Here is a 115,343-nt window from a genome sequence, read left to right as displayed (position 1 = left end):
GTCGATCAGGTCGAGGACCCAGCAAGTGTCCAGGGGCTGCGGGTTTTTCCGATCCGCATCCAGGTCTGAATAAAAGCGCTGTACGTCAGGATATTCGCGTTGCAGGACTGCCTTTACTTCATTGGTGGCCCAGGCATTCGCCGCCAAAAATCGCGCAAACATCTCTTGCCGGTCAGGCGGTGCCTCGCGATGTCCGTAATCCTGCAGCAGCCTGTCGCCAACATATGAAAAAAGCTCCTGGAATACTTTCAAGTTGAAATGTGCCATTATGATCTAGCTCCTTCAATAAAGTTGTTGTCTGTCCCCGCGACCGTTCGACAGGGGAACAGCAATGCATTTTAGGTGGTATTTATAAATACCACTATAAAAGGGCGGAAACAGGGGGATAAGCTAGAACCTATCCCTGTATGTATCCATGATCTTGTGATAACCGATTCCATACTTGCGGACCAGGGCGTCGCCGAAATCCCGTTCGACTTGTTCCATGACCACGTCGTGGTAAAATGCGTTCTGCAATAGTTCGATAACCGCGGGATGATCCGTTTCCAGCGCAGAAAGCTTCAGTCCGGTTGTAAAGCTGCCGAGCAGCGCATGTTTGCCGTCGCATAAAAGGGAAAACTTTCGCGATGCCATCTGCTGCCATTCTTCGCTGCGTTGGTGGACCACGACATCTCGCAGGGGAGTGTGGCTGTCACCGATGGTAATGATCGTGACGGCAACCCCGCGCTGCTCGGCCTCGAGCAGTGGTTGTTCAACCCAATGTACATCCTCCGACCAGAAATCTGCGATGATGTGCTGATCCGCATTGGCAATCAGCCGGTGAATGGTTTTTTTCAACGGTTCTTCCCCCTGCCAGGTGTAAAAAGAAGAGGAAGACCGCGGCGGGCTTTTGAGCTCTTGCAGCAGTTTTTGGGCTGTCTTTTCAAAATCGGATTTCAGCGCTCGAACCAATTGTTCAATCGGCACCGCATCATACAGGACGGGATCACCCTCGATCGCCCGGCAAATTCCCTGCTCAGTCAAGGAACGCAGCACCGCGTAAACATTGGTTCGCGACACGGATACTCTTTTCGCCACCTCATAACCGGACAGGTTGGGTTCTTCATGAAGCGCCATGTAACACCTCGCTTCCAAATCCGACAAGCCAATTTTGCGAAGTTCATCGATCAAATGACGAGCCTCCTTTTTTATTAGTAGTATAAAGGAATACTACTAATAAAGTCATGCCTTGTCAACACCGGAAACAGCTTTCTTCACCAAACGGACGCGGCTGCCTTATACATATACAGAACAGCAGCGCTGCCTATTCCCTAGACGGGTGAGCAGCGCTCCATTTCCTTTAAAGGGGGAGTGTTCACATGCACCCTTACCCGGTGAAATTCCACCCGATTGCAAAGGAGCGGGTGTGGGGCGGGCACAGGTTAAAGCCGAGGTTTGGACAGGAGGGAAAACAGCCGATAGGCGAATACTGGGTGTTGTCCGGGCATCCGCATGGAACATCTGTGGTAAAAAATGGACCGTTCGCCGGCAAAAGCCTTGCAGACCTGACCAGCGAGTATCCGGGAGCGTATCTGGGCCGTTCCCCGCAAGGCCGCTTTCCGCTGCTGATCAAGTTTTTGGAGGCAACCGAACATCTGTCCGTACAGATTCATCCGGACGACCGGTACGCGCAGGAGAGGGAGGGGGATTTTGGCAAATCAGAGGCGTGGTACGTGCTCGATCATGAGCCCGGGGCCAGGATCACCTGCGGTCACACGCTGTCTAGCGAGCATGAGTACAGGCGGGCATTGAGAGAAAAACGCATCCGGGAGTACCTGCTTTTCAGGGAAGTTCGCAAAGGAGACATGTTCTTCATCCCGGCCCGGACGCTGCATGCGCTCTTGGCCGGCACGGTCGTGATCGAAATCCAGCAGGCTTCCGACGTCACCTACCGCATCTACGACTGGGACCGCGTCGACAGCGAGGGAAGGGGACGGGAGCTGCATATCGATCAGGCAGCAGAGGTGATGTTGTACGGAGCGGAGGCGCAGCAGGCCGGCGATCCTGTATCACCGAAGCTGCTGCGCCGGACAGACTGTGCGTGCCACGAGCAGCTGCTTGCCTGTCCGTTTTTTACCGTCGAAAGACTTCTGCTGACAAACGGCAGTTCCTGCTTCCTCCCGTCCGCCGGTGGCAATCCGGAGATCCTGATCGTCGCCGAAGGAAGCGGGCTGCTTTGGGCGGACGGCGAACCGGAGGGCCTGCCGCTGCTTCCGGGTGACGCTGTACTGCTGCCTGGCACCATCTCATCGTACCGGGTTGCGGCGAAATCTTCCATTCATCTGCTGCGAAGCTATTATTGATCAACACTCAGGCCTAAGGCCGGGGCTGCAGATTCAGCGCTGTCCAATTTTGGTAGTCATGGATTGCTACCCCGGCAAAGCTTGCATAGCGCGACAGCTGTTCTTTGGCGATTTGCAATTCCCGCTCCAGCGAATCCGTACTCAGGGAGTAGAACGTGGTCCGTTCCCCTTCCGTACTTTTTGCGGTATCTACTGCGACAATTACTTGCTTCTTCAAAGTAGAAGCTTCCCTCAAGATCGTGCTTGCATTTTCGACAATCCCGTCATTCCCCAAGGCGAAATTTCGGTAATCCATGAGCACCAGACAGTCAAACTTCTCCAGCAGCCATGCGCTAAACGTGTAGTCGGAGTCGGGAATTTTGACCTTGTGAACCCAGAAGGGCACATCCAGCGTTATTTTCAGACCGGTCCCTTTGGTTTCGCTCTCGATGAAGCGCATGTTGTCCATCCAATGTTCGATCACCAATCGCTGGTTGTTCTTCCATTCCTTCAGCAGATAGGGCTCAATATCGAAGTGGAGCCCGACAAATCTCTCGTTCGCCCCTGCGGATGCATTATACTGCTTCACCCAGGCCATGTAGTCCTTTATTTGGTCCTGGCTGCCGGTAAATGCCCACCGGGGGGTGCCGACAAGGGCTTCTACCTTTATCTGTTTCTCGTGCGCGCTGCGTATAAAGCTTTGATACGCCTCTGGATTTACATCCTTGTCGACGTGAAGGTAGATCGCGGTGATCGCATTATCGCGGGCAAAGCGCAAAATGCCGTCCTGATCCGTTTCAATGATTTTCGTATTCCAGATCCACGTGCCTTTTTCAGGGGCGGGCGGAACCACCTCGGCATGTCTCGCCGTCGTTACGACAGCCAGGTTTCGTTCCTCGATCCACCGGACCTTGGCCCCGAAGACTTCACTGACAAAACGCAGGGGTACCATCGTTCGGTCGTTCTTGAGCACCGCGGGAGCGTCAAAGGCCTTCTCTTTTCCATTGACTTGCGCGCGGTTTTGGCCGATCGGCAGGATAATCGTCTGGTTTTTGTATGTAAAGATCACTTGATTCAATTCTCCTCTCCATTGGACACGGGCACCCAGCTTTTCCGCGACGAATCTGGCCGGTACCATCGTTCGGTTGGAATGGGCGTCGAGATATGGCAGTTCATCTGGAAATGACACATAGCGCCCGTCCACAGCCACTTGGACGTAAGGAGCGGAGAGTGCGGGAACAAATAGAGCTGTGATGAAGAGGATCGTCAAGGCGACGATAAATGGCCATTTTCTCATAAGGTTGACTGCTCCAATCTTCCAGGATATCCTTTCATTTTAATACGTGAGCGAGCAAACAACAAATCTCCCTCAAAATTTGCGATTGCAGTTTTGCCGTTATCATTTATAATAATGAGGGTTTCATACATTCATGAGGACACTTTATTATTCAACAAGGAGCAGGGCTAGATGAAAGAACATTCCATTATTCGCTTTGAGCACGTGACCAAGCGGTATGACAACGATCCGGCTGTCCTGGATGACGTGAGCTTCGAGATCGAGCGGGGAAAATTTTACACGCTGCTCGGACCTTCCGGATGCGGCAAAACGACGATTCTCCGCTTGATTGCCGGATTCACCGAACCGACTGAGGGGAATATCTATTTCAACGGCAGGCTGATCAACAACCTCCCGGCCAACCAGCGGCAGGTGAACACGGTGTTTCAGGATTACGCTTTGTTTCCTCATTTAAATGTGTTTGAGAATGTAGCCTTTGGCTTGCGAATAAAAAAGCTGAAAAACGACGTAGTCAGCGCCAAAGTGAAGGAGGCACTCCGCTTTGTCAATCTGGATGGCTACGAGAACCGGGAAATTACAGAAATGTCTGGAGGACAGCGACAGCGGGTAGCGATTGCCCGGGCGATCGTCAATGAGCCAGAAGTGATTCTGCTCGATGAGCCGCTGTCCGCGCTCGATTTGAAGCTTCGTACCGAAATGCAGTATGAGCTGCGCGAACTGCAGCGCCGCCTGGGCATCACCTTTATTTTCGTCACGCACGACCAGGAAGAAGCGCTTGCCATGTCAGACGAAATATTTGTCCTGCACAAAGGGAAAATCCAGCAGAGCGGAACCCCGACGGATATCTACGACGAGCCGATCAACCGTTTCGTCGCCGATTTTATCGGGGAGTCCAACATCATCCCGGGTAAAATGATCAGAGATTTTCTGATTGAATTTAACGGCAAACAATTCGAATGTGTCGACCAAGGCTTTCATCCGGGCGAGCCGGTCGAAATTGTCATCCGTCCGGAGGATTTGGAGATTACCTCCCGCGACCAGGGCAAGCTTCAAGTGCGCGTAGACTCGCAGCTTTTCCGCGGCGTTCATTACGAGATTTGCTGTTACGATAAGGACGGAAACGAATGGCTTGTCCACTCTACCAAAAAAGTCACCGTCGGAGATGAAATCGGCCTGCACTTTGATCCGGAAGCCATCCACGTGATGCGATTTGGTGAAACGGAAGAAGAATTTGACAAGCGCCTGGAAGCGTATCACGAGGTCGGTCATGCAAAATAAAACGCGCAACCTGTATCTGATTCCGTATGTTTTCTGGATCCTACTCTTCGTGATCGCGCCGATTCTGCTGATTCTCTACTATTCTTTTTTTGATATCGAAGGACAATTTACGCTGGGCAATTATACCGATTTTTTCTCGCCGGTCTATTTGACCATGACGCTCAGTTCCTTTTGGTACGCTTTTCTCATTACGGCCTTTTCCCTGCTGATCGCTTATCCGACGGCGTATCTCTTGACGAAATTGAAGCACAAGCAGCTTTGGCTGCTGCTAATCATTTTGCCGTCGTGGATTAATTTGCTGCTGAAAGCGTATGCTTTTCTCGGCATCTTCGGCACGTATGGACCGGCGAATGCCCTGTTGGAAGTGCTCGGAATCGGGGCAAAACAAATTCTGTTTACCGACTTCAGCTTTTTATTTGTCTCTGTCTATATCTTCATACCGTTCATGGTTCTGCCCATCTACAACGCGCTCGAAAAGCTGAATCCGTCGCTTGTCGATGCGTCCCGGGATCTGGGAGCATCAAGCTGGACGACCTTTCGCCGCGTCATCTTCCCGTTGACGCTGGACGGGGTAAAGGCGGGCTGTCAGGCTGTTTTTATCCCGGCTCTGTCCCTGTTCATGATCACACGGCTGATCGCCGGTAACCGCGTGATAACGCTTGGCACAGCGATCGAACAGCACTTTCTCGTGACGCAGGATTGGGGGATGGGCTCGACGATTGCCGTCTTCTTGATCATTGCCATGGCGGTCTTCATGATTGCAACAGGAAATCGGAGGAGAGGAATATAAGGTGGGAATCAAAGGGAAAATTTCAAATCTTTATCTAGTCGCCGTCTTTATCATCTTATATGCTCCGATTTTCTATTTGATGTATTACTCGTTCAACAGCGGCGGAGCCATGCACGATTTTGAGGGATTTACCCTGGAATGGTACCAGGAAGTCTTTGCCGATACCCGGCTGTTGATCATCGTCTTGAATACGTTTGTCATCGCCCTCTTGTCGGCGGCAATCTCCACGATTTTAGGGGTGATGGGTGCGCTGGCGATCAACCATGTCAAACGGCGGCAGGTAAAACAGACGCTCCTGACGCTGAACAATGTGCTGATCGTCAGCCCTGATGTGATCATCGGCGCTTCTTTCCTGATCTTGTTTACGATCATCGGGATTCAACTGGGGTTTGCCTCGGTCCTGTTGTCCCACATCGCGTTCAGCGTCCCGATCGTCGTTCTCATGGTGCTGCCGAAGCTGCAGGAGATGAGCCCGACCTTGATCGACGCCGCCCGCGACCTGGGAGCGAGCCGGTGGGAAGTATTGACGAAGGTAGTACTTCCATACATCACACCAGGCATTTTTGCCGGATTTTTTATGGCGCTCACGTATTCTCTGGATGATTTTGCCGTCACCTTTTTCGTCACGGGAAACGGATTCTCAACGCTGTCGGTCGAAATCTATTCGCGGGCGCGGCAGGGGATTTCCCTGTCCGTCAATGCACTCTCTTCGCTGCTCTTCTTGTTCACGATCGCACTGGTGATCGGCTACTATTTTATTAATCAGCGAAACAGCCGGCCGAAGGGAATGGAGGTCAGAAAATGAAGCAGCTCGTTCGGATGTTCACAGCGGTTTTTCTCGTCGCATTCGTCCTGATATACGTGACCTTCCAGCTCAATTCGACCGAGGGGTATTCGAGCGGGAATACGCTGTCGATCTACAACTGGGGGGATTACATCGATCCGGACCTGCTCAAGCAGTTTGAACAGGAAAGCGGGATCAAGGTCATCTACCAAACCTTCGATTCGAATGAAGCGATGATGACCAAGATAGCGCAAGGGGGCACCACATTTGACGTAGCCGTGCCTTCCGAATATGCGATCAGCAAGATGAAGGAAGAGAACCTGCTGCTGCCGATTGACCATTCCAAGCTTTCAAACCTGAAATACATCAATCCGCGCTTTTTAAACCTGTCGTTCGACAAGGAGAACCAGTACTCCGTTCCGTACTTTTGGGGGACAGTGGGCATCGTCTATAACCCCAAGCTGCTGGGAGGCAAGGAGATTACGAGCTGGAATGACCTTTGGGACGGGGATTTGCGCAATCAGATTTTACTTGTGGACGGCGCCCGCGAAGTGATCGGGATGGGCCTCAACAGTCTGCACTACTCGCTAAACGATACGGACGAAGCCCACCTGCAGGAAGCAAAAAACAAGCTGAATGCGCTCACGCCAAATGTCAAAGCGATCGTCGGGGACGAGATCAAGATGCTGCTCGCAGGCGAGGAGGCGGCCGTCGGCGTCGTCTGGTCCGGAGATGCTTCGGAGATCATGAGCGAAAACGACGAGCTGGATTACGTCATCCCGGAAGAAGGGTCCAACCTGTGGTTTGACAATATGGTCATTCCCAAAACGGCGAAAAACATCGAAGGGGCGCACGAATTCATCAACTTTATGCTCGACCCCGAGCACGCGGCGCAAAATGCCGAGTATGTCGGCTATTCCACGCCAAACGAAAAGGCCCTGGAGTACCTGCCGGAAGAGATCGCTGGCGACAAGCGGTTTTACCCCGATCCAAGCGTAACCGACAAACTGGAAGTATACGATAACCTGGGCAAGCGGATGCTGGCTCATTACAATGAGCTGTTTTTGGAGTTTAAAATGTACAAGAATTGAAAGATCAGGGACTGGTGGCCGCCGGTTGCCCTGCCAGGATTTATCAGACCTTTGTCAAGGCACCCGACTTGACGGAGGTCTTTTGCATCTTACCCAGTGATCGGGACCGTTATCGTTCCCTGTTGGGTCGTTCTAAAAACGAAACGGATTTCTGCCAATCTCCCGGGTTATACTACACAGCATGAAGAAAAACTCGCGGAAACTTTTGGGGAGCATCTTGTGGCATGTGGACAATCTTCGGGATACTGGCAGCAGCCATCGCAATTGGATTCATAGAAGTCCCCTCTCTATGGAAAAACGGGCAGAAAAGGGAGCTGTGGGCTTTTTCCTTTCTGCTCCTTACAGGAACCGTACTGAGCATTGCCAAAACGTTGCAGATTCACATTCCCAACCCGCTTGATTGGATGGCTGTCATATACAAACCGTTCAGCGATTTCCTTTTCGGGATTTTGAAGTAGGAAATGAGGGGGAAAAACCATGCTTGAGAACGCCAGAATATCTGCTTGGCAATTTGCGGTTCTCGTCACGCTGTTTACCATTGGCAGTTCCATTCTCGTTGTGCCAGCCAGCTTGTCGGCGTTTGCCTACCAAGATGCCTGGATTGCAGCGCTCATCGGGGTGGGAACAAGTCTGCTCCTGGTATGGCTGTACTGTGCGGTGGGGAACATCAGTCCGGGCAAGAGCCTGATCGAAATCAATGAAAAACTTTTGGGAAAATGGGCGGGGAAAACGGTGTCTTTTTTGCTCATCCTCAGTCTGTTTTTTGCCGGAGCCGCATCCGCTCTGTATTATGTAGGCTTTTTTCTCACGACACACGTCATGCCGCAAACGCCGGTACACGCTCTGAACATCCTGTTTGTCGCTGTGATTGTCATGGGAACTCGCCTGGGAATTGAGACCCTGGCTCGTTCTGCCGAAATCCTGTTTCCTTTCTTCGCCGTATTATTCGGCGTCATGTTTTTTTCTACCGTTCCGCAAATCCATTTGGATTACCTGCAGCCCGTATTGGAAAAAGGCGCGAAACCGATCGCAACGGCTGTCATCTCCTATTTGAGCTTCGCAATTCTGCCCGATATCATCCTGCTCATGATCTTTCCTTACGTTCATCAAGATAGCGCCGCCCGCAAGGCTTTCCTCTTTGGCAATTTCATTGGCGGACTCGTCTTGACGATTATTGTGACGTTAAGCCTGCTGGTCCTCGGTCCTGAAGGTACGACAACGCATCTGTTTCCCAGCTATGCATTGGCCCAAAAAATCAAGATCGGGGATTTTCTGCAGCGAGTCGAAGTGATTGTGGCCATCATGTGGTTTATCACGTTCTTTTTCCGCTTGACAATTTACCTGTACGGTATCGCTTTAGCTGCTGCGCAAATTTTTGAGCTGAAACATTACCGGCCCCTCGTCCTTCCTTTGGGAATGATTCTGGTCGTCTTGTCTCTGGTGATATTCCCCAATGTGGCCTACGAAAAAAATTGGGATACGAAAACCTGGATACCGTATATTTTATCCGTTGGGTTGTTTCTTCCGCTGTTCCTGCTTGGGATCGCAAAATTTCGCAAGTGACGCAAGTGCGGGCCCGGTCTTTTTTTCATGAAACCCCGAATCGAGAAATATCTTTGGTGTTAGAGGAGTTAGCTAAACAACATCGTAGGGGGATGGGGTATCATGGAGAAAGTGCTGTGGATATCTTTGTTCCTGTTATGCGCGTATTGCTTGCTTCCAGGAGTCATGTCGCTCGTTTTCGGTTTCGGTGTGTTTCGCAAGGCTCGTACTCGCCGCGAAGTTGCTTTTACGTTTGATGACGGCCCCGACCCGGACTATACGCCGCGGTTATTGGACCTGCTCGGCAAATACAAGATCAAAGCCACTTTTTTCGTGCTCGGCTCAAAAGCTGAAAAGCATGCGGATCTGATTCTCCGCATCCATCGGGAAGGGCATTTAATCGGAATTCACAACTACGTGCACCAGGCGAATTGGCTGATCGCTCCCTGGAAAGTCCGCAGACAAATCAACCACTCCGTTGACATTGTGGAGCGGATCACTGGCGAAAGACCGATCTATTACCGTCCGCCATGGGGGCTGCTGACGCTGTTTGACTTTCGCTTGCGAAGACAGTTTCGCATGGTGTTGTGGTCGACGATGGTGCGAGATTGGAAAAGCAAGGGGAGCCTTGCCGTAAAAAAAAGATTGTTGAAAAGGCTGAAAGGAGGAGCCGTCATCCTTTTGCATGACAGCGGCACCACATGGGGAGCGGACCGCGATGCGCCGCGGTATACCATAGAAGCGTTGGAGGACGTCTTCAAAGAGATTTCCCTGCAAGATTATCAATGTGTGCGAGTAGACGAGATGATGCGGTTGCATGAACAGGAGGCTGAGACACAGGTACGCATGGGCAGGCGATTGCTGCTGTTTGTATGGATGAAGTGGGAGAAAGCCTTTCACCTGGTATTCCGAGTGAAGCCGATCGATGCACAGAACCGCTTTTTACACGTCAGAGTCCGCGTCTACCGGGGAGAGACGATTCGATTGTCGGATGGAGAGGAGATTCGCAGGGGAGACCGGATCGTGGAGCTTCATTTTGACAATGGCTTGTTGTACGCGATGGCAACGGGTTCCCGCTCGTCGGTACAGCTCGCCATCAAGATGATTCGCGCAACCGAGCAGTTGATGCCGAAAATGCTGCGGTACATCCTTCAGCATCCACGCTACCCCGATATCAAAGGTGTATACGGGGTTTCCCTGATCCATCGCGGGGCAAAACAATTCGGATTTACCTTAGAGAATTTGCCTAAGGGAGTCCTTTCCTTTTTTACCAGTGTATATCTGCGCATTCTCTTGCTTGTGCTCCATCCAGCGGGAAAACGACGCCTGCAAACCAATCCCCATCAGCTCATCCCCAAGACGATCGCGATGTCGACCAAAGAACTGCTGCGAAGGTATAAAAGGGAGATAGAGAATCCTTCACGCGTCGAGCATGAGTGTTCCCTATCCCCATCCAGTTGAAGCCGGCACGCTGCTTAGAACAGCAATTTTTTTTCCACGTTTTTCAGGTGAATGATCGTCTGCACCTTTGCCAGTTCAGGCTCCTGCGCTTCAATCGCCAGAAAAATGCTCTCATGCTCCTTGTAGACGATATGCCGCTTGCGCACGAGCCCGATGTTCTGCTGCAAGGTGAGTGACAGGGCTTTTTTGTACAGGGAGGAGAGGCTCTCAAAGGTGTCGGTCAGGATCGGATTACCGGTCGCCAGAATCAATGTACGGTGAAATTCGAAGTCCGCCTCCTGTCCTGTCCGGTCCGCGCTGGTAAAATCGCTTGCCAACCACTCCAATACTTCCCGCATGCGTTCCAATTCCTCAGGTGTCCGCCTCAAGGCAGCCAAAGCGGCGGCTTGGGGCTCAAGGATTTTTCTCATTTCAAATAAATGCCGGATCATTTCCATGTCGGCGTGCTGCAGGGAGAAGTGCTGGATGAGCGGGGAGGGGAGAACCTCCTCGACGTAACTGCCTCCCCCTTGCCTGGAGGTAATCACGCCCAAGGCCTGCAGCACGCTTAACGCTTCGCGGATCGGGACGCGGCTGACTCCGAACAATCCGGCCAATTCAAGCTCTGTAGGCAATTTGGAGCCAGGAGGGAATCGATTCGACTCAATCATGGCCAGCAGTTCGCGGGTAATTTTTTGTGAGATTTTCTCTTTCTTTTGCATTATCTGCCTGTCCTCATTCCGATCAGCGGCCAAGCCGGATGATTGGCGCCCGATGTGGTTCCGGAATTTTCCCGGCGATCTCGCGTCCGATGGAAAGCGAGGCCGTCGCTGCCGGAGACGGGGCATTCAGGATATGGATGGAGCGCTGGTTGGAGACGATGAGAAAATCGTCTACCAATTTGCCGTCATGGGTAAGCGCCTGGGCCCTGACGCCGTTTTCTGAACGGACCAGATCTGCAGCTTGAACTTCCGGGATCAACCGCTGCAGACTGTGGACGAAGACGCTTTTGCTAAAGGAACGAACCATTTCCTTCCAGCCCTCCCCGAAGTGCTGCCGAGCGATTTTCCAGAAAGGGGGATACGTCATGACTTCGGCAAAGTCTTTCCACAGAAAATCCGTTTTACGGTACCCTTCCCGCTTTAGACTTAACACGGCGTTCGGTCCGGCGTGGATGTGTCCGTCGATCATCCGGGTAAAGTGAACGCCGAGAAAAGGAAAGCTGGGGTTGGGGACGGGATAGATCAAATGCTTGACCAAGTGCTTTTTCTCCGGCTTCAATTCGTAGTATTCGCCGCGGAAAGGGATGATTTTCATCTTCGTCTGCAAGCCCTGGATGGCCGCGATTCGGTCGCAGTGCAGTCCGGCGCAGTTAATCAGGTAACGGGTGCGATAGGTCTGTCTGCTGCATTCCACTTCGATTCCTTCCGTTCCCTCGGTGATTTTCTCCGCCTTTGCCTGCAGGAAGATATCGCCGCCGCTTGCTTTGATCACCTTGGCCAGGGCTTGCGCGACCTGCTTGTAATTGACGATGCCCGCATCCTTCACATGAATGGCTTGCAATCCGCTGGCGTGCGGTTCGATTTCTTGGAGCTGTTCCCGGTTGATCAGCGACAGGGAAATCCCGTTCTCCCGTCCGCGGTTGTACAAGTTTTGCAAAAGCGGCAGCTCGTTTTGCTCGGTCGCCACGATGACTTTGCCGCACATCTCGTACGGGATTTCATGCGAAGTACAGAAGGAGCGGAGCAATTCTCCTCCCTCTCTGGAAAAGCGCGCTTTTAAACTTCCCGGCTTGTAATAAATCCCCGAGTGAATCACGCCGCTGTTATGTCCGGTCTGGTGGAAGGCGAGTTCAGGTTCTTTTTCAAGAATGGCAATTTTGGCCGACGGGTATTTTTGCAGCAGGGAGTAACCGGTGGAAAGTCCGACGATTCCGCCGCCGATGACGAGGTAATCGTATAGAATCGTCACCCTCTTCACTCCTTTTCAAAAACAAAATTTGTAATACAAGTATAACAGCGCCGACGGATAAATCAAACAAAAAGTGCGTAAATTAGGAATGGTTACACAAAATCGTCTTACAACTTCGGCAGGTGAAGATGAGCAGGTGAGGCAGTGATTGAATCTTTTTACCATTGCCAATAAAATAGGAATCACATAAGACTGCCTAAGGAGGAAGCGGGCAGCAGCAATATGCAGCCCGAGGGAAGGGATTTCGCCGAATGTCTAAAGCTGGTAACATGTTATCCATTTTATGGTTGCTCAAACAAAGAAAGCGAATGACGGCCAGTGAGATCGCCGACGAGCTGGAGATAAACGTCCGCACGGTTTACCGCTATATTGACGCGTTGTGCGCCAGCGGCGTGCCGATCATTTCCGATTCCGGCCACAATGGCGGATACAGCTTGCTCCCTCTCTTTACGGAAGCCCCGCTGTTTTTTGACCTGGAGGAACAAAAAGCGATAATGCATGCCGCCACCTTTGCAAAAGAGGCAGGCTATCCCTTTAGCGATGCCCTGGTTCGTGCCGTTACGAAACTGAAGATGTACACCAATCAAGAACAGTTGAACAAAATCAACCGGCACACAATGGGGTTTGACGTCATCCAGCCTCCAGTCAATGCTGCGCTGGAGGCCTCCCTTAAGGAACTGGAAGTGTCTGTAGCAAATGGATATGCTCTGGAAATGGTTTACCAGCGTGGATGCGAACCTGCCAAAACACGCCGGATTGACCCGTACGGACTGGTTTACTGGAAAAATCGCTGGTATGTGATGGCGTACTGTCACCTTCGCCGGGAAGTGCGCAGCTTTCGGGTGGACCATATTCAGGCGCTGTCCCGGACAGACTCTGCCTTTCAGCGTCCAGCGGAGTTTTCGGCCCGGCGCGATTTCCTGAAAAACCTGCTGCCGGATACGGACAACCCGGAACAGCTCATCTCGATTCGGATTCAAGGCAGGCAGCAGGCCTTAAACGATCTATGCGAGCATTGGCTGCTCGGACATGCCCTGGTGGAGCGCTCTTTGGAGCACGCCCACTTTCGCCTGGAGGAGCAGGCCATCCGCACTTTTGTTCCCTACTTTCTGATTCCGTATGGAAAGGCGATACAAGTGCTGGAGCCGCCGCTGCTGAAAGAAAGGCTGGTGGCCATTACTTCGGATTTGCTGCAATTCTATCAGAATTGATTCTTCCCTGACTGCAGCTGTCAGGGAAGGCTGGTTATGATGAGGGTGAGGATGATCGAGTACAGGTTTAAGTGAAAGGGGACATTTTGATGAAGCACAACGCGCTGCAGCTGTATGATTACCACCTCTGGGCCAACCAAAAAGTTTTTCAGCACCTAAAAGAATTGCCGCAAGAAATCCTTCACAAAGAGATCCAGAGCGTGTTCCCCACACTGTTCGCTGCGCTTGTCCATATTTACCGGGTGGAAAACGTTTGGCTCCTGGGCATGTCCAGTGCCAGCTACGAGGAGATCGTCGACGTCAACAACCGCATCACGGAAGAGACTGAAAGCAAGAGTTTGGAAGAAATCGAGCAGCTGTTTGCCGAGATAGCCGATCGGTACCAATCGTTCCTCGCTCAAAAGGATTTGGATGCTGCCAAAGCGTACCCGCACCCTCAATTCGGAACGCTGATGGCCAGCTATGCCGATATCATCCAGCACTTGGTCAATCACGGAACGTATCACCGCGGGAATATAACTGCGATGCTGCGGCAGCTAGGGTACGCCGGTGTTCCGACTGACTACGTGTTCTACTTGTACGAGCGAAATTCGTAGTCTGCCATCCCCCGGGGAAGGCATCAGACCCCAAATGAACTGCCAACAAAAAGAGAAAACGGGAGGATGTCATGCCAATCGACTTGCAGACCATTAAGCAAACACTGTTCCAACAGGCGAGAGAGAGGATTCGGAAGGGCTGCGGCTTTACCGAGAATCCGCAAAACGCAGCACACTCCGCCGACTTGCTGATGCCTGAAGCGCCGCTTGGTGCGATTGGGTAGCGTCCCAGAAGACAATCGGTTCGATCACATGACGATCGGGCCTTTTTCTTTTTTATTTCAAAAGCGGACCGCCGCTGAATTCTAGACGCTTTATAGACTTGTCTCCAAGCTGACCGCCATAAAATAGACCTACATCAATTGATGATGGACTGTTTTGAAAAAAGCGTTTGGGGGAGCAGAGATGAAGACGATTGAGGAACTCGAACAGAAGATGACAGAACCTTCCGAACAGTTGATTGACATGATCTCGCACTTGGACGGTGATCTCGTCATTCTTGGAGTCGGGGGAAAAATGGGGCCCAGTTTGGCCAAGCTGGCAAAACGGGCCATCGAACAGGCGGGGGTGAAGAAGCGTGTGATCGGTGTTTCCCGCTTTTCGGACGGAACGCTGCAATCCGAGCTGGAAGCGAATGGCATTGAGACGATTGCCGCCGACCTGCTCGACGAGGAACAGCTCAAACGGCTTCCAGCCGTAAGGAATGTCATATTTATGGCTGGCCACAAGTTTGGAACGACAGGCAAAGAGCCGTTTACCTGGGCCATGAACACGTATCTGCCGGACCGGGTGGCGGAAAAGTTTTGCGAATCGCGGATCGTTTCGTTTTCGACAGGCAATCTGTATCCGCTGTCATCCTGCAAAAAGGCAGCCCTTCCGAGGAGGTGCCGGCAGATCCGATCGGGGAGTATGCCCAGTCATGCCTGGGCCGGGAGCGGATCTTCACCTATTTTTCACAAAAACTGAACATTCCGATGCTTCACTTCCGGCTGAACTACGCCATTGACATGCGCTACGGCGTCTTGCTGGAAATTGCCAAAGCCGTGTTCGAACAGCGCCCGCTTGATCTTGGCATGGGTCACGTCAACGTCATTTGGCAGGGCGACGCCAACGAGATGGCGATCCGCTGCCTGGCGCTTTGCAGCACGCCGCCGCGGGTACTGAATGTAACGGGACCCGAGACGATTTCCGTACGCTGGCTGGCAGGACAGTTTGCCGCCAGGTTTGGGGTTGAACCCGTGTTCGTCAACCAGGAACAGGAGACGGCGCTGCTCAGCAACGCAGCCAAGGCCCATCAGCTGCTCGGTTACCCGCGCGTCTCGCTGGGACAGATGATTGACTGGACGGCCGAATGGGTGGCGGCAGGCGGTAAAACCATTGACAAGCCGACGCACTTCCAGGAGCGGAAGGGGGAATTTTGACATGGTCTGCGAACTGCGTCCTGCCGTCTTTCAGCGTCTGCATGAAGGGGTGGCGATTCCGGCCCACCCGCTGGCACTCGACGCTTCCCGCCGGTTGGACGAACGCCGGCAGCGGGCATTGACGCGCTACTACCTCGCGTCCGGCGCTGGCGGCGTCGCTGTCGGCGTCCACACGACGCAATTTGAGATCAGGGACAAGGAGATCAACTTGTTGGAACCCGTACTGCGGATGGCGGCAGAAGAAGTCGAACGGGCCGAGGCAGACGATTCCTTCATCAAGGTGGCCGGGATCTGCGGGCCGACGGATCAGGCGCTGGCGGAAGCGGAGCTGGCGGCGAAGCTGGGTTACGATTTGGGACTTGTCAGCATGGGCGGGCTGCACGGTTGGACGGAGTTTGAGCTGCTTCACCGTGTGGAGGAAATCGCCAAGGTCATTCCCGTTTTCGGGTTCTACCTCCAGCCTTCCGTAGGCGGGAGGCCGCTCAGCTACTCGTTTTGGCGGGAGTTTGCCGAAATTCCCGGCTTCATGGCAATCAAGATGGCGCCGTTTAACCGCTACCAGACGCTCGATGTGGCAAGAGCGGTCTGCCATTCCAGCCGTTCGGAGCAGATCGCCCTGTACACCGGCAATGATGACAACATCGTGGCGGATCTGCTGACCACATTCCGGTTTATGGTAAAGGGAAAACCGGTGGAGAAGAGCATCGTCGGCGGATTGCTCGGCCATTGGGCCGTGTGGACGAGCAAGGCCGTCGAGCTGCTTGAGCGAATCAAAGCCGCGAAAAAAAGCGGTGCGGGAGTCCATGACCTGCTACAGGAGGGCGTGATGGTTACAGACGCCAATGCCGCTTTCTTCGATCCGGCGCATGAATTTCACGGGTGCATCGCCGGGATTCACGAGGTGCTCAGACGGCAGGGCCTGCTGGCGGGGCGCTGGTGTCTCAATCCTGACGAAGATCTTTCGCCAGGCCAAATGGAGGAGATCGACCGCGTGTACCGCGAATACCCGCAGCTAAGCGACGATGAATTCGTTCAACGCCACCTGGAGGAATGGCTTACTGTTTAATCATCCAGCGACTTAAGAGAGGGGATGCGTCTCATGGAACAGCCGCAAGTGAATTCCAATTCACCCGTACAAATGCAGAAATCTGCGAAATCATGGATCACCTCGCTGGGGCCGGCCATCATCACGGCCGCCCTGGTCATCGGTCCCGGCAGTGTGACACTTACCTCTAAGATGGGGGCCATGTACGGCTACAATTTGCTCTGGGTCGTCGTCATTTCCGTCGTGTTCATGATGGCTTTTACCGAAATGAGCGCCAGAATCGGCATGGCGACAAGGCAATCCCTGCTGGCCACGATCAGGCAAAAGTGGGGGAAGGCGGCCGCAATTGTCATGGGCTTGGGCTGTTTTCTGGTCACGTCCACCTTTCAGGGAGCCAATGTGATCGGAGCAGGTGTGGCCCTGTCCAGTTTGACGGGCATTTCTACAAAGGCATGGGGAGTCATTTTTACGCTCTTGGCAATCTCGTTATTATTCTTCCGCCATTTTTACAGAATTCTTGAAAAGTTGATGCTGGTCCTGGTGGCAATCATGCTGTTCTCATTTTTATGTACCGTCATTCTGGTCAAGCCAAGCCTCGGCGGCATCGTCTCCGGACTTGTCCCGCAAGTGCCAAGCGGTTCGGCCATGCTGATCATCGGCCTGGTTGCGACCACCTTCACTGTCGTCGGAGCGCTCTACCAATCGTACCTCGTGCAGGAGAAGGGATGGACTGCTGCCCACGCGAAGGAAGGCTCGCGTGAGAGTTACGCGGGAATCATCCTGCTCGGGCTGATCTCCGCGCTGATCATGATCAGCGCTGCTGCAGTACTGAAGCCGCAGGGTATCGAGGTAAATACGGCGACAGACATGGGCAAGGCGCTGGAGCCGCTATTTGGCAGCGGAGCGACAGTCATATTCATGATCGGACTGTGGGGCGCGGCGTTCTCGTCCTTGACCGGGAACGCGACGATCGGAGGGGCAATGCTGGCTGACGCGCTCGGCTTTTGCAGCCAATTGAGCAGCAAGGCGGTGCGCTGCTTTATCATGGCCGTGATGGTGCTTGGGGGCATCGTGGCGCTCGTGTTCGGAAAAGTCCCGGTGCAGCTGATCCTGGTCACGCAGCCGGTCACGATCGTGGTCGTACCGCTAATCGGACTGGCCCTGTTCGCCCTGGCCAACGACAAGCAACTCATGGGCGACCTGAAAAACACGCCGCTCAAAAACGTGATTACCGGATTGGCGCTCATTTTTCTCGTGATCCTCGCCGGAAAAACAGTGAAGGACCTGTTCTTTTGACAACTAGGGGGCGGATCGGATGCATAATACGATCAAGATTGGCGTAATTGGCCTACCAGCCATTGTAGAACTCAGTTCGTTTCCCAACTTTACCCCAATCATCCGGGTATCCAATCGAATCGGGGATGCCCCCGTCTTTGCCGCGGAAATCATGGAACAGGTGGAAGTCCTGCTGTTTTCCGGCTATTACCCTTACAAAATTGCGAAGGAGCAGGTGGCGTTCACCGTCCCCGCACACTATATTCCGCTGACCGGAACCGGCCTCTACCGCTCTTTGTTCCGCATGTACCAGTCTGGCAGGATCGGGGGATTGTCCATCGACCTGCTGGCCAATCAAGCGGTGGAGAAGGTTTTCGCGGAGCTGGATATACCGGCCGCGGGCATGCACTACTACGACGGTGTTCCTTATCGCCTGGAAGACATGATCCAGAACACCTGCAAGCGTACCAACAAGGAAAAAGCGCCGGAGCGCTGACCGGCATAAAAGCCGTAGCGGATGAATTGGCCCGCCTGAACGTCCCCAACGAGTGGGTAATCCCGACGGCACAGGACATTTCCGTCTCGTTGGAACGAGCCTTGCTCTCGACCGAGAAACGGCGCAACAAAGAGTCGCAGATCGTCTTTGGTTTGATTCAGGTTGACGATTACAGCCAACTGGTGGAGCGCAGCCATTCGGAACATGACGTTCAGAAATTAAAGCTGGAGATTCATCGGTTGTTTTTGGACTACGCAGGCTGTCTGGATGGCCACCTGACCGCCTCGGCGGCGACGAGTACATGTTTGTGACGACGCGGGGGATTTTTGAACGGGAGACGAGGGGATACCAATACATCCCGATCCTGACCGACGCGAAGAGATCGCTCGGCGTCTCGCTAAGCATCGGCATCGGCTTCGGCCAAACCGCGAACGAAGCGGGCACACATGCCAGATTGGCCTTGCGCCAAGCCAAAGAATTTGGCGGCGATATCTGTTTTATCGTGCGCGAGGACCGCAGCGTCATCGGACCGGTAGAAATGACCCATCCGATGGTGTACGAGCTGTCGGTGACGGACGAAGGGCTGCTCATGCGGGCGCAGAAAGCGGGGATGACCGCTTCTTACATGAGCAAGCTGATGGCCCAGGTCTCACGCTTGGGAAAAATGGAGTACACCGCCCAGGAACTGGCCTCGATCCTCGGGGTGACGCTTCGCAGTTCCCACCGGATTCTGCTTCAGTGGTTGGACGCGGAACTGGTGGAGATCGTCGGCGTTGAGAAGATCTCTTCCAAAGGCTGGCCGCGACAGGTATATCGGCTCAGCTTTGTCGACGAACTGGAAAAGATCAGATAGGAGGGAGCATGTGAACAGGAAACCTGAACTTGCAATCAGGATGATTGGACTGGACACGTCACATTGCGAGGCATTTACGGAAATCATCCAGAACCCCCGCCATCCCTATCACGTTCCAGGTGGGAGAGTAACGGTGGCCTATCCGGGGGGGTCGCCTAATTTTCCCTTGAGCGCGGCACGCGTCGGCCCGATCACACATGCGCTGCAAGAGAGGTTCGGAGTTCGCATCGCAACATCGATCGCACAGGTGGCGGAACAAGCAGACGCCATACTGCTGACATCCGTCGACGGCCGGATCCATCTGCAGCAGTTTGCCGCAGTCGCCCCTTTTGGAAAACCGGTGTTTATCGATAAGCCGCTGGCAGTCTGTTTCACCGACGCGCTTCGGATCTTCGAGCTGGCGCGCCAGCATCGCGTGCCGCTGATGAGCTGTTCCTCCCTCCGTCGGGATAGTGCGCCGTTTATCGACGTGCAGGCCGACGCAAAGCCGTACTACGCCAGTCTCATCGAGCATGCCATGCGCTTTTTCCGCAGCGGGCAATCTTCGGTGGACAGAGAGGAGACATTGGCGATCATACGCTTTATAGAAGCGGCAAATGAAAGCCGGCAGACAGGGCGGACCGTATCTTGTGTTAACAGGTAAAACCAAAGCGACATCGTACCAATTGAAATAATGAACACGAGTTATTGGAATTAAAATCAATCCACCTATGGTCAATTGCCATGTATGAATAACAATACTTGGCAGATGTAAACGCCTGCAAAAAGAACTGGGCGTAACCACGATTTTTGTCACACATGATCAGGAGGAAGCGCTCTCCCTGTCAGATCGCATCGTCGTGATGAACAAGGGAAACATCGAGCAGATCGGTACTCCCGGCGAAATCTACCAGCATCCGAAAACAGAATTTGTCTTCCAATTTATTGGGAAATCAACCCGGTTGGATGGGGTAATCAAGTCCGTCGACCGCGAGCGAATCCATGTTCAAATCCAATCGGCCTTGGTGGTTACGGTCGATCCGAACAACATCATGGGGGAGGATCATCACCTGAAGGCAGGGGATGAGGTAAAACTGTACATCCGTCCCGAAAAAATCAGCCTGCACCCGGCAGCAGACCAACCTTGTTTTGACAGCGATCACAAGGGGATCATTACGCAAATGAATTATTTGGGCTCTGCGTGGGAAGTCGAAGTGTCTTTATTAGGGGAGGCGATCCAGTCATTATGCACAACGGTTGATCCTGCGTGGTCGGTTGGAAGCGAGGTGTATGTAGGATGGCAGCCGTCAGACCTGATGTTGATCAAGAAGTGACGCCAGTCGTGCATCAGACGTCCAGCCTGGACGAGTTGTCAGCGCTGGCGCGGAAAAAGTGGATTAAGCACCTGCCGGCCCTTTTGCTGCTGTCGCCATTGCTTCTGTTTATTGTCGGTTTCTTTGTCGTACCGATGCTGTACATCTTGTATTTAAGCTTTATCGTCACAGACGGGTTGGATACAGCGGGAGCGTATTACAGCATGCAAAACTACATCCAGTTTTTCACCGATCGCTATTACTTGTCTTCGCTGTGGCTGACGATCAAAATCAGCCTGTATACGGTGATCGTCTGCTTGTTGCTCGGTTATCCTGTCGCTTTGACGATGGCCAAATGTTCCCCTCGCGTGCGGGGTTACATAGCGCTGGTTGTCGCTTCTCCCTTGCTGGTCAGCATTATTGTGCGAAATTTCGGATGGTTCCTGCTGCTGCTGCCAAACGGAGTCGTCAACACGCTGCTCGTCTCCCTTGACCTGATCAGTTCGCCGGTCAAGTTTCTCTTCTCGGAGATGGGGGTAGTGATCGGGCTGTCCAATGCTTACTTACCGTTTATGATCCTGTCGATCGCGACAAGCTTGTACAATATCGACCCGTCGCTTGAAAAGGCCGGAGCGATCTTGGGCGCCGGACCGATTCGTTCGTTTTTATCTATTACATTTCCCCTTACGCTGCCGGGGATTGTCTCGGGAACGGTCCTGGTATTCAGCCTGTCCATGAGTGCTTACGTCACGCCGGCCTTAATGGGCGGGGCAAATGTGCCGATGCTGCCCGTGGTTGCCTATGATCAAATCCTCAACCTGCTTCGGTGGACGTACGGTTCGGCCATTTCGTACGTCCTGCTCGCTGTAACGATGATCAGCGTTACGATTTTTACGCGCTTGATTGAGACCGGGCGTTTCAAGGAGGTGTTCCGTTAAATGCGGGTACTGGGAAAACTAAGATTATTCGTAACGAGTCTGTCCTTGCTCTACATTCTGATCCCGATACTCGTCACAATTCCGGCCTCTTTTACCGAGGAGAGTTATCCGAGTTTTCCACCCAAGGGGTTTTCACTGGAGTGGTATGTAAAGCTGCTTGATCGGCCTGAATTTATCAGCGCTTTTCTGACGAGTGTCAAATTTGGCTTGTTAACGGCGTTCTTTTCCGTCGTGTTAGGGACATTGGCTGCGATCGCGCTGGCCAAATACGAGCTGCCCGGAAAGTCTTACTTGATATCATTTTTGACCGCGCCGCTGACGGTTCCGCAAATCGTACTGGGGGTAGCCCTGCTGATCTACCTCACACCCGTGGCGCTGGCCGGAACGTCTACGGGCCTGTTGATCGCTCATGTTACGATTTGCGTCCCTTATGTCATGCGGTTTGTCCTGACCGGACTCAGCGGTTTTGATTACACGCTGGAGAGAGCGGGCATGATTCTCGGCGCCAATCCGCTGCAAGTATTTTGGCGGATCACCATGCCGCTGATCCGACCGGCAATCCTGTCCGGTGCGCTGTTTTCCTTTTTGACCTCGTTTGACAATGTGACGGTGTCGCTGTTTATGGTCTCGACGGGAATGCGCACCTTGCCGATCGAGCTTTTCTCACACATGCAGGACGCGTATGATCCGCTCGTGGCTTCCGTGTCCAGTGTCGTGATTTTTATCTCTGTCATCATCATTCTCATTCTGGAGAAGATCCATGGAGTAGGGCGCTTGTTTGGCAGTACGCAGTAAATGCAGTAATCACGCGAGGAAAATCAGATACAAACCAAAACAAGAATTAGAGCAGAAGAGGTGGTAGACATGTCCATTCACTCAGATGACCTGAGCATCGCCCTTACCGGTGACAGTATTATTGCACGCCGTATCTCCGTTTACAACGACGAGCCGACAAAAAAACTGGTCCGGATGACCAAAGAATCAGACGTGGCGTTTACTAATCTGGAAGTTCTGCCAAATGACTTTGCCGGCCATCCGGCTGCCCGCAGCGATGGCGCCCACTTCGCGGCCCACTCCTGGGTGCACGATGAACTGATGGACTTGGGCTTTACGCTGTACTCCTGCGCCAATAACCACGCGCTGGATTACGGCGTGGAAGGTTTGCTCACGGCAATCAGCGAATTGGAGAGCAGAAAATTGGCGTACGCGGGGGTAGGGAGGAGTCTTGCGGAAGCTCGAATGCCAGTCTACTACGATACCGACGCGGGTACGATTGCCATGCTTTCCTGCGCTTCCACCTTTTTTGAAGAACAGTCTGCAGGAGAGCAAAGACCTGATGTCCAAGGCCGTCCGGGAATCAATCCGCTGCGTTTCGACACCATTTATGAGGTCACAACGGATCAATTGGAAGTCTTGAAAAGGATTGCGCTGGACCTGGGATTGGAGAATCAGCGTCAGGAGTTCGTCAAGCTTGGATTCGCCGCTGATCCGCAGGACCCTGCTATCCTGCCGCTGTCAGATACGAATCTGCGCGTGGCGGGCACCCTAAATGCCAACTTCCGAGCCGCTGACACCCCCGCCATTCGAACGGAGCCAAACAAACAGGACATGGAAGAGATTTGCAAGTGGGTCAGGGAGGCGAAGTCGAGAGCGGACGTCGTGATCGTCAGTTTGCACGCACACGAGCAGGGCAAGACAAGGGAGCATCCGGCTGAGTTTATTCGCGCCTTTGCTCACCGCATCGTCGATGAGGGGGCAGACATCGTCGTCGGACACGGTCCGCACTTGCTGCGCGGCATGGAGATGTACAGCGGGAGACCGATCTTCTACAGTCTGGGTAATTTCATCGGCCAAAATGAGCTGGTTTACAAGCTTCCCAACGATTCGTACAAGCGGTTCAACATCGATCCAACTCTGACGCCAAGTGAAGTATTCCGGCTGCGCAGCCAGGACGGGAAGAGGGGGTTTCCCGGCGATAAGCTCTACTGGCAGACAGTGATGCCGATCTGCCGCTTTCAAGCGGGGAAATTGCGTGGAATCAAGATTGTGCCGGTAGCGTTGACGAAGGGAGATACACCCATTAAACGGGGCAGACCCTACGCGGCTATCGGCACTCAGGCAGAGGAAATTATCGGCAAATTCGGCGAACTCTCCTTGGTATACGGCATCGAGATCGACCAGGAGGGGACGGTAAAAATGTAAACACATAGAAAAGCCGGTATCGTGAGCTTTGATACCGGCTTTCCCATGTTTTGTTTTAGCTGACGAGGCGGACGATTTGCTTTTTCTTCCACGACAAGCGATAGTAAGAAACCTGCAGGGCAAAGCTGACGATGAAGGCAGCCGGATACCCGATCCAGATTCCCTTGATGCCAAGGCTGCTGTAATGGGAGAGGAGATAAGCCACGGGCACCTCCACGCCCCAAATCGCAATAATCCCGAACACCATCGGCCATAGTACAGTGCCGCTCGCCCGCATGGTGGCACCCATGATTTGGGCATGGCCAAATATCAGGTAACTCCACAAGGTGATCATCAGCAGACTATGTGCGATGCCAAGCGTATTCTCGTTCGTCAGGAACAAGGATAAAATTCCCCTTGAGAACACGTAGACCAGCAGGATAAAAAGGCCGCCGATGATATAGTTGAGCACGACCCCTGCACGAATCACTTGCTTGAGCCTGTCAAGCTGGCCTGCCCCGATTGATTGCGCAGCGAAGACGGAAACCGCGATACTGAGGCTGATCGCCGGCATCTGTACGTAACTGGCCACCTGGTTTACCGCCCCGTATGCCGCTGTCGCATCAGAGCCGTAGCTGTTGACAAAGGAGATGACGGCAATTTCCGACAGGGATACGAGGATCATGCTGACGCTGGATGGGATGCCAAGGCGGAGCAGAAGTTTTAACAATCCTCCATCCATTTTCAGGTGTCTCCAGACAGAGGCATCGAACTGCAGCGTATGTTTCGTCTTTCGCAGGTAGACCAGCATCAGCACGAAGGTGATTACCGTTGAAAACACGGATGCGTACGCCGCCCCGTAGACACCCAGCTTCGGCAGACCCAACCAGCCAAAGATCAGCAGCGGCAAAAACGCGATATTGAGCACAGTGCTGACAACCAGCGTGTAAAACGGCGTCTTGGAGTCGCCTGTACCGCGCAAAAATGTGGTGTAGACCAAATACAAAAACATGATCGGCAAGGACCAGAACAAGATGCGCGCATAGTGGACGCTGACGCCAATGATGTTATCGGGCGTTCCGATCAGGCGCAGTACATCCCAGGTAAAAATGCCGCCGACTACGGCCAGCAAGAGTCCAATCAGAAAGGTAAACGTAAGAGTGGTTCCGATTATCTCCTTCAATCGTTCGTCATTGCCCGCTCCATAAGCTTGACCGATCAGGATCGAACTGCCGGAGCCGATGCCGATCGCAAAGGATACGAGCAGAAAGAAAAGCGGGAAGAAGGCAGAAATAGCCGCCAAGGCATCGACGCCAAGCGCGCGGCCGACAAAGATGCTCCCGACCAATTGCCCGATCGATTGCAGGGCATTGCTGAGCAGCAAGGGGATCAGAAACAGCAGCATGGTACGCCACATGGGCCGGCTGCCCAATCGCTCGCTCTGCGAATTCACTCTATCATTGTTTGTCTGTATCGATGATTTCAAATTCCATTTCTCCTTTTCAAGCGAATACCTTTTATAAGGCAGACAATCCTTTTTTTACAGGTCAATGTCGTAAAGAGACGGGAAGCGCAAGCGGCTGAAACGGGGAGTTCGTCAAACGATTTACATCTGAAAACAAACACATCCTCGATTCGTCTAATTCACAATAGACATTTTAATGTTTGATCTAATAAATTTCAAGTTTTTCTTCGTGTGCTGAACGTCCGACACAACCCCCTGCCAATTATGACGCAGGAAGTGGGCAATAGGTTTCCAAAGACTGTATCAAAAAATGAACGGCAGTTGTCTTTCGTTCCTGTTTGCTCCAGAAGGTTGCTTCTGTTGCGACGGTTGTTTTATCATTTTCAGGTAGTCAGATTAGGCGGTCCATTTGCGGCAGCACACTTAGATAGAAAAGGACGGACAAAAATGATGAGCGTTCAGTTGAACCATCGGATCATTAAATCGCTGTGCGGCCACACTTCCTATCAAAGAGGCAAGACCCACTACAGAGCCGGAAAGGTAACCTTCACACGCTTTCATCCCGACACTTCTGTCTATGAAGCCACGGTCAAAGGCGCCAGTGTCAGCTACGAGGTTCGCATCGAATTCCTTCGCAGCGGGGAAGTGGAGGCAGAGTGCACCTGCCCTGCTCTTGATTCCTATGACAATTACTGCCAGCATATAGCTGCCGTGCTGCACGATCTTCTTGACAGGCAGCACAATGGCAGCCTGCTCCCGATACGGTCCGTGTCCCCCAAGCTTGGCGTAGGCGATGATGCATCCGCAGGAGACAGGCAGCTGACCGTCAACGTGCTTAGGCTGTTCAGCGAACAACCGCAGCACCCGGGCAGCAGACGGGGGCGCTTCGATACAAGGGCACTGCTCGACGTTGAGTTTACGCTCAGCCCTTTTTCTTATGGCCACGGAAAGTATATGTTTGGCATCGAAATAAAGACCGGACTCAAACGTTTGTATATCGTAAAGAAAATCAGGGAGTTTCTCGAACGGATCGACCGGCGGGAGTGCGTCGCATTTTCCCGGCATTTTACCTACGATCCCGGTCAACATGGCTTTCAAAGTGAAAATGATGCCGTCATTCGAGAGTTAATCCAAATCTGCCGTTGCGAAAAGATGTACATGGAAGCTTCAAACACCTATCCCGTTCAGGCGAAAAATAGAGGCGAGGAACGAATTCTCCCGATCCCCCCTTTTGCATGGGAAAAGCTTCTCCCCTTGCTCACTGCGGCTCCGGCAGTACGGCTGGTACAGGGGGAGAGTGTCTTCGAAGGGATCCGTCTATCCGACGAACCGCTTCCGCTCCACTTTGAATTTGACGAGGCCCAGGCGGCAGGCTATCGATTGGACGTACAAGGCCTGGAGAAGCTTACTGTGATGGAGTCATACGGTATGGTGCTGTTCGATGGGAAGCTGGTGCAGCTGCCGGACGATCAGTGCAAGCGGCTCTCGGAGCTGAAGCGGATGCTGGAAGCGTATCGCACCCGTCATGTTTTGGTTGCTCCGGAGCAAATGGAACCTTTTATGGTGAACGTCATTCCCGGGCTAATGAAGCTGGGCCGTATCCGCATCGCGCAAAGTGTTTCTGAGCGCGTCGTGCAAACACCGCTGAAGGCCAGGCTGTATTTGGACCGGGTGAAGGACCGGCTGCTTGCCGGGCTGGAATTTCAATACGGCGATATTGTCATCAATCCGCTCGAGGGGAACGGGCAGAACCGGGGCACAGACCGGATACTCCTGCGTGACGGGGATCAGGAGCGCAGAATCCTGGAGCTGATGGAGCAAAGCGCTTTTACCAAGACCGAGGGCGGGTACTTTCTGAATGATGAGGAAGCGGAGTACGATTTTCTCTATCATATCGTCCCGCAGTTGGAGAAATGGTTGAAAGTGTACGCCACTTCAGCAGTGAAAGCCAGACTTCACAAGGGGCATACCCCTGTCAAGGTGAGGGCGGACGTAGATGAACGGACCAACTGGCTGGAGTTGCGGTTCGAGCTGGACGGGATTCCCGAGTCGCACATTCGCAGCCTGCTGAAGTCGCTCGAGGAGAAGCGCAGATACTACCGCCTGCCCAATGGAGCGCTGCTGCCCCTGGAGAGTCAGCCTTTTCAGGAGATCAGCCGCTTTATGGGCGATCTCGGCATTCGGGCAGGGGACGTGAAGGGAACGGACATCCGCCTTCCGGCTGCGCGAGCGCTGCATTTCATCGATGCAAAAAGGCAGGGAGGCGGCGTTGAGCTGGGCAAAGCGCTGCGCCGGCTGCTGGAACATATGCGGAATCCGGATCACCTGGATTTTGCCCTGCCCGCTCAGCTCGCTCCCGTGCTTCGCGATTACCAGAAGTATGGCTTCCAGTGGATGAAGAAGCTGGCTAGCTACCGTTTTGGCGGCATTCTGGCTGACGATATGGGGCTTGGCAAGACGCTGCAGAGCATTGCCTTTATCGCCTCCGTACTGACTGAGATCAGAGAGCGGAAACTGCCCGTGCTGGTCGTCTCGCCCGCTTCCGTCACGTACAACTGGCGCAATGAACTGAAGAAATTCGCCCCGCAGATTCGGGCGGTCATCGCCGACGGCAGCAGAGCGGAGCGCCTTCATGCTTTGCAGGATGATTTCCAGGCGGATGTGATCATCACCTCCTATCCGCTGCTTCGCAGGGATATTCACCTGTACAGCAAGCGATCGTTTCACACACTTATCCTGGATGAGGCCCAGGCCTTCAAGAACCATGCCACACAGACCGCGCAGGCGGTGAAAATGCTGCAGGCCGAGAACCGCTTTGCCCTCACCGGAACTCCGGTAGAGAACAGCCTGGAAGAACTCTGGTCCATCTTTGACGCCGTGTTCCCCGAATTGTTCGGGGGCAGAAAAGCATTCAACAACTTGCCCAGGGAGGCCGTGGCGGGGCGCGTCCGTCCGTTTCTCTTGCGCCGTTTGAAGACCGAGGTGGCAGGGGAGCTGCCGGAAAAAATCGAATCTTTGCAGGCCTCAGATCTGCTGCCCGACCAGAAAAAACTGTATGCGGCTTATCTGGCAAAGCTTCAGCAGGAAACCCTCAAGCACTTGAATGAAGACAGCTTTCAGGAAAACCGGATCAAAATACTGGCTGGCCTGACCCGGCTTCGACAATTGTGCTGCCACCCTGCTTTGTTTGTCGAAGGCTATACGGGCGGCTCGGCCAAGTTTGAACAGCTGCTGGAGATTGTAGAGGACTGCCGAAGTGCCGGGAAGCGGCCGCTGATCTTCTCGCAATTTACCGAAATGCTGGGCCTGATCAAGCGGGAGCTGGGTTATCGGGGGGTGCCGTTTTTCTATCTGGACGGCAGCACGCCGGGCCCTGAGCGGATGGAAATGTGCAGCAGGTTTAACGAGGGTGAACGGGACTTGTTCCTGATTTCCTTGAAGGCCGGCGGCACGGGACTCAACCTGACGGGAGCGGACACGGTCATCCTCTACGATCTCTGGTGGAACCCCGCCGTGGAGGATCAGGCGGTGGACCGCTCGCATCGCATCGGACAGAAGAACGTCGTGCAAGTGATCCGCCTCGTCGCCCAGGGCACGGTAGAAGAAAAGATGTACGAGCTTCAGCAAAGAAAGAGGAATCTGATCGAGGAAGTGATTCAGCCGGGTCACGAGGCTTTGTCCGCACTGACGGAGCAGGAAGTTCGGGAGATTTTGATGATCGAGTAAACGGCGCCTTGGCCTGCGGCTGGAATGCTGCAGGCTAAGGTGCCTAACATTGGCCATCGTTCGCCAGCCGTTTTCGATATCTTGCTGTTCGATTCGCAAACGAATGCAGAGGAGCCATTTCCAGGGATATACTGAATGAAGAGTGGCTCGCCAATGCCAGAGCCATCATCACCGCTGGAGGTGTCGGAGCATGAAAAAGAAACGCCAACGACGGGAAACTGGCAGATGGAGCGAAAGGAGCAACATGTATGCCTGACCGCCTGTCTGAACGCATTGCCGCCCTGGACTGGCATTCGCTGCAGCAGGCGCTGGACGAGCAGGGGTATGCCGCCATCCCGGCTGTTTTGGACTGTCGGCAATGCCGGGAAATCATCGGCACGTACGAGGATGAAGCGCTTTTTCGGAGCACCATCGATATGGCCAGGTACCGGTTCGGTGCAGGAGAATACAAGTACTACAAAACGCCCTTGCCAGCAGCTGCGCGAAGGCTTCTATCCCGAGCTGGCGAAAACGGCAAATCGCTGGCGCGAGCGGCTTGGGCAAGATGCCGTGTATCCGGCTGGACTGCCGGACTTTCTGGACCGCTGCCACGAGCAGGGGCAATTGCGCCCAACTCCGCTGATTTTGAAATACGAAGCAGGCGGGTACAACTGTCTGCATCAGGATTTGTACGGCGACGTCTTTTTTCCGTTTCAGGTCGTATTCGCCTTGAATCGATGTGAGGAGGATTACACAGGCGGAGAGTTTCTGCTGGTGGAACAGCGGCCAAGGGCGCAGAGCAGAGGACATGTGTTAAACTTGGAACAAGGCGCAGGCCTTATCTTTCCGACCAACCACCGTCCGGTACTGGGGTCGCGCGGTTACTACAAGACCACACTGCGTCACGGCGTCAGCACGATTATATCGGGAACGAGATACAGTCTCGGGATTATATTCCACGACGCGAAGTGACTGCGTTTGAGGATGGGCAGGAGGATCACATGCCGGACAGGCAAAAGCGAGGGAGCATCGTGAACAGCGAGTTTTTTTACAAGCAGCCCAAGACGCTTCTGAATAAAGGGACAGGATTCCTTTCCGATTACAGCCATTCCCTCAATCCCTACACAGGCTGTTCCTTCGGCTGTTCGTACTGCTATGTGCGGCAAATGCCGGTATCCACTTTTCGCCAGGGGGAATGGGGGACGTGGGTCGACATCAAGCAGGACGCAGCCGAACTGTTGCGCAAAGAACTTCGCAGGGCCAAGGCGAAAGGCAAGGTAACGATTTTTATGTCCTCGAGTACAGACCCTTATCAGCCGATCGAGCATAAGGAGAAGGTGACCCGGTCCTTGCTCGAGGTCATGGCGGAAGATCCGCCCGACTTTCTGTTGGTCCAGACCCGCAGCCCGCTTGTCCGCAGAGATATTGACCTGCTGCTGCTCCTGGGGGATAAAGTTCGGGTCAGCATGACCGTAGAGACGGACCTGGAAGAGATCCGCAAGCGCTTTACCCCGCATGCTCCGCCCATTGCGGCCAGGCTGCAGACGCTTCAGCTGCTGGCTGATGCAGGCGTCCCGACGCAGGCTGCCATTGCTCCGGTATTGCCGAGCAGTGAAGCTTTTCCAGGCAAGCTGCGGCCTTTGGTCGATCGTGTCTGCGTGGATGATTATTTTATGGGGGACGGCAGCGGCGGCAAGCGCACGCGTGCATTAGGAATCCGCTCCCTCTACGAAGCGCAGGGCTTGGAAGAATGGTACGATCCTGCCGCTTATCGCATCGTGTACGAAAGACTGAAACAAGTGTTTCCCGAGGATCGGATTTATGTAAGCCGGAAGGGATTTGCACCATAGGGGGGCTACGAGTCACCCAAAGCAGTGATTTGACAATTCTTCACATATCGTTTACAGTTGCAGTAAACAAGAAGAACGGAAGGGTGAATCAACTAGATGAAGTACTAATCCTATTTACGAAAGCCATTCGTGGAAGGCATTTTTTGGCAGATGAACGTTCTGCTTTATTTTTGATGCCTTTCATCAGAGCTTCGGAATAGGATTGGATTTCTATAGTTGAACCCAAAAGGAGTCATCTCTTTTTGGCGTCCACCTATACCTGTGCCTCCTATTCTGAATGCGGATCGGGGGCTTTTTTGTTATGCCCCGATAAAGCGGAAAAGGGGATGATGGTATGATGCTGTTGGAAGCCTTTCACATAAAGCACTATGTAAAAGACCGTTTATTGCTGGATGTTGATCACTTGCACATTCACCAAAATGACCGGATCGGGTTGGTTGGCCGCAATGGCAGCGGAAAAACGACATTGTTAAACGTATTGGCCGGAACGTTGTCTCCAGAAAATGGAACCGTGATCCGCCATGCCCAATGTGAACTTTTGCCCCAGCTAAAACGAACAGAGACGACAAAAAGCGGCGGAGAAGTGACACAGGCATACATCAATGAGGCCATTGTCAAGGCGCCAGAAATCTTATTGGCAGACGAACCGACCACCAATCTCGATACGGAGCATATCGAATGGCTGGAAAAGAAACTGACTCAGTGGAAAGGAGCTTTCGTCATCGCATCTCATGACCGAGCCTTTCTGGATGCCCTTTGCACCACGATATGGGAGGTCAATGAAGGACAGATCAAAGAGTATAAAGGCAGCTACAGCGATTATGCGGCACAAAAAGAGCGGGAGCATCGCCAAAGGGTATTAGCGTATGAAAAATATGAAATGAAGAAAAAACAATTGGAAGAAGCATTGGAATTAAAGGAGAGAAAAGCTGAAAAAGCGACAAAAGCGCCAAAAAAGGTAAGCAAATCAGAATCAAAAATAACGGGTGCCAAACCGTACTTTGCCAAAAAACAAAAGAAGCTGCAAAAAACGGCAAAGGCAATGGAAACGAGATTAGAGAAGCTGGAAAAAGTGGAAAAACCGAAAGAAATCCCTGCGATCAAAATGAATTTGGCTAATGAAGACACGTTTCAAGACCGAATCATTCTTCGCGTGCAAGATGTTGCGGGTGCCATTGGCCAGCGTGTTCTTTGGAACAAAACAAGTTTTCATGTGCGCGGCGGCGATAAGCTGGCGATTATCGGCCCGAATGGCAGCGGAAAAACCACGCTTCTGAAAAAAATCATCCATCAAGAGGAAGGCATCGCGATCTCTCCGGCCGTGAAAATAGGCTACTTCAGCCAAAACGTAAATATTGTGGATGTTGAAAGGTCGATTTTAGAAAATGTCCGCTCCACTTCAAAGCAGGATGAAACAACCATTCGAACGGTGCTGGCAAGACTGCATTTCTTTCGAGATGATGTCTATAAGTCTGCAGGGGTTTTAAGCGGGGGAGAGCGGGTAAAAGTAGCGCTTGCGAAAATCTTTTTGAGTGACAGCAATACGCTCATTTTAGATGAACCGACGAATTTTCTCGACATAGAAGCGGCGAGCGCTTTGGAATCGCTTTTAAAAGAGTATGAGGGTACCGTGATCTTCGTCTCCCATGACCGCCGGCTCATCGAAAACGTCGCTACACGGATCTTGGCCATTCGCAATCGAGAGATGGAACTTTTCGAAGGAACCTATGCCCAATATAAACAGGATGAACATCAAAAAAACCGAAATACAGCAGAAGATAAACGGCTCGTACTTGAAACGAGAATAACAGAAGTTCTCAGTCGATTAAGTATCGAACCAAGTGAAGAGCTGGAAAGGGAGTTTCAATTCCTTTTACAAGAAAAACGGAAACTGAACACGTCTGGATAAGTGAGCAATCGTATCCCAAACGAACAAAAGGCGGTTCCTCTTGCCTTGGCGCAGGAGAACCGTCCTTTTTTTTGCCTATTGTATTGTGTGTATTAAGTGATATAATACACATATGAAAACAAAGCATCGACATTGTTTCGCTGAAGGGTCCGCAGGAAGGAGGGAGTCGTTTGAATGAGGCACAAGTGGGCAGAATGCGGTTCCGGATCGATTTAAGCCAACCGCTGTACGAGCAAGTACTGGATCAAATCCGCAGTTCGATTGCCAAAGGAGAGATTGACTTGGGTGAGAAAATTCCTTCCGTGAGGGAGCTTGCACAAGCGTTGAAAATAAATCCCAATACCGTTATGCGGGCGTACCAGGAGCTTGAGCGGGACGGGCTGACGGAGACGAGAAGAGGGCAGGGAACGTTTATTACCACCAAGGCCGAACAGGTGCAGACGATTCGGCAAAATCTGGCGGAAAAGGCCATCGAGGAATTTTTGAACAAAATGAACAGTCTTGGTTACCACCTGCCTGACATTCAGGCGCTGATCGAAGAAAAAGGAGGGAGTCGGCGATGAACAACCAGGTGATCGAATGTCAGCATATCGTAAAAAAATACGGCTCCAAGTTTGCCTTAAACGACTTCACTGTATCGATTCCGGCCGGGAAAGTGACCGGCATACTCGGACCGAATGGCGCGGGCAAATCCACTTTCTTCCGAATGGTCATGGGACTGGTTCGTCCCGAACAGGGACACATGCAAGTACTCGGCAGCAGGCCGGGCTGGCAGACAAACAAGGATATTGCCTACCTACCGGACCGCGCCCGCTGGTATGCCGATCATACCGTCGAAAAGGCGATGCAGTGGGCGGAAAATCTCTTGCCCGGATTCAACCGGGAGCGGGCGGAGAAACTGGCCGATTTTATGGACTTGGACCGGTCGATGAAAGTGGCCGGCATGTCGCTTGGCCAGGAAGCGAGATTGATGCTTTTAATCTGTATCGCCCGGGACGTGCCGATGATCCTGCTGGATGAACCGTTTTCCGGCATCGACATCGTTTCGCGGGAACGCATCATCGGAACGCTGATCGACAACATCAGCGAAACAGAGCAGACGATCTTGCTCAGCACTCACGAGATTGACGAAGCGGAAAGCTTGTTTGACCATGTGGTATTTATGGAGAACGGGCAGGTGCGGCTGACAGGAGAAGCCGAGACGCTGCGGGCAGAGCATGGATCGATGGAAACGCTGTACCGCAAGTTGTACCGCTAAATCGGCGATTGACACAGCTGATCGCAAACGAAATACCATAGGGAGGAATCAATATGGCCCAACATGTTTTTATGCATCTCGTCAAACACGACGCGATCAGGCGTCGGGCGAGATCGAAAGAATACAGTCGCTGGTGGCTGGCGTACCCGGTGCTTGTCGCTCTTGTAGGGATTGTCTATTTCACGATTTACGTGTCGAGCGGAGAGTTTCAGCCGCAGTACTTGCTGTACTGGACAGTTGCCCTGCCGTACGGCTTCTTTATGATCGCCTTTGCGCGGACCCATCGGGAGAGGCAGAATGGGACCTTCGGATGGTGGCTGTCGCTTCCGTATTCGCGCTTTTTGCTTGTGTCTGCCAAGTATACGGCCTCCGTTCTATACGGCATTTTTTGCGTCCTGATCGCTTTTGTCCTGACAACGTTGCTCTCGGGATACGCCTCCTTGTTGAATCCCATGTTCGGGGGAGATTTTCTCAAACAGTTTTTTAAAGCGGAGTTTCTCTGGTACGGATACCTTCTCTGTTTTATCCCGTTTATGGCAGCGTACGGCATGCTGACGTCATTCGTGGGCATGTCGTACTTAAAACCGCTGCTTCCCTTGATGTGGATTGGTTTTGGCCTGTCGGGAAACGGGTTTATCTGGCTGACGACAAAGTGGCAGGCTTTTAAAGAAGGGCCTGATCCGCTGCACTTCGCCCCTCAGGCGTGGAGTTGGTGGGGGATCGTTGCCAGTTTTGTGGCAGCGGGGTTGATGCTGGCTGCGTCAGCGAAGATTATGGAGAAGCAATTAAGATTGTAAGCTTGCCGGCACTGCCCAAGGATTGGAAGAGAAAGTGACGAGCTCATATACGACAGAACCTTGTTTCCGCAAGTTCAGCGTACAAAAAGGAGGACGCGTTAAAATCATCCCGATTTGCAATCCCGCGGTCTTTCGCAGCAAAACACGCTGGTCCCCCTTTGACGGATTGGATCTGAATCGCGTTTTCCCGGGCTGTGCCGAGGGCAGCCCGACGGAGCAATTAGCCCAGTCGCTGTGGCAGCAAACGCGCGGGTCTGCGCACATCATCGATCTTCACTGCTGCGGTGCTGGCGGTTCCACTTATACGCTGGCGCTCTACGAAGAATACCCGCACCTGCGAACGGCCGCCGAGGCTTTAGGCCTTCCGGTCGTCATTCAGTCCGGCGGCACGTCCGGGCAGCTTTTCGTCGAATCATGCCGCACAGGTCAGGACGCCTTGATCATCGAGCTGCCCGGCGGACAACCCGGGGGGACGATTGATCTTCAGGCTGCCGAGGACTGCCGCCAGGCTGTGATCCGGTATCTGATCCATCTCGGCGTACTGGAGGGGGCAGCGTCCCGGCTGCCGGTCCATTTTTACGGGAAAATTGCCACTCTATGCGCGCCGCGGCCAGGCTTGTTCCTGCCCGGAGCGACCCCCGGCAGCCGCTGCGTGCAGGGGGAGATCTTGGGGACCCTGGAAGAGGCTCCGGTGACGGCACCCTTCGATGGCGTCATCACCACTTTGCGGCAGGCCAGCTACTGTTTTGCCGGAGAAAGGCTGGCCGGTGTAGCACCATTAGAGAAAAATTGAAGGATGAGGAATAAATGACATCAATCAAGCTGGGCGTATTGGATCTTACCCCGATTTTTCAAAGCGTTACGGCGCAAACGGCCCTTCAGCAAGCCGTCATCCTGGCTCAAACGGCAGAAAGCTTGGGGTATACCCGGTACTGGGTCGCGGAACATCACGATATGCCGCAGTTAGCTTCTTCATGTCCGGAAGTGCTGCTCGCCCATATCGGCGCACAGACGAAGCAGATCAGAATCGGTTCCGGGGCCGTGCTGCTGCCGTACTACAAGCCGTACAAGGTGGCGGAAGCCTTCTCGCTGTTGGCCACGTTGTATCCGGGCCGCGTCGACTTGGGCATCGGCCGCGCTCCCGGCGGCTCGGCCCATGCGACACTCGCTTTGAGCGAACGGTATCTGGAACAGGTCCGGCAAATGCCCGCGCTCCTCAAAGACCTGACAGCGCTGTTGACCGGACAATTCCAGGTGGAAGGAGAGCTTGTGACGGCACGGCCGGTTCCCCCGATTCAGCCCGAATTGTGGCTGCTTGGCACCAACATGAAAAGCGCCGGGTACGCTGCCCAATACGGAACCGGCTATGTGTTTGGCCACTTCATGAGCGAACAGGACGGACTAGCGGTGTTAACGGCCTACCGGCGCCAATTTCAGAGCTCGGCTCTCAATCGGGAACCAAAGGCAATCGCAGCGGTCGGGGTGATCTGTGCCGAGACAACGGCGGAGGCAGAACGCCTGCTCGAAGACGCCCGGAGCTGGGCTCCTGCGCCGATGTCCAGCGGCGGTGCCGCAGACAAGCCGAACCAGAGCAGAAGGGTCATCGTCGGGAACCCCGAGCTGGTGAAACAGCAGCTTTCCGACTTGCAGTCCCGATACGGCACAGACGAATTTATCATCGTCACGACCATTCCTGACTATCAGAAGCGAATCCGCTCTTACGAATTGCTGGCGCAGGCTGTCCGCTCGTAGCATCCAGACATTTCATCCCGTCTGCTAGCGGCAGTCCCGGATCCCAAAAGGGGATGTCGATCGAAGTCAGGGACCGCACTGTCTCCAGAAGAAACCCCGTATACTTGAAGTGAAAGAGCAGCAGGATTTGAAAGGCAACAGACAGCGCCATCACGGCCGAGGCTCTCCGGCGGCCGCGGTATTGTTCGATTCGCCTGCCGACGATCCACCCGACCAAGACACTCAAGAGCAGGATCAGGACCCACAAAGGCTCGCCCCACGCATAAAACAGGCTCGAAAAGACCAGCAGCACGGAATTAGCTCTGCCCCGGACCGTCAAATAGATCAGCAAAAGCAGAGGAAGGAATCCGAAAAGAAACACAAAGCTCGAAAAAACCACTCCCGGCCACCTCACATCCACCCACTATACGCGATACATAGGATATATAGACAGGCAGGAAGTTATTTGCAAAAATACCCAGCTGCAAGCGTGTCCAAAAATGGTACTTTCTGGGGAAAAAATTCATTGTTTTTTTTCCAGAGTGATGATATTACTGGATCAAAGGTGTTGCTGCATTATTTTTAAAAAATGAAGGATAAACTTCTTCTTTCATGCTATGGAGATGGTTATGGACCACAAAACGTTTGAGCATCTGGTAAAAGAAAAGTATGACAGTCTGTCATCCGGACAGAAAAAAGTGGCGGAGTATTTGATTGCGCAGCTGGAGGAAGCGGCATTCAGCACAGCCGTCAAAATCGGCCGCAAAGTCGATGTCAGCGAAACCACGGTGATCCGGCTGTCGTATGCGCTCGGCTTCAGCGGTTTCTCGGAAATGCAGGAGAACATTCAAAAACAACTCCTCAAGAACAACAGCTATCCCCACGCGCCAAGCAGTCCAGAGAGCATGGCCGATATCGAAGAAGAAAGAAGCGAATACGCCAGGGCAGTAGAACATGACATCAATATCATGCGCCAGACCTTGCATCAGCTGGATATGCATGAAATCGGGAAAATAGCGGACGCGTTCATGCAGGCCGATCGAGTGCTGGTTGTCGGTTCGCGGGCATCTTACGCAGCGGCCTACTGGTTTTCCATCGCGCTTGGCACACTTCGTGAAAATGTAGAAGTAACCGCCCCTGCAGGCGATGTCTTTGAAAAGCTCTGCGACCTCACGGAGAAATCGGTCGTCTTCGCTATTTCATTCCCGCGCTACTCGAAGGAAACCCTGCATGTCGCCGAGGGAGCCAAAGAACAAGGAGTGACGTTAATTTCCGCTACGGACCGCATCCTCTCTCCGATCGGGCGGATATCCGATTACATTCTGACCACCGAAGACGCCAATTCCCTTGCGCCCGTGATGAGCTTGCTTTACGCGGTTGTCAGCGCAATCAATCTGAAGTACAAGGACAGGACCCGTGCCCGCCAGCAGCGCTTGGAACAGATGTACTCCAGGCACGAAGTATACGTCGAATAAGCACCAAGAAAGGGGGAGTGAACGTTGGAGAAACACTCGTTTACGATCAGATCCTTACACACGGCAGAAGAGCTCGGCATGGTCAGAGACCTGGAGTGTCTGGTATGGGCGTCGGACGATCCGGTGCCTGTCCACCAAACCATTACCGTCGTCAAACACGGCGGCATGGTGCTCGGGGCATTTGAGGGAGATCGCTTGATCGGATTTCAGTACAGCTTTGCCGGCTTCGACGGAAAAAAACCTACCTCTGTTCCCATGCGCTGGGGATTCACCCAGACTACCGGAAAAGCGGAATCGGGGAGCGGTTAAAACGGGCGCAGCGGGAGGAAGCCCTGCGAAAAGGCTACAACCTGATCATTTGGACCTATGACCCGCTGGAAACCGTCAACGGAAATCTAAACATCAGAAAATTGGGCGCTGTCTGCTCCAAGTACGTCGAGAACTGCTACGGCGACCGGTTCGAAGTCGAGTGGCGAATTCAGAGCGAGCACGTCCGGCAAAGGCTGCAGGGAGATCGAGACTGGCAGGAAGACATCGCCTCCATCCCGCAAGCGGTTCAACTGGCCGTCGATGAGCGCGGCTTTGCCGTTCCGCTGGACACCGATCTCAGCCTTGATCAGCCCAGCGGCAAACTGGCCGTGGCTGTACCGGCGGATTTTCAAAACGTGAAAGAGGCGGATATGGCATTGGCGCTGCGCTGGCGCCTGCAGACGCGCGCAGTGTTTTCCCACTATTTTACAAAGGGCTGGCAGGTCAGCCAATTTATCAAAAGCGAGGGAGCGGCGCCTGCCCATTATTATCTGCTCCAAAAAAGCGAGTAGGGGAGAGTTCGTATGGAAATCAAACACATCATTTTGCGCCACATGAAGATGGAGCTGCTGCAGCCATTCAAGACCAGCTTGGGGACGGAATACGATAAAGACTTTATCCTCGTGGAGGTAAAGTCGAAAGAGGGCATCTCCGGTTGGGCCGAGTCGGTGGCGGCGATCGATCCGCTTTACAAAGAGGAGACGGTGAAGACCAACTGGCACATCATGGAGGATTTTCTCATCCCGCTGCTGCTGCAAAAGCCTGTCCAGCACCCGGACGAAGTGTACGATCGTTTCCGTCATATCCGGGGAAATTACATGGCGAAGTCCGCATTGGAAGGTGCGATCTGGGATCTGTACGCAAAGCAGCAAGGCATTTCCCTGGCCAAGGTGCTGGGCGGCACCAAGGAGAAGATCGATGTCGGCATCAGCCTGGGCATCCAGGAGTCGGTCAAGGATCTGCTCCATCTGATCGAAGATTCACTTGTCAAAGGATATAAGCGCATCAAGGTGAAAATTCAGCCTGGCTGGGATGTGGAGGTCATTCGGGAAATTCGCAGGCACTACCCGTCAATCCCCTTGATGGCCGATGCCAACAGTGCCTATACCCTCAGGGATATCGATCGGCTGGCTCAATTGGACGAATTTTCCCTGATGATGATCGAGCAGCCGCTTTCCCATGACGATATCATCGACCATGCCGAGCTGCAGAAGAAATTGACTACGCCAATCTGTCTGGACGAGAGCATCCACTCGGCGGAAGACGTGCGAAAAGCGATTCAGCTGGGGAGCTGCAGAGTGATCAACATAAAAATCGGGCGTGTCGGCGGGTTGTCGGAGGCAAGGCGGATTCATGATTTGTGCCGGGCCCACGCTATCCCCGTCTGGTGCGGCGGCATGCTGGAAGCGGGAGTAGGCCGCGCCCACAATATCGCCATCACCACCTTGCCGGGCTTCCTGCTGCCAGGCGATACAGCCGCTTCTTCGCGGTACTGGCGGGAAGACATCATCGATCCCGAGGTGACGGTCGAAAACGGCGTGATTACAGTTCCCACGCGGCCCGGCATCGGATATGAACCGAATCGTGAACGCATCGAAGAGAGGACCTTGTACAGCAAATTATTTGCATAACCACGAGTCATCCGTTTAGATCAGAATGCGCTCCGGGTGCCCCTTGGCCGGGTACGGGAGCGCATTTTTGCCGGCTGCAATCAGGCGTTCTTCAGGAGATCCGCAGAATGCATCGCCAAAATAGCCGGTTCACTAGATCGATTTCGGTCGGGTGTAGAACCAGCAGGGGGAGAATAGCCAGGAAGGACCAATAACCGATCGTCGCTTTACGTGGAACAAACGATGATCGGTATGTTACAATCCCTGTAGAATCAGTATTTTGAATACTAGCTTTAACAGGGAAAGGAATTTGTTGTTTGATGAAAATCACTTTAGGAATCGTTGGCCCTGAAGACCTGGTACAGCGAGTTCAAGAGCAGGTACGGTCTACCAGTCCGGTCCTCATCGAAATCAAACCCTTTCACACCCATTTATTTGAAGAGATCAAACAGATTGCAAAGGAACTGGCCGAATCTTGCGACATTTTGCTTTTTACCGGACCGGGCGCCTATGAACTCTACAAGGCAGAAGAGGCGAAATTGAACCTGGAAGTGCCGCCAGTTTCGGTCTACGTTCGGTACGACGGGTCAGCACTCTATCGAATCCTGTATGAATTGGCGATGGAGAGCGGAGGAGATACCTCTCGATTTACCCCTTTTGCAATCGATCGATTGCCTCCGGATGAAATTGACGAATCACTGCGAGAGGTAAAGCTGCAGGACGAAAAAGTGATCGTCATCAATGAGATTACGTCCTCTTCCACATATGATTGGAGCGATATCCACGAACAGCATTTTCTTGCGGGTCACAGCAAATAAGCCATTACGTGTTTGACAAGCGTAGCCAATGAACTGGCACGTCGCTCTGTCCCGGTTAAAAGAGTGGTTCCGACATACTCGTCCATTCAGGCTGCACTGCAGGTCGTCTATGCCAAAGTTGAAAATTTGCTGCAAAGCCAATCTCAAATAGCGGTCATTCTTCTTAAGTGGCGGCTGCCTGACAGGCGTCCCAAAAACCGCTTTAGCGCTTACAGAGCGAACCTAAAGCTGCAAGAGAGCATCATCGATTTCTGCGAGTCATGGGAAGCTTCCCTTATCTTTTCAACAGACAACCAGGCTGTCATTTATACAACGATGTCTGTGGTCAAAAAAATCACCAACAATTTCCGTTTTTTTCTCTCATTCAATCCCTCTGGGAGCAGACGCACAACAAGATCTTTGCAGGAATCGGCATCGGCATCGATACGCTGAAGGCAGAATACAACGCTGAGCAGGCGATTCAGTTTACCGATGCGAAAGCCAATCCATGTGCATATGTGATGTTTACGGATGGTCAGCTTTTGGGGCCATTGCTTCAGTCTGATCGTATGCCGCTCAAGTTTTCAACCAGTGCCGATCACCCGGCTCTCCTGAAACTATCTGAGCAAACCAATCTGAGTGCAGTTACCCTCACTCGGCTTCTGTCCTTACAAAGCCATCATCCGAAGGCCGGTGCTTGCCAGGGGGGTAGGGGAGGAACAGTCTCCGGAACCGCTTGAAAAGTGGCTTTCTGATCCCTTTGAGCCGACGATCCGTGAAGGCAGGATATATGGTCGAGGGGCGGGGGATAACAAGGGACAGTTTGTGGCACACCTCTTGGCGATCCGGACATACTTGGACGTGTATGGCAGTCTGCCAATCAATGTAAAATTTATCATTGAGGGAGAAGAAGAGATAGGCAGCCTCAACCTTCCGACCTTTGTGAAAGAGCACAAGGATATGCTCAAAGCGGATCTCGTTTATACAGCAGATGGATCTTCCCATGAAAGCGGAGCACAATCGCTGCTGCTTGGCGTAAGAGGATTGCTTTACCTGGAGATGACCGCCAAAAAAGCCGAATGGGACAATCATTCGGGGAATAAGGGCAACATCGTCCCCAATCCTGTCTGGAAGCTGATCGATCTGCTGGGCACGATGCGAAACGAAAAGGGAGAAATTTTAATAGAGGGCTTCCATGACAGAATTCGGCAGCCCTCTGAACGAGACAGAAAGCTGATGAGAGAGATTCCCTTCGACTTGCATGAAGTAAGAGAAAAAATCGGCTATCCCGGTTTAAACATGGACGGTGAAACGTATCAGCGAAAACTGATGTTTGAGCCTACGTTCAACATTAGCGGGATTTACAGCGGGTATACGGGAGAAGGTGTAAAAACCATTATTCCTTCTACAGCTACTGTAAAAATCGATATTCGCCTGGTGCCTGATCAGGACCCCGACGACATTTACGACTGCATCAGCCGCCATGTTAAAAAGCATGATCCCGACATTGTGCTGAGCAAACCGCTTTACGCCGTGCCGCCTTCGCGAACAGCGTCCGACCTGGATTGTGTGCGGGTGGTGGCAGAAGCGGTAGCGGCTTCAACCGGAAGAAAACCGATCATTCAGCCGAGTCTCGGGGGCAGTTTACCCGATTATATCTGGACAAAGCTGTTGGGATTGCCGTCCATCAACGCTCCCTATGCCAATTTTGATCAGGGGAACCATTCCCCCAATGAAAACATCAAGCTGGAGAACTTTTTTACGGGCATCAAGAGTACATGTTATGTGATTCACACATTGTCACAGTTATAAAGGCATGTCTACATCCCGTTTTTTCCGATGCGAAGCAGAGGAAGAGCGGGTTTTTTGATCTCATCTGCATCTTATCTTTATCTGGGCTTGGTACAATGGAGACGGCTCCCAGTATCCTGTCTTTCCCTTTGAACGCTGTTCGTTCACGTGATAGGATGCAAATAATGAAAAACGACTATAGGAGATCAGCTATGCAAAAAACCATCTTGATTGTAGAAGATGAAGACATTTTGCGCGAAATTATCAAAGATTACCTCCTAAACGAAGGATATGAGGTGCTTGAAGCAAGCGACGGGAAGGAAGCTTTGTCGCTTTTTCATCAATACGAAGTGCATTTGATCATTCTTGATATCATGCTGCCGCAATTGGACGGCTGGTCGGTTTGCCAGCGAATTCGCAAGACCTCCAATGTCCCGATCATCATACTGACGGCCCGGTCGGATGAAGACGACACCTTGCTCGGCTTTGAGCTGGGGGCCGACGACTACATCACCAAACCGTACAGCCCGCCGATTTTGCTGGCAAGGGCGAAACGGCTGCTGGAGAGCCGTTATATCCGGGAGCCGGCACATGACACGTTATCCGGCGGCGGCATTGTACTGCATATTCCTTCCCGGACCGTCACGATTGATGGTAACCAGGTCAATTTGACGCATACCGAATTTGAAATCTTGGCGTATTTGATGAAAAACAAAGGAATGATCATCACCAGAGAGCAATTGATCACCAAAATCTGGGGCTATGACTTCGTGGGCGATGACCGCACGGTAAACAGTCACATTCGCAACCTGCGCCAAAAGCTGGGGGACAAATCAGCGCGTATCGTCACCGTTGTTCGCTCAGGCTATAAATTTGAGGATCAGCTATGAAAACGCGCATCGTATTCAAGCTGTTTCTCTTCACGACCGCATTATGCATGTTCCTTCTTGCGATTATTTTTACTGGACAAACCGTATTCTTCAAACAATTTTATGTGCATAAAAAGGTGGGGGATGTGGAGGCAGCCCTGCAATCCTATCAACAGGACTACCTGAAACATGCCGGCGACGTGCAGGCCGTGTCAAGTCTCGAACAGGATTTTTATCAAAAACATAACACCTGGATCACGGAATTGGACGCCAGGGGCAATTTGAAGGATACCGCCGATTTTTACATAGAGGTCAAGTTGGACCGCTCTGACAACACCCCGGCTCCCTCCAACAAAACGATTGCCATCCCGCTGTACAGTGTCATGAATGTAGAGGACTTTCGCCAAGACAATCCGTTCCTCACGACCTGGATAAAGGAGGGGGAGCGGATCGCGATTGAAGGCTTACTCATGCAGAATCAGCTGGTTGCGCAGCGGATGGGAAGGAGCGTAGCCAATCTGAGAGAGGAAGGCCATCTGGAAAATCGTCAGATGGTGAACAAAGAGTATGAAGTTGTCCTCAGGTTTGAGAATCCGGCAAAATATCATGAAAAGTATCCCTCTGTTCTTGTCACCGGAACGATTACGAAAGTCCAGACACCGGAAGGCGCCGGTGTGGCACGCTATACGAACCATCTATTTCTGGATCGGGTCAAGGCCTTTCAAGCGGATCTTTTGTACGGGGACTACAATCGCAGTGCGAATGCGAGTCAGATCTTGGATTTTGAAGAAAACCATGTGAACTACAAAATATTCGTGGACCGCATCGAAGAGCCGAACGGGAATCCCGCATACATCTTCGCGATGACATCGCTGCAGCCGGTGAATGAAGCTGCGGAAGTGATGCAGGATTACTATGTGTACATCGTCATCGCCACACTGCTGCTCGTTCTCTTGGCCTCGTTTTATTATTCCCGACGGATTGCCCGGCCGCTGCTGCGCATCAACCGTACGACGCAAAAAATGGCCGGCTTGGACTTTTCCGAAAAAATTCCGATCACGACCAAAGACGAGATCGGCGACTTGTCCCGCAACATCAACGAGCTTTCCGATCGGCTGCATTCCCATATCTCCAGGCTGGAGCGAGACATCGAGAAGGAAAAGCAGCTGGAGAATACGCGGAAAGAATTTATTGCCGGCGTATCCCATGAGTTGAAGACGCCGCTCAGCGTGATCAAAAGCTGTATTTCGATCTTGAAAGACGGGGTCGCGGGCCATAAAAAAGAGTATTATTTTGCCGCGATGGAACAAGAAGTGAACCAGATGGACCTCTTGATCGTCGATATGCTTGAGCTGGCAAAATACGAGTCCGGCACCTATAAGCTGAAGGTGGATTCGTTTTATATCGATACGGTCATTGAGAGAATCTGCGAAAAGCTGGCCTTGGAGATGGCGAACAAGCAATTGCGTCTGCATACCCGGCTGGCCGCCGTCGAAGTAGCGGCCAATCAGCATCGGATTGAACAGGTCATCTCCAATTTTGTTGCCAATGCGATTCGTTACTCGCCGGAAAAGGAATCCATCTTCATTTCCACGATCGATGAAGGAGAGTCTGTCAAGGTGTGCGTGGAAAATACCGGCGTTCATATCCAAGCAGAACATCTGGAAAAAATCTGGGAACGTTTTTTATCGCGGAGAACCCTCCCGCAAGCGTTCGACAGGGGGCACCGGACTGGGTTTGGCAATTGCCAAAAAGATTCTGGATTTGCACCAGGCAGCGTACGGCGTCTCCAATACGGAAGCGGGCGTTTTGTTCTTCTTCTCCTTGCCGAAAAAAGTGTAGAGCTGCGGTTCTTCACTTTTTTCATTTTCCTGATCAAACAGGCTGGACCCGAAGCCGCCGCTATTTTTTTATCTCGAAGGAGGCTTTGATGTTTTCGATGTCGTCAAACATAGTAAAATATTCCTGCTTCTTTGCCTCATCGTCTGGAATGTACTGCACATCTGTCGGCGTACTGAACGAAAAAATTTTGTCTTCCGATTCTCCGATCTTGGCGATGTGAATGATCTTTGACAGTTCTTCGCCATCCTCCCTCCATTTTTCCTTCGTCCACATTCTGATCTGAAACAGCACGCCCCCGGGTTGATTTGCTGTACTGGAGAAGGTAATCGCGCTTTCCGCTTCATCTACTTCATACTTTCCCTCCCAGCTTGCAGGAAGCTGCAGCGTGAAGTGATGGCTCGTGTTTTCGTATCGGATGCTTTGGGAATCATCACCGCCGGGCATGCACGCTTGCAGGAAGCAAAGCGACAGGAAGGCCAAACAGAATCCAAGGAAGCGATGCTTCATGGTTCATTCACTCCTTTGAGAGTCGACTGATGGTGTTACGATCCTGATGTTTTGACGAGACGAACAAGCAGATCGTTTTCTTTAATTCAATTCAATCCGGTCTGCATCTTATATTTATCTGCCCCCCTTACACTATCTCCTGTGAGAGACAAGTTCTGAAAAAAGGAGGAATGTAAGCAAGCATCATGATCACACAAAAGAAAGGAAGAGTACCATGCCAAAAAAAATGTCTTCGATCCTGTGTACAGGGATCATCGCACTAGCCTTGGCAGCTTGCGGAGCGCCAGAGAGCGGGAAAGAAGCTGCCGCTGGGGCGAATGAAAGCGGATCTGCATCCACAGAGCGAGTGGACGTGTCCTATGCATCTTTGTTCCAAAAGAGTGTTTTTCTGGGTGATTCGCTTATAGAAGGACTTTCCTATCACGATGTACTGGATGAAGCGAATGTGATCGGGAATGCAGGGGCAACGGCTGAATTTGCCCAAGACGAAGTGGACAATCTGGCAAGCAGACACCCTGATCACGTCTTTATCCTGTTGGGTGGAAACGACCTGTACATGCCGGTAGACAATCCGAAAGAATACTTTTTGACCCAGTATGCGAAGCTGATCGGCAAAATAAAGGGGAAGCTGCCGAATGTGAAAATCCGCGTTTTGTCGCTGACACCGGTGACCGCAGAAGCCGAGCGGGAAGAACCGCGTTATCAAAACATCGGCGAGTTTAACGCAGGGCTGAAGGAGCTGGCGGCAAAGGAACAGGTCGAATTTATCGATTTGACTCCGATCTTTACGAACAATCCTGATCTGTTCGATACGGATGGCGTACACTTTAAGGCGGAATTTTACCCGCTTTTGCTGGACGATTTGAAAGATTACCTGAAAAAATGATGGTTCCTTTTTCTCCGGCAAAACTGGCCCTGGGGAGGTGACCTGACGTTGGTTTTCAGCAGTCTCATCTTTCTCTTTTTGTTTTTGCCCTTCACGATTGCAGGATACTATCTGTCGCCGAAAGGCCTTCGAAACGCTGTCCTGCTGCTGGCAAGCCTGGTGTTTTACGCCTGGGGAGAGCCCGTGTACATTCTCCTCATGATCTTTTCCACTGTATTTGACTATGCCAATGGTCTCTTGATCGCGAAGTATCGAAGACGCAAGGCCGTTGCCAGAGCCGTCTTGATCAACTCCCTTGCGGTAAGTATCGGGATCCTTGGCTTTTTCAAATACGCCGGATTTGTCGTGGAGAATCTCAACAGCCTGTTTCACCTGCACATGCAGGCGCCGCAGCTTCCACTTCCGGTGGGGATCTCCTTTTACACGTTTCAAACGATGTCTTATATCGTGGATGTGTATCTGGACAAGGTGCCGGTGCAAAAAAATATCATCTCGTTTGGGGCCTATGTCACGATGTTCCCGCAGCTTGTCGCCGGACCGATCGTCAAATACGGCGATATTGCGAGGCAATTGGCGCAAAGAAATGTGACGCTGGACCGGTTTGGCGAAGGAGCGGAACTATTCATCAGGGGACTGGCGAAAAAAGTGCTGCTCGCCAATCAAATCGGTCTCTTGTGGACGAATGTAAAGGCGACGCCGCTGGCAGACTTGACTGTGCTCTCGGCATGGCTGGGCATCATCGCGTTTACCTTCCAGATCTATTTTGACTTCAGCGGGTATTCGGACATGGCCCGCGGACTGGGGAAAATGTTTGGCTTTGATTTTATGAGAAACTTCGATTATCCCTATCAATCCAAAAGCATTACGGAGTTTTGGCGCAGGTGGCACATCTCGCTCGGCTCCTGGTTTCGCGAATACATCTATATTCCGCTTGGCGGCAACCGCAGAGGCCTCGGACTACAGCTCCGAAATCTGCTCGTGGTATGGTTTTTAACCGGTTTATGGCACGGGGCAAGCTGGAACTTCGTCGTCTGGGATCTCTATTTCGGCTTTTTTGTCACGCTCGAAAAGCTGTTCCTGCTGAAATGGCTGCATGCGAGAGCTGCCATCATCGGACATGCGTACACGCTCTTTATCGTGATCGTAGGGTGGGTATGGTTTGAATGCGAAAGTCTCTCCCAGGCGACGGGATTCATCACAGCGATGTTTGGCCTCGGGACGCACGAGTTTGTCGACAGCCAGGCACGCTATTACCTGTCAACGAATCTCCTGTTGTTGATCGTGCTCGTCATATGCTCCACCCCGATTCCTGCCAAAGCCTTGTCATACCTGAGAGAAAAGCTGAGACTGGCAGGTGTCCTCGCGGTTCCGGCGGTCCATATCGGTCTCGTGCTGCTCTCCACGGCTTATCTGGTCAATGATACGTACAATCCTTTTTTATACTTCAGATTCTAATTGCGGGGGGCAGGCAGGGCCTTCATTCGCCTGAAGGAGGTGGTTTTCCTGAATCGGTATGACAAATGGTATAAATACGTGATGGCAATCTCCCTCTGCCTGTTTATCGGGGGGATGTCCGCACTTGGCATCCTCACGCCAACGAAGGCGTTTTCCGAATCGGAGAATCGGACGTTGGAACAGCTGCCGGCTTTCTCTCTGGAAAAGTTGCTCCGCGGCAGATTTCCTTCCGTATTTGAAAGGTACATGTCTGACCAGTTTGCGTTCAGAGACTTTTGGATCGGTCTCAAATCGGATGTCGACCGGGCGATCGGAAAGAAGGAAAATCACGATGTCTATTTGGGGAAGGATGGTTATCTCATTCAAAAATGGATTCGTCCCGAAGACGCAGAGGTGGAAAAGAAGGTAGATGCGCTCAATTTCTTTGATCGAGCTAACCCAGATCTGCCGAAATACTTGATGCTGGTGCCGACAGCGGTGAGCGTTCTGGAGGAGAAACTGCCTGACGATGTCTCGGGTGAAGAGCAGCTTCATTACCTGGACATGGTTCGGAAAAAGCTGAATCAGGACATCCGCTATGTGGACACATATCCGGCGCTGTATGCAAACAGGTCGGCGAATATCTTCTATAAAACAGACCACCATTGGACGACAAAAGGCGCTTATCTCGCCTACCGGGTGCTGGCCGGGCAGATGGGGTTTGCCCCGAAAGAGGAGGCGGAGTATCGTATCGAACAGGTGACCGATGAATTTTACGGTTCGCTCTATTCCCGAAGCGGATTTCGGCACCTGCAGCCGGACAGCATTGCACTATATGAACCGAAGGACGGCGAAGCTTGTCACGTAGAGTACGTTGATGAACAGAAAAGCGCAGACTCTCTTTACGAAAGGGAGAATCTCAAGAAAAAAGATAAATATACGGTTTTCTTGAATGTCAATCACGCTTTGATCAAAATCGCCACTCGTCATCCGGAAGGAAAAAAACTGTTGGTGGTAAAAGATTCGTATGCCAACTGCTTTCTCCCTTTTTTGACAGCGCATTTTGGCGAAATCTACGTCGTCGACCTGAGATATTGCGAGGACGATCTGGGCGCATTCGTCAAAGCCAACCACATCGATGAGATGCTGATTCTCTACAACGCCAATACTTTTTTTGCAGATCCGTCCATTCAAAGCCTGTCTGAATAGGGTGAATACGATGCGGGGAGTGGAACCAAATGTGGAAGAACAGGCATGGTATCCATCGTACATTATGGTTGGCGTTCATCGCGTTTGCCCTCATGTCCGCAGCTGTCGCGGGATGTTCCGGCAAAGCAGAGGAGGCGGGGAACGCCACTGTCACAGAGGTGGGCGAAAAGATCAGCCAAGCGGTCCATCTGGATGAACTGAAACGAGGGGACAGGGACAAACTGCAAAAGCTGTATCACATAAGTGCAGATGAAGTGGAGGACTTTATTCTCTATCTCGCTCCCACCAATGTGAAAGCGGATGAAGTGCTCGTCGTGAAAGTAAAGGACGCGAATCAGGTGGAGGAGATAATCGAAAGCATATTGAACCGGGTAGACGCACAAGCGAAAAAGTTTAAAGACTACCTTCCGGATGAATATGCTTTCATCGAACATCACGTGGTCAAAACAAATGGGAACTTCATTCTGTTTGCCGTATCACCGGAAGCTGACCAGATCGAGACAGCATTTGTCGAAGCGCTGAAGTAACACAGCGGCCGAAACTTCTTTCCTGGCCGCAACCTGTAAAGAGTCTGCTTTTCTCCGGCGACCTTGTCAAGCAGATGCCGACCCGGCTTAAAAATCAGGATCGCTGCTGCCTGTGACGATGTACGAGGAGAAACAAAATGGCCGCCCAAAACAAACATGACGTTTTGGTCGGCCATCCGTTGGATGCACGGCATTCGCAGCTCTGCCGCTGCAACAATTCCAAGTGTATTACCTTCTTGCGGGCTGGGAGTTGTAGCCTCTGTCGCCATAGGGCTTCAGCTTTTCCAGCCATTTTTCCTCCAGCTTTGCCAATTCGTCCGCAGCGTTCCAGAAGGCGTCTTCTTTCACCTTCAAGATCTCCAACACCTCGAAAACGAAGGCTTCTTCGCCGTATTCATTCCATTCCTTTTGCAGCGCTTTGTTTACGTGCGAACCGTTTTGCAGCTGGAACCTCTTTCCGTTCATGGTCTTCAGGTTCATCGTGCTGTCGATCAGGACCTTTTGATTTTTCGTATTCTTGATCTGGTAGACGCCGGCCTCGGTTTTCATTTCCTTGTACTGCAGCTTCAGTTCTTTCTTTCTGTCCATCTGCTCGCCCGCCTCCCCTGTCTCATTTGTCTTCAGCCAATACTCGCTGCCATCCGGTTCCCTTTCCAGGAACGAGTAATCGATTAAAATTCTTCTCAGCAAGACGTAGTCATCATACACATCCTGCAAAATGTGGTTGACTTCCTTTTCGTCATACGTCCGTCCGCTTTCAAAGCGCTTGGCGACCTCCTGCAGGACAACCAGCTTGTGTTTTTCCTTCCGGGGGAGGCTGTACAGGGGGCCGTCCGTCCCTTCCGGAAAGTATTTTCGCAAGATCTGTTGTCTTTCATCCTGTGCAGCAGGGGAGGGAGCAGACGCGTTGCTGCCTTTTTTGGCCGAGCCGAGCGCAGCCGGGGCGTGTTTATCCCTCTCTTTTAAGAGTTCCATCACAGCCAAAAACACCCTGGATTGACGTTCTTTTTCCTTCAATACGAAGCGGTGATTGCGAATGGTGGAAGCACTTCCGATCCCCAGCTCTTTTTGGATTTCGGCATCGCTTTTTCCCTGGTAAAACAGCCGCAGCAGAAGAGTCTGATGCTCAGTTAAACCCGTCAATTTCCTATCCAGCTGGGTCAGGAAATCGAAGACGGAATGATGAACGTCATCGATATGGCGCCGCATATACCTTTCCGCTTCATAGAGAACGCCGTCAGCGGGGTAGACGATCCCTGTCTCAACCTGCTCGCCGCAGAGCAGGCAGACATAATGATCGCCTTCCAGAATGTAGCCGCGTTTCAATTCTTCCAAGGTAGCATTCCAAAACGATTCGGAAACACTCATAAAACAAACACACCCTTATAACGTTTGTATCATAATAGACAATTTACTATTTAGTCTAGGATAAGTCAAGCAACCCTGATTTTGGCCGCGGTCGTTGGCCGGGCGTTTGCGAAATTCCCGTCCCTTTTCCTTCGCCGCGATAATTGCTAACCTGGGAGGAGGGCAGACATTTGACATGAAAAGGAGCACTCCAGACCAAATGACGAACAAACACGGACAACATCGCAAAGACATCCACCCAGGTCGCGAGGTAGAGATCATTTTGAAAAAAGATCAAAAAACCGGGAAGACAACACGCGGGATTGTGAAAGACATCCTCACGAATTCAGCTCATCACCCGCGGGGAATCAAGGTTCGCCTCCAGGACGGGCAAATCGGCAGGGTTCAGGCGATTATCGAGAAATCGTAAATGATTCGTGTCCACCCCAAAAGAACACTTGTCTTTTTGCAAAAAGTCATTTAACCTAGACTCATGTGCATGGATAGCCAATTGCATACAAATGACGACAAAGAGCTTTTCACAGCTTGGATAGATAGTGGAGGAGACGGAGATGAAAGTAGCAAAATTCGGGGGAACCTCACTTGCGAGCGCAGCCCAGATCAGGAAAGTGTGTGACATCATCAGAGCGGATGCCGAGCGGCGTTTGGTCGTGGTTTCGGCACCGGGAAAACGATTCAAAGAAGACATCAAAGTGACGGATCTCTTGATCGCCTACGGGGAAAAATACCTCGCCGATGGCCAGGCAGAAGAGATCAAACAGAAGATTTTCCAACGTTATACAGAAATTGCCGAGGAGCTTCAGCTTTCCCGGGAGGTCACGGAAACGCTCACGGCCGACCTGCAGGAAATCCTGACGGCAAAAAACACCGCGGACGCTGCCCGGTTTATCGATGCAGTAAAAGCGGCAGGTGAGGACACTTGCGCCAAGCTGGTGGCTCATTATCTGAGGAGCCTGGGCGAAGAAGCCGAGTATGTAAATCCTCTCGACGCAGGGCTGTTCGTCACGGATGAAGCCGGAAACGCTCAAGTCCTGCCTGAATCATACGAACGGCTGCGCGCTTTGCGGGACCGCAAAGGAATCGTGATTTTCCCCGGTTTTTTTGGATATACGAAAGAAGGAATCCTGGTCACATTTTCCCGGGGCGGCTCAGACATCACCGGCTCGATCCTGGCGGCAGCCGTCAAGGCGGACTTGTACGAAAATTTCACCGACGTCGACTCCGTTTATGCCGTCAATCCGAATTTGGTGAAGCATCCCAAAGAAATTCGCGTAATCACATACCGCGAGATGAGAGAGCTTTCTTACGCGGGCTTTACCGTGTTTCACGAGGAAGCGCTGCTTCCGGCATACCGTGCGGGGATTCCAGTGTGCGTAAAAAACACGAACAACCCAAGCGCTCCCGGCACGATGATCGTATCGGAGAGAGAGGCCAGCGAAAATCGGGTGTCCGGCATCGCGAGCGACACAGGTTTTTGCAGCATCTATGTCAGCAAGTACCTGCTGCATCGGGAAATCGGGTTTGGCCGGCGCCTGCTGCAAATTCTTGAAGAAGAGGGTTTGTCCTACGAACACACCCCTTCGGGAATCGACAATATTTCCGTCATCCTGCGCAAAAAGGATTTCACCGAAGCCATTCGGTCCCGGGTGGTGGAACGAATTCGCCGGGAATTGCAAGTCGATGATGTTTTTATTGAAGATGACCTGGCTCTCGTCATGATCGTCGGCGAGGGAATGAGACATTCGGTCGGCACTTCCGCCAAAGCGACGGCTGCGCTGGCGAAGGCAAAGGTAAACCTGGAAATGATCAATCAAGGCTCGTCCGAAGTCAGCATGATGTTCGGGGTGAAAGAGGTAGATGCGGACCGGGCCGTCATCGCTTTGTACAACGAGTTTTTTGCCGATCAACAACAATCGCGTCAGGCCATTTGAGCGAAACGACGCAGCCAAGCGGATGCCCTTCTGCCGGAGGGGCATCTTTGTATTTTTTGGAAAAACCGTGTATGATTTTTTGTATTCGATGCGATCAACCAGAGAAGGTGGCTGAGCGCTTGCGGACGAACCCAACCATACATCCCGAATGCGCCAGAGCCATTCGCCGCTTGATGCAGATAAAAAAACCCGAAATTCCAAGACTTCGCAGATTTGCGAACATACGGAAATGACGGGTACTCAGCGATGGGCTGGGAAGAGCTGAAACATGATCTGAATCCAACGACGATGCGGATTGTTGTACAATTTGACGATGAGGCCAACATTTTGTCAGCTTTGCGTTGGGTGGCTCGGGGGCTGCCCGTTTCGTTAGCCATTCGCAAGGTATGGGCCGACCATTCCATGTATGGATACAAGTCGCCAAACAGAGAGGAAGCAAAAAACGAAAAAGAAGGGAATCGCATGAAGCTGGGGATTGTAGCAGATACGCATCTGCGGAAGAAGGGAAAGCAGCTTCCGCCCGCCCTGCTCCGGGGTCTCGCAGGGGTTGACCTGATCCTTCAGAGGCCGCACAGCGAAAAACAAGGATGGTAGATGAGCATGAAGCAGTCTACGGAACGGGCTATTGAGATGATCAAACAGATTCCGCCGGGAAAAGTGATGACATACGGGCAAATCGCGGCATTGGCCGGTAGCCCGAGGGGAGCCAGGCAGGTCGTCAGAATTCTGCACGCCATGAGCAGAAAGCATCGTCTGCCCTGGCACAGAGTGATCAACGCAAAAGGCGAGATCGGGTTAAAGGACGATGAGTTGTACACGATGCAGCTGCTCTATCTCCAGGGGGAAGGCGTTGTGTTTACGGACGATCATCGCGTTAATCTGGCCGTTTGTCAACACCATCCAAGCGGCAGAGATTTGCCGTTCGACCCTGACATGGATGTATAATGGATACAAAGGGAGTCCAGCTCCTAAAGACCATGTAAACGGGAGAGGAGAGGACAGCGCGATGACGGGTTACGATCCTTTTTTTCTCGGAGAGGAGGTTCCGCTGCCCCGCTTGCAGGGAAAAACGGCGGAAGATGCGCTGCAGGATGGCAGAGTGTATGACTTTACCCACTTTTCGATTGTGATGAACGCAAGGCGAAAATTCGCGGTCTATTCTGCCGCGTGCGTGGATGAAGGCCAATTTTTGGAGATCCCGAGGAAGAACAAGTCGTGGCACTTCGATGAGCGGATCGGCGCAGAATATCAAGTCGGCCCTGAATACTACGTCCAGAACGACTACGACAGGGGGCATTTGACGCGCAGAAAAGACGTCTGCTGGGGAACGCGCCCGGAAGCGGAAAAAGCCAACTATGACTCGTTTTGTTACGCCAATATTGTCCTGCAGCACCACAATTTCAACACGGGGATCTGGAACTGCCTGGAGGACTGGATTCTCCATCGTCTGAAAAGCGGGAAAAGAATGCTCGTGATCACCGGTCCGATTTACAAGGAAACAGATGAAGAGTACTGCGGCGTCAACGACAGGCCCGGCTGCCAGATAAAAGTTCCGTTCGGCTTTTGGAAGAGTGTTTTTTTTGTGAGCCGGCAACATCGCATCACAAGCTTGTCGTTCGTCATCCGGCAAAGTCCGGATCGTTTGAACGAAGCCTGCGAATATCAACACCTGGAAACGTATCAGGTGCCGCTTGGTACCATAACCAGAGAGACAGGGCTGCTGTTCAAGCCCGGCCTCTATGAAGCAGACCCGCTGTTTGCGGCGGTCAGCGGCCTGACGGAAGCAGGGTTTGCGCCTGCGCTTGTCAGACAGGTGATTCGCCAGGCGGCTGATCTGGTCATGGACAGGGAGGGTTCTTGAAAATCGGAGTGTGGAGGCATACAGGGGAAAAATGGTCCAGACAGTCTGAGGAGTTACCTCTGCACCGTGTACTCGACCTTGCCATCCGGTTTGCAGGGCCAAACTCTATTTCAAGGAGGCTTATCGACGAAAAGTTGTATGAGGCCGAAAAACCTGTTATCGATCGGGTCGGGTTGCAATAAGCCGCCGAAGATTTGATATTTTGCTTTGCATCTGAGCATAGCCCAAAACGAATGATACCCTCCATAAGCCGATCATTTCCCAACCGCTGGGAAATCGGCTTTTTCTTTTTCAAAACTCCGTACGAAGAAACCTCTTTACATAAGTCTGAGATAGCGCTAACGTTGAAAGGGAGAGCTTGGACGGGCAATGGGAACATCCTTTTGCCCTGAACCAGCGAGGGTCCCATTGCATCCTACATCAAAGGAGATTGGAAACGTGAATGTAGAAAGTACCCCAGAAACCTCAGACTCCCGTCAACAGGAAGCGGGGAGGCGCGTGCTGGTGATGACCTCTGTCCCGGCCGAACGGGACGCTGTACTGCGCGGCCTGCGCGGATCCAGCCGATTTGACGTCGTCGCAGGAGGCGTCGGACCAGCGGCGGCGGCGGCCAGCACAGCAGCGGTATTGGCCGCTGATCGGTACAGCCTGGTGATCTGCGCCGGAATCGCCGGCGGTTTTTCCGGCATAGCGGAGCTGGGCTCGATCGTGGTGGCGAGCGAGATTGTCGCCGCCGACCTGGGTGCGGAGACACCGGAAGGTTTTTGCAGCCTGGACAAGCTTGGATTCGGAACCGCCCGCATCCCGGTTGACAGCGATCTCGCCGCCCGAGTAGCCGAGGCGATGCAGGCCGCCGGGCTGGCCGCCAAGACTGGCCCCGTACTCACGGTATCGACGGTGACAGGTACGGCCGAGACTGCTGACGAACTGGCCAAACGAGTGGCGGGCGCAGCCGCCGAGGCGATGGAAGGGTACGGCGTCGCGACCGCAGCGCATCAACAGAGACTGCCGATTCTGGAAATTCGGTCCATATCCAACCAGGTCGGCCCACGCAACCGGGCAGCCTGGCGAATCGAAGAAGCTTTGCGCGCGCTGGAATCTGCAAGCTCAGTATTACGGGAGGTATTACCATGAAGATTGCTTTTTCCCCATGTCCCAATGACACCTTTGTCTTTCACGCGTGGGTGCACGGACTCGTGCCCGGTGCGCCGAAGCTGGACGTCACGTATGCAGACATCGATATCACCAATGGCCTGGCAACTCGTCCCGACGGGCCGGAGGTGCTCAAGATATCGTATGCAGCCCTGCCTTGGGTCTTGTCTGATTACGCGCTGCTGCCATGTGGCGGGGCGCTTGGCAGAGGCTGCGGTCCTCTGGTACTGACCAAAGGCGGCGGCACGGCTGATCCGGCTGTGCTGTCTGGCCGCCGGGTAGCGGTGCCGAGTGAGCGGTCGACGGCCTACCTGTTGTTCCGACTGTGGGCAGCCCAAAACGTCCCGGGGGGCGTGGGCGAGATTGTCGTGATGCCGTTCCACCAGATCATGCCGGCTGTCCGTGACGGTCTGATCGATGCCGGGCTGGTGATCCACGAGGCTCGTTTCACTTATCCTGCTTACGGATTGGCCCTCCTTGCCGACCTCGGCAGCTGGTGGGAGGCCGACACAGGCCTGCCGATACCGCTTGGTGCCATCATCGCCCGCCGGACACTTGATTTGGACGCGATCGCGGGCTGGACGCGCGCATCGGTCGAATACGCCTGGGCCCACCCGGAGGTGTCGCAAGAGTACGTGATGTCTCACGCTCAGGAGCTGGCTCCCGAGGTGGCAAGGGCCCACATCGATCTGTACGTAAACAAGTTTACCGCCGATTTGGGCGAGGACGGGTACGCAGCGGTAACCGCCCTGCTCGACCGGGCCGCGCGGGAAGGGCTTGTGCCGGAAGTGGATTTGGCCGCGCTGCGATAACAGGATCGAAAGCAAGAGAGTCGCGCCGCTTCAACGCCATCGCGCAGTTGAAGCCGGCGTATTTTTTTGCCGACAGCGGCCGCTGCCTTCCCGGGATCTACTTCTGTCCCTGCCTGGTTAAACCGTGTCTTACGGCGTAAGAGGCAAGCTGCACGCGGTTTTCGAGCTGCAGCTTCTCCAACAGATTTTTGATGTGATTTTTGACGGTATTTTCCGCGATCACGAGGGTCTTGGCTATCTCCCGATTGGTGACGCCAGAGGCGACGTATTTCAGGATTTCTTTTTCTCGGGAGGTCAGGACACTGGGGAGAGGATCTTCATTCGTCCCTTCGCGAAACTGGTAAAAAATTCGTCCGGCGAGCTCGCGTGAAGTCTCCGTATTCCCTTGAATCAGCGAATGCAGATAGGCCAGCCAGTCATCCGGGTCCATGTTTTTCAACAGGTATCCTTGGGCCCCCAGCTGGATCGCGGCAAACAGATCCTTGATGTTGTCGGATACGCTTAAGATGACGATTTTTATGGTTGGAAACGCCTCTTTGATTTTCCTCGTCGCTTCCAAGCCGTCCCATACGGGCATGTGAATGTCCATTAACACGAGGTCAGGTAATTGTTGGCGGCATAATTCGAATGCTTCAGGACCGGTGGTTGCCTCGCCGACAATCGTAAACAAATCACTCTCAGCCAGCACAGAGCGAATGGCTTCCCGCGCATGGGGATGATCGTCTGCCAGAATGACGCGACAGGTTGCGCTCAACGAAACTCTCTCCTTTTTGCTGGTTTGCAAAACACCCAGTTTCTATCATACGAAACGGTACATCCTGAAGAAATAGCTCAAACGAGCCAGCTTGAAAAGGCGTCGGTCCTCGTATGATTAGTTATGATATCACGAAACGGTACGCGAATGGCTGCTGATCGTGCAAACGCCAACAACGGGGCGGGGGAGACGAGTATGTATGGAAGCATTTATGAGTATCTGTTGGTCATGCTGACCGGCTTGGCCAGCGCTCCACACTGCATCGGGATGTGCGGGGGGATCATGTCTGCCTGGACACTGCATTCAAATGCCCCCCTGCTGCAAACAGTCATGGCCTATAATCTCGGCCGGATCATGACTTATACGGCTGTAGGCGCGTGTATGGGCTTTGTCGGTTCGTTTGTCGGCGTGGCCGGCAGGCTCGTGGGGGTACAAGGAGCAGCCAATATACTGGGCGGGCTGTTTATTCTGCTCTGGGTAGGCAGAAAGCTTGCCATTCCCTTGGCCAAATGGAGCCCCCTGCGGCTTCCTGCGGTTCAGCGGATGCTCTCCCGGACAAAAGGTGAAACGGCCTTGGCGCCTATCTTTATCAGCGGCCTTTTGCTCGGATTCTTGCCCTGCGGCTTAACGTATGCCATGCAGATGAAAGCGGCTGCGACGGGGAACATCTGGGAGGGGGCCTCGACATTGGCCTGTTTCGGCCTGGGTACACTGCCGGCTTTACTCTGTACCGGGGTGCTTTCCGTCGTGCTCGGGAAGGCGCTGCGGACAAAGGTACTGCTCTTCGCCAACGCTCTCGCTGCCTGCATCGGCTTTGTCCTGATCATGCGGGGCCTGGTCATGAGCGGCTGGATGCCCAGTATAAATCCCTGGCTTTGGTGAGCCGGCATCAGGGCTGTGCATCGAAGCCAAACTCGGAGGCGATGGTTTGGCCGTCCTTTTCCACGACAATCTGCGCGACCCATCGGCCCACCATCGTGGGAATCAGCTTTGCGGTAAAGACACCGTCCGGCCCGCGCTCCGCTGAAAACAACAGTTCGCCGTGATCCATTTCCGGCATAGACAGCTTTACCGTCACTACAGCGTCTTTCATCCCTTCTGCCTGCTCGCTTGGCAGGGAAATCTGCAGTTCGTTTTCCATGAGAATTTTGACCGGCTCCGACACCAGCTTGATTTGCAGCCCATCCTCTTGTGCGCTTGCCGCTGTCTGTTCAGGATGAGCGTCTGCCGGGGCTGCTGCTGCGGCATGTTGATGTCCTTGTGCAGAACAGGCGGCGATCCAGGGTATCCCTGCTGCCAGCACGATCAAAAGAATCCCAAGGTATCTGCTGCTTCCGGCCATACGCGATCTCTCCTTTGTAAGATAGAATTTTCTATATATAGGTATTCATTCTTATTATTTCTTATTCAGTATAAAAATGAGATTCTCTTTTCCCCCGGCGCGCATATGATGTTCGTAACGGACATGCTCGAGACATAGCGGGTTCCAGGAGGGGACGTTTTCGTGGGAATATCCAGGCAAGTAACCTTGCATATTTCGGGGATGACCTGTGCGGCTTGTGCCAACCGCATTGAAAAAGTCCTCGGCAAGCTAAACGGAGTAGAAACCGTGCAAGTGAACCTCGCAATTGAAAAGGCGACGATTTCCTACCAGCCTGACGTCATCAATCAGGCAGACATAACGGGAAGAATCGAAAAACTGGGGTATAAAGCGACAGAAGAGCAGGAAGACAAACACCTGCATGAAATCAACAGGCTAAAGCAAAAGTGCCTGATCTCCGCCGTTTTGTCCATTCCCTTGATCTGGTCGATGGTCTCTCATTTTCCCTTGGCTGCATCGTCGGTTTGGGTGCCTGCCTTGTTCGAAAACGCCTTTTTTCAGCTTGCCATAACGTTTCCCATTCAGTTTTGGATTGGTTTTTCCTTTTACGAGGGGGCCTGGAGGGCATTGAAGAACAGGTCCGCCAACATGGACCTGCTGGTTGTGTTAAGCACGTCCTCCGCCTTTTTTTACAGCCATTCCTTAACCGTGCAGTCCGTCGGCAGCCCTTCGCAGCATGTGACGCTGTACTATGAGACAAGTGCCGTGATCATCACTTTTCTGTTGATCGGAAAACTTCTCGAGGCGACTGCGAAGGGGCGGACGGTTCAGGCGATCAAAAGCCTGTACCAGCTGCAGCCCAAATCGGCCGTGATTCTGCGCGGCGGCGAGCATCTGACAATTCCGATCGAACAATTGGCAGCGGGAGATATTTTTATCGTGAGGCCCGGGGAGAGAGTGGCCACCGATGGAATTGTCGTTCGCGGCAATTCCACCCTTGATGAATCGATGATCACGGGGGAGAGCATCCCTGTTGAAAAACAAGCGGGGAGTTTTGTCATTGGAGCGACGTTGAACCAGAACGGCCTGCTGCAAGTAAAGGCAGTGAAAATCGGCGGGGAAACGGCACTGTCGCAAATCATCAAAGTGGTGGAAGAAGCCCAGAGCAAGAAGGCTCCGATTCAGAGGTACGCCGATGAGCTGACGGAAATATTCGTCCCGCTTGTGGTTATGATTGCGGCCAGCACCTTTTTGGCCTGGTACTTCCTGCTGCGCCCGGGCGATTTTGGCGATTCGCTGGAAAAGGCAATGGCGGTGCTGATCATCGCCTGCCCTTGTGCGCTTGGACTGGCCACACCTACTTCCATTTTGGTCGCTTCTGGACGGGGGGCCCGGTCGGGGATTTTATTCAAGCGAGGAGAACATCTGGAAACCCTGCAGAAAGTGGATACCGTCGTCCTGGACAAAACCGGCACGGTCACCAAAGGGAAGCCGGAGATAACCGATGTCTACTGCCAGGGCGAAACATCGGCGTTCCTGCAGCTCGTCGCCGCTGCAGAAACGGGTTCCCCGCATCCCTTCGCTGCGGCGATCGTACAGACCGCTGCAAAACGAGGGCTGCCGAGGCTGCGGGCCGCCGAGTCCCAAACCGTCCCCGGCTACGGGGTCAAAGCGGTTGTGGAGGGGAAACAGGTCATCATCGGTTCAGAAAAACTGATGATCAGGGAAGGAATTGCCATAGAGGGAACAGATTCGCTGGTGAACCAACTGCAGTTCGCGGGAAAAACCGTCCTGTACGTCGCCGTCGATCGGCAGCTTGCCGGCCTGCTTGCCGCCGCCGATACGGTCAAGGAGGGGGCCCGAGAAGTCGTCCGCCGGTTACGGAAAATGGGGAAAGAGGTAATTATGGTGACAGGAGACCATCAGATGGCATCGACAGCCGTCGCCAAAAAAATCGGAATACACAGGGTTTATTCCGGCATGCTGCCGGAGGAGAAGGCAGCGATCATCGAAAAGTGGAAGCAGCAAGGGAGAACCATCGCAATGGTGGGGGATGGCATGAATGACGCACCGTCCCTGACCGCGGCTGACGTGGGCATCGCGCTCGGCACCGGAACCGACATCGCGATCGAAGCCGCCGACGTCATCATAATGCAAGAGGATGTGCGGGCGATTTCAGACGCCATTCGGCTGAGTCAAAAAACCATCGCCAATATCAAACAAAACATGTTTTGGGCCTTGGCGTACAACTCCCTCGGCATCCCGCTCACGATGCTCGGGTACTTGTCCCCCTGGCTGGCCGGAGCTGCAATGGCGTTCAGTTCCATCTCGGTCGTGTTGAATTCGCTGCGCTTAAAACGCGTACACCTGTAGACGCGGGATGTACAACCTCCTCCCTCGTTTCCCATTCATGACAGTTTCTTTACGTTTGCACACGCTGAAGGTTATAATAGGCAAGCATCTGTTATAATGCAGCTATACTTACATTTTTGTTTAGAGGGATGGTGTGTCCGGCATGGGCATCGTAAATTTTTCGCTTTTGTCATGGGATTTGTTTTTGATTGGCGCTGCCTATTTCATGATAACCGGCCTTTTGTTCAGCTTCGGTTTTCTTCGCCTGTTTCAGCGGCACATACGCAGCGGCGTCCTGCTGCTGCTCGGCTCTGTGGTCAGCACCGCGGTATTTTTGTCTATTATTTTCAAGCATTACGTATAGTCACCGGGGCGAACCACAAGTGGACCTTGGTCAAAAAGCTTTCTTAAGGATATCTTAAGAAGGCTTTTTTTACTTGTAAGCTAAATTTTATCTGAATTTTCCATCCGGTGAAAACATAGCTTTAATATCGTAAAGAATGCCCTTTAAAAAGGAGGAACAACATGCTAAGAAAGGACAAGTCAGCGGTATTTGAGGAGGTAATGGACAAGATCGACTCACTCTGGGAAGAGGAAGTGGCTTTTCTGCAAAAGATTGGCCGATACCCCAGTACATTGGGGAATGAAGCAAGCGTACAGCATTTTATCGCCGATTATTTCAGCAGCGAACTAGGTCTGGAAACCGATGTGTTTGTCCCCGATCATAAAATAATTTCAAAGCTCCCCGGCTACTCCCCAGTCGAGTGGTCGTACGAGGGCAGACCTGTAGTGGTAGGTAAGTGGCAGACTGAAGGGCCGAAAACCGGCAGAAGCTTGATTTTACAAGGACATGTGGATGTGGTTAGTCCCGAACCTGTTGCGTTTTGGAATTATGATCCGTGGGGCTCAACGATCGAAGGAGACAAAATGTATGGGCGGGGCCTGCAAGATATGAAATCGGGAATTGCCGCCATGATCTTTGCCGTAAAGGCGATAAAAGAGAAAGGAGTGAAGCTGGGAGCCGATGTTTTGCTGGAAACGGTGATTGAAGAAGAATGCACCGGCAACGGAGCCCTTGCGACGTTGGCAAGAGGCTATGTGGCTGACGGCGCCTTGATACCAGAGCCGTTCGGGCCGACCGCGCTGACAGCTCAAGTCGGGGTCATCTGGATGAGGGTCAGGGTGAGAGGAGCAGGAGCCCATGTGGAAAGAGCCGACCGGGCGGTAAATGCGATTCAAAAGTCGTACGTGCTGATCAACGCCCTTGATGAGTACCGCCGTTATATCAATGGGTTGCCCAAGCATCCAAGCTTTCAAAATCACAGTCATCCATTAAATGTAAATGTAGGTATCATTCGTTCCGGAGACTGGGCTTCGAATGTCCCCTCGCTGTGCACGTTTGAAGCGCGGATCGGTTTGTACCCGGGACAAGACCCGCAGCAGGTGAAAGACGAAGTAAAATCATGGCTGCTAGAGGCCGCAAAGCAAGATCCTTGGCTGATTCAGGCAGAGCCGGAGATTACGTTTTACGGGTTCCACGCGGAAGGCGTTGCACTGGATCGGGATCTGGAGATTTTCCGCGTGTTGGAAAGCGCGCATGAAAGGACGACTTCTCAAAAGCTGCAGTATGCCGCTGCCACAGCCACGACCGATATCCGTTTCTACAATCTATATTACGGGATCCCCGCGACTTGTTACGGCCCGACCGGGGGGAACATGCACGGAGTGGATGAATGGGTCGATCTGCCCAGTGTCAAAGCCGTAACGAAGACCTATGCTGCGTTCATTCTCGAATGGTGCGATATGAGAGAATCATGAACAGGCGATGAAAATCAAGGGGTGACCAAAATGAACGTGAAAAAATGGCTTGGGCTGGCAGCTGTCCACGTATTGGCGGCAATGGGCGCATTAACCGGCTGCTCATCAAACGCAGGATCGACTGCCGAAGAGATACGCATTGGCGCCATTGCCCCATTAACCGGGCCGGCAGCCAATGCCGGCGTCGCTCTTCAACAGGGGATCGAGTTGGCTGCTGAAGAATGGAACGCCAAGGGAGGAATTGAAGTAGACGGCAAAAAGCTGCCGATAAAGGTGTTTTTTGAAGACTCGCAGAGCAAACCCGAACAAGGAGTGAGCGGCGCGGAGAAGCTGATTAACCAGCAAAAGGTTCACCTGCTGATCGGGGACGCTTTTGCCAGTTCCGTGACGATGTCTGTGATGGATTTGGCATCCCAATACGAAATTCCCATCTTGAGCGGCGAACCCGTCAGCGAAGCGATCGCCGAGAAGGTGGAGAAGGACCCGGAAAAGTACCAATTTTTCTGGAAGGGGAATTTCGGCAGTTCTGCCTACGCCGAGACCGTTTTTGAAACCTATAAATACCTGGAGGCGAACAAGCAATACACCCCCAAAACGAAAACGGTCGCCTTTGTCGTTGAGGATACGGACTACGGGCGTTCCAACGCTGACGTAACCGGCAAACTGTTTGAACATGACGGATGGAAGATCGCCGCCGCCGAGACCGTGCAGTTGGGCTATACCGATTTTTATCCGCAGCTGTCCAAGCTTCATTCCCTGAAGCCTGATGTCATCGTAACCTGCTTTACATCAGTCGCTTCCGGGGTAGCGTTTGTCAAACAATTTCAGGAAACCAAAGCCGGCGCCCTCCATTTGGCCATTTATTATCCTGTTCGTCCGGAATTTATCGAACAGGCGGGCCCTGCCGCAAATAACCTGATTTGGACGCCGCTCAGCTACGATCCCAAGCAAATCGAACGTCAGAAAAAGTTTGCCGAATCCATTCAAAACAAATACAAAGTCGCTTCCACTTCCGACCATGCATCTGGCTACGATGCGATGGTCAATGCGCTGACTGCCATCGAAAAGGCAAAAAGTCTCGATTCAGCGAAAATTGCAAAACAACTATCCAATCTCGAACGGGAGGGGTTATTGGGGAAATATGTCTTCGATCAGAAAAATCACCAGATTAAAGCCGGTGCCGACTACCTGCCAGTGCCCGCAGCGCAGATTCAGAATGGCGAAAATAAGCTCATTTGGCCTGAAAACGTCTCTACATCAAGCCCGGTTCCACAGCCATGGGTGAAGTAGGCGTTTCGATTGGTATCAAACACGCGGAGGAGGAGGCAGATGAGCCATTCACCCCTTTTGCAGGCTCGGCAGATTACGAAAGCCTTTGGCGGATTGGTTGCGCTAAAAGAGACAAGTTTCAGCATTTCCCGACAGGAGATCCTGGGTCTGATCGGACCAAACGGGGCAGGAAAAACAACGCTCTTTAACGTGATCGCCGGTGCATTCACTCCTGATGTGGGAACGATTCTGTACGAAGGCGGGGATATTACAAACATGGGCCCGGATCGGCGCTGCCAGCTGGGAATTGCCCGTACCTTTCAGATCACTCGGCCCTTTTTAAACCTGAGCCTGGTTGACAATGTCACCGTTGGCGCCTACTTCGGAAAAAAGCGAGGAAATCTTCAGGCTGCCAAAAAAAGGGCCGCAGAAGTGCTCGAATTTCTCTCGATGGGAGATCTGCGGCACCAGGAAGCCAAGCAGCTGTCGATCGGGAATCGAAAAAAGCTGGAGTTGGCCCGTGCGCTTGCCACAAATCCCAAGCTTCTGCTGCTGGATGAAGTGATGGGAGGACTCACTCCCACAGAAGCAGCAGAGATGATGGAGATCATCCGAAAAATCAGAGAGACAGGCGTCACGATCATGATGATCGAGCATGTGATGAAGGCGGCCATGGGCCTCTCCGATCGAATGCTGGTTCTGCACTACGGCCAGGTAATCGCCGAGGGGACACCGGCAGAAATTGCGCAAAATCCCTTGGTGATCGAGGCGTATCTTGGGGGCATGAAACATGCTTGACATACAAAATATCGATGTCTATTACGGTGATGTGCAGGTCCTTCATCAAGTATCTCTCACGGTAAAGAAGGGGGAGATCGTCGCCCTGTTAGGCTCGAACGGCGCAGGAAAAACGACCGCGTTGAAGGCGATTTCCGGTTTGCTGCGGCCAAAGAACGGGACGGTCAACGTTCATCATCAGGATATCCGGCACGTTCGGCCCTCCTCCATTATTTGCATGGGGGTGGCCCATGTCCCTGAAGGGAGGCATCTCTTCCCGCAAATGACAGTCGAAGAGAATCTGTTGATGGGGGCTTTTGCAAAGAAATCCTGGGGGCAGCGGAAGGAACGACTGCCTTACATCTACGGGATGTTCCCAAGACTGGCGGAAAGAAAAAAACAAGAAGCCGGCACCTTGTCGGGAGGCGAACAGCAAATGGTTGCCATCGGCCGGGCCTTGATGAGCCGGCCGGAAGTACTGATGCTTGATGAGCCTTCGCTGGGACTCGCACCCAAGATCGTCGAATCGATCTTTGAACTGCTGCAAGACTTGAATCGCCAGGGAATCACCATCCTTTTAGTTGAGCAAAACGCCCATCTCGCGCTGGAGATTTCACATCGAGGATATGTGATGGAGACGGGTAAAATTGTTCTGCAAGGAAGCGGGGAAGAGTTGAAAAATAACGACTATATAAAGAAAGCATACTTGGGTATCTAGGAGGCGAGCTGATGGGTGTACTCGTTGAGCAGCTGCTGAATGGGCTGATTATCGGTTCCATGTATTCGCTTGTTGCCAGTGGATTGTCCCTGATTTGGGGAACGATGAAGATGCTTAACTTCTCCCACGGGGAGTTTTACATGGTCGGCGGGTATTTGATGTATTTTACCAATGTCGCCTCCGGTATGAACCCGCTTCTGGCCTGTGCGCTCAGTCTGGTTGCCGTATTCTTGCTGGGCGTGCTGATCGAAAGAACGGTCATTCACCATCTCCTGGATAAACCCGGCTGGGATATTAGCCCGCTTATCGCGACGATCGGGATCTCTATTTTCATGCAAAACTTCGCCCTGCGTGTCTGGGGCGAGAGATTCAAGAATATTCCGTATTATGCGGACGGAAATGCGAACATTGCCGGGGTTGAAATGTCCTATCAACGCATTTTGATCTTTGTCGTCGCGATCGTGGTCGTGGTGCTCTTCTGGGCCTTTTTGAAGTTTAGCCGGTACGGCATGGCCCTGCGGGCAACCTCCCAGAACCGTGATGCCGCTGCCATTTACGGTGTGAATATTTACGTGATTTACATGATTACATTCGGCATCAGTGCGACGTTGGCCGCACTTGCCGCTGTTATGCTGTCGCCCATCTATTCCGTAAATCCATGGATGGGAGCTCCTCCATTGTTGAAAGCTTTTACGGTAGTGGTTCTGGGTGGTCTGGGGAGCCTGGAAGGCGCGATTATCGGCGGGGTTGTTTTAGGAGTTCTGGAAAGTCTGGGAGTCTTTTTCTTTTCTTCGGAATGGAGGGATGTTGTCGCTTTTACCGTCCTCATCCTCGTCCTCTGGATCAGACCGACAGGACTATTTGGAGCAAAGGCTTGGTGATGACCACACATGGATATTCAAAACCAACAAACTGTGAAGCGCAAAAAGTCCTTCTTTCAAAATGAAACCGGGCTGATGTGGCAATCCAAACCTTTTCTTTATACGGCAGGTATCGTACTTCTGCTAGCCCTGCCGTTATTGATCAAAAACAGCTACACCCTGCACATTCTCATCTTGTCCTTGCTGTTTGCCGTGTTAGCCTTGAGTTGGAATTTGCTTGTCGGATATGCGGGTATCTTTTCGTTTGGACATCATGCCTTCTTCGGGCTTGGCGCCTACGTATCCGCGCTGGGTTCAATGAAACTGGGGATTTCTCCCTGGTTGGGACTTGTTCTGGGCGGGCTTGCTGCCGCCTTGGCCGGGTTGGTTGTCAGTTTGCCGGTACTTCGCTTGCGGGCCGCACCGTATATCGCCATCGTTACCTTGGCATTTGCCGAGATCATCAAACTGGTTGCCAGCAACCTGGTTGACCTGACCCGCGGGGAATTGGGGCTCAATGGAATCGAGTCCTTTGACAAAATAGGCCCGATCAGCTTTACCTTGGCCCACCGGGAAAACAGCTACTACCTCATTTTGCTGATCATGCTTTTGACGGTTTTCGTCATCTATAAAATCATGAAGGGCCCCACCGGCTTTGCCCTAAAAGCGATTCGCGAATCGCAGGATGCGGCCGAAAGTCTCGGAGTGAACGTAACCCGCTACAAGCTGTTTGCCTTTGTCGTCAGTTCCTGTTTGGCTGGCGTCGCCGGATCATTTTACGCTCACTACATTCATACCTTGACACCGACTTCCGTGATGAACATCGACGTGATGATGCAAATTTTGGTCATCACACTCATTGGGGGACTGGGCACCATGATTGGTCCGATAGTGGGTTCGATGGTCTTGGTCATCGGATTGGAGTATATGAGATTTCTTGGCGACTACCGCATGTTGATTTACGGGGCACTTCTCGTCGTGGTCATTCTTTTCCTGCCGGAAGGATTTATGAGAAAACTCTTCCCAAAGGCAAAAGAATTATAACAGATGGTAAAGGAAAGGAAGTTTGCATATGAGCGTGCTGGAGTATGTCATGAAGGTGATTGACGACAGCTGGGAAGAACAGGTTGGCTTTTTGCAGAAGCTTGGGCGATATCCAAGCACCCTGGCTTCTCGCCAGCGGAGTGGAGCCATGCGGGACGTCCGATCGTCGTAGGCAAACTGGCGGCAGATGGCCCGAAAATCGGGAAGAGCCTGATTTTGCAAGGGCAAAATGCACGCGCCCGATGAATGGGTTGATTTGCCCAGTGTGAAGGCTTGCACGAAGACTTACGCCGCATTTATTTTGGATTGGTGTAAGGGAAGAAATGATGGAGATCGGTAAAGAAAGGGGTACAGCGATATGAGTACGATCATGGCGGCTGCTGTCCAAATGGACTCCCAAAGCAACAAGGCAGCGAATTTGCGGCAAGCAGAAAAGCTGATACGTGAGGCAGCAGCGAAGGGAGCAGCGTACATCTGTTTGCCTGAATATTTCAATTTTATCGGACCTGAGGAGGACGAAGAACGAAATGCAGAGGTGGTTCCGACAGGTGCAACGCCTCAGTTACTGAGCCGCCTGGCCAGACAGCTGGGGGTTTGGCTGCACGGCGGAAGCATCCTCGAAAAAGTGGAAGGGATGGAAAAGTACTATAATACGACACTTCTGTTTGACCCACATGGAGAAATCGTTTCCAGGTACCGAAAAATTCACTTGTTTGATGCGCAGATTGAGGATGGATACATGGAATCCAGGACGAAAAATTTTGGGAGTGAAATAGTTGTACACAAGACGAGTTTTGCAACAGTAGGCCTTACCATCTGTCACGATGTCAGGTATCCGGAGCTGTATCGTCTTTTAGCCCTGCAAGGTGCCGAGATCATGACGGTCCCCGCCGCATTCCCCATGTACACCGGCAAGGACCATTGGGAAGTGCTGCTCCGGGCAAGGGCCATCGAAAATCAGGTCTACGTGATTGCTCCCGGCCAGATAGGGGATAAACACGATATGAGGTGTTACGGCCGTTCGATGATCATCGACCCGTGGGGCAATGTGATTGCTTCCGCTTCCGATGTTGAAACGATGGTACTAGCCGAGATCGATACAAGCTTTCTGCAGGAAGTAAGAAGAAAAATGCCCTCGCTGCAGAACAGAAGACCCGAGGTATATTCCTTGGCGATTCGTGAGGGAAACGATCCAACACAATCGAAAGCATGTCTTTTCGCCAGACCCCGTGATGAAAATTGCGGGGTTTGACGATTGTTGGCAGACTCAGAGAACGAAGACAGTGACAGACGCGAAAATGATATCCAAGTGAAAAGGTTGCCGTCTCTGCTCCTGTTTTGCTGGCGGTGACAGCCAAGGTAGCGCGGAAAACGTTGTACTTGTTGACTTTATTTGTTTTCTTCCCCGGCAATGTGGTGTCCGTTGACGGGGATTACGCGGGAAAGCCATTTCATCACGCCGGGAGCGATCATGTTCCAGGCGTGATTTTTTCAAAAAATGTTATTTGAGCTGTCACAAATTCCCGTTGGCTGGATCAAATCCATGTATACTTCAAAAAGGGGGTGAACGAAACTTGAATGCAAAAGCTGATGAAATCAAATGGGCGCTGCAGCCGACGAAGGATGCCGTATTCGAAGGGCTGATGAGCGAGTATGGCGATAAAATTCTTCAACTCGTTTACCTCAACGTCAAGGATCGAACGATTGCCGAGGATATTACGCAAGAAGTGTTTATCAGTGCGTATCGCCACCTTGAGACGTTCCGCGGTGAAAGCAGCTACAAGACGTGGCTGTATCGAATCGCGATCAATGAGACGAAGAAATATTTGCGTTCATGGTCGTTCCGCAAGATCTTTTCCACGATCAAGACGAAGGATGAAAAGCCCGTGGAGACGGCTGACCAAATCAATCTGGAAACCATTGTCATGACCAAACAAGACAAAGCGGAGATTGCCGAAATCGTGATGTCGATGTCTCCGCAGTACCGGCAGGTGATTACGCTCTTTTACTACGAGGATCTGACGATCAAGGAAACGGCCCACGCGCTTGGCGTATCGGAGGAGACTGTGCGGACCAAACTGCACAGAGCGCGTAAACAATTTAAAAAACGGGCCGAAAAGGAGGGCATAACATGGACGTAGACAACGCATTTCGCGAAGCCGTACGCGAAGCCAATCAAAGAAATTTGCAGGGGGTTCGCTTTTCCAAGGAGCTGGAGCAAAAGATTCATACGCGGATCGCTGCCGACAAGAAGCGCGGAAATCGCAGCCGTTTCGCCATTGCCACGATTGCGGCTGCTGCGGCCGTCTCCATCGTTTGCATTCCACCGCTGCTCCGTCTCGCCCAAGAGGCGGTTTCCGCCGCCTTTTCAAAAGAGGAACCTTCCCCGCTGCACGAAACGAGTCCGCAAAAAGAAAAACCGGAGACGAAGCCGTTGACGAACGAGACAGTCGGCAAGCTGGTGCAGGCGGAACTGGAAAAATTGTATCTGGCTGCCCCTGAGCTTCGAGCCTATCGCATTGAATCAACAGACAATCTCATCTACCGGGTGAACGTGAGACTAAGGGCAGCAGATAATCAGTATGTCCACTTGATGTTGGACAGCAGGACAGGCGCACTGCAAACCTATGAACGCAGCTACAGCGAACAAAGTGGCCAAAAGCAGCTTGCTGAATCAACCGCGAAAGAAAAGGCAACTGCTTTTGTGCAGGCGATCCTCGGAGAAGACAGCAAAGCGTATCAGCTTCAGATGACGTATACCGGAAAACGGGATGCGTTCGATGAAACAGAGAATGTGACAAAAGTGCTGTTCCAGCGAGATCAGCGAAATGAGCCGCATCCCTTTGACAACATTGTCATCAGCCTGGATGGAGACGGTCAAGTCATCGCTTTCGCGCGGACGAACGAGGCAGAAGAAAAGACGCTGGAGGCGCTCAGCAAAGCGATTCCCTCCGTGCAGGCGTACCGACTGGAGGCGAAGACGCCGGACACCCGGGGCTACTCCATGCTGCTTCGCACGGAAGATACGCAGCTGGCAGCCAAACACATATCAATCAGTGTCAGCGGACCGCAAAGCGAATTAATCGGCTATAGCGTTGACAGAGAAAGTGCAGCTGAAACAGGGAAGGCACCTGATGCGCTGGCGATTGAAAAAGCAACCCAGTTCATTCAGCAGATCGTCGGCGCGGACAGCGGCAATTATCGTCGGCTGACGTACGATGGGCCGACCTCCTTCCAACGGTACGTCAACGGTATTCCCGTAATCGGGGACACGCTGCGCGTCTCTGTAGATGGGGCAGGCCAGGTCCGCTCCTTCAGCCGCGACGTCCCGACGCTTGATCAGTCGGCCTTCCCGTCTTTGACGGAAGCCGTGTCCAAGGAAGCGGCAAAAAAAGAACTGGCGGCCAATATGAAGCTGAAATACGAGCAGGGCTACGTCGCCCGGCGCGATCCGGCAACAAACAAACCGCTGGAAACGCGAACCTTGCTCGAGTATACGCCGGCGGTCACTGGAATCTCCCTGGGCAGGTCGCCGTCGCCGGCATGGTACATCGACGCCAAGAGCGGGAAGATGGAGTATGGCTTCGGCAACAACGGAATTGATTACGACAGAGCCAAACGGACTGCGCCGATTCCTGTGACGCCGCCTAAGCAGCCGGTCATCGTAAAATCGAAGGCAGAGGCGGCTCAGCTGCTGCAAGCAGAGTTTGACGTTGATCTGAGCAAACTCATCTACAGGGAGCGAAGCGAGAGTCAAAACACGAAGACCTATGCTTGGAAAACGGCTGCCGGCAAAGAGACCTGGGTAACCACTGATGCCCGTACCGGTCAGGTCATCCAGTTGAACTATCCGCGCGCAGATAAAAAAGACAGCATTACCGAGCAAGCAGCATTGGCGGAAGCAACCCGGTTCCTGCAAAAATACATCGATACGAATGTCGAGGAAGTTCAGCTTGCCACAGTCATCCCGGCAGGTCTGGGCAATGGGTATACGTCTTCCGGCGATTGGGAGTTCTGCTTTTTCAAGAGTCACGATGGTGTGCCGCTGCTCGACGCAACCGGCGGAGACGCGTATACGGTAACCGTCGACCCATCGACAGGCAAGGCGAACTACTTCAGAAATACCCCTGCCTTGATGTATGGGGCGCGAGATGACGCGGGCGGGACAGCGTCCATGGGGGCAGAGAGTTTTCCCGATAAAGCATCAGTCGTCCCGGTCGAGGAAGCGGTTGAGGAATATCTGAAATACCTTCCGCTCGAGCTTGCCTATCTGGTCAGAGATGTAAACGGCCAACTGCACGAGACGCCCATCCTGGCCTATGTGCCCATGAGCAGCGAAGCTGACGCTGCAAAGTCGTTCCGGATCGATGCCGTAACCGGAAAAGTAATCGTGAAGTAGAAACAGGACGTAAGAAAACAGGCATAACCCTGTCAAGCAGACAACCACTAAGTAGGCGATTAAGGCGCGGCTGATGCCTGGTACCTTGCCAGGAAGCAGCCGCTGCATTTTTTCTGCCACATTTCCCCTCGGAAAGGCAAGGCGCAAACATAACGTATAAGAGTTCAACATACTAGTGGGTGATGGAAAAATCACTGACATGATCCGCCATGCCCACGAATTAGGCTTGCTTACTGCGCCCTATGTATTTGACGAGGAACAAGCCCGCAAAATGACGGAGGCTGGATTTCCACACACCCTTGCCGACGAAAGTGATGGGGCAAGGGTGTTTTTGTTTGCCAAATTCATACTTTCGCGTTTGGAAAAAGATTTTCCATTCATTTTCTGTTACATTTAGGGAGGACATACCCATGAAATGTAGTGAGGATGATCATCAGATGAAAATTTTGCTCGTGGAAGACGATAAAACGATCGCGTCCGGTCTTGAATATTCGCTGCAGCAAGATCACTTTTCTACCGTCATTTGCCATGATGTTGCATCTGCAAAAAAAGTATTGGCTGAACAAATCGATCAATTCGCTCTATGTTTGTTTGATTTGTCCCTCCCGGACGGAAGCGGCTATGAACTGTGCCAGCTGGTAAAAAAGCAGAGGGATATTCCCGTTATTTTCTTAACGGTGATAGATGATGAGGGGAATGTCGTCATGGGGCTTGACATGGGAGCCGATGATTACATTACAAAGCCCTTCCGCATTCGCGAGCTTCTCTCGCGGATCAAGTCAGTCTTGCGGAGATACCACAAGCCGTCTCAGACAAAAGCGGTCATCGACATAAAAAATGTCCGCATCAATACGCTTGAAGGAAAGGTTTACAAGAATGGCGCCGAAATTCCCTTGACGGCGCTAGAGTATCGCTTGCTGCTCGTCTTCGGCAACCATATTGGACAAGTCCTTTCAAGAAATCAGCTTTTAGAGCAGATATGGGATGTGGCCGGCGACTTCGTCAATGATAATACGCTAACCGTTTATATCAAGAGGCTGAGGGAGAAGCTGGAGGATCATCCGCAAGATCCGACGCTGATCAAAACCGTGCGCGGTCTGGGCTATAAGGTGGGGGATTAGCATGCTGCGAAATCGGGAGATTCAGATTCTCTTGCTGGTCATGTGCTCCATCAGTTTGGCGGCGATCGTCGCTGCTGCCTTTCTTTCATCTGCAGCCGCGGTGCTCGTTTTGATCACGTCTGCCTTGCTCATGGGAAGCAGTTTGGTCTTTACGAAGTGGAGATATCGCGAAATCGAGAAGCTGTCCCTCTACTTGCGGCAGATTAGCAGTGGAAATGATTCACTTGATGTTCGAGATAATAAGGAAGGCGAGCTGAGTATTTTAAAAAATGACATTTACAAAGTGACGCTCATGCTGTCGGAGCAAAGATCCCTTTTACAGCAAGACAAAATTCAGCTCACGGATGCCATTTCCGATATATCCCATCAGCTCAAAACGCCGCTTACCTCCATGACGGTCATGGCAGATCTGCTCGGCGACCCCAAACTGCCTGTCGCAAAAAGAATGGAGTTCACCCGCAATATTCGGATTCAGCTTGAACGAATCGATTGGCTTGTCTCTTCTTTATTAAAGCTCTCGAAAATCGATGCGGGGACGGTTCTATTCAAAAAAGATCAAGTCAAGATCGGAGAGCTTATCCAAAAGGCGTTAGGGCCGGTTCTGATTCCGATGGATATTAAAGCACAAACGGTTTCGATCAAGGGTGACGACAAAGTCACCTTTCTTGGCGATCTCAATTGGACCGCTGAAGCCGTCATCAATATTTTGAAAAACTGTGTGGAGCACACTCCTGAAGGCGGAGAAATCGCCATTTCTTTTTTCGAAAACGCACTATTTACAGAAATTGTAATCGCTGATAACGGGACAGGAATTCCCAAGGAAGACATTCCCTATGTATTCAAGCGTTTCTACAAGGGGAAGAATGCCAGCGAGGGCAGCATCGGCATTGGTCTTGCGATGGCTCACAGCATTATTGCAAGACAAAACGGAGTGATTGATGTTTCCAGCGGCAGCAAAGGGGGCACGCAGTTTCGGATTAAATTTTACAAGCAAGTAATTTAACCGCAAGTGACGAAATTGTCATTTTCACAGTCACTTGAAAGTCATTTTGGACAGATAAGATGGAACCATCGGTAAAATGATGGAGGTTTTACAATGGAAATCTTGAGAATTGAACATCTATCCAAATTATATGGAAAGGGCGAAACGGCGGTAAGGGCACTTGACGATGTTTCTTTTTCGGTCAAAAAAGGGGAATTTGTCGCGATTATTGGCCCATCCGGATCGGGGAAATCAACGCTTCTGCATTTGCTGGGCGGTGTGGACAGGCCGACAAACGGAAAAGTCCTCGTCGATAACACGGACATATACAGCCTGGATGAAACCCAGCTGGCCATCTTTAGACGCAGGCAAATCGGCTTGATCTACCAGTTCTACAACCTGATTCCCGTCTTGACGGTTGAAGAGAATATCACGCTGCCGCTCTTGCTTGACGAACAGAAGGTAGACAAGAACCATTTTGATGAGATCGTGAAGAAGCTGCATCTGGAAAATCGTTTACACCATCTGCCCAATCAGCTTTCCGGCGGACAGCAGCAGCGGGTCTCGATTGGCAGGGCGCTGATCAACAATCCCGCGATTATGCTGGCTGACGAGCCGACCGGCAACCTGGACAGCAAGAATAGCAGTGAAATCATCGACCTGTTAAAAGTGTTTAACAAAACCTATCATCAGACATTGATCGTCATTACCCATGATGAGCGAATTGCTCTGCAGGCTGACAGGATCATTGCGATTGAAGACGGAAGGATTGCCAAAGATGAGGTGATTCGCCCGTGAATATTGTCAATAAACTGACGATCAGACATTTAAAGCAAAACAAGAGACGAACGCTTGTGACGGTCATTGGCGTCATTATTTCGGTCGCTATGGTGACGGCTGTCGCAACACTTGGTGTCTCCTTTTTGGATTTGATGAAACGGCAGACAATCGCAGATGGTGGAGAATGGCATGTCCTCTACAAAGATGTGAACACCAAACAGCTTGAAGCGATCAAAAATGATGACGCAACAAAAACCGTTGCGATCTCGCGGGATCGCGGCTATGCCCTGTTGGAAGGGAGCCAAAATAATCACAAGCCCTATGTATTCATCAAGGAGTACAACTCACAAGGATTTCAACAATTTCCGATTGAACTCAGCAAGGGGCGGCTTCCGCAAACAGACCATGAAGTGGTTATTTCAGAGGATATCGCTGCGAACGCCAAGGTAAAATACGAGATTGGCGATCATCTCACCCTGCATGTTGGCCAGCGATTCTCGGAAGACAATGATCAACCGCTGGACCAATTTGAATCATTGCGCATGGCAGATGGCGAAATGACCGAAACCTTAAAAAATACGACAACGAGAAACTACACGGTCGTAGGCTACATGAAACGCCCCACCTGGGAGCCGACGTGGGCGCCGGGGTATACCATTATTAGCTATGTCGATGAAAACATCATGGGAGCAAGCGATAAAGTCAATGCCGCGGTTGTCCTGCAAAAAGTCAATCGTTCCTTGTTTGCTCATGCGGAAAATATGGCGGAGAAAAACAACATCGAATCCGTCCAGTATAATAATGAATTGCTTCGCTATTACGGCGCGATCAAAAGCGAAGGCTTGAGCAGCACACTTTATCCCCTGTCAGCCATCATCATGGCGGTCATTATCATTGGCTCGGTCTCGTTGATCTACAATGCATTCGCGATTTCCGTCTCGGAGCGCTCCCGTCATTTGGGCATGCTTGCGAGCGTAGGGGCCACGAAGAGGCAGAAGAGAAATTCCGTCTTTTTTGAGGGCGTCGTCATTGGCTTGATCAGTATTCCCATCGGAATCATCTGCGGTCTTGTCGGGATTGGCATTACCTTTTGGTTCATTAACTCCATCATTCAAGGAGCATTGGGGATTACGGAAAAGCTGACGCTCATCGTCACGCCATTATCGCTCCTGATCGCCAGTGCAGTTTCCATGATGACGATCTTCATTTCAACCTATCTCCCTGCCATCAAGGCATCCAGAATCTCCGCCATTGATGCGATCAGGCAAACAACGGATGTGAAACTGACCAGCAAGGCGGTGAAAACGTCTACGTTCATTCGCAAGCTCTTCGGTATCGAAGCGGAGATCGGGCTGAAAAACCTAAAGAGGAACAAACGCAGATACCACGCCACCGTATTTTCGCTCGTCATCAGTATTGTTCTGTTTTTAACGGTATCCTTTTTTACCGCCAATTTGAAAGAATCCCTGGCACTCTCGCAGGAAGGCGTAAATTACGATATCCAAGCATGGTACTTCGATGAAAAAGAACTGGATGATTCGTTGATCAGATCGATCGCATCCCTTGATGATGTAACAGAATACAGCGTCATCCACGGGCTAAATGTGAATGCCTGGATTGAACAAGCAGCAATCGCCGACGAATTGCAGGAAGCGGTAAAGCGGGATCCGGGTATTCTGCGGGACGGAAAATATCCTTACTATATTCTGGTAAATGCCTTGGACGATTCCAACCTGCAAGCTTATGCAAAAGCGGTTGGTGCAGATTACGAACAGCTGACCGATCCGGATCATTTGGCTGCGATCGTGATCGATACGATCCGTTATAGGGATATGGATACGGAAAAGTATGTCAAAACGAAAGCCATTCATGCGAATGTCGGACAAAGTATCGATTTGACCGATATAGATGGCGAAACAGGAAACGAGACAGGTTTACCCCAAGTGAAAATTGCTGCGTTGACCGACCAATATCCGATGGGGATTCATCCAGAGTCGGCGGGGGTAGGCGGGTTAAATCTCATCGTCTCGAAACGAGTCATGGATCAACTGAGAGACAATATAAAGAAAGCCAACATACAGACATATCTCTTTCTGAAAAGTACAGATCCGGTGAAAACACAACAGGAAATTGAAGAAATGAACGAGCCGAATTTGCATGTTTCGAATATGTATCAATCGAGAAAACAGGATGAACAGAGGATAATGCTGATGTCCGTCTTCTCGTATGGCTTTATCGTATTGATTTCGGCGATTTCGATCGCGAATATTTTCAATACGATCTCCACCAGCATATCCCTGCGCAAACGGGAATTTGCCATGCTGAAATCCGTTGGAATTACGCCAAAAGGCTTTACGAAAATGATGCATTACGAAAGTATTTTTTACGGGATCAAGGCGCTGGCTTTCGGGCTTCCCATCAGCTTTGTCGTGATGTTATTGATCCATCGGGCCTTGATGAACAAATTTAGCTACGGATTCGCGCTGCCCTGGGTGAGTATTGTTTTTGTCATCGCTGCCGTATTTGTCATCGTCAGTTCAGCCATGCTGTATTCCAGTGCAAAAGTAAAAAAGGAAAACATTATCGATGCATTAAAGCAGGAGAGTATATAGGTTTATGCTGTAGAGACACGCAGAGTCTGCCGGCACATACCCTGACCCAACAAAAAGAAGAGGAAAGCGACCGCCGGTAAACACCCCGCTCGACCACCCGCTGGTCACAACGGTATCGAAAAGTGCAGAAGCGTTTGGCATCAGTCCGCGTTACGAAGGTTTCGTCGCGGTCTCCGATGCCGCCTTCTACGCGGATAAGGAGATTCCGGTGCTTCTCTTCGGCGCTTCGGGCGGCCAGCTCCACGGCCCCAACGAATACGTGAATCTGGAGTCTTTTTACAATACGACCAAGGCTTTAATCCTGACCGCATTGCACGGGCAGCAAGCGCGATAAGCAGGCTGGTGGTCCCGGAGCGCTGACGGATACTCTTAGGTGAGGAAGGTCTCCATTTTTGGGAGACCTTTTGTCTGTTTCCTCCCTCCAAAGGAAGGACTTGTACTCGCCGTCAAGAATATGTATCTGTGTTTGCAAAAAGTCGCCAAAACGAAATCGACAGATAGGAAGGGGTAAGGCAAATGCCGCAAAAACCGGTTATCGGAATCACAGGAGCTTTCATCAAACACAATGCGTTTATGGAAGGAGTCTACGTACATCATGACTACCATAGATCGGTAGCGGCCGCGGGGGGAATCCCGATCGTTCTGCCGTTTATCAATCCGGAGGCCGCACTTGAGGCTGCCGCTCTGTGCGACGGAATTATCATGAGCGGCGGCGAGGACGTCGACCCGCTCTATTACGGAGAGGAACCGCATCCCCATCTGGGCTATACCAACCGGGAGCGGGACGAAACAGAACTGGCGCTCATCCGGCATGCGCTGGACCACAACATCCCGCTGCTCGCCGTCTGCAGGGGTGTACAGATTTTAAATGTCGCCCTGGGCGGCACATTGATCCAAGATATACCCAGTCAGTGGAGTGAGCCGCTGCAGCACTCGCAAAAAGCGGAGCGGAGCCGGGATACGCATGCGGTTGCCCTTGAGCCGGGAAGCTGGTTGGCTGAGATTCTGGGGGAGCAGCGGATCCGGGTAAACAGTTTGCATCATCAGGCGCTGAAGGATGTTGCCGACGATTTGAAAGTTGCTGCCAAAGCTTCCGACGGCATCATTGAAGCAGTCGAGTACACGGGCTCCTCTTTTGCCATCGGCGTGCAGTGGCATCCCGAATCAATGACCGCCACGAATCCTCTGATGAAAAGGCTGTTTGAAGCATTTATCGCCCGCTGCAAGAAACAATGAGATGCCTAGATGAAAGCGGGAGAACAGGTGCAGCGCGGCAGGATCAAGAAATCCTCCGTGCCAGATAGGCGACAAGATGAAGTTTCTCGCCCTTGATGTGGTAGTCCAGATATTTGCCTGGGTTTGTCGTAAAGCCTATGTACTCTCGTTTTTGAAAGGCAAATCCATGCAGCTGGATATGCTGCTCCATGTAGTCCAGCAAGAAATTCCGGGGATGCGGATCGGGATACAGCTTGGGGATGTTGCCCAGGGATCGGGCGCCCGACGGATAATACATATGATTCCCCAATATTTGCGCTCTTTCCGTCAAGTACGGATTCAGCTTCGCCAGCGGATAGACTTGATCAAACATGGAATAATCGTTGAATGAGATGGTATCCATCACGTAATCGATCGAACCGTGGCGGATGGGCAGCATCATATCGCTATTGACGATGTACAGCGCTTGCAGGTCAGGATTGACCTGCTCGATTTTATTCTTCAGTTTGGACAGCGTCGCCACTCCGTGCCCGCTGAAAATATAGAGCGCATCAGACAGCAGGGTGGCAAAATGTTTCGGGGGGAACACGTAGACATCGACATTGGTCTCTAAAATGACGCGTTTCGCCAGCTCCTGTTCCATTAAGTGTTTATATATCCACATGCTCCCTTTTTCCCAGAGGCTGACCAGGCTTGGGGAGAGGTCGTCCCATGTGTTTTGGTCGTAAATGGAGTACTGCAGTTTGGAGGTGTGAAATACAGAGGAAGTGGTGATCAGGGTGCCTTCTTTGATGCTGGCCTGATAACCGCATGAGCAGTGCAGACTGGCGTGGAATACCTCCTGATTTTGAATGCAGGCATCAGTCAAATCCAGTGATTTCTGGCAGTGCGGACAAGCCAGCAAGGGAAGGAAAGCAAGCGGGACCCCTGTCCGGTTTTCGACGGTGGTCTGCCGGCTGATGGAGCGCAGCTTCTCCTCAATCTGTTCGATGGACTGGTTGAGTTGATCGCGTTCCCCACTAAGCTGACGCTGCTTTTCCTGCAGCATGACCGCCAAAAAATGAAGATCTTCCATATCGGAAAATTGCGTGATCCGTTTCAAGGAGAGAATCTTGTGAATCTCCTGGAGCGTGAAGCGCATTTTTTTTAATTCGAGAATGACATGCATGTCATCCAAGCAATTTTGATCGAATTGAAGCTGGCTTTCCCTTTTGTTGGGAACCAGGAGACCAAGCTCCGTGTAATACCGGACCGTATCAATCGAGATATGAAAATGCCTTGCAAAAGCTCCGATTTTCACCGCTATACGCCTCCCATCATTTTGGTCTTCATTTTAACTGAAAAGGTAAAGTATACTCCATGTTTTTTTGGTCATTATCTGAATTTTCCCATTGATATGAAGACTACTAGATCATGTACGGTAAAAAGCAGAGGGGAGGGGGATACCGCGATTCGTCTCTTTGAAAGTGCCTTCATTTTATCGTTGGACCGCAAACTGCATTCGGAGGAGTTGGTATGATGAAAAACCAGGCTTCGCTGCAGCGTACCCTGACGCTCATGCCTGTCGTCTTGTTCGGATTGGCCTATATGGCACCGATGACCGTCTTTACGACATACGGTGTCGCCACGCAAATCTCTCAAGGCATGCTGCCGTTGGCCTATTTGTTGGCGCTGGCGGCCATGATGTTCACCGCATACAGCTACAGTCAGATGGTCAAGGCGTACCCGGTAGCAGGTTCAGCCTACACGTATACGCAAAAATCGATGAATCCGCAGGTGGGATTTTTGGTTGGTTGGGCCGTTTTGATGGATTATTTGTTTCTGCCCATGATCAACTTCCTGGTGGCCGGGATCTATCTGTCTGCCGCTTTTCCTTCCGTGCCGCAGGGCATCTGGGTCTGCCTGTTTATCGTCGTCATGACGCTGATCAACATCTTGGGCATCAGGTTAACCACCAATATCAACACGCTGCTGATCGTCTTTCAGGCCATGGTCATCATCGTCTTTATGGCTTTATCCATCAAAGGAATCATGAATGGCATTGGGACGGGAACACTCGTCGCAATCAATCCGTTCGTCAATCCGGATGTGCCATTATCATCCGTCATCGCCGGCTCATCGATCCTCTGTCTCTCCTTCCTCGGTTTTGACGCCGTAACAACGCTGTCAGAGGAGACAATCAATTCCCAGAAGACCATCCCCAAGGCGATTCTGCTCGTCACCTTGATCGGGGGCGCTTTGTTTATCATCGTCTCCTATGTCGCGCATATGGTATATCCGGACTACGCCAGCTTCCAGAACGCAGACTCAGCCGCCTCGGAAATCGCGGAGTTTGTCGGCGGCATCCTGTTCGGGTCTGTGTTCATCGCCGGGATGATTACCGCTTGCTTCGCTTCAGGTTTGTCGGCACATGCCAGCGTCTCCCGGCTTCTGTACGCGATGGGCCGCGACCGGGTGATCTCCCATACACTGTTTGGCTACATCCATCCCAAGTTCAAAACGCCGGTGTTTAACATCGTGCTCGTTGGCATCTTTGCCGTCTCCGGCTTGTTCGTCGACCTGGTAACGGCCACCTCGTTCATCAACTTTGGCGCGCTGGTAGCATTCACGTTCGTGAACCTGTCCGTGATTTCCCACTACTTTATCCGCAATCAGCGCCGGAGCGGACCGGACATCATCCGATTCCTGCTCGTCCCTTTGATCGGCGCATGCTTTACCCTTTGGCTGTGGACCAATCTCGATTCTCATTCTTTCACGCTGGGCTGCATCTGGATCGCGATCGGAGTGATTTATCTCGCGTACCTGACGAAGCTGTTTACCCGGCGGCCGCCCGAACTGAGCTTTGATGAAGCGGACAAACCCGCATAACGATCGGAGGAGAAGCGCAGATGTCAACACAGCATGCCGGATTTGCAGACTGTTGTTTGATGAGCAACGCTGTTTTTACCGGGGTCGAAGATCGGCCGAGGGCAGGAGGTGTCGCTGTAAAAGGAAACCGGATTCTCGCTGTCGGCACTCTATCGGAGATCGAAAACCTGGTCGGCCCGGATACCAAGGTGCTTCGCTACGGCGATCAACTGATCATGGCTGGCTTTCACGATTTTCATATCCATCTGCTGCTGGGAAGCTTGCAGCAACAGTGCGTCCATCTCTGGAAGGCCAAATCGGCAGAAGAAGCGGCCCGGATGGTCAAAGAGTACGCCGACCAGCGTCCGGACGATCCCTGGATCATCGGATTTAGTTGGTATCACCTGTACTGGGAGAACAAACAGCTTCCGCACCGCTCCACCTTGGACAAATACGTGCCCGACCGCCCGGTGTTTTTGTTCAATGCAGAGTGCCACGGCGCGTGGCTGAACAGCAAAGCGTTGAAATTGGCAGGGATCACGCGCGATACACCCGACCCGCCCTATGGAGCGATTGCCCGTGACGGGGCGGGGGAGCCCACGGGATTTTTGTACGAGTCCGCGATGGCTTTGGCAAAGCAGGCCTTTCAATTTCCGCGGGAGCGCCGAATCAGCCTGTTGCAAGGGTTTTTGCGTCATGCCGCCAGTCTCGGCGTCACTTCTGTGGCAGACATGTTCCCATTGGTTACGATGGAATTGGGCAATCTCGACATGTACCGCGAATTTGACGAAACGGGCCAATTGACCGTACGCATACATTTTTTGGTAGAATGCAATGGTGATTTGGAAAGACCCAGGCGGCTGCGGGAAGAATACAAGTCAGGAAAGCTGCAATTTTCCGGATTGAAGAATTTTCTCGACGGTGTGCCGGCCACCTATACCGCTTTTTTGCTGGAGCCTTATTCAGACAATGCCTCAACCCGCGGATCTACACTGGTACCGCAGGAGCTGATCGATGAATGGACGATCAAGGCCGATCGGGAGGGTTTTCGCATTCGCTATCACGCCTGCGGGGATGCCGCGGTCCGGCTGGGTTTGGATTGTTTCGAAGCAGCGCGGCGCAAAAACGGCGTGCGGGACTCCCGCCATACGATCGAACACATCGAAGTCATCGATCCGGGGGATATCAGCCGCTTTGGCAAACTTGGCGTAATCGCCTCCATGCAGCCGGAGCACATCGCCTCCGCGGAGAGATTTGCCGAGAATGCGTACGTGTCTCGCCTGGGTCCCAAGCGCATTCCCTATGCCTGGCCGATCCATTCCTTGCTGAAAACGGGAGCAAAGCTGGCTTTCGGCAGCGATTTCCCGGTGGTCGCCCTCGACCCCATGCTTGAGATCTACCGCGCGGTGACTCGTTTGCACAATGACGGAGAACCGGCAGGGGGCTGGATCCCCGCTGAGCGGATTACGCTGGCGGAAGCGCTGCGGGCGTATACGCTCGGGTCTGCCTACGGCAATTTCCGCGAACACGAGCTTGGCACCTTGGAGGCGGGAAAGCTGGCCGATCTGATCGTTTTGGACCGCAACCTGTTCGCGGTCGATGCAGAAGAGATTCGTCAGACGAAAGTATGCTTGACGATGATGGATGGCAGCATCGTCTATGAAGCCTAGCGGGAAGCTAGATGAAGAATTAGAGATTGGTGGCATGCGGCAAGCCGGATTCAGGATCGAATGCGGGCCGGCTGACGAGCCGTGGGGCGTCCACCGGTTCGCTGCTCCACATCATCCGTTGAAACGCCAGAGCACTTCATGTTTCTTTCGTCCGGCAAAACATTTGAAGAGGCAATTCGAAGAGGTCTGGAGGAAGCGGTCAAACATCTTTGTTCGGCCCTGCAGCTCTCCTTTGAAGACGGATATCGGCTTTCAAGCGCCGCCTGCGATTTGAAAATCAGCCAAATCGTCAATGAGTTGGTCACCGTAAGAGTTGCCGTGCCAAAACAGATTCTTTCCGAATTGTTCCGCTTATGACTGCAAACCAGCGCTTTGCTGGTTTTTTTGCTTGGCGAAAAGCTGCGAACGAAGTACGGGAATGGAGCTCTGTCGAAAAGTTGCTGTCGTATGCAAGAAAGCTTGGGATGATGCTGCTGCAGCGGTATACTGAGAAATGTGAAAGATCTCCTCGCACAAGGAGGGAGTACTCATGGACGCAGAGTTGTTCGATAAGGTGTACGATTCGATCGTCAAGAAAGAGTCGACTTACGACGGGATCTATTACACGGGGGTGAAAACGACGCGGATCGTCTGCCGGCCTTCCTGCCGTGCCAAAACCCCCAAGAAGGAAAATATTACGCTGTACCCAAGTGTGGAGGCTGCCATTCGGGACGGGTTCCGGCCCTGCAAGCGCTGCAAGCCGGAGACACCCGGCGCTCTTGGCCCCGACGGGCTGCTGGCAGCGCAGACCGACGCTGTGATCGACGCTTGTTACGGCGAACGGATTACGCTGCAGCAGATCGCACAGAAGCTGGCGATCAGTCCGTATCATCTGCAGCGTACCTATAAGCGTGTGACCGGGCTGACGCCAATGGAGCGGCTGCATCAGACGAGGCTGTCGGCAGCAAAGCGGCTGCTGGAAAGCGGAAGGCTGACGATGTCTGAAGTAGCCGCCGCCGTCGGTTTTCGCAGCGCGTCGCATTTTGCCGTATGGTTTCGCAGACTGACCAGGGTCACCCCGTCGGCGTATCGCGAAGGGCATCGCGGAAATAGGCAGGCATTGGCAGGATGGACCAGGAATTGGAGGGACATGCGGTGAGAACACAATTGATGTGGACAAGGCTGGAGCTTGAAGGGCGGAACTGGCTGATCATGGCGACGGAGGGCGGCGTGTGCCGGATCGTTTTTCCGCATGAAGGACTGAAGGATTGGCGGGACTGGTTAAAACGGATTGCGCCAGGGGTCGAGCCGAAGGAAGATGCAGCGGCACTGCAGCGGACCGGCGTGATCGATCGATTGCGGGCCTATTTTGCGGGGGAACAGGTTTCGTTCCGCGATGTGCCTCTCGATCTGATCGGCACGCCGTTCCAAAAGCAGGTGTGGACTGCGCTTGGAAACGTGCCGTACGGGGAAACCAGAACGTACCGCGACATTGCGGAGGCCGTCGGAAGGCCGAAGGCAGTGCGGGCCGTCGGCGCGGCCAACGGCGCCAATCCGGTGCCGGTGCTGCTGCCGTGTCACCGGATTGTCGGCGCCGACCGCAAGCTGACAGGCTTTCGCGGCGGTCTCGAGATGAAGCGCAGGCTGCTCAAGCTGGAAGGCATCGAAGGTGTAGAGGATGGCGGCCATGAGCGCTTCCGGTTTTGAGTTGGCAGTAGGGCAGCCGTTCCGTTTCACGCGATGCCTCGGGTATATGACGAGATCGCCGCTTGAAAGCTTGTACGAGGTTTGCGAGGGAAAGATTATCAGGCTGGTGGCGGTGGCGAGTGAGACTGAGCAGGGAACCACCCCCGGCCGCAGCTTGCTGCTGGAAATCTCCTGTCCGGACGATCAGGTGCTGCAGGTACGCTTCCTGCAAGGCGAGCCGGGCAGCGAAAGCGAGCTGGAGTCGGTGAAGCGCTATATCCGCGATTGGTTCGATCTGGACCGGGACCTGGGGCCGTGGCAAAAGCTGACTGACGGCGATCCGGTGCTTCGCGTATTGGCCGAGCGGCTCTACGGGCTGCGGATCATCGGCATCCCGGACTTGTTCGAGGCGCTCTGCTGGGCTATCGTCGGCCAACAGGTCAACCTTGCCTTCGCCTATAAGCTCAAGGCAAGGCTGACCGAGGCATACGGCGAAAGCACGCTCTGGGAAGGCCGAACGTACCGGCGCTTCCCGGAACCTGCTGCGCTCGCCGGCGTCGATGTGGCTGAACTGCAGGCGCTCCAGCTGACGCGCGCAAAGGCGGCGGCCGTACTCGAGACGGCTGCCCTCATGCGCCGCGGCGAGCTGTCCCGTGACAAGCTGCTTGCGCTCGGCGACTTCGACGCCGCTGAGCGAGAGCTGGTCCGTATCCGCGGCATCGGGCCGTGGACCGCGCATTATGTGCGGATGCGCTGCCTTCGCGATCCGCGGGCGTTTCCCATCGGCGATGCCGGACTGCAGAACGCCGTCCGCAAACTGCTTGGCATGGACCGCAAGCCGACGCCTTCTGAGCTGCAGCAGCTGTTCGCGAATTGGGCCGGCTGGGAGGCATATGCTACTTTTTACTTGTGGAACAACTACTAGTGAATATGGGAAGTAGGGGCACTCGCAACCAAAGGGTGCCTTTTTCGCGGTAACCAAATATCATTCGTTCGGTTCAAAGGACATATGTTCTACCCTGCGTATTTGCATCCGTCATTTAATAAAAGGAGAAACCTGACGTCAATGGGGAGAGCAAATATGCGCGGGATTTTTTTTGCACTCATGGGCGGGGCTTTTATTACCCTGCAAGGAGTGGCCAATGCCCGGATTAGTCAAGATATTGGCACCTGGCAAACAGCGACGATTACCCAGTTAACCGGATTCATCGCGGTATTCGCGATCCTGATGCTTTTCCGAGAGCGAACATGGCAAGGGTTTACACAAGTCAAACCGTTGTATTTGACGGGCGGGGCTCTGGCGGCGATCATTATTTTCAGCAATGTCACGGCTATTCAACACGCGGGATCTTGGGCGACAACGACATTGGTATTAGGCATGGGTTCCTGGCTTCGCTGGCTGCGGGTCTCATCTTTGAGGGGAAGCAGCTCTTTTTCTTGCAACATATGAAGCTTTGGTACTGGTTCAGCGGTTTGATCGGCGTCGGTGCGGCAACCTGCCTGGTGCAGGCAATGAGACGATTAGCTCCTACGCATGCCATCTCGATCGTCCTGACATCACAGCTGGGATTTGCCTTATTGTGGGACTCACTCGGCTGGTTTGGTCTGAAGCAGGTCCCTTTTACGTTCAAACAGCTTGCATGGAAAAACCTCTCAACCCCTCTATGGCGAATCTCGTTTGGAGGTTGAGAGGTTTTGCGCGTTTACGGCCGGGTTACTTTCCCTGTTTTTGCGTTGCGATCGTCAAGCCGTCCATCGTGTTCACCGGCAGAATTTTATCCCTTCCCAGGTTGTTCACGTATTCGAGCGTCTGCTCCAGAAGCTCCGGTTTGATTTCATACAGGTCGTCGTCGTTCGGATCGATCCCGTGAAGCATGATGATGCACCACTTTTTCTTTTGCACCGCCTCATCGATGCGCAATTTGATCTGGTCGAACGTCATCTCGTTCGTTACCGCAATAGCCGAATGCAGCCAATAGGGATCGTCCGGCGGGAGATTGTTTTGCTGATGCTCAAAGACGCGGACGGCTTTGTAGTACTTCTTGGCAGCTTCCCTTACCCGATGATCGTAGGCGGAAAACGGAATCGAGAGCGAGTCTACTTTTGGGACGATGCCCAAGAGGATTTCCTTGCTTTTCGCCAGTTCAAAGTCCAGATCGTCGTCGGTGTTGCTGGTCAGCGGATCGTAATGCGAATAAGTATGGGAACCGATCTCCACGCCTCTGTCATAAGCGTCTTTTATTTGGGCAGCTTCGAGGAATTCGGTATTGGCTCCGTCTTTTATCCTCTCGGCAATCACATTCAGCGTAGCCGGAATTCCGTATTTTTCATGCAGCGGTAGTGCGCGGTCATAGAACGAGTCCAACCCGTCATCATACGAGAATGTAATCATCGCCTGGCCGTGAAAATCGCTTGCCGCAGGATTGATGATCCGATTGGCAATCCAGACGGTGTGTTTGGCTTCGTTCCACTCGACGGTGGAACCCAACTCCTCGGCAATCGTCCGGACCGGAACCATCGTGCTTCCGCCGATCATGACAGGAGGCACATCTGATTTCACTTCTTTCCCGTTGATCACCAATTTTATCTCGTTTGTGTTATTTGCATATGTATTTGTGATGTTTGGCTTTTGGTTCCCTTTCGTGATAAACACCGTGTGTTGATTTTCATCCCATTTGACAGAAGCTCCCAAATGCTCTGCTACTGCGCGGACAGGAGCGAGAGTTCTCCCCTTGACCATTTGCAGCGGAATATCTGTCTGAACCTTTTGTCCGTTAATCATGAGTGTAATATCGGAGTTGGCAGCAGCTGACACCCAAGTCCCTGACAAAATGACGAATCCTGCAAGAAGTGTCGAGGTTATCTTCTTCATTGCTCCTCCAATCACATCAACATGTAGAGATCGTATTTTTAACGTCATTATAAAATAACTGGAATATCGCGTACACTGTTTATTTTTTCTATGTCTCTTTTCACATAAATCGCATGCAGTTGCGACGAAATATGTAATTTATAACAGTAAAACCATAAATAGTGCACAGACAAACATGCATAAATGACGTAATATGTCGAGTATATTGAGCCCACTATATCCTTTGCACGCAGGAAGGTACTGATCTGTCGGGAGGATGCATGCCGCCGGCCGGAATCCTTCTTGCCAATTGGGGAAAGAAGGCACTGAACGGGCATACGGGAAACCGAAACGATTTGTCTTCTTCGTTGACTTGACTACTGTTAATACAAGGGAAGGATACGATGAAAACATGTTCAAAAGCCGCCTTGCCAAACTTGGGCTTGCTGTGGCGATTCTAGCTGCCATCGGCGTTTACTGGCTATGGCCGCCAACAGCAAACGTAGAAAGTGCTGAAATTCGTCCAGGCATTCAAGTGAAATTCAAAGCAAATGGCTCGCAAATGGAAGAGTATACCAACCAGACGTGGAAACCCTATTTTGCCAAAGGGGTGAATATGGGAGCGACGATCCCTGGACACTTTCCGGGAGAACTGGCCATTTCAAACGACGACTACGAGCGATGGTTTGAAATGATCCAGGAGATGGGGGCAAACGTCATCCGCGTCTACACCATCTTAAAACCGGAGTTTTACGAGAGTCTGGTCCGCTACAATGCCAAGCATCAGGATCATCCGCTCTTCTTTATCCAAGGGGTGTGGAGTCCAGAAGAACAGCTGATCGCGGGCAGAGACGCCTTCGATCCTGCGCTGAAAGAAAGGTTCGCAAAAGAGATTGAAAACGCCGTGGAAGCTGTGTACGGCAATGCAGACATCCCATCCGTCGAACATTCGGGAAAAGCAAGCGGAAAGTACGCCTTTAATGCCGGTCCTTACCTCATGGGCTGGATCATTGGCACGGAATGGGACCCCTTCATGGTAAGAGATACGAACAAAAAGCATTCCGACGTTCCAGACTACAAAGGAATCTACTTCCAAAGCAAGCCAGGGGCCAGCCCGTTCGAAAAATGGCTGGCGGAGATGGTTGACGTAACGGCCAAAACAGAGGCCAAACACGGCTGGCAGCATCCAATCGCCTTTTCCAATTGGGTGACGACGGATCCGCTGGAGCATCCGGGGGAACCCTTGGTCGCGGAAGATATGGCGAGCGTTGATCCTACTCACATTGAACCTGTCAATTGGGAAGCGGGATATTTTGCTTCTTACCACGTTTACCCCTACTATCCCGATTTCTTTACTTTCGACAAGTCATTCCAGACGATGAAAAATGATCGGGGAGAAGCAGACAGTTATAAAACCTATCTTCAAAAGCTGAAAGACTATCACAAGGACATTCCCGTGATGATTACGGAATACGGCGTGCCGGCTTCCCAGGGAATCGCCCACATGGGGATGCTGGGCCGCAATCAGGGCGGACATGACGAACGGGAACAAGGGGAAATGGACGCGGACATGTTCCGGCAAATCCATGATGCAGGGTATTCCGGCGCCATACTCTTTACCTGGCAGGACGAATGGTTTAAAAAGACGTGGAATACAATGCGTTATGATATCCCGGATCGCCGCGCTTATTGGTACAACGCCCTGACCAACGAATCTTTCTTCGGCGTCCTCGGCATGTACCCAAGCAAGGATGACAAGATTCACATCGATGGTGACGCCTCCGATTGGGACAAGCTCGGAGATGACGACAAGCAAAAAATCGAGCAGAAGTTTGACGGGTTTGATGAAATCTGGGTATCGCATGATGAGGGCTATCTCTACCTCATGGCGAAGCTGTCCCAACGGTTCGACCCTGCAAAACAGGCGCTTTACTTCGGAATGGACACCCTGCCGGGCGGAAATCGCCACGCGCCCCAGCTTTACGGAAAGACCCTGGATGAGGGCCTGGAAACCCTGCTGGAGCTGACGGACGAGAAGCAGGGCAGGATGTTGATTGCTTCCAACTACGATTTCCATACGCGTACGTACAAACAAACAGCGGATCCGATGTTTGACAGCAAAGAACTGCAAGATGACTCCGGCATATTCAAACCGTGGAAACTGGTGGTCAATTACCTGCTGGAGTATCCCGATTCCCGTTCTGCCCACCCGTTCAAAGACGTAGAGGTAGGCAATCTGCTCCGGGGAAACAGCGATCCGTCGGCGCCGGATTACAATTCCAAAGCGATGTGGCAGGCGAGGGGAAATGTTCTGGAGGTTCGCATCCCATGGATGCTGCTTGGCTTTAGCGACCCCAGCTCGCTGCGCGTGATCAATTACGATCATACCGACGGCAAGCAATTTGCATCGACCCAGGTGAAGGGGATTCGCATCGTTCCCTGGATCGTGGATAAGGCTGCCAAGGAAGTGATCGGGTTGGAAGGAGACGCACCCTATCCGGTATCCAAACTGCCGCTTTACACATGGAAGAGCTGGGAAGACGTGGATGTCAAATACGTCGAGCGGCCCAAACAGAGTTACTACATCATGCAGAAAGCCATGCGTGAAGTGGATCAACCCGTAAAGAAATAAAAGCGTTCGGGCTTGACGCAAAAAGGCTGCGGCAAGCTCGGACACCTATCTTTTACAGGTGGGAGTGAAGGAAGGAGTTCGTTGTGTGATTACCTCAACCAACATAGCGATCAACATCTTGTATGTTCTCGTTGCATGTAACGCGATTTTTATGGTCGTGGTCTACGCAATGAAGCTGAAGGAAGTGAAGACGAGGCGGGCATTCGACCAATTCCAGATCAAATTCAAAGACTATCTGACATACATCCAGGCCCATCTTCACAGTGAAGAGCGCCTGCGCTTGCCCAACATCCCGATGAGTCAGGTGGAACGCGGCTTTTTGCAAGACTGGCTCAATGATATGATCGAGTCCTTTACCGACACAAAGCAGCGGCAAAAGCTTACGCTTCTTTGTGAAGACTTGGGACTGATCGAATACCACATGCAGCGCCTCGGCAGCGGTTCTTACCGGGCAAAAGTAGACGCTGCGTATCATCTGGGCTGTATGAGAGTGGGAGAAGCGGTACCGCTGCTGCTAAAAATGCTGCGCCAGCACAAGCACGATTCCTCTCTCTTTGTCATCGCCCGCGCTGTGGCAAAATGCGCCCGCGATGAGCACGATGTCAAACAAATGGTGCGCAGCCTGTTAAAACACGAGAAAGGATTCCACGATCTGTTGGTAGACATCATCCAGGAGTCCGATATCGATCAATTTGCCCTTTTTACCGAGTTTGTCCAGGAAGAACACCCGACTCTGATCATGATCGGATTAACCGGTTTGAAAGAATACAGCAGCCCTGGCGTAGCGTCTGCCGCCTACCGGTTGATCGACCATGAACGGGAAGAGATCCAGGTGCGGGCAGTAGAATTGTATCTCAACTCATCCCCTTTCTTTCCGAAAAATGTCGTACACAAGCTGCTCCACCATGCGAATGGAGAAATCCGCCTCTTGACGATTCAAGCATTATCGACGCTGCGAAACGAATCCTTCGTAAACGCGCTGAAAGATTCGTTACAGGATGAGGACAAACGTGTGGTTCACGCCAGTGCGATCGCCTTGATCAATCTCGGTCAAACAGGAATATCCGCGCTTTGTACCGGCGCTTTGGCGTACAGGGGGCAGGAAAAAGGCGAATGGCTCCAAGGAATTATCGAGGAAGAAATCAAGCATTTATCGACCGAGCCCCACGATTTGGACAAACTGACACGCTATAACGCACTGTTGTACGCCTACGAAAAGACTCTCGGCAAAAAGAACCGAATCTATCGTGTCGTGTAGTTCATTAGGAGGACGGCAAACATGAAGTTCATCGAGTATTACCTGCAAACAGATTCATGGCTCCATTTCCTGCGAGAGTTGCTGCTCGGGTACGGCTATTTTGCCATGTACTACGTCGTTGTCATTACACTGATCTATTACTTGATCTTTGCCCTGTCAATTCGCCAGACGTTCCCGCTCAAAAGAGGGATTCAGTACAACCGCATCAAGAAGCTGTCGGGCTCCAAGCATCTCCCCGCGGTGTCCTTGTTAGTGCCCGCTTACAACGAGGAACTTACGATCATCGAAAACGTCCGATCCCTCTTGGCCCTCAACTATCCGAAATATGAAGTAATCGTCATCAATGACGGTTCAACGGATAATACCTTCCAAGTGATGGTCGATGAATTCAAATTGGAAAAGATCAATCCGATCGTGGCCGATCACATCCAGACGGAGAAGGTAAGAGGGATCTATTACAACCCGGAATACCCGACTCTGTACTTCATCGATAAGGAAAACGGCGGTAAGGCAGACTCGCTGAACGCCGGGATTAACCTGTCACACTATCCGCTGATCTCTACGATCGATGCGGATTCCCTGCTGGAAAAAGATGCCTTGACGCGAATTGCCAGAGTGTATTTGGAAAATCCCGAAGATACCGTGGCAGTAGGGGGCAATGTGCGAATCGTAAACAGCTGCACGGTGGAAGATGGAATTGTAAAAAATGTCAGGTTCCCCAAAAAATTGCTTCCCGCTCTGCAAAACGTGGAATACATCAAAGCGTTTCTGGGCGGACGGATTGGCTGGAGCGCCATTAACGGCCTGATCATCGTATCGGGTGCCTTCGGGGTTTTCCAAAAGGATAAGGTCATTGCCGTCAAAGGCTACCGGGGCGGGTATCCCGGTGAGGACATGAATATCGTGATCAAGCTGCACCGGTACTGCCTGGAGAACAAGATCCCGTATCGCGTAGCCTTTTGCCCGGACGCGGTATGCTGGACACAGGCGCCAGATACGTACCGCATCCTCAGCAGCCAGCGGAAACGCTGGGGCCGCGGAAATTTGAAGAACATGATCGAGGAAGGAATCCACATGGTGTTCCGGCCCAAATACAAGGTCTTCGGTTTGCTGACCTTGCCCTATAACATTCTCTTTGAGACGTTGAATCCTTATGTCCGCATAACCGGGCTGCTCGCCATTCTCGGGTATTGGCTGTTGAACATGACGGATTGGCAAACGCTGGTCGTCTTTGCCCTGGTAAACTTCTTTTCCTGTTTCATCCTTAGTCTTGGCGCTCTGTTTATCGAGGAAGCCGCCTTTAGTCGCTATCCCAGACTCAGCGATCTAAACAAGATGCTGTTGTATTCCTTCCTGATGTTCCTGGGGTACCGGCAGCTCGGAGTGCTGTGGAGATTCCTCGGCCACATCGACTATCTGCGCAACAACAATACCTGGGGGACGATGGTCAGAACCAGGTTTAACAAATAACCAGCCTACGAAAAGGAGTGGTCAGCATGGCGGTTTTTATTCGGGACAGGCATGGTGAATTGACCCGGCAGCTTTTGCAGATGACCCATGTGATCCGTGATCGTCACCAACCGTGCGGAGTGATCTTGGCGCCATCTGCCAACATCAATCAACAGACTCTGGATCAGTTGGAATCCTTTGTGAGCCAGAGCGAAACCGAGCTTGCAGCCAAATACCTGTTCGACGATCACAACATGGTCTTTGCGATGATTTTGGAGGAACGCAAATTTGCCGCGACCCACTATACTTCTTTAATCGTAAAAGACTTCCTCGAAAACCACGGCCTTCTCCAAGGACAACTGGTCGTTGCCAGTTTCCCTGAATGCGGGGAACCGACTGAGAGCACGGTATCGCAATTAATCGAGCTGGCTGCCAAGGCCCGAGGGGAAGAAAAGGAGATTCGTCTGTTCATCGAGCAGCCTGCCCATCAAGGGATTTCTTCCATCCTGATTGTTGACACGGACGAGGTGGTTCGCGAGTTCGTCAGACTGCATCTGGAACTGGAAGGATACACGGTGTACGAGGCCAAGGATGGCGCTGAAGCGCTGGCGATCTATTCGGAAGCGGTGCCTGATCTGGTCATAACGGAATTGAATCTGCCGATCGTAGACGGGTATCAATTGATCAATAAGATCACGAAGGCCAGCGCAAACAAAGGGAAGGTGATCGTCCTGACAGGCAAGCAGCTGGCCGATCATCTCAACCGCTCGTTTGAACTGGGAGCCATCGATTTTGTAACGAAGCCCTTTTCAATCTCCGAACTTCAGTGGAGGATCAAAAAACTTGGTGAGTGGAGATGAAGAAGATGAAGAAGACGAACTATTATCGCGCCTTACAAGAAAAACTGCAGAATAAAACAGGAAAAATCGGGGTCATCGGACTTGGTTATGTCGGCCTGCCGCTGGCCATGGAGATGGTAAAGGGAGGCTTTACCTTATATGGGATTGATTTGGATCAGCGGAAAGTCGAGTCCCTGCTCAGCGGCAAGTCATACATTCAAGATGTTCCCGACGCCGCAGTTGCCCATGCTGTTCGCTCCGGCAAGTTTATCCCGACCACAGATTACAGCCAAATTCAGGAGCTCGATACGATCAGCATTTGTGTACCCACTCCGTTAAATGACAATCAGGACCCGGATACCTCCTACATCAAGAGTGTGGTGAGCGAAATCAAAAAATATATGAAAAAAGGCACATTGATCATACTTGAAAGCACAACCTATCCGGGAACAACAGAAGAACTGATTCAATTGCCGCTGGAGGCGCAAGGTTTTACTGCAGGTGTCGACTTCTTCGTCTGCTTCTCGCCGGAACGTGTCGATCCGGGCAACCGCAGCTTCAATACGTACAACACGCCAAAAGTGATCGGCGGTACAACGGAAGCCTGCAAGGAATTAGGGGTGCTTCTCTACAGCAGCGTTGTCCAGACGGTGGTTCCCGTCTCTTCTCCCAAGGTGGCAGAAATGTCCAAGCTGTTGGAAAATACTTTCAGGAGCATTAATATTGCGTTCGTGAACGAATTGGCGATGATGTGCGACAAGATGGGGATCGATGTTTGGGAGGTCATCCGGGCAGCTTCCACCAAACCCTTTGGATTTATGCCTTTCTATCCAGGTCCCGGTATCGGGGGCCACTGCATTCCGCTTGATCCGATGTACCTGTCCTGGAAGGCAAAAGAATTCCGCTTCTACAGCAAGTTTATCGAGTTGGCCCAATCGATCAATGACAATATGCCAGAATATGTGTTGCATTGCGCCGCACAAGTACTTAATATTTACGCTAAGTCCATCCGCAATTCCAAGGTGCTGATCCTGGGCATGGCGTATAAACCGGATATTGATGATCTACGCGAGTCTCCGGCCCTGGAAATCTATGAGTTGTTCAAAGAGAGCGGAGCCAAGGTGCAGTTTTACGATCCGCATGCCACTTCTTTCCGGGATGCACAGGGAAATGTCGTACACTCGGTCAAATACGATCGCTGTGCATTCGCCAGCTATGACTGTATGGTCCTGATCACCAACCATCGCAGCTTCGATTACCAGGAATTGGCCGATTTGGGCGTGCCGATCATCGATACCCGCAACGCTTTTGCCGATATCAAGTCGGACAACATCTATAAATTGGGGACGGGCATCTCCAAAACCGAAAGAAAAGTAAAAGTATATGTAGGAGCGTAATACCGTATCCAGGCCGGGTACCGGGAACCGCATCTCCCATGCAGCAAACCACTCTGCGAAGAAGGGGGTAATCGTATCAAACAGCGATTGCAAAGGTTTTTTCCGAGTAAGATGTGGCTGTTTTGGACGGGCTGCTGTGTTGTTGCCGGCATCTTCACAGCGCTTCTCATAGCGTATTTCGCTCAAAGCCCACCTGCACACAAAGGGACTTGGATCTGGGATACGCCGTCCATCATGAGCGATCGGGAAGAAATCATTGCCTTCCTGAAACAAAATGACGTAACAAATCTATACTTGTATGTCGACCGTCAGAATGTGCCTGCGAAAGAATATGCACGTTTTATCAAAGCGGCATCCCATCAAGGGATCCGGGTAGAGGCTCTTGGGGGCGATCCTTCCTGGGGACTGAAGAGCAACCGCCCGTACATTCAGGAGTTTATCGAATGGGTGGAAAGTTACAACACGAACGTCGAGGAGGATGAGCGGTTTTCCGGCATTCACCTGGACATCGAGCCGTACCTCTTGCCGGAATGGAAGAGCGACCAGGATCATACGCTGGAGGAATGGCTGTCTAACATGGAGTACATCGCGAGGGAAGTACAGTCGCCTGAGCCATTGGAGGTCTCGTTCGATCTTCCGTTTTGGGCCAACAAGATTGAAATTCCCGGTTACCAAGACTATTACCTCAGCAAGTGGATCCTGAAGCGGTTCAACACCCTTGTTCTGATGGACTACCGGGACACTGCCCTGGGCGATGACGGGATCGTCGCCAATGCGCTCGAAGCCGTGAAGGAGGCGTCTTCCCTGGGGAAATCGGTGATCGTCGGCGTAGACATTTCCAAGAGCAGGGAAGGCAATAAAACCACATTCCATGAAGAAGGTTCCCGCAAGATGGAAGAAGAGCTGGCCATAACAAAAGATCAGCTTGAGAAATACGATGGGTTCCGTGGGATTGCGGTCCATGGTTTTCCGGCCTGGATGTCCGCTTATCAGAAGGAAAATGCGGTGCCAAAAGGATCGTAAACGTCGAATTTTGCAGCGGCAGCCTGGGACTGTGACGAATCAAAACATACCTGAGCCCTGTATGGAACACGGCTCAGGTATGTTCCATTTCAGGACGTTTGGCTTATCGAAGCCCGATAGGAAGACGTTCGCAACATCTGAAGGCGCCCTCCGGAAAGGGTACTTGACACAAGCCCCGCTATCGCCTCGCTCACTTTACTCCATATGCTTGTTTTTTGTCCACCAGCTGCCTCAAGTTATCCATATTGACCAGCACGATTCCGATAATAATGGTGATCCCCCCTGCCAAAGACAACAATGTAAGCGGCTCGTTATACAATAGGACCCCCAAGCAAAGGGAAATCAATGGAGAGATATAAAGCCAAGTGGATGGAAATACAGGATTGGTCTTGGCTACGAGCCAATAGAAAATCGTGTGCCCCAACATGGAACCGACAACGATTAAGTATAAAAGCGAAAGGACTGCTTTTAGGGTCAGCATGGATTCGATGTGCACCTGTTCCGTAAACAACGATAAAACAAGAAGCATCCCTCCGCCATACATCATCTGCGCTGCATTCAAGGAGATCGGAGACGTATCCTGAAACCGTTGAATCACGCGACGGGAATATACGGTACCGGCAGAAAAAAAGACCTGGCCCAACAGGACAGCCAAACATCCGTACATCCAAAATTTGTTAAACGAAATGGCTGCGCCGGGTAAAAGCAGCAGCATCACGCCAGTAAATCCAACGAGGCAGCCTGCCCAGGATGTAGCCGAGAGCCTTTGACGAGATATGCCGGTCTGAAGCAGCAGAATCATCAGCGGAGCCGTTGCCGATAAGACTGCTGCAATCCCGGAGCTCAAATACTGTTCTGCCCAGTACAAGGTGGCAAACACCCCAAAGGTTAAGCCGAGCCCTGTCAGGAACATTTCCTTGCAGAAAAGAAGCGATACACGGGCCTTTTTCTCCACGCCATCACCAAAAACAGAGTGAAACCTGCCAGAAAAAAACGAATGCCGGCTGAGAAAAAGGGCGATGCGCCCGCATCAATTCCCAGCTTAATGGCCAAAAATGTCGTTCCGAAAATCAGACACATCAGGAAATAATTGAACAGTACCATTTCTACTCCTCCTTTTCTTCATCATATGCGGACTGGAGCAGAACAGATCAGATAAAACAGAACAGATTTCAGTATGCCAGATATAATAGAGGGAGGGGAGGGAGGCCTTGATGAAAGATAAGCTTTTCGAACAAGTCTATGACTATCTTCTGGAGAGGATCAGGCGCGGAGAGTGGAAGGCGCACGAGAAGCTTCCTTCTGTCCGAACGCTGGCGGCGGAATTCAATGTGCATCGGCTGACTGTTTTTAAAGCATACCAATTGCTAAAACAGAACCGAAACGTATATGTAAAGGATAAATCCGGCTATTATGTTCAACCCGGCGGGATCCTGGCAATGGATTCACAGCAGGATCCGATTGTTTCCGCCTACGTACACGAGAGCCATCTCTCCGAAATCCATCAGGTGCAGGCTGCCTATCAATTTTCCAAAGCGCTGCTCGATCCCAATCTTTTGCCCAATCATTATTTTTCCGAGTACGTGAAGAAAGTGTTTGACCTGTATCCCAAAGTGCTGGGAACCTACTCTACCACTCAGGGAGATCAGGAACTGCGGGAAGCACTCTGCCGCTATTTTACAAATGAGCATCATTTCTATCTTACAATGGACGAACTGCTGATCACATCCGGTTCTCAAGAGGCGATCGATTTGATCGCAAGAGTCCTGGTAAAAGCAAGAGATGCAGTCTTGCTGGAGAGGCCTACCTACAGCCCGGCCATTGACGTCTTCAGAAGGCAAGGCGCCCGCATCATCCCGATCGAGATCCATCGGTACGGCTATGATTTGGATCAGGTAGAAATGTTCATGCAAAAATACAAGCCGCGCCTGTTTTACCTCAATCCTACCTTTCACAATCCAACGGGTTACACCGTTCCAGCCGTGCAGCGGAAGAGATTGGTGGAGCTGGCCGAAAAATACCAGTGTTTGCTGATAGAGGATGACCCCTATCGCGATATCTATTTTGGAGAAGAACCTCCACTGCCGTTTTTTTCCTATGACACGGCCGGATCTGTCATCTACATTCGCAGTTTCAGCAAATACGTTGCCCCTGGCCTCGGCATTGCCGCCGCAGCTTGCCATCCATCCTTGATGAAACTTTTGCTCAAAGCGAAATCGTTGTCAGACAGCGGAGCACCGCTGCTGAATCAAAAGATCTTTTTGCATTATTTCTTTTCCGAACGGATGCAGCAGCACTTGGCGAAGCTCCGGATCGCACTGTCGATTCGCAAGGACATCATGGAAGAAGAATTGTCTGTCACGGACTGGAACTGGTCCAGCCCGACCGGAGGCTTTAATCTATGGGTGAAGCTGCCTGAGTCGATCCAGATGGAAAGTCTTCTGAGCAAGGGCATGGAGCAATCCATCACCTTTGTACCCGGTTCCATCTGCGATCCGCTCAGGGAGTATACGTCATGGGTACGACTGAGCTATTCTTATTTGAATGAACAACAGCTGCGCGAGGGGTTAAAGCGATTGGTCAGCCTGACCCGTTCGCTGTGTTGAGAATATGCCCGACCTTACTCGTAAGGCGGGTTTTTCTTGTTAGAATGAGAAAAAGTGAAATAGGATGGAGTGGTTGTGCGTGTCCTACAGTGAATTTATCTTGCCGGAAACAGGACTTTTAATCTACGAAAGCAAGCATCAAAATGGGGGACTGGTGGCGAAGCACCACCATAAAATCTACCAGATCCTTTATGCCATCGACGGCGTGGGAACGATCACCCTGGACCAAAAAGCGCATCATTTTGGCCAAAATCAAATCTCCTTCATCGTTCCATACACCAATCACGCCATTGAATCTCACACCAAACTGACGGTATTGGTCCTGTCCTTTCGGGAAGAATCTTTAACCTCGATCATCAATCCCGACTTCTTCCACCTGTTAAAAAAAGAGTCGTTCGTGCTTGGATTAAACCCGGTTGTGGCGAGTGAAATCAAGCTTCACCTAAAGAAAATGCTGTTTGAACAGCGGAATCAAGACCGGATTTCTACCTACGCGATTCTCGTCTCCTTGATGAATGTACTGATTTTGCTGGAGCGAAGCAGGACAACCGTTTCCTATACAGACGCCAACACGCTTCGCGCTGAACGCATGCGCTCCTATCTGGAGACCCATTATTTCAGCGATATCACCACCAAGGATCTGGCCGCTCTGTTTGAGATCAGTGTCCGCTATGTAAATGACATTTTCAAAGAAAGATTCAATACCACGCCCATGCAATATTTGAACAATGTCAGAATCGACCGGGCAAAGGATTTATTGGTGGAGACAGACAAGGACATCGCCACAATTTGTTTTGAGGTTGGTTTTGAAAATATCTCTACCTTCTATCGGTCGTTTAAAAATGTGATGGGGATTTCCCCGAACAAATTTCGGGAGATGCACGCTTTGTCTTGAGATGGTTACTTCTCATTTTGCGAGTCCAGTTCCTTTTTTGATAAGACGGAATTGATTGTATTTTTATAAAATTTATTTCGAATTCAGAAAATGCACCTTGAAGGGAGATGGATGAATGGAAGTTGCGAAAGAAACGAAGTTCCCGACCAAGCTGGAAGAAATATCAGCGAGAATTGAGCGCTTGCCGCTGACAAAATGGCAGGTAAAAGCGCGGATGATCGTGGGGGCCGCCACATTTTTTGACGCGTTTGACGCACTGGCGATCGCCTATACGCTCCCGGTTTTAATCAAAGAGTTCTCCCTGAACCCCGGACAGATCGGGCTGGTCATATCGATCGGTTTTCTGGGGCAGCTCATCGGTGCGGTGATTTGCGGGATCTTTGCGGAAAGAGTAGGCAGGCTGCGGATGGCCATGTGGACGGTGTTGATTTATTCCATCATGAGTTTTCTGGTCGCAGCCTCGTGGAGCTTCGGGTCTTTGCTGCTGTTCCGATTTATCCAGGGGATCGGACTGGGAGGAGAGGTTCCGATAGCGGCATCCTATATCAACGAGATAACGAAGGCCCGGAAGCGCGGAAAATTTGTTCTCTTATACGAACTGATCTTCTCCTTCGGACTGCTGGCGGTAGCGATCCTAAGCTATTTTATCGTTCCGGTTATGGGATGGAAATGGATTTTTATCATCGGCGGACTTCCTGCCTTGCTGGTCCTCTACATGAGACGGTTATTGCCTGAATCGCCGAGGTGGCTGGCGGAAGTCGGCAGAGAGAAGGAAGCCGAGGCAGCCATGACCTTCATCGAGAACCAGATTCGCATGCGGACAGGAACGGAGCTGCCAGTGCCAAACATCGTGCCGATCAAAGAACATCAGCGGGCAACGCGTCTCAAAGAACTGTTCCAAGGCATCTATCGGAAACGGACGCTGGTCGTATGGTCCATCTGGTTTACCTCTTATCTTGCTTTTTACGGGGTGAGCACCTGGGTGCCGTCTATCTTCAAGACCGTTTTCAATCTTTCCGTGGAACAGTCATTGCTTTACGGTCTGATCTTGATTTTAGCCGGAGTTGTAAGCGCGTTCATTTGTGCGTTGACGATCGACAGGGTCGGACGAAAATTGTGGCTATCCGGTTCGATGGTGTTCGGAGCCGCCTGCTTCCTGGTTCTGTGGTTATTGGGGGCAACATCTGCGGGCCAGGTGCTGCTGTGGGCTTCGCTCGGCTATGCTTGGGTGCAGATTGTCGCGATGGCGCTTTACTTGTACACACCCGAGATTTATCCGACACGAATGCGGGCACTGGGAACCAGTATCGCCACTGCCTGGCTCCGGCTGGCGTCGATCGTCGGCCCGACGTTTGTCGGCTACATTTTGACAGACTCCTCCATTCCCTACGTTTTCCTGGGCTTCGGCCTTGTCGCTTTGGTCGGGGGCATTCTGTTCGGACTGTTTGGGATTGAGACAAAGGAACAGCGGCTGGAAGAAATATCGCCGTAACACGCCAATAAGAGCTCCAATTTTCAGAACGCAATTCCGTGTTTCGGAAGACGCTCATGATGTCATTTTGTACAGTTTGATCCTATCCATTGCTTTAAGAAAGGAGAAATCATATGACAGTACACAAGCTGGGCATTATCATGAATGGCGTTTCCGGTCGGATGGGGACCAATCAGCATCTGATCCGTTCCATCGTCGCCATTCGGAATCAAGGGGGCGTTTCCCTGCCGAACGGGGATGTGATCATGCCGGACCCGATCCTGGCCGGCAGAAATGAGCAGAAGCTGCAGGGGTTGGCGGAGGCGCACAACCTTGCACGCTACAGCACCAATTTGGAGGAGTGTTTGGAAGACCCTTATAACGTCATCTATTTTGACTCGCAGACGACCGACCGCCGGGCGGAAGATATTCGCAAGGCAATCTTAGCGGGAAAACACATCTACTGCGAAAAGCCAACTGCCTCCAATCTGGAAGATTCTCTCGAACTGGCCCGATTGGCCCGTGCGGCGGGCATCAAAAATGGCGTCGTGCAGGATAAGCTGTTCCTGCCCGGACTATTGAAGTTGAAGCGGCTTGTGGATGCTGGTTTCTTTGGGCGGATCTTGTCCGTTAACATGCAGTTTGGCTATTGGGTGTTTGAGGGGGATTGGCAGCCAGGGCAGCGGCCTTCCTGGAATTATCGCGCGGAAGACGGCGGCGGCATGATTTTGGATATGTTCCCTCACTGGAGGTATGTCTTGGACAATCTGTTCGGTGAAGTTCGCGCCCTCTCGTGTCTCGGTGTCACCCACATTCCCCGGCGCGTGGACGAAAAGGGAGAATCGTATCCATGCACAGCAGAGGATGCGGCCTATGCCACGTTTGAACTGGAGGGGGGGATTATCGTGCACGTCAACTCCTCCTGGGCCGTGCGGGTAAACAGGGAAGATCTGCTGACGATACAGGTTGATGGAACAGAGGGAAGCGCCGTAGCGGGACTTCGCGATTGCAAGGTTCAGCATCGGGTGAACACGCCAAGACCGGTATGGAACCCGGACATACCAAACCCGTTCAATTACTTCGATCAGTGGCAGCAGGTGCCGGACAATCAAGTCTTCGACAATGCGTTCAAGATTCAGTGGGAGCTGTTCCTCAAGCATGTGGTTGCGGCTACTCCGTTCCCATGGGATCTGCTGGAGGGCGCCAAAGGTACGCAACTGGCTGAACTGGGGCTTGTTTCCTGGCGTGAACGCCGCTGGGTCGACGTCCCCAAGTTGGACGTGTAGGGGGGAATCAGATGTCTCGGGAAATAAGATTGCCTGGTCGGGACGGCTCACTTTTTGCCTATGTTCCGGGAAACGGACCTTCCTTTGCGCTGCCATCGGGAAGACCGCGGTGTCGAACAGCCTTTGCAGCGGCGCATGTCGTATGCGATCCTTTGGCGGACGCCGATCCCCTGCACCAGTCCCAGATTGATTGGAACGCGACCATGCAGTATCGCCATCATCTGTGGTCGCTGGGGTTTTCGGTTGCGGAGGCGATGGATACGGCCCAGCGCGGGATGGGACTTGCTTGGAAGCAGGCGAAGGAACTGATCAGCCGCTCCATGATAGAGGCCCGGTCTGTGGGAGGGCATATCGCCTGCGGGGCGGGTACGGATCATCTGACGCCGGCAGCACGGGTGACGCTGGATGAAGTGGAAGCAGCCTATGAAGAGCAGTGTTCCTTTGTAGAGGAGAAAGGCGGGCAAATCATCCTGATGGCTAGCCGGGCTTTGGCAGCTTGTGCAAGGCAGCCGGATGATTACGAACGAGTCTACGGGAAAATTCTCCGCCAGGTGTCCCGACCGGTGATCCTGCACTGGCTGGGCGACATGTTTGATCCCGCATTGAAAGGATATTGGGGATGTGAAGATGTCGATGAAGCGATGTCGGTCTGCCTGCGGATCATTCGGGAACACCGCGACAAAGTGGACGGCATCAAAATCTCTCTGCTGGACGCGGACAAAGAGATCAAAATGCGGAGACTGCTGCCGGAAAACGTCAAGATGTACACCGGGGACGACTTTCACTATCCAGCCTTGATTCGAGGCGATCAGCATGGATACAGCCACGCCCTGCTCGGAATCTTTGACGCGATCGCTCCAGCGGCTGCCGCTGCACTACATGCTCTCGATGCCGGGGATCTAAACCGTTACGATGCGATTCTGGAGAACACCGTGCCATTATCCAGACACATTTTCCAAGAGCCGACCTACGCCTACAAGACAGGCATCGTATTTCTGGCGTATTTGAACGGCCACCAGTCTCATTTTCGGATGATCGGCGGGGTGGAGGGAGCACGATCGGTGGTCCATCTTTCCCACATCTTCGTTCTCGCCGACAAGGCCGGCCTGCTGCGCGATCCCGAAATGGCAAGCGAGCGTATGCGCCTCGTCCTTGCTCTTGCGGGCATTCGATAGGAGGGAACGTATGGGAAAACTGCAAACGATCGAGCGCCTGAGCTTGAATCAGATAACGACTGAGCATTGGAGCCTGCCCGAAGCGGTGGAAGGGTGCGTCCGGGCGAAGATCCCCTGGATCAGCCTATGGCGGCATAAGATTGCCGAAACGGGGCTTGCGGAAAGCAAAAAACTCGTACGTGAGGCGGGGCTCCGTGTTTCGAGTGTCTGCCGCGGCGGAATGTTTCCCGCTGCTAGCATGTCGGAACGCCAGAAGAGGCTGGATGACAATCGCCGCGCAGTGGAGGAAGCGGCGGAATTAGGAGCAGAGGTCCTCGTCCTCGTATGCGGGCCGGCTCCGGACAAAGATATCAGCAGTGCTCGAAAATGGGTGGCAGAAGGAATCGAACAGCTCGTTCCGTATGCAAAAGCGTGCGGTGTGCGGCTGGGGATCGAGCCGCTTCACCCGATGTACGCCGCGGAACGTTCGGTGATTGTGACACTGGCCCATGCAAATGATCTGGCTGAACAATACAGCCCCTCAGATGTTGGTGTCATCGTCGATGTCTTCCACGTTTGGTGGGATCCGGATCTGGATAACCAGATTGCCCGTGCAAGCGGCCGTATTTTCGGATTCCACGTCTCGGACTGGATCGTGCCAACCCCGGATTTGCTGATGGCCAGGGGAATGATGGGGGATGGCGTAATTGAAATCCATCGCATCCGCCAGGCGGTTGAAGCTTCCGGCTACACAGGCCCGATCGAGGTGGAGATCTTTAATCGGGCGATTTGGGAGATGCCGGGTGACGATGTTCTCGCGCAGATGAAAGAGCGTTATCTGGAGCATGTATAATCATTGACGATACAGCACTTCATTTCCAAAGAAGCCAGCCAATTCCGATATGACAACGGTTGGCGGCTTCTTTGTTCAACTAGTCGGACACGACGATGATGGGGCAGGGATATTCCAGAGTCCGGCTCGAGACGTTGGAAATGTATCGGCAGTTTTTAAATCTCCGCCTTACACCCTTTGCCCCCCGTGAAGGTTCTGTGGGGTATTTATGTCCCGAAGCCCATATGGCATTGGTTTTGATTGGTGAGGGCATGGCCTGCGTGGACGGAGAGCTCCTGCCGGCAAAAGCAGCGTTAAAGCGAGTGGGCCTGGAACCGATTGTACTTTCTGCAAAAGAGGGACTGGCTCTGATCAGCGGGACGACAAGTCCGACCGCCATCGGAGCACTAGCGCTGCATGACATGCTCAAGGCAGCAGCTACCGCCGATGTTCTTGGCGCGATGACGCTGGAAGTGTTAAAGGGAACGACACGAGCCTTGGACGATCGTTTGATGCGTGTTCGCCCTCATCAGGAACAGAGAAATACTGCCGCAAACATCCGAAGAATGCTGAGTGACTCCATGATTGCCAAAACGTTCGTCGACTATCGCCTGCAAGATGCCCTATCCTTGCGCGCGATTCCCCAGCTGCATGGAGCCGCTAAAAAAACGTTACAGGATGCGTTGAAAACGATTGAGATTGAAATGAACGCATGTTGTGACAATCCGATTATATGGCTGGAAGAGGAAGACGGCGGAGCCATTTCTGGCTGTAATTGCGATTCATCTTATGTGGGAATCGAACTGGATTCGGCATGCATTGCCGCTACAGCAATCGCAAAAATGTCGGAACGGCGGAACAATCGGCTCATTAACGGCCAACTGTCCGGCTATCCTTCTTTTCTCATCCGCAAAGCGGGACTTAACTCTGGACTGATGATTCCACAATACTCCCAAGCAGGTATCGTAAATGATATGAAAATATTATCCCACCCTGCAACGGTGGATACGATTCCGACTTCCGCCGACCAGGAAGACTATGTGGCAATGGGCTACAATGCGGCAAAAAAAGCACGCGAGGTGGCTGTCAGGCTGGAATATGTCTTGGCTGTTGAATTGTTGTCCATTTACTGTGCCCATCAGTTCGTGGACAGTGATCTTTTGCCAAGTTCATCTTCTCGCGCTGTTTTAGACCGGATTGCTCGTTCAGTGCCTAAGATGGAAGAAGACACATACCTGTATCCTCATTTGCAGATGTTACGGGAAATGATCCATTCCGGTGAAATCATCGAATGCGTGGAGGGGATCATCGGGAAATTGCTATAGGATCTGCAGGAACCTTGGCTGCGTATCGTATCCGGGAGATTTTGGGACAGCAGATGGGCTGTCCTTTTCTTCTGTAAAAAGTAGGAATGCCAAGGTGGATGGATAATATTTACAAATGGTTTTGAATCCATTGCAGCTTTACATCTGTCCATGTGGAGGTTCATGTCGGGATGCTGTCTGCTGACCGAATTGAAGCAGTGATTCAACAAACCTTTGACCAAAGTCGGGTCGCGGGATTCGCCATGGCAGTCGTCAAGGGGGAGGAAGGTCTGAACGAGGAAGAAAAAGGAGATCCTTTGCATGGGAGGAGGATTGGAACCGACATTCCAGCGTAAAGGATCTTATGGACTTTCGAGGGAACGATGGAGTGCGATGGGATGGAACGCCTTCCAGCGAACCAGGTATGGTTGACAAATGGTTTCATCCGCATATAATAATACCTATAGGGGTATATGTATTAAAGATGCCAAGCCCATTTCATTAGGGGAATTGGACCGGGATGAAGACATCCATGTGTGATTTGCCGAACGGGAAAGCGCAGCGATATGGCATGCCGGCTCTCAAGGGAAAAGGGCTGTCAAAACGTCATCAATGTCCTGCCAGGGATGTCCGGTTGGACGCTCGACGGAGAAAAATCAATAACTGAACAATGGAGGTTACTGCATCATGGGAACAAAAGTCGCGATTATCGCCAGCCACGGAGGATTGTTTGACGCTTACAAGGTCTTTAACATCGCTACAGCTTCAGCTGCAACGGATGCAGAGGTGGGGATCTTCTTCACCTTCGAGGGATTGAATTTGATTCACAAGACAGCGTATCAGCAATTGCCGATGCCAACCGGGAAGGAACATTTCGCTGAAGGATTTCAAAATGCCAATGTGCCATCCATTCCCGAATTGGTAGAAATGGCCCAACAAATGGGTGTCAAAATCATTGCCTGTCAAATGACAATGGACGTGATGAACTTGAAGAAGGAAGACCTCATTGACGGAATCGAAGTTGGCGGTGCAGTGACCTTCCTTGATTTCGCCAAGGACGCCAACATCACATTATCGTTCTGAAGCAGGGAGGTTTGTGCTATGACCGTGAATACAGCCGGGGGTTTAAAGAAAATGTCTGCAAAAGAATTGGCGCAGATTGTTTTCAATCAAGCAGAATTGTTTATCCTCGACGTACGCAGTGAAACTGAATATAACGATTGGAAAATCGAGGGAGACAAGATTGAGGTCGTCAATCTCCCGTATTTTGAGCTGCTCGAGGGTGTAGACTCCGCGCTGGACAAGATTCCCGAACATAAAAAAGTGCTTGTGGTCTGCGCCAAAGAAGGTTCATCCAAATTTGTCGCGGAGCAAATGGTCGAAGCCGGAAGGTCCAATATTTATTATCTTGAAGGCGGGATGAAAGCCTGGAGTGAGCATTTGGAACCCGTCAAAATCGGTGACTTGAAAGCTGGCGGTGCGATTTATCAATTTGTTCGGATCGGCAAAGGATGCCTGTCTTACATGGTGATCTCCGACGGTGAGGCAGCCGTTGTTGACACTTTGAGGATGACGGAGGTTTACGAGAAATTCGCCCAAGATAGGAACGTCTCCATTCAGCATACCATCGATACCCACCTGCACGCTGACCACATTTCTGGCGGGAAAAAGTTAGCCGACAAGGCAGGGGCAGCCTACTGGCTCCCGCCAAAAGATGCGGCAGAGGTAACGTTCAGCTACGAAAAACTGGAAGAGGGCAAAGAGATTGCCGTCGGCAACACCAAAATCAAGATCCAGCCGATTTACTCCCCCGGTCATACAATCGGCAGCACCTCCTTGCTTGTTGACGATACGTATTTGCTGACAGGAGATATTTTGTTCATCGCATCCATCGGCCGCCCAGACTTGGCCGGCAAAGCAGCGGATTGGGCCCAGGACTTGCGCAGCACCTTATACAGGCGCTACAGAGAGCTTTCGGATGAGCTGATTGTACTTCCCGCCCATTTTGGAAAAGTGTCCGAACTGGGTGAGGGCGGCAGGGTTTCTGCCCGAATGGGGGAGTTGTACCGGACGAATCCAGGTTTACACATTCAGGATGAAGCGGAATTCCGAAGAACAGTAACGGAGAATTTGCCGCCGCAGCCAAATGCCTATCAAAAGATTCGCCAAACGAATATGGGGAAAATGACCCCAAGTGAAGAAGAGCAGCGCGAAATGGAAATCGGTCCAAACCGTTGTGCTGTTCACGACAAATAAGACAAACAAAAACGAATAGTCAGGAGAGATGAAGAATGCAAGCAGACATTGTCGTTGATGCAAAAGGATTGGCGTGCCCCATGCCCATTGTGAAAGCGAAAAAGGCATTGGACAGCCTAGAGCCAGGTCAGGTGATGAAAGTAATCGCGACAGATAAAGGTTCTGTAAACGACTTTCAAGCTTGGGTAAAGCAAACAAACCACGAAATGATGAAGCACGAAGAGGAAAATGGGGTATTTACGTTTTTTGTAAGAAAGAAGTAGGTGAGGAAATGAGCGAACACTGCAAACGTGTTCGCTTATTTCAAGTCATCATAAACAATCCGTATCTCGAGATGGCAGTATGTTTCCTCCTTGTAATGACCTTCCGGGCAAACTTTCACACATCCTAAAGCCGTATGTATGGCCTCCAGGGGATGATTGCATTTGTCACAAGTATGAGTGAATACCTTCTTAAAAAAGGCAAACATAGATTAATCACCATTTTCCGATTTAAATACTCGGGTTTATTATACCCCTACTTTCGCCATTCGTATAGAGTCTTTTCTGTTTTTTTAAGAAAAGATGTTAGGGAGCTAAGCGGAGGAGAAGCCATTCGTCTTATCTTGTGTCAGCTTTTTTTGGGAAGGTACAATGTGCTTGTGTTGGATGAACCAACGAACTTTTTAGATGTAGATTGCATGGAGGCATTGGAAAAATTTCTGGAAGCGTATCAAGGTACTGTTCTTTTGGTCTCTCATGACCGCAGGTTTATTGAACGTGTGGCCGATAGTGTATATGCAATTGAAGATCATCAGCTTGAATTAAAAAAAGGCAGCAAATCATAACCAGTTAAAAACCTCGTTGAAAGCCGGCGAGGTTACCTTGTTTTTCAAAATAAAGGGTTATGGACGTACGACCCCTTGGTCGCGATGCGGTTTGCAACAGAAGGAGCAAAGGTTTGGCTACAGTTGTTCAGGTAGAACCGCTGAATCGGGTTGTGCAGGAAATCAAAGAAAACGGCGGCGAAGGGGTTTGAATGAATAGGTGAAGGGAAGAAGTTTTTTTATTGACAGGTTTTTACGTACAAATCAGCAGAGGTCATTGACAAATATAGTATAGGGGGGTATAGTAAAAATCGAAGGGGGGAGGTGAAAGGCAGCAGAAAAACCTCTGCCTTGAAGAATTGCAGGAAGCTTGTGCGGTGCCTTCGGAAAGAAAACATCAGCACCAGGAAAAAATAAAGCCGAACGAGCGGTCCGGTTAAACCGAAATAACAATCCCAAACAAAAGGAGAAATGAGCCATGAAAAACGTAACCCTGAAAGTGGAAGGCATGTCCTGCGCCCACTGCGTAAACAGCATCGAGGGTGCCATGAAAGAGTTGGGAGCAAAAGGAAAAGTCGATTTGGCCAACGGTACGGTAACGGTGGATTACGACGAAGCAAACATCACCCTGGATGCGATTAAAGAGGCGATTGAGGAACAGGGGTACACCGTCGTTTGAGTTAGCCAAACGATAAAACCGCCTCGGAAGAAGGGACTTGTATGGAAGCCGTTAGCAATGAGATGAAACAAACGACGCTGCAGCTCACAGGGATGACCTGTGCCGCTTGTGCCATCAAAATTGAAAAAGCCTTGAACAGGATGGAAGGCGTCGAGCAAGCAAATGTGAACTTCGCCATGGAACGGGCTACCGTCGTCTACGATCCGAAAAAAGTGGATGTCGGCCAGATGGAACAGCGCATCCAGAAGCTTGGCTACGACACGGCGAAGGAATCCGTTGACCTGCAGCTGGTCGGAATGACTTGTGCCGCTTGTGCGATGAGGATTGAAAAAGGGCTGGGCAAATTGCCTGGAGTCTCAAAAGCCGCCGTCAATTTTGCAACGGAGACGGCCCACGTCGAGTACAACCCGGCCGATGTGTCTGTCTCCGACATGCAGAAAAAGGTGGAGAAGCTTGGCTACAAAGCGGTTCCCAAACAGGAAGAAGCGGAGCCGGGAGAGCACCGCAAACAGGAACTCGCCCGGCAAAAGAGCAAACTGCTGGTATCGGCCCTCCTCTCGCTGCCCTTGCTTTGGTCGATGGTAAGCCACTTTTCGTTCACATCGTGGATCTGGGTGCCCGATCTGTTCATGAATCCGTGGATGCAGCTGCTGCTGGCAACGCCGGTTCAGTTTTACGTCGGGAAACAGTTCTACGTCGGGGCATACAAGGCGCTGCGCAGCAAAAGCGCCAACATGGACGTCCTGGTGGCGCTCGGAACGTCGGCCGCCTACTTCTACAGCCTTTGTGTAACCATTCAATGGGCGATGGTATCGGGCGATGCCCACAGCGTTCCGGCGATGTATTATGAGACAAGTGCCATCTTGATTACCCTCGTCATTCTCGGCAAATTATTTGAAACGCTGGCCAAAGGCCGCACGTCTGAGGCCATCAAAACGCTGATGGGACTGCAGGCCAAAACCGCCCTCGTGGTACGCGATGGTCAGGAAGTGACGATCCCGATAGAGGAAGTGATGGTCGGGGACGTCATCTTGGTGAAGCCGGGCGAGAAGGTTCCGGTGGATGGAGAAGTCATCGAAGGGATTTCCGCTGTCGATGAGTCGATGCTGACCGGGGAGAGCATTCCGGTCGAGAAAAAAGCGGGAGACACCGTGATTGGCGCGACCATCAACAAAAATGGCAGACTGAAAGTCAAAGCGACAAAAGTGGGCAAAGAGACGGCCCTGGCGCAAATTATCAAGGTCGTGGAAGAAGCGCAAGGATCCAAGGCGCCGATTCAACGGATAGCCGATGTGATCTCCGGCATTTTCGTACCGATCGTCGTCGGTATCGCACTTGTCACCTTTCTGATCTGGTTTTTCCTGGCGACCCCGGGAGACTTCGCCGGCGCGCTGGAAAAAGCCATCGCGGTGTTGGTCATCGCGTGTCCTTGTGCGCTCGGTTTGGCGACTCCGACTTCGATCATGGCCGGTTCGGGCCGGGCCGCAGAGCTCGGTGTGCTGTTTAAAGGCGGAGAGCATTTGGAGTCGACACACAAAATCGAAGCGATCGTCCTCGACAAGACAGGTACCGTGACCAAAGGGAGACCGGAACTGACGGATGTCGTTGCGGATCGCATCGATGAAGCTTCCCTCCTGCGTCTTGTCGGCGCTGCGGAGAAGAATTCGGAACACCCGCTTGCCGAAGCAATCGTGTCCGGTATTGCAGCCAGAGGCATCGACATGCCGGGTACGGATGAGTTCGAAGCCATACCCGGATACGGCATTCGTGCGGTCGTGGAGGGCAAAGAAATGCTCGCCGGTACGCGCAAGCTGATGGCGAAATACAACGTGGAAGCAGGGCATGTGTTTGAAACCATGTCAAGGCTGGAGCAAGAGGGGAAAACAGCGATGCTGATCGCCATTGACGGCCAATACGCCGGCATGGTCGCTGTAGCCGATACGATTAAAGAAACGTCAAAAGAAGCGGTTGCCCGCTTGAAGCAGATGGGCATTCAAGTCATCATGATTACCGGGGACAACGAACGCACGGCGAACGCCATCGCCAAGCAGGTGGGCATTGATCATGTGCTCGCGGAAGTCCTGCCGGAAGGAAAGGCGGAAGAAGTGAAAAAGCTGCAGGCACAAGGCAAGAAGGTGGCCATGGTCGGCGACGGTATCAACGACGCCCCCGCCCTGGCTGTCGCAGATATCGGGATGGCGATCGGGACCGGCACAGATGTCGCGATGGAAGCAGCCGATGTGACCTTGATGCGCGGTGACCTGAACAGCATTGCCGACGCCATTTCCATGAGCCGCAAAACGATGCGCAACATCCGGCAAAACCTGTTCTGGGCGCTTGGTTACAACACACTGGGCATTCCGATCGCGGCGATCGGGCTTTTGGCTCCGTGGATTGCCGGTGCAGCGATGGCTTTAAGCTCAGTGTCAGTTGTACTCAATGCCCTGCGGCTGCAGAGGGCGAGAGTCTAAAACACAACAGGATTTTCGCAGCGGATACAAGCGGAGAGGGGACCCAGCATATGGGGACAAAGAAATTTGCGGTTACGCCCGGTTTTGAAGTGGGAGGAACCATTTTTCGCCCCGAGCAGTTGGCCTTGCTCGGTACGATCGTGGGCGAAGACGCCAAAATTGAGCTGACCACGTTTAAACAGCTGTACGTGGAAGTGCAGGAGGCACGCGAGGAAGAAATAAAGGAAAAACTGAAGGCGGCCGGGCTGGAAATTCAGCCCGCCGGTTTCTACACCAAAAACCTGATCACGTGCAATTTCTGCCGAGGAGCAGAAGAGGCCGGAATGCCTGCGGCGAAGAAGCTGGATGAAGCGATAGCTGGCCATGCGGTCCCCTCCCCGTTGAAAATCGGGTATGCCGGCTGCGCTTTGGGAACCTCCGAGCCATTGCTCAAGGACATAGCAGTTGTCAAAATGAAAGATACCTTCGATATTTACGTGGGAGGAGAAAGCAAAGGGTTGAAGGCCAAGCTTGCCCGGCTCTTCCTCTCGTCGGTCACCGAAGAGCAACTGATTCCGCTTGTCCAGAATTTGATTCGATATTTTCAGGAGAATGGGAAAAAGAAAGAGAAGTTCTCTGCATTCATTGACCGGGTAACGGTGGAAGCGCTGCGGGAAGCGGTCGCTTTGAGAATTCGCCAGATAATCGCATGAAGCTGCACGAAAAGCCGATATTCCCCTTTGGGAAGGGATATCGGCTTTTTACCAGGCAAATACAACCTCAATTTTTTTCGTGGCGGAGGGCTTGTTTCTCTTTACGGATCTCGTCCAAACCGTCAGCTTGCCTACCGTCCGCATTTCTGTATGATCTTCGACAATCGCGAAATTCCTTCTTCCAATTCGGCAGGCGATGCATTCCCGTATGAAAGGCGTATATGATGATGATCAGACCGGTCGTAAATATTCCCGGGATAAAGCAGGACCTCTTGTTGGAGGGCTTTCTCAAACAGCGCTCGCATAGAAACAGGGCGATGCAGTCGCAGCCAGATGAAAAATCCGCCAGAGGGGCAGCTCCACGAGGCCATTCCTGTCATGTGTCTTTCCAGCGCGTGTAAAGCGGCTTCCCGGCGCTTCTGCAAAGTCTCTCTTGTTTTCTGCAAATGCTGCTCGTACAGGCCGCTTTTCAGACACTCAGCGACGGTCCATTGCGAAAGGGAACTCGATCCGTAATCCAACTGCATTTTGAGGTCGGCCAGCCGGTTGACAACAGGATCCGGGCCGATCAGCCAGCCGATCCGCAATCCGGGGCCCAAAGTCTTTGACATGCTTCCAAGGTAGAGGACCAAACCGTTTTTATCCATCGCTTTCAACGGAGCAGGCGGTTTGTGGTCAAGCCATACATCCCGATAGACATCATCCTCGACGATCGGGAGCTGCTCCTGCTCGCATATCGTCAGCAGCTGCTTGCGCCGCTCTTCGGACATCAAGATACCGGTCGGGTTATGAAAGCAAGGGATTGTGTATAAGATCGTCGCTTTTTGCTCCCGCTTCTGCTGTGGAATCGCGTCCGTCACGAGGCCATCTTTATCGAGCGGGAGCCCTGCCATCTTCATTCCCGCGGATTGGAACACAGACAAAGACTGGACATAGGAAGGTTTTTCTGCCAAAACCACGGATCCCCGTTTCAAGAGACCCATCGAGATCAATTGAAGAGCTTGCAGCGCTCCGGATACGATCAGGATGGAGGATGGCGAGGCCTCGATTCCTCTTTTCTTGGCATATTCGCTTATCTGCTGTCTCAGGTAGAGCAGTCCCTTTGGATCCTCGTAATCCAGTGATTTCATCATTGTCGGCAACTTGGGCAAGATGGATTGCAGCATGTCAGTCGGAAAAAGTTCAGGGGGAGGGCCTGCTGTTCCCAGACGAATGATGGTTGGACTGTTCTCCGTTTGATTAATGTCTTGAACGGTTGGCAGACTGGGCCGGTATGCCCCAGCTCTGGTATAGGCATCCCAATCGGGCGCGGAGCGGGCTGCCATGACGGTCCACGTATTGTTTACCACTCTCGTTCCGCTTCCGCTGCTTCCCTCGATTAAGCCCTCGGCAGTCAATTCGGCAAAAGCGGTTACGACCGTGCTTCGATTTACACCGAACTCCCGGGCCAACATCCGTTCCGTGGGGATTTTGCTCCCTAACGGCCACTCTCCATGACTAATTTTTTGCCTGATGAAATTAGCGATCTGTTTATACAAAGGGACCGGATCGGCGCGGTTTGGTTTCCAGTCGGATAGGAACATGTATTTCACCTCGTCTTGCGGACCACAAAATTGACGATTCCCTCAATAGAGTTCGGTTGCCTTCTTGATGCCGACCATTTGGATGGAGACACTGGCATCCATGAGCATTATGATTTGAAGACTCCCGCCACCTTCGCCTTGCTTAGAGGTGGGAGATTCAAATGTTTCCCGTCTTATACGACAAGAATACATTTCGGATGCTTCAAACACCCATTATCCCTTGCCGATTGGATCAGCACAGGACTACCTTTTCCACCCAGGTACTTTCGCAAGATATTGAGACTCCCATTTCCATCTGCATTGATCCTGAACCCTGAGTTGGACAGAAAAAAGGCCGCGGTGAATGCGTCGCTTGGGTGCGTATGCTTTTTTCGAAATCATCTCCTCATCAAGAGCAGAACAACCGCTGGTGTACGCTTCATTCTGCTTGACAAGTTTGATCCCGAGGAGTTTGGCCTTATAGGTGATGAGAGATCCACATAACGGGCATGGGGAATCTGTCCAAACATCTTGCGGGGATTCTCTTGCTTGATGTCTTTCATGTCTCCGATGACGATGGTATGACAGTGATGTTTCAGCGCCAGATCCACGATCTTTCGGCTCGCTTGATGCTGGAAGTTCTGGACATAACGATTCCGTTTTCCCTGCAAAGAACGAATACGGTGTGTACGAACATAATCTTCGCTCTTGCCGGTTTGCTTCATGGCGATGGAAGTAAGCCGCGCGATCTCTTTGTTAT

At 52.1% G+C, this 115,343-nt stretch carries 109 protein-coding genes and 8 pseudogenes (1 of these 117 cut by a window edge); 101 read left to right on the top strand and 16 right to left on the bottom strand.

Annotated elements, in window-relative coordinates; genetic code table 11:
* Together HGBM_RS29300 and HGBM_RS03385 are read right to left on the bottom strand one after the other, a co-directional pair.
* Positions 1 to 162, bottom strand: a pseudogene (locus HGBM_RS29300) (inositol monophosphatase family protein) (it extends 527 nt beyond the left edge of the window).
* A 228-nt stretch (positions 163 to 390) separates the two neighbouring features.
* Positions 391 to 1,170: a TrmB family transcriptional regulator gene (locus HGBM_RS03385; RefSeq protein WP_019119685.1), complete on the bottom strand. Its 780-nt coding sequence runs from the start codon at positions 1,168 to 1,170 to the stop codon at positions 391 to 393.
* Between the two features lie 188 nt (positions 1,171 to 1,358).
* On the opposite strand from HGBM_RS03385, the gene HGBM_RS03380 reads away from it, so the two are divergent.
* Positions 1,359 to 2,342, top strand: a complete 984-nt coding sequence (locus HGBM_RS03380) for a type I phosphomannose isomerase catalytic subunit (protein WP_019119684.1) — start codon at positions 1,359 to 1,361, stop codon at positions 2,340 to 2,342.
* 13 nt (positions 2,343 to 2,355) lie between these two features.
* Here HGBM_RS03380 and HGBM_RS03375 read toward each other — a convergent pair whose 3' ends face one another.
* The gene (locus HGBM_RS03375) at positions 2,356 to 3,618 is read right to left on the bottom strand and encodes a copper amine oxidase N-terminal domain-containing protein (RefSeq protein ID WP_019119683.1); all 1,263 of its coding nucleotides are present in this window, start codon (positions 3,616 to 3,618) and stop codon (positions 2,356 to 2,358) included.
* A gap of 171 nt (positions 3,619 to 3,789) precedes the next feature.
* Here HGBM_RS03375 and HGBM_RS03370 point away from each other — a divergent pair, with 171 nt between their 5' ends.
* The 7 genes from HGBM_RS03370 to HGBM_RS03340 all read left to right on the top strand — a co-directional run bounded on the left by HGBM_RS03370 (position 3,790) and on the right by HGBM_RS03340 (position 10,564).
* Positions 3,790 to 4,896 carry an ABC transporter ATP-binding protein gene (locus tag HGBM_RS03370; RefSeq protein WP_019119682.1) on the top strand — a complete coding sequence of 369 codons (1,107 nt, stop codon included), beginning with the start codon at positions 3,790 to 3,792 and terminating at the stop codon, positions 4,894 to 4,896.
* Positions 4,886 to 5,686, top strand: coding sequence for an ABC transporter permease (locus HGBM_RS03365; protein WP_019119681.1), 801 nt, complete (start codon positions 4,886 to 4,888; stop codon positions 5,684 to 5,686). The genes HGBM_RS03370 and HGBM_RS03365 overlap by 11 nt, the downstream gene beginning before the upstream one ends.
* Position 5,687: 1 nt before the next feature.
* The gene (locus HGBM_RS03360) at positions 5,688 to 6,491 is read left to right on the top strand and encodes an ABC transporter permease (RefSeq protein WP_019119680.1); all 804 of its coding nucleotides are present in this window, start codon (positions 5,688 to 5,690) and stop codon (positions 6,489 to 6,491) included.
* The gene (locus tag HGBM_RS03355) at positions 6,488 to 7,561 is read left to right on the top strand and encodes an ABC transporter substrate-binding protein (protein ID WP_019119679.1); all 1,074 of its coding nucleotides are present in this window, start codon (positions 6,488 to 6,490) and stop codon (positions 7,559 to 7,561) included. The genes HGBM_RS03360 and HGBM_RS03355 overlap by 4 nt, the downstream gene beginning before the upstream one ends.
* A gap of 224 nt (positions 7,562 to 7,785) precedes the next feature.
* Complete coding sequence (locus HGBM_RS03350; RefSeq protein ID WP_019119678.1) at positions 7,786 to 8,019, top strand: hypothetical protein; 234 nt, start codon at positions 7,786 to 7,788, stop codon at positions 8,017 to 8,019.
* Positions 8,020 to 8,038: 19 nt separating this feature from the next.
* Positions 8,039 to 9,124, top strand: a complete 1,086-nt coding sequence (locus tag HGBM_RS03345) for a GerAB/ArcD/ProY family transporter (protein WP_019119677.1) — start codon at positions 8,039 to 8,041, stop codon at positions 9,122 to 9,124.
* A 102-nt stretch (positions 9,125 to 9,226) separates the two neighbouring features.
* The gene (locus tag HGBM_RS03340; protein WP_019119676.1) at positions 9,227 to 10,564 is read left to right on the top strand and encodes a polysaccharide deacetylase family protein; all 1,338 of its coding nucleotides are present in this window, start codon (positions 9,227 to 9,229) and stop codon (positions 10,562 to 10,564) included.
* A 14-nt stretch (positions 10,565 to 10,578) separates the two neighbouring features.
* Here the strand turns inward: HGBM_RS03340 and HGBM_RS03335 are convergent, their stop codons facing one another.
* Positions 10,579 to 11,265: a FadR/GntR family transcriptional regulator gene (locus HGBM_RS03335; protein WP_019119675.1), complete on the bottom strand. Its 687-nt coding sequence runs from the start codon at positions 11,263 to 11,265 to the stop codon at positions 10,579 to 10,581.
* Between the two features lie 22 nt (positions 11,266 to 11,287).
* Positions 11,288 to 12,514, bottom strand: a complete 1,227-nt coding sequence (lhgO, locus tag HGBM_RS03330; RefSeq protein WP_019119674.1) for an L-2-hydroxyglutarate oxidase — start codon at positions 12,512 to 12,514, stop codon at positions 11,288 to 11,290.
* Positions 12,515 to 12,765: 251 nt separating this feature from the next.
* Between lhgO and HGBM_RS03325 the strand changes: the two genes are divergently transcribed.
* The 14 genes and pseudogenes from HGBM_RS03325 (at position 12,766) to HGBM_RS03270 (ending at position 23,843) form a co-directional block, all read left to right on the top strand.
* Positions 12,766 to 13,725: a helix-turn-helix transcriptional regulator gene (locus HGBM_RS03325; RefSeq protein ID WP_026074180.1), complete on the top strand. Its 960-nt coding sequence runs from the start codon at positions 12,766 to 12,768 to the stop codon at positions 13,723 to 13,725.
* An 89-nt stretch (positions 13,726 to 13,814) separates the two neighbouring features.
* Positions 13,815 to 14,321, top strand: a complete 507-nt coding sequence (locus tag HGBM_RS03320) for a DinB family protein (RefSeq protein ID WP_019119672.1) — start codon at positions 13,815 to 13,817, stop codon at positions 14,319 to 14,321.
* Positions 14,322 to 14,392: 71 nt separating this feature from the next.
* Positions 14,393 to 14,545, top strand: a complete 153-nt coding sequence (locus HGBM_RS30185) for a hypothetical protein (RefSeq protein WP_019119671.1) — start codon at positions 14,393 to 14,395, stop codon at positions 14,543 to 14,545.
* A 181-nt stretch (positions 14,546 to 14,726) separates the two neighbouring features.
* Positions 14,727 to 15,742 (top strand): annotated as a pseudogene (locus HGBM_RS26490) (NAD-dependent epimerase/dehydratase family protein).
* 1 nt (position 15,743) lies between these two features.
* On the top strand, positions 15,744 to 16,808 hold the full coding sequence (locus HGBM_RS03305) for a dihydrodipicolinate synthase family protein (RefSeq protein ID WP_019119670.1): 1,065 nt from the start codon (positions 15,744 to 15,746) through the stop codon (positions 16,806 to 16,808).
* Between the two features lie 33 nt (positions 16,809 to 16,841).
* Complete coding sequence (locus HGBM_RS03300) at positions 16,842 to 18,083, top strand: Nramp family divalent metal transporter (RefSeq protein WP_019119669.1); 1,242 nt, start codon at positions 16,842 to 16,844, stop codon at positions 18,081 to 18,083.
* A 19-nt stretch (positions 18,084 to 18,102) separates the two neighbouring features.
* Positions 18,103 to 18,558 carry a hypothetical protein gene (locus HGBM_RS31520; protein WP_035286231.1) on the top strand — a complete coding sequence of 152 codons (456 nt, stop codon included), beginning with the start codon at positions 18,103 to 18,105 and terminating at the stop codon, positions 18,556 to 18,558.
* A 26-nt stretch (positions 18,559 to 18,584) separates the two neighbouring features.
* The gene (locus tag HGBM_RS31515) at positions 18,585 to 18,869 is read left to right on the top strand and encodes a hypothetical protein (RefSeq protein ID WP_245552859.1); all 285 of its coding nucleotides are present in this window, start codon (positions 18,585 to 18,587) and stop codon (positions 18,867 to 18,869) included.
* Positions 18,860 to 19,411, top strand: a complete 552-nt coding sequence (locus HGBM_RS31510; RefSeq protein WP_245552858.1) for a hypothetical protein — start codon at positions 18,860 to 18,862, stop codon at positions 19,409 to 19,411. Before HGBM_RS31515 ends, HGBM_RS31510 begins: the two co-directional genes overlap by 10 nt.
* 10 nt (positions 19,412 to 19,421) lie before the next feature.
* A complete protein-coding gene (locus HGBM_RS03290; protein WP_019119668.1) occupies positions 19,422 to 20,054 on the top strand; it encodes a Gfo/Idh/MocA family oxidoreductase in 633 nt (210 codons plus the stop codon).
* A gap of 199 nt (positions 20,055 to 20,253) precedes the next feature.
* Entirely contained in the window at positions 20,254 to 20,724 is a 471-nt protein-coding gene (locus HGBM_RS26475) for a TOBE domain-containing protein (RefSeq protein ID WP_019119667.1), read from the top strand.
* Positions 20,688 to 21,641 carry an ABC transporter permease gene (locus HGBM_RS03280; RefSeq protein WP_019119666.1) on the top strand — a complete coding sequence of 318 codons (954 nt, stop codon included), beginning with the start codon at positions 20,688 to 20,690 and terminating at the stop codon, positions 21,639 to 21,641. Before HGBM_RS26475 ends, HGBM_RS03280 begins: the two co-directional genes overlap by 37 nt.
* Positions 21,642 to 22,436: an ABC transporter permease gene (locus HGBM_RS03275; protein ID WP_019119665.1), complete on the top strand. Its 795-nt coding sequence runs from the start codon at positions 21,642 to 21,644 to the stop codon at positions 22,434 to 22,436.
* Between the two features lie 69 nt (positions 22,437 to 22,505).
* Positions 22,506 to 23,843 (top strand): CapA family protein, encoded by a 1,338-nt coding sequence (locus HGBM_RS03270; protein ID WP_019119664.1) that lies wholly within the window; start codon positions 22,506 to 22,508, stop codon positions 23,841 to 23,843.
* Between the two features lie 55 nt (positions 23,844 to 23,898).
* Here HGBM_RS03270 and HGBM_RS03265 read toward each other — a convergent pair whose 3' ends face one another.
* The gene (locus HGBM_RS03265) at positions 23,899 to 25,239 is read right to left on the bottom strand and encodes an MATE family efflux transporter (protein WP_081590076.1); all 1,341 of its coding nucleotides are present in this window, start codon (positions 25,237 to 25,239) and stop codon (positions 23,899 to 23,901) included.
* 498 nt (positions 25,240 to 25,737) lie between these two features.
* Between HGBM_RS03265 and HGBM_RS03260 the strand changes: the two genes are divergently transcribed.
* The 9 genes and pseudogenes from HGBM_RS03260 to HGBM_RS03220 all read left to right on the top strand — a co-directional run bounded on the left by HGBM_RS03260 (position 25,738) and on the right by HGBM_RS03220 (position 36,558).
* The gene (locus tag HGBM_RS03260; RefSeq protein ID WP_026074178.1) at positions 25,738 to 29,013 is read left to right on the top strand and encodes a DEAD/DEAH box helicase; all 3,276 of its coding nucleotides are present in this window, start codon (positions 25,738 to 25,740) and stop codon (positions 29,011 to 29,013) included.
* A gap of 248 nt (positions 29,014 to 29,261) precedes the next feature.
* Positions 29,262 to 29,964 (top strand): annotated as a pseudogene (locus HGBM_RS26470) (2OG-Fe(II) oxygenase).
* A 59-nt stretch (positions 29,965 to 30,023) separates the two neighbouring features.
* Complete coding sequence (locus HGBM_RS03250; protein ID WP_026074177.1) at positions 30,024 to 30,842, top strand: SPL family radical SAM protein; 819 nt, start codon at positions 30,024 to 30,026, stop codon at positions 30,840 to 30,842.
* Between the two features lie 334 nt (positions 30,843 to 31,176).
* The gene (locus HGBM_RS03245; protein WP_019119660.1) at positions 31,177 to 32,751 is read left to right on the top strand and encodes a Vga family ABC-F type ribosomal protection protein; all 1,575 of its coding nucleotides are present in this window, start codon (positions 31,177 to 31,179) and stop codon (positions 32,749 to 32,751) included.
* Between the two features lie 170 nt (positions 32,752 to 32,921).
* Positions 32,922 to 33,314, top strand: coding sequence for a GntR family transcriptional regulator (locus HGBM_RS03240; RefSeq protein ID WP_019119659.1), 393 nt, complete (start codon positions 32,922 to 32,924; stop codon positions 33,312 to 33,314).
* Positions 33,311 to 34,009 carry an ABC transporter ATP-binding protein gene (locus HGBM_RS03235; RefSeq protein ID WP_019119658.1) on the top strand — a complete coding sequence of 233 codons (699 nt, stop codon included), beginning with the start codon at positions 33,311 to 33,313 and terminating at the stop codon, positions 34,007 to 34,009. Before HGBM_RS03240 ends, HGBM_RS03235 begins: the two co-directional genes overlap by 4 nt.
* Positions 34,010 to 34,062: 53 nt before the next feature.
* Positions 34,063 to 34,806, top strand: coding sequence for an ABC-2 transporter permease (locus HGBM_RS03230; protein WP_019119657.1), 744 nt, complete (start codon positions 34,063 to 34,065; stop codon positions 34,804 to 34,806).
* Between the two features lie 34 nt (positions 34,807 to 34,840).
* Positions 34,841 to 35,599: a succinylglutamate desuccinylase/aspartoacylase family protein gene (locus tag HGBM_RS03225; RefSeq protein ID WP_019119656.1), complete on the top strand. Its 759-nt coding sequence runs from the start codon at positions 34,841 to 34,843 to the stop codon at positions 35,597 to 35,599.
* A 14-nt stretch (positions 35,600 to 35,613) separates the two neighbouring features.
* On the top strand, positions 35,614 to 36,558 hold the full coding sequence (locus HGBM_RS03220; protein WP_019119655.1) for an LLM class flavin-dependent oxidoreductase: 945 nt from the start codon (positions 35,614 to 35,616) through the stop codon (positions 36,556 to 36,558).
* Here HGBM_RS03220 and HGBM_RS03215 read toward each other — a convergent pair.
* Complete coding sequence (locus tag HGBM_RS03215; RefSeq protein WP_026074176.1) at positions 36,488 to 36,937, bottom strand: hypothetical protein; 450 nt, start codon at positions 36,935 to 36,937, stop codon at positions 36,488 to 36,490. The genes HGBM_RS03220 and HGBM_RS03215 overlap by 71 nt on opposite strands.
* A 229-nt stretch (positions 36,938 to 37,166) precedes the next feature.
* Here HGBM_RS03215 and HGBM_RS03210 point away from each other — a divergent pair, with 229 nt between their 5' ends.
* The 9 genes from HGBM_RS03210 (at position 37,167) to HGBM_RS26450 (ending at position 45,319) form a co-directional block, all read left to right on the top strand.
* Positions 37,167 to 38,012 (top strand): MurR/RpiR family transcriptional regulator, encoded by an 846-nt coding sequence (locus tag HGBM_RS03210; RefSeq protein ID WP_019119653.1) that lies wholly within the window; start codon positions 37,167 to 37,169, stop codon positions 38,010 to 38,012.
* A 24-nt stretch (positions 38,013 to 38,036) separates the two neighbouring features.
* Positions 38,037 to 38,321, top strand: coding sequence for a hypothetical protein (locus HGBM_RS31505; protein WP_245552857.1), 285 nt, complete (start codon positions 38,037 to 38,039; stop codon positions 38,319 to 38,321).
* Between the two features lie 101 nt (positions 38,322 to 38,422).
* Positions 38,423 to 38,833: a hypothetical protein gene (locus HGBM_RS31500; RefSeq protein ID WP_245552856.1), complete on the top strand. Its 411-nt coding sequence runs from the start codon at positions 38,423 to 38,425 to the stop codon at positions 38,831 to 38,833.
* Positions 38,834 to 38,845: 12 nt separating this feature from the next.
* Positions 38,846 to 39,952 carry an o-succinylbenzoate synthase gene (gene menC / locus HGBM_RS03195; RefSeq protein ID WP_019119652.1) on the top strand — a complete coding sequence of 369 codons (1,107 nt, stop codon included), beginning with the start codon at positions 38,846 to 38,848 and terminating at the stop codon, positions 39,950 to 39,952.
* A 299-nt stretch (positions 39,953 to 40,251) separates the two neighbouring features.
* A complete protein-coding gene (locus HGBM_RS03190; RefSeq protein WP_019119651.1) occupies positions 40,252 to 40,749 on the top strand; it encodes a hypothetical protein in 498 nt (165 codons plus the stop codon).
* 260 nt (positions 40,750 to 41,009) lie between these two features.
* A complete protein-coding gene (locus tag HGBM_RS30655; protein WP_035286228.1) occupies positions 41,010 to 41,468 on the top strand; it encodes a hypothetical protein in 459 nt (152 codons plus the stop codon).
* Entirely contained in the window at positions 41,368 to 42,540 is a 1,173-nt protein-coding gene (locus HGBM_RS26455; RefSeq protein ID WP_081590058.1) for a M20/M25/M40 family metallo-hydrolase, read from the top strand. The genes HGBM_RS30655 and HGBM_RS26455 overlap by 101 nt, the downstream gene beginning before the upstream one ends.
* Before the next feature lie 191 nt (positions 42,541 to 42,731).
* Positions 42,732 to 43,409, top strand: coding sequence for a response regulator transcription factor (locus HGBM_RS03175; RefSeq protein ID WP_019119649.1), 678 nt, complete (start codon positions 42,732 to 42,734; stop codon positions 43,407 to 43,409).
* A complete protein-coding gene (locus tag HGBM_RS26450) occupies positions 43,406 to 45,319 on the top strand; it encodes a sensor histidine kinase (protein ID WP_245552854.1) in 1,914 nt (637 codons plus the stop codon). The genes HGBM_RS03175 and HGBM_RS26450 overlap by 4 nt, the downstream gene beginning before the upstream one ends.
* Here HGBM_RS26450 and HGBM_RS03165 read toward each other — a convergent pair.
* Positions 45,291 to 45,737 carry a hypothetical protein gene (locus HGBM_RS03165; protein ID WP_019119648.1) on the bottom strand — a complete coding sequence of 149 codons (447 nt, stop codon included), beginning with the start codon at positions 45,735 to 45,737 and terminating at the stop codon, positions 45,291 to 45,293. The genes HGBM_RS26450 and HGBM_RS03165 overlap by 29 nt on opposite strands.
* Before the next feature lie 214 nt (positions 45,738 to 45,951).
* Here HGBM_RS03165 and HGBM_RS03160 point away from each other — a divergent pair, with 214 nt between their 5' ends.
* From HGBM_RS03160 to HGBM_RS03145, 4 genes are read left to right on the top strand one after another with little or no spacing between them, the layout of a single operon-like run.
* Positions 45,952 to 46,623: a GDSL-type esterase/lipase family protein gene (locus HGBM_RS03160; RefSeq protein WP_019119647.1), complete on the top strand. Its 672-nt coding sequence runs from the start codon at positions 45,952 to 45,954 to the stop codon at positions 46,621 to 46,623.
* Between the two features lie 48 nt (positions 46,624 to 46,671).
* A complete protein-coding gene (locus HGBM_RS03155; protein WP_019119646.1) occupies positions 46,672 to 48,078 on the top strand; it encodes an MBOAT family O-acyltransferase in 1,407 nt (468 codons plus the stop codon).
* A gap of 48 nt (positions 48,079 to 48,126) precedes the next feature.
* Positions 48,127 to 49,266 (top strand): DHHW family protein, encoded by a 1,140-nt coding sequence (locus HGBM_RS03150; RefSeq protein WP_026074174.1) that lies wholly within the window; start codon positions 48,127 to 48,129, stop codon positions 49,264 to 49,266.
* 29 nt (positions 49,267 to 49,295) lie between these two features.
* Positions 49,296 to 49,793 (top strand): DUF4358 domain-containing protein, encoded by a 498-nt coding sequence (locus HGBM_RS03145; protein ID WP_019119644.1) that lies wholly within the window; start codon positions 49,296 to 49,298, stop codon positions 49,791 to 49,793.
* A 228-nt stretch (positions 49,794 to 50,021) separates the two neighbouring features.
* Here the strand turns inward: HGBM_RS03145 and HGBM_RS03140 are convergent, their stop codons facing one another.
* The gene (locus HGBM_RS03140) at positions 50,022 to 51,161 is read right to left on the bottom strand and encodes a DUF2087 domain-containing protein (RefSeq protein ID WP_019119643.1); all 1,140 of its coding nucleotides are present in this window, start codon (positions 51,159 to 51,161) and stop codon (positions 50,022 to 50,024) included.
* 175 nt (positions 51,162 to 51,336) lie between these two features.
* On the opposite strand from HGBM_RS03140, the gene HGBM_RS03135 reads away from it, so the two are divergent.
* The 8 genes and pseudogenes from HGBM_RS03135 to HGBM_RS03100 all read left to right on the top strand — a co-directional run bounded on the left by HGBM_RS03135 (position 51,337) and on the right by HGBM_RS03100 (position 56,917).
* Positions 51,337 to 51,570 carry a YwbE family protein gene (locus HGBM_RS03135; RefSeq protein WP_019119642.1) on the top strand — a complete coding sequence of 78 codons (234 nt, stop codon included), beginning with the start codon at positions 51,337 to 51,339 and terminating at the stop codon, positions 51,568 to 51,570.
* Positions 51,571 to 51,712: 142 nt separating this feature from the next.
* Entirely contained in the window at positions 51,713 to 53,092 is a 1,380-nt protein-coding gene (locus HGBM_RS03130) for an aspartate kinase (RefSeq protein WP_019119641.1), read from the top strand.
* 246 nt (positions 53,093 to 53,338) lie between these two features.
* Positions 53,339 to 53,686 carry a metallophosphoesterase family protein gene (locus HGBM_RS31495; RefSeq protein WP_019119640.1) on the top strand — a complete coding sequence of 116 codons (348 nt, stop codon included), beginning with the start codon at positions 53,339 to 53,341 and terminating at the stop codon, positions 53,684 to 53,686.
* Positions 53,687 to 53,692: 6 nt separating this feature from the next.
* On the top strand, positions 53,693 to 54,037 hold the full coding sequence (locus HGBM_RS03120; RefSeq protein ID WP_051029595.1) for an MGMT family protein: 345 nt from the start codon (positions 53,693 to 53,695) through the stop codon (positions 54,035 to 54,037).
* 61 nt (positions 54,038 to 54,098) lie between these two features.
* Positions 54,099 to 54,953, top strand: coding sequence for a DNA/RNA non-specific endonuclease (locus HGBM_RS26440; RefSeq protein WP_019119638.1), 855 nt, complete (start codon positions 54,099 to 54,101; stop codon positions 54,951 to 54,953).
* 8 nt (positions 54,954 to 54,961) lie between these two features.
* Positions 54,962 to 55,120 (top strand): annotated as a pseudogene (locus HGBM_RS31490) (DUF6530 family protein); the annotation flags it as partial.
* Between the two features lie 271 nt (positions 55,121 to 55,391).
* Positions 55,392 to 56,087, top strand: a complete 696-nt coding sequence (locus tag HGBM_RS03105; RefSeq protein WP_019119637.1) for a futalosine hydrolase — start codon at positions 55,392 to 55,394, stop codon at positions 56,085 to 56,087.
* Positions 56,084 to 56,917 carry a 1,4-dihydroxy-6-naphtoate synthase gene (locus HGBM_RS03100; protein WP_019119636.1) on the top strand — a complete coding sequence of 278 codons (834 nt, stop codon included), beginning with the start codon at positions 56,084 to 56,086 and terminating at the stop codon, positions 56,915 to 56,917. Before HGBM_RS03105 ends, HGBM_RS03100 begins: the two co-directional genes overlap by 4 nt.
* Before the next feature lie 97 nt (positions 56,918 to 57,014).
* Here the strand turns inward: HGBM_RS03100 and HGBM_RS03095 are convergent, their stop codons facing one another.
* Positions 57,015 to 57,671 (bottom strand): response regulator, encoded by a 657-nt coding sequence (locus HGBM_RS03095; RefSeq protein ID WP_019119635.1) that lies wholly within the window; start codon positions 57,669 to 57,671, stop codon positions 57,015 to 57,017.
* Between the two features lie 195 nt (positions 57,672 to 57,866).
* On the opposite strand from HGBM_RS03095, the gene HGBM_RS03090 reads away from it, so the two are divergent.
* Complete coding sequence (locus HGBM_RS03090) at positions 57,867 to 58,553, top strand: sulfite exporter TauE/SafE family protein (protein WP_019119634.1); 687 nt, start codon at positions 57,867 to 57,869, stop codon at positions 58,551 to 58,553.
* Positions 58,554 to 58,560: 7 nt separating this feature from the next.
* On the opposite strand, the gene HGBM_RS28730 is transcribed toward HGBM_RS03090, so the two are convergent.
* Positions 58,561 to 59,013, bottom strand: coding sequence for a FixH family protein (locus tag HGBM_RS28730; RefSeq protein WP_019119633.1), 453 nt, complete (start codon positions 59,011 to 59,013; stop codon positions 58,561 to 58,563).
* A 162-nt stretch (positions 59,014 to 59,175) separates the two neighbouring features.
* Between HGBM_RS28730 and HGBM_RS03080 the strand changes: the two genes are divergently transcribed.
* From HGBM_RS03080 to HGBM_RS02990, 19 genes and pseudogenes are all read left to right on the top strand, one after another.
* Positions 59,176 to 61,365 carry a heavy metal translocating P-type ATPase gene (locus HGBM_RS03080; RefSeq protein ID WP_019119632.1) on the top strand — a complete coding sequence of 730 codons (2,190 nt, stop codon included), beginning with the start codon at positions 59,176 to 59,178 and terminating at the stop codon, positions 61,363 to 61,365.
* Positions 61,366 to 61,507: 142 nt separating this feature from the next.
* Positions 61,508 to 61,708, top strand: a complete 201-nt coding sequence (locus tag HGBM_RS31265) for a hypothetical protein (protein ID WP_026074172.1) — start codon at positions 61,508 to 61,510, stop codon at positions 61,706 to 61,708.
* A 161-nt stretch (positions 61,709 to 61,869) separates the two neighbouring features.
* Positions 61,870 to 63,162, top strand: a complete 1,293-nt coding sequence (locus HGBM_RS03070; protein WP_019119630.1) for an ArgE/DapE family deacylase — start codon at positions 61,870 to 61,872, stop codon at positions 63,160 to 63,162.
* A 30-nt stretch (positions 63,163 to 63,192) separates the two neighbouring features.
* The gene (locus tag HGBM_RS03065; RefSeq protein ID WP_019119629.1) at positions 63,193 to 64,452 is read left to right on the top strand and encodes an ABC transporter substrate-binding protein; all 1,260 of its coding nucleotides are present in this window, start codon (positions 63,193 to 63,195) and stop codon (positions 64,450 to 64,452) included.
* 39 nt (positions 64,453 to 64,491) lie between these two features.
* The gene (locus HGBM_RS03060) at positions 64,492 to 65,229 is read left to right on the top strand and encodes an ABC transporter ATP-binding protein (RefSeq protein WP_019119628.1); all 738 of its coding nucleotides are present in this window, start codon (positions 64,492 to 64,494) and stop codon (positions 65,227 to 65,229) included.
* Positions 65,222 to 65,926, top strand: a complete 705-nt coding sequence (locus HGBM_RS03055; protein ID WP_019119627.1) for an ABC transporter ATP-binding protein — start codon at positions 65,222 to 65,224, stop codon at positions 65,924 to 65,926. The genes HGBM_RS03060 and HGBM_RS03055 overlap by 8 nt, the downstream gene beginning before the upstream one ends.
* A gap of 11 nt (positions 65,927 to 65,937) precedes the next feature.
* A complete protein-coding gene (locus tag HGBM_RS03050) occupies positions 65,938 to 66,807 on the top strand; it encodes a branched-chain amino acid ABC transporter permease (protein ID WP_019119626.1) in 870 nt (289 codons plus the stop codon).
* A gap of 9 nt (positions 66,808 to 66,816) precedes the next feature.
* Complete coding sequence (locus tag HGBM_RS03045; RefSeq protein ID WP_019119625.1) at positions 66,817 to 67,830, top strand: branched-chain amino acid ABC transporter permease; 1,014 nt, start codon at positions 66,817 to 66,819, stop codon at positions 67,828 to 67,830.
* Positions 67,831 to 67,858: 28 nt separating this feature from the next.
* Entirely contained in the window at positions 67,859 to 68,002 is a 144-nt protein-coding gene (locus tag HGBM_RS30180) for a hypothetical protein (RefSeq protein WP_019119624.1), read from the top strand.
* Between the two features lie 186 nt (positions 68,003 to 68,188).
* A complete protein-coding gene (locus tag HGBM_RS03035; RefSeq protein WP_019119623.1) occupies positions 68,189 to 69,082 on the top strand; it encodes a carbon-nitrogen hydrolase family protein in 894 nt (297 codons plus the stop codon).
* A gap of 322 nt (positions 69,083 to 69,404) precedes the next feature.
* Complete coding sequence (locus HGBM_RS03030; RefSeq protein ID WP_019119622.1) at positions 69,405 to 69,971, top strand: sigma-70 family RNA polymerase sigma factor; 567 nt, start codon at positions 69,405 to 69,407, stop codon at positions 69,969 to 69,971.
* A complete protein-coding gene (locus tag HGBM_RS03025) occupies positions 69,962 to 72,229 on the top strand; it encodes a YcdB/YcdC domain-containing protein (RefSeq protein ID WP_019119621.1) in 2,268 nt (755 codons plus the stop codon). Before HGBM_RS03030 ends, HGBM_RS03025 begins: the two co-directional genes overlap by 10 nt.
* Positions 72,230 to 72,404: 175 nt before the next feature.
* Positions 72,405 to 72,626: a phosphoenolpyruvate hydrolase family protein gene (locus tag HGBM_RS32380; RefSeq protein WP_019119620.1), complete on the top strand. Its 222-nt coding sequence runs from the start codon at positions 72,405 to 72,407 to the stop codon at positions 72,624 to 72,626.
* 40 nt (positions 72,627 to 72,666) lie between these two features.
* A complete protein-coding gene (locus HGBM_RS03015; RefSeq protein WP_026074170.1) occupies positions 72,667 to 73,350 on the top strand; it encodes a response regulator transcription factor in 684 nt (227 codons plus the stop codon).
* A gap of 142 nt (positions 73,351 to 73,492) precedes the next feature.
* Entirely contained in the window at positions 73,493 to 74,353 is an 861-nt protein-coding gene (locus HGBM_RS03010) for a sensor histidine kinase (RefSeq protein WP_245552853.1), read from the top strand.
* 93 nt (positions 74,354 to 74,446) lie between these two features.
* Complete coding sequence (locus HGBM_RS03005) at positions 74,447 to 75,130, top strand: ABC transporter ATP-binding protein (RefSeq protein WP_019119617.1); 684 nt, start codon at positions 74,447 to 74,449, stop codon at positions 75,128 to 75,130.
* Positions 75,127 to 77,724, top strand: coding sequence for an ABC transporter permease (locus HGBM_RS03000; RefSeq protein WP_019119616.1), 2,598 nt, complete (start codon positions 75,127 to 75,129; stop codon positions 77,722 to 77,724). The genes HGBM_RS03005 and HGBM_RS03000 overlap by 4 nt, the downstream gene beginning before the upstream one ends.
* A gap of 76 nt (positions 77,725 to 77,800) precedes the next feature.
* Positions 77,801 to 78,058: pseudogene (locus tag HGBM_RS29290) on the top strand (M20/M25/M40 family metallo-hydrolase); the annotation flags it as partial.
* Between the two features lie 182 nt (positions 78,059 to 78,240).
* Positions 78,241 to 78,960 (top strand): gamma-glutamyl-gamma-aminobutyrate hydrolase family protein, encoded by a 720-nt coding sequence (locus tag HGBM_RS02990; protein ID WP_019119614.1) that lies wholly within the window; start codon positions 78,241 to 78,243, stop codon positions 78,958 to 78,960.
* A 43-nt stretch (positions 78,961 to 79,003) separates the two neighbouring features.
* On the opposite strand, the gene HGBM_RS02985 is transcribed toward HGBM_RS02990, so the two are convergent.
* On the bottom strand, positions 79,004 to 80,239 hold the full coding sequence (locus tag HGBM_RS02985; protein WP_019119613.1) for a MerR family transcriptional regulator: 1,236 nt from the start codon (positions 80,237 to 80,239) through the stop codon (positions 79,004 to 79,006).
* A 218-nt stretch (positions 80,240 to 80,457) separates the two neighbouring features.
* On the opposite strand from HGBM_RS02985, the gene HGBM_RS02980 reads away from it, so the two are divergent.
* The 8 genes from HGBM_RS02980 to HGBM_RS31260 all read left to right on the top strand — a co-directional run bounded on the left by HGBM_RS02980 (position 80,458) and on the right by HGBM_RS31260 (position 86,810).
* The gene (locus HGBM_RS02980; protein ID WP_019119612.1) at positions 80,458 to 81,807 is read left to right on the top strand and encodes an APC family permease; all 1,350 of its coding nucleotides are present in this window, start codon (positions 80,458 to 80,460) and stop codon (positions 81,805 to 81,807) included.
* Between the two features lie 20 nt (positions 81,808 to 81,827).
* On the top strand, positions 81,828 to 83,456 hold the full coding sequence (locus tag HGBM_RS02975; protein WP_019119611.1) for an amidohydrolase: 1,629 nt from the start codon (positions 81,828 to 81,830) through the stop codon (positions 83,454 to 83,456).
* A gap of 81 nt (positions 83,457 to 83,537) precedes the next feature.
* Positions 83,538 to 83,813 carry an acetamidase/formamidase family protein gene (locus HGBM_RS02970; protein WP_147512791.1) on the top strand — a complete coding sequence of 92 codons (276 nt, stop codon included), beginning with the start codon at positions 83,538 to 83,540 and terminating at the stop codon, positions 83,811 to 83,813.
* Positions 83,814 to 83,985: 172 nt separating this feature from the next.
* Entirely contained in the window at positions 83,986 to 84,594 is a 609-nt protein-coding gene (locus tag HGBM_RS02965; RefSeq protein WP_019119609.1) for a bifunctional transcriptional activator/DNA repair enzyme AdaA, read from the top strand.
* The gene (locus tag HGBM_RS02960) at positions 84,591 to 85,142 is read left to right on the top strand and encodes a methylated-DNA--[protein]-cysteine S-methyltransferase (protein ID WP_019119608.1); all 552 of its coding nucleotides are present in this window, start codon (positions 84,591 to 84,593) and stop codon (positions 85,140 to 85,142) included. Before HGBM_RS02965 ends, HGBM_RS02960 begins: the two co-directional genes overlap by 4 nt.
* A complete protein-coding gene (locus tag HGBM_RS02955) occupies positions 85,114 to 86,046 on the top strand; it encodes a DNA-3-methyladenine glycosylase family protein (RefSeq protein WP_026074169.1) in 933 nt (310 codons plus the stop codon). Before HGBM_RS02960 ends, HGBM_RS02955 begins: the two co-directional genes overlap by 29 nt.
* Before the next feature lie 156 nt (positions 86,047 to 86,202).
* A complete protein-coding gene (locus tag HGBM_RS31480) occupies positions 86,203 to 86,571 on the top strand; it encodes a DMT family transporter (RefSeq protein WP_019119606.1) in 369 nt (122 codons plus the stop codon).
* Positions 86,568 to 86,810: a DMT family transporter gene (locus HGBM_RS31260; RefSeq protein WP_019119605.1), complete on the top strand. Its 243-nt coding sequence runs from the start codon at positions 86,568 to 86,570 to the stop codon at positions 86,808 to 86,810. Before HGBM_RS31480 ends, HGBM_RS31260 begins: the two co-directional genes overlap by 4 nt.
* Positions 86,811 to 86,835: 25 nt before the next feature.
* Here the strand turns inward: HGBM_RS31260 and HGBM_RS28725 are convergent, their stop codons facing one another.
* The gene (locus tag HGBM_RS28725; protein ID WP_019119604.1) at positions 86,836 to 87,993 is read right to left on the bottom strand and encodes a stalk domain-containing protein; all 1,158 of its coding nucleotides are present in this window, start codon (positions 87,991 to 87,993) and stop codon (positions 86,836 to 86,838) included.
* 391 nt (positions 87,994 to 88,384) lie between these two features.
* Between HGBM_RS28725 and HGBM_RS02935 the strand changes: the two genes are divergently transcribed.
* The 6 genes from HGBM_RS02935 to HGBM_RS02910 all read left to right on the top strand — a co-directional run bounded on the left by HGBM_RS02935 (position 88,385) and on the right by HGBM_RS02910 (position 96,570).
* Positions 88,385 to 90,604 (top strand): hypothetical protein, encoded by a 2,220-nt coding sequence (locus HGBM_RS02935; protein ID WP_035286342.1) that lies wholly within the window; start codon positions 88,385 to 88,387, stop codon positions 90,602 to 90,604.
* Between the two features lie 85 nt (positions 90,605 to 90,689).
* Entirely contained in the window at positions 90,690 to 91,862 is a 1,173-nt protein-coding gene (locus HGBM_RS02930; RefSeq protein WP_019119602.1) for a HEAT repeat domain-containing protein, read from the top strand.
* Between the two features lie 21 nt (positions 91,863 to 91,883).
* Complete coding sequence (locus HGBM_RS02925; protein WP_019119601.1) at positions 91,884 to 93,332, top strand: glycosyltransferase family 2 protein; 1,449 nt, start codon at positions 91,884 to 91,886, stop codon at positions 93,330 to 93,332.
* 26 nt (positions 93,333 to 93,358) lie between these two features.
* Positions 93,359 to 94,171 (top strand): response regulator transcription factor, encoded by an 813-nt coding sequence (locus HGBM_RS02920; protein ID WP_019119600.1) that lies wholly within the window; start codon positions 93,359 to 93,361, stop codon positions 94,169 to 94,171.
* Positions 94,168 to 95,547: a nucleotide sugar dehydrogenase gene (locus tag HGBM_RS02915; RefSeq protein WP_019119599.1), complete on the top strand. Its 1,380-nt coding sequence runs from the start codon at positions 94,168 to 94,170 to the stop codon at positions 95,545 to 95,547. The genes HGBM_RS02920 and HGBM_RS02915 overlap by 4 nt, the downstream gene beginning before the upstream one ends.
* A gap of 234 nt (positions 95,548 to 95,781) precedes the next feature.
* Complete coding sequence (locus HGBM_RS02910) at positions 95,782 to 96,570, top strand: hypothetical protein (protein ID WP_147512790.1); 789 nt, start codon at positions 95,782 to 95,784, stop codon at positions 96,568 to 96,570.
* Positions 96,571 to 96,760: 190 nt separating this feature from the next.
* Here the strand turns inward: HGBM_RS02910 and HGBM_RS26410 are convergent.
* Positions 96,761 to 97,674: pseudogene (locus tag HGBM_RS26410) on the bottom strand (DMT family transporter).
* Positions 97,675 to 97,784: 110 nt separating this feature from the next.
* Between HGBM_RS26410 and HGBM_RS02900 the strand changes: the two are divergent.
* The 15 genes and pseudogenes from HGBM_RS02900 to HGBM_RS02830 all read left to right on the top strand — a co-directional run bounded on the left by HGBM_RS02900 (position 97,785) and on the right by HGBM_RS02830 (position 113,021).
* A complete protein-coding gene (locus HGBM_RS02900; protein ID WP_019119597.1) occupies positions 97,785 to 99,176 on the top strand; it encodes an aminotransferase-like domain-containing protein in 1,392 nt (463 codons plus the stop codon).
* Positions 99,177 to 99,255: 79 nt separating this feature from the next.
* On the top strand, positions 99,256 to 100,071 hold the full coding sequence (locus tag HGBM_RS02895) for an AraC family transcriptional regulator (protein ID WP_019119596.1): 816 nt from the start codon (positions 99,256 to 99,258) through the stop codon (positions 100,069 to 100,071).
* 115 nt (positions 100,072 to 100,186) lie between these two features.
* Positions 100,187 to 101,563: an MFS transporter gene (locus HGBM_RS02890; protein ID WP_019119595.1), complete on the top strand. Its 1,377-nt coding sequence runs from the start codon at positions 100,187 to 100,189 to the stop codon at positions 101,561 to 101,563.
* A 113-nt stretch (positions 101,564 to 101,676) separates the two neighbouring features.
* On the top strand, positions 101,677 to 102,828 hold the full coding sequence (locus HGBM_RS02885; protein ID WP_019119594.1) for a Gfo/Idh/MocA family protein: 1,152 nt from the start codon (positions 101,677 to 101,679) through the stop codon (positions 102,826 to 102,828).
* Between the two features lie 11 nt (positions 102,829 to 102,839).
* Positions 102,840 to 104,003 carry a dihydrodipicolinate synthase family protein gene (locus HGBM_RS02880; RefSeq protein ID WP_019119593.1) on the top strand — a complete coding sequence of 388 codons (1,164 nt, stop codon included), beginning with the start codon at positions 102,840 to 102,842 and terminating at the stop codon, positions 104,001 to 104,003.
* A gap of 10 nt (positions 104,004 to 104,013) precedes the next feature.
* Positions 104,014 to 104,835, top strand: a complete 822-nt coding sequence (locus HGBM_RS02875; protein ID WP_019119592.1) for a sugar phosphate isomerase/epimerase family protein — start codon at positions 104,014 to 104,016, stop codon at positions 104,833 to 104,835.
* Positions 104,836 to 104,930: 95 nt separating this feature from the next.
* Positions 104,931 to 106,139 carry an HAL/PAL/TAL family ammonia-lyase gene (locus tag HGBM_RS26405; RefSeq protein WP_081590052.1) on the top strand — a complete coding sequence of 403 codons (1,209 nt, stop codon included), beginning with the start codon at positions 104,931 to 104,933 and terminating at the stop codon, positions 106,137 to 106,139.
* Positions 106,140 to 106,309: 170 nt separating this feature from the next.
* Complete coding sequence (locus tag HGBM_RS30170) at positions 106,310 to 106,474, top strand: hypothetical protein (protein ID WP_019119590.1); 165 nt, start codon at positions 106,310 to 106,312, stop codon at positions 106,472 to 106,474.
* A 331-nt stretch (positions 106,475 to 106,805) separates the two neighbouring features.
* Complete coding sequence (locus HGBM_RS02860; protein WP_019119589.1) at positions 106,806 to 107,201, top strand: DsrE/DsrF/DrsH-like family protein; 396 nt, start codon at positions 106,806 to 106,808, stop codon at positions 107,199 to 107,201.
* An 18-nt stretch (positions 107,202 to 107,219) separates the two neighbouring features.
* Positions 107,220 to 108,374 carry an MBL fold metallo-hydrolase gene (locus HGBM_RS02855; protein ID WP_019119588.1) on the top strand — a complete coding sequence of 385 codons (1,155 nt, stop codon included), beginning with the start codon at positions 107,220 to 107,222 and terminating at the stop codon, positions 108,372 to 108,374.
* A gap of 35 nt (positions 108,375 to 108,409) precedes the next feature.
* A complete protein-coding gene (locus tag HGBM_RS02850) occupies positions 108,410 to 108,637 on the top strand; it encodes a sulfurtransferase TusA family protein (RefSeq protein ID WP_019119587.1) in 228 nt (75 codons plus the stop codon).
* Positions 108,638 to 108,927: 290 nt separating this feature from the next.
* Positions 108,928 to 109,200: pseudogene (locus HGBM_RS31470) on the top strand (ATP-binding cassette domain-containing protein); the annotation flags it as partial.
* Between the two features lie 457 nt (positions 109,201 to 109,657).
* Positions 109,658 to 109,858 carry a copper ion binding protein gene (locus HGBM_RS02840; protein ID WP_019119585.1) on the top strand — a complete coding sequence of 67 codons (201 nt, stop codon included), beginning with the start codon at positions 109,658 to 109,660 and terminating at the stop codon, positions 109,856 to 109,858.
* Positions 109,859 to 109,899: 41 nt separating this feature from the next.
* Positions 109,900 to 112,329 (top strand): heavy metal translocating P-type ATPase, encoded by a 2,430-nt coding sequence (locus HGBM_RS02835; RefSeq protein ID WP_019119584.1) that lies wholly within the window; start codon positions 109,900 to 109,902, stop codon positions 112,327 to 112,329.
* Positions 112,330 to 112,379: 50 nt separating this feature from the next.
* A complete protein-coding gene (locus tag HGBM_RS02830; protein ID WP_019119583.1) occupies positions 112,380 to 113,021 on the top strand; it encodes an NAD(P)/FAD-dependent oxidoreductase in 642 nt (213 codons plus the stop codon).
* A 131-nt stretch (positions 113,022 to 113,152) separates the two neighbouring features.
* Here HGBM_RS02830 and pdxR read toward each other — a convergent pair whose 3' ends face one another.
* Complete coding sequence (gene pdxR / locus HGBM_RS02825; protein ID WP_019119582.1) at positions 113,153 to 114,604, bottom strand: MocR-like pyridoxine biosynthesis transcription factor PdxR; 1,452 nt, start codon at positions 114,602 to 114,604, stop codon at positions 113,153 to 113,155.
* 377 nt (positions 114,605 to 114,981) lie between these two features.
* Positions 114,982 to 115,343: pseudogene (locus tag HGBM_RS30645) on the bottom strand (hypothetical protein); the annotation flags it as partial.

This window comes from Brevibacillus massiliensis (assembly GCF_000311785.1).
GTDB lineage: Bacteria > Bacillota > Bacilli > Brevibacillales > Brevibacillaceae > Brevibacillus_C > Brevibacillus_C massiliensis.
This window is presented reverse-complemented; position numbering and strand designations above follow the sequence as displayed.

Coding starts and splice junctions, on each gene's coding strand:
- HGBM_RS03380 (WP_019119684.1), top strand. CDS start 1,359: ATGCACCCTTACCCGGTGAAATTCCACCCGATTGCAAAGGAGCGGGTG.
- HGBM_RS03375 (WP_019119683.1), bottom strand. CDS start 3,618: ATGAGAAAATGGCCATTTATCGTCGCCTTGACGATCCTCTTCATCACA.
- HGBM_RS03370 (WP_019119682.1), top strand. CDS start 3,790: ATGAAAGAACATTCCATTATTCGCTTTGAGCACGTGACCAAGCGGTAT.
- HGBM_RS03365 (WP_019119681.1), top strand. CDS start 4,886: ATGCAAAATAAAACGCGCAACCTGTATCTGATTCCGTATGTTTTCTGG.
- HGBM_RS03355 (WP_019119679.1), top strand. CDS start 6,488: ATGAAGCAGCTCGTTCGGATGTTCACAGCGGTTTTTCTCGTCGCATTC.
- HGBM_RS03350 (WP_019119678.1), top strand. CDS start 7,786: ATGTGGACAATCTTCGGGATACTGGCAGCAGCCATCGCAATTGGATTC.
- HGBM_RS03345 (WP_019119677.1), top strand. CDS start 8,039: ATGCTTGAGAACGCCAGAATATCTGCTTGGCAATTTGCGGTTCTCGTC.
- HGBM_RS03340 (WP_019119676.1), top strand. CDS start 9,227: ATGGAGAAAGTGCTGTGGATATCTTTGTTCCTGTTATGCGCGTATTGC.
- HGBM_RS03335 (WP_019119675.1), bottom strand. CDS start 11,265: ATGCAAAAGAAAGAGAAAATCTCACAAAAAATTACCCGCGAACTGCTG.
- HGBM_RS03325 (WP_026074180.1), top strand. CDS start 12,766: ATGTCTAAAGCTGGTAACATGTTATCCATTTTATGGTTGCTCAAACAA.
- HGBM_RS03320 (WP_019119672.1), top strand. CDS start 13,815: ATGAAGCACAACGCGCTGCAGCTGTATGATTACCACCTCTGGGCCAAC.
- HGBM_RS30185 (WP_019119671.1), top strand. CDS start 14,393: ATGCCAATCGACTTGCAGACCATTAAGCAAACACTGTTCCAACAGGCG.
- HGBM_RS03305 (WP_019119670.1), top strand. CDS start 15,744: ATGGTCTGCGAACTGCGTCCTGCCGTCTTTCAGCGTCTGCATGAAGGG.
- HGBM_RS03300 (WP_019119669.1), top strand. CDS start 16,842: ATGGAACAGCCGCAAGTGAATTCCAATTCACCCGTACAAATGCAGAAA.
- HGBM_RS31520 (WP_035286231.1), top strand. CDS start 18,103: ATGCATAATACGATCAAGATTGGCGTAATTGGCCTACCAGCCATTGTA.
- HGBM_RS31510 (WP_245552858.1), top strand. CDS start 18,860: ATGTTTGTGACGACGCGGGGGATTTTTGAACGGGAGACGAGGGGATAC.
- HGBM_RS26475 (WP_019119667.1), top strand. CDS start 20,254: ATGAACAAGGGAAACATCGAGCAGATCGGTACTCCCGGCGAAATCTAC.
- HGBM_RS03280 (WP_019119666.1), top strand. CDS start 20,688: ATGGCAGCCGTCAGACCTGATGTTGATCAAGAAGTGACGCCAGTCGTG.
- HGBM_RS03275 (WP_019119665.1), top strand. CDS start 21,642: ATGCGGGTACTGGGAAAACTAAGATTATTCGTAACGAGTCTGTCCTTG.
- HGBM_RS03270 (WP_019119664.1), top strand. CDS start 22,506: ATGTCCATTCACTCAGATGACCTGAGCATCGCCCTTACCGGTGACAGT.
- HGBM_RS03265 (WP_081590076.1), bottom strand. CDS start 25,239: ATGTGGCGTACCATGCTGCTGTTTCTGATCCCCTTGCTGCTCAGCAAT.
- HGBM_RS03260 (WP_026074178.1), top strand. CDS start 25,738: ATGAGCGTTCAGTTGAACCATCGGATCATTAAATCGCTGTGCGGCCAC.
- HGBM_RS03245 (WP_019119660.1), top strand. CDS start 31,177: ATGATGCTGTTGGAAGCCTTTCACATAAAGCACTATGTAAAAGACCGT.
- HGBM_RS03235 (WP_019119658.1), top strand. CDS start 33,311: ATGAACAACCAGGTGATCGAATGTCAGCATATCGTAAAAAAATACGGC.
- HGBM_RS03230 (WP_019119657.1), top strand. CDS start 34,063: ATGGCCCAACATGTTTTTATGCATCTCGTCAAACACGACGCGATCAGG.
- HGBM_RS03220 (WP_019119655.1), top strand. CDS start 35,614: ATGACATCAATCAAGCTGGGCGTATTGGATCTTACCCCGATTTTTCAA.
- HGBM_RS03210 (WP_019119653.1), top strand. CDS start 37,167: ATGGACCACAAAACGTTTGAGCATCTGGTAAAAGAAAAGTATGACAGT.
- menC (WP_019119652.1), top strand. CDS start 38,846: ATGGAAATCAAACACATCATTTTGCGCCACATGAAGATGGAGCTGCTG.
- HGBM_RS03190 (WP_019119651.1), top strand. CDS start 40,252: ATGAAAATCACTTTAGGAATCGTTGGCCCTGAAGACCTGGTACAGCGA.
- HGBM_RS30655 (WP_035286228.1), top strand. CDS start 41,010: ATGGGAAGCTTCCCTTATCTTTTCAACAGACAACCAGGCTGTCATTTA.
- HGBM_RS03175 (WP_019119649.1), top strand. CDS start 42,732: ATGCAAAAAACCATCTTGATTGTAGAAGATGAAGACATTTTGCGCGAA.
- HGBM_RS26450 (WP_245552854.1), top strand. CDS start 43,406: ATGAAAACGCGCATCGTATTCAAGCTGTTTCTCTTCACGACCGCATTA.
- HGBM_RS03165 (WP_019119648.1), bottom strand. CDS start 45,737: ATGAAGCATCGCTTCCTTGGATTCTGTTTGGCCTTCCTGTCGCTTTGC.
- HGBM_RS03160 (WP_019119647.1), top strand. CDS start 45,952: ATGCCAAAAAAAATGTCTTCGATCCTGTGTACAGGGATCATCGCACTA.
- HGBM_RS03145 (WP_019119644.1), top strand. CDS start 49,296: ATGTGGAAGAACAGGCATGGTATCCATCGTACATTATGGTTGGCGTTC.
- HGBM_RS03140 (WP_019119643.1), bottom strand. CDS start 51,161: ATGAGTGTTTCCGAATCGTTTTGGAATGCTACCTTGGAAGAATTGAAA.
- HGBM_RS03135 (WP_019119642.1), top strand. CDS start 51,337: ATGAAAAGGAGCACTCCAGACCAAATGACGAACAAACACGGACAACAT.
- HGBM_RS03130 (WP_019119641.1), top strand. CDS start 51,713: ATGAAAGTAGCAAAATTCGGGGGAACCTCACTTGCGAGCGCAGCCCAG.
- HGBM_RS31495 (WP_019119640.1), top strand. CDS start 53,339: ATGGGCTGGGAAGAGCTGAAACATGATCTGAATCCAACGACGATGCGG.
- HGBM_RS03120 (WP_051029595.1), top strand. CDS start 53,693: ATGAAGCAGTCTACGGAACGGGCTATTGAGATGATCAAACAGATTCCG.
- HGBM_RS26440 (WP_019119638.1), top strand. CDS start 54,099: ATGACGGGTTACGATCCTTTTTTTCTCGGAGAGGAGGTTCCGCTGCCC.
- HGBM_RS03100 (WP_019119636.1), top strand. CDS start 56,084: ATGAAGATTGCTTTTTCCCCATGTCCCAATGACACCTTTGTCTTTCAC.
- HGBM_RS03090 (WP_019119634.1), top strand. CDS start 57,867: ATGTATGGAAGCATTTATGAGTATCTGTTGGTCATGCTGACCGGCTTG.
- HGBM_RS28730 (WP_019119633.1), bottom strand. CDS start 59,013: ATGGCCGGAAGCAGCAGATACCTTGGGATTCTTTTGATCGTGCTGGCA.
- HGBM_RS31265 (WP_026074172.1), top strand. CDS start 61,508: ATGGGCATCGTAAATTTTTCGCTTTTGTCATGGGATTTGTTTTTGATT.
- HGBM_RS03070 (WP_019119630.1), top strand. CDS start 61,870: ATGCTAAGAAAGGACAAGTCAGCGGTATTTGAGGAGGTAATGGACAAG.
- HGBM_RS03065 (WP_019119629.1), top strand. CDS start 63,193: ATGAACGTGAAAAAATGGCTTGGGCTGGCAGCTGTCCACGTATTGGCG.
- HGBM_RS03060 (WP_019119628.1), top strand. CDS start 64,492: ATGAGCCATTCACCCCTTTTGCAGGCTCGGCAGATTACGAAAGCCTTT.
- HGBM_RS03055 (WP_019119627.1), top strand. CDS start 65,222: ATGCTTGACATACAAAATATCGATGTCTATTACGGTGATGTGCAGGTC.
- HGBM_RS03050 (WP_019119626.1), top strand. CDS start 65,938: ATGGGTGTACTCGTTGAGCAGCTGCTGAATGGGCTGATTATCGGTTCC.
- HGBM_RS03045 (WP_019119625.1), top strand. CDS start 66,817: ATGGATATTCAAAACCAACAAACTGTGAAGCGCAAAAAGTCCTTCTTT.
- HGBM_RS30180 (WP_019119624.1), top strand. CDS start 67,859: ATGAGCGTGCTGGAGTATGTCATGAAGGTGATTGACGACAGCTGGGAA.
- HGBM_RS03035 (WP_019119623.1), top strand. CDS start 68,189: ATGAGTACGATCATGGCGGCTGCTGTCCAAATGGACTCCCAAAGCAAC.
- HGBM_RS03025 (WP_019119621.1), top strand. CDS start 69,962: ATGGACGTAGACAACGCATTTCGCGAAGCCGTACGCGAAGCCAATCAA.
- HGBM_RS03015 (WP_026074170.1), top strand. CDS start 72,667: ATGAAAATTTTGCTCGTGGAAGACGATAAAACGATCGCGTCCGGTCTT.
- HGBM_RS03005 (WP_019119617.1), top strand. CDS start 74,447: ATGGAAATCTTGAGAATTGAACATCTATCCAAATTATATGGAAAGGGC.
- HGBM_RS02990 (WP_019119614.1), top strand. CDS start 78,241: ATGCCGCAAAAACCGGTTATCGGAATCACAGGAGCTTTCATCAAACAC.
- HGBM_RS02980 (WP_019119612.1), top strand. CDS start 80,458: ATGAAAAACCAGGCTTCGCTGCAGCGTACCCTGACGCTCATGCCTGTC.
- HGBM_RS02975 (WP_019119611.1), top strand. CDS start 81,828: ATGTCAACACAGCATGCCGGATTTGCAGACTGTTGTTTGATGAGCAAC.
- HGBM_RS02965 (WP_019119609.1), top strand. CDS start 83,986: ATGGACGCAGAGTTGTTCGATAAGGTGTACGATTCGATCGTCAAGAAA.
- HGBM_RS02955 (WP_026074169.1), top strand. CDS start 85,114: ATGGCGGCCATGAGCGCTTCCGGTTTTGAGTTGGCAGTAGGGCAGCCG.
- HGBM_RS31480 (WP_019119606.1), top strand. CDS start 86,203: ATGCGCGGGATTTTTTTTGCACTCATGGGCGGGGCTTTTATTACCCTG.
- HGBM_RS31260 (WP_019119605.1), top strand. CDS start 86,568: ATGAAGCTTTGGTACTGGTTCAGCGGTTTGATCGGCGTCGGTGCGGCA.
- HGBM_RS28725 (WP_019119604.1), bottom strand. CDS start 87,993: ATGAAGAAGATAACCTCGACACTTCTTGCAGGATTCGTCATTTTGTCA.
- HGBM_RS02935 (WP_035286342.1), top strand. CDS start 88,385: ATGTTCAAAAGCCGCCTTGCCAAACTTGGGCTTGCTGTGGCGATTCTA.
- HGBM_RS02925 (WP_019119601.1), top strand. CDS start 91,884: ATGAAGTTCATCGAGTATTACCTGCAAACAGATTCATGGCTCCATTTC.
- HGBM_RS02920 (WP_019119600.1), top strand. CDS start 93,359: ATGGCGGTTTTTATTCGGGACAGGCATGGTGAATTGACCCGGCAGCTT.
- HGBM_RS02915 (WP_019119599.1), top strand. CDS start 94,168: ATGAAGAAGATGAAGAAGACGAACTATTATCGCGCCTTACAAGAAAAA.
- HGBM_RS02910 (WP_147512790.1), top strand. CDS start 95,782: ATGAGCGATCGGGAAGAAATCATTGCCTTCCTGAAACAAAATGACGTA.
- HGBM_RS02900 (WP_019119597.1), top strand. CDS start 97,785: ATGAAAGATAAGCTTTTCGAACAAGTCTATGACTATCTTCTGGAGAGG.
- HGBM_RS02890 (WP_019119595.1), top strand. CDS start 100,187: ATGGAAGTTGCGAAAGAAACGAAGTTCCCGACCAAGCTGGAAGAAATA.
- HGBM_RS02885 (WP_019119594.1), top strand. CDS start 101,677: ATGACAGTACACAAGCTGGGCATTATCATGAATGGCGTTTCCGGTCGG.
- HGBM_RS02880 (WP_019119593.1), top strand. CDS start 102,840: ATGTCTCGGGAAATAAGATTGCCTGGTCGGGACGGCTCACTTTTTGCC.
- HGBM_RS02875 (WP_019119592.1), top strand. CDS start 104,014: ATGGGAAAACTGCAAACGATCGAGCGCCTGAGCTTGAATCAGATAACG.
- HGBM_RS26405 (WP_081590052.1), top strand. CDS start 104,931: ATGATGGGGCAGGGATATTCCAGAGTCCGGCTCGAGACGTTGGAAATG.
- HGBM_RS30170 (WP_019119590.1), top strand. CDS start 106,310: ATGCTGTCTGCTGACCGAATTGAAGCAGTGATTCAACAAACCTTTGAC.
- HGBM_RS02860 (WP_019119589.1), top strand. CDS start 106,806: ATGGGAACAAAAGTCGCGATTATCGCCAGCCACGGAGGATTGTTTGAC.
- HGBM_RS02855 (WP_019119588.1), top strand. CDS start 107,220: ATGACCGTGAATACAGCCGGGGGTTTAAAGAAAATGTCTGCAAAAGAA.
- HGBM_RS02850 (WP_019119587.1), top strand. CDS start 108,410: ATGCAAGCAGACATTGTCGTTGATGCAAAAGGATTGGCGTGCCCCATG.
- HGBM_RS02840 (WP_019119585.1), top strand. CDS start 109,658: ATGAAAAACGTAACCCTGAAAGTGGAAGGCATGTCCTGCGCCCACTGC.
- HGBM_RS02835 (WP_019119584.1), top strand. CDS start 109,900: ATGGAAGCCGTTAGCAATGAGATGAAACAAACGACGCTGCAGCTCACA.
- HGBM_RS02830 (WP_019119583.1), top strand. CDS start 112,380: ATGGGGACAAAGAAATTTGCGGTTACGCCCGGTTTTGAAGTGGGAGGA.
- pdxR (WP_019119582.1), bottom strand. CDS start 114,604: ATGTTCCTATCCGACTGGAAACCAAACCGCGCCGATCCGGTCCCTTTG.